Annotated in this window: 115 protein-coding genes and 2 pseudogenes (2 of these 117 only partly in view); 64 read left to right on the forward strand and 53 right to left on the reverse strand. The window is 47.6% G+C overall.

Annotation, left to right across the window (positions count from 1 at the left end; translation table 11 throughout):
* Positions 1-199, reverse strand: a protein-coding gene (locus NYE68_RS05480; RefSeq protein WP_254003395.1) for an IS3 family transposase (it extends 952 nt beyond the left edge of the window). Within the gene, positions 1-199 belong to an annotated coding region that runs on past the window's edge; the region does not span the whole gene.
* A 322-nt stretch (positions 200-521) separates the two neighbouring features.
* Between NYE68_RS05480 and NYE68_RS05485 the strand changes: the two genes are divergently transcribed.
* From NYE68_RS05485 to NYE68_RS05525, 9 genes are all read left to right on the forward strand, one after another.
* Entirely contained in the window at positions 522-1,874 is a 1,353-nt protein-coding gene (locus NYE68_RS05485; protein WP_324636007.1) for an aspartate aminotransferase family protein, read from the forward strand.
* Positions 1,875-1,890: 16 nt separating this feature from the next.
* Positions 1,891-2,466 (forward strand): glycerol-3-phosphate responsive antiterminator, encoded by a 576-nt coding sequence (locus NYE68_RS05490; RefSeq protein WP_007610287.1) that lies wholly within the window; start codon positions 1,891-1,893, stop codon positions 2,464-2,466.
* 172 nt (positions 2,467-2,638) lie between these two features.
* Positions 2,639-3,466 carry an MIP/aquaporin family protein gene (locus NYE68_RS05495; RefSeq protein ID WP_324636006.1) on the forward strand — a complete coding sequence of 276 codons (828 nt, stop codon included), beginning with the start codon at positions 2,639-2,641 and terminating at the stop codon, positions 3,464-3,466.
* A 16-nt stretch (positions 3,467-3,482) separates the two neighbouring features.
* Entirely contained in the window at positions 3,483-4,973 is a 1,491-nt protein-coding gene (gene glpK / locus NYE68_RS05500; protein WP_007610291.1) for a glycerol kinase GlpK, read from the forward strand.
* Positions 4,974-5,110: 137 nt separating this feature from the next.
* Entirely contained in the window at positions 5,111-6,778 is a 1,668-nt protein-coding gene (gene glpD, locus NYE68_RS05505; RefSeq protein ID WP_324636005.1) for a glycerol-3-phosphate dehydrogenase, read from the forward strand.
* Positions 6,779-6,917: 139 nt separating this feature from the next.
* Entirely contained in the window at positions 6,918-8,660 is a 1,743-nt protein-coding gene (locus NYE68_RS05510) for a phospho-sugar mutase (protein ID WP_012117166.1), read from the forward strand.
* Positions 8,661-8,805: 145 nt separating this feature from the next.
* Complete coding sequence (locus tag NYE68_RS05515) at positions 8,806-9,942, forward strand: GAF domain-containing sensor histidine kinase (protein WP_031378433.1); 1,137 nt, start codon at positions 8,806-8,808, stop codon at positions 9,940-9,942.
* Complete coding sequence (locus NYE68_RS05520; protein ID WP_015417113.1) at positions 9,942-10,586, forward strand: response regulator transcription factor; 645 nt, start codon at positions 9,942-9,944, stop codon at positions 10,584-10,586. The genes NYE68_RS05515 and NYE68_RS05520 overlap by 1 nt, the downstream gene beginning before the upstream one ends.
* Positions 10,586-11,110, forward strand: a complete 525-nt coding sequence (locus NYE68_RS05525) for an NADPH-dependent FMN reductase (protein ID WP_064107949.1) — start codon at positions 10,586-10,588, stop codon at positions 11,108-11,110. Before NYE68_RS05520 ends, NYE68_RS05525 begins: the two co-directional genes overlap by 1 nt.
* A gap of 13 nt (positions 11,111-11,123) precedes the next feature.
* Here the strand turns inward: NYE68_RS05525 and NYE68_RS05530 are convergent, their stop codons facing one another.
* Complete coding sequence (locus NYE68_RS05530) at positions 11,124-11,366, reverse strand: YhdB family protein (protein ID WP_003155335.1); 243 nt, start codon at positions 11,364-11,366, stop codon at positions 11,124-11,126.
* A gap of 190 nt (positions 11,367-11,556) precedes the next feature.
* On the opposite strand from NYE68_RS05530, the gene NYE68_RS05535 reads away from it, so the two are divergent.
* Positions 11,557-11,880 (forward strand): DUF3889 domain-containing protein, encoded by a 324-nt coding sequence (locus NYE68_RS05535; protein ID WP_007610300.1) that lies wholly within the window; start codon positions 11,557-11,559, stop codon positions 11,878-11,880.
* Positions 11,881-11,924: 44 nt separating this feature from the next.
* On the opposite strand, the gene NYE68_RS05540 is transcribed toward NYE68_RS05535, so the two are convergent.
* The 3 genes and pseudogenes from NYE68_RS05540 to NYE68_RS05550 all read right to left on the reverse strand — a co-directional run.
* On the reverse strand, positions 11,925-13,379 hold the full coding sequence (locus NYE68_RS05540) for a LysM peptidoglycan-binding domain-containing protein (RefSeq protein WP_324636003.1): 1,455 nt from the start codon (positions 13,377-13,379) through the stop codon (positions 11,925-11,927).
* 178 nt (positions 13,380-13,557) lie between these two features.
* Positions 13,558-13,992, reverse strand: coding sequence for a nitric oxide-sensing transcriptional repressor NsrR (nsrR, locus tag NYE68_RS05545; RefSeq protein ID WP_007610306.1), 435 nt, complete (start codon positions 13,990-13,992; stop codon positions 13,558-13,560).
* A 132-nt stretch (positions 13,993-14,124) separates the two neighbouring features.
* Positions 14,125-15,704 (reverse strand): annotated as a pseudogene (locus NYE68_RS05550) (mechanosensitive ion channel); the annotation flags it as partial.
* A gap of 104 nt (positions 15,705-15,808) precedes the next feature.
* Here NYE68_RS05550 and NYE68_RS05555 point away from each other — a divergent pair.
* On the forward strand, positions 15,809-17,215 hold the full coding sequence (locus NYE68_RS05555) for a SpoVR family protein (RefSeq protein WP_033574462.1): 1,407 nt from the start codon (positions 15,809-15,811) through the stop codon (positions 17,213-17,215).
* Between the two features lie 37 nt (positions 17,216-17,252).
* Here NYE68_RS05555 and NYE68_RS05560 read toward each other — a convergent pair whose 3' ends face one another.
* On the reverse strand, positions 17,253-18,632 hold the full coding sequence (locus tag NYE68_RS05560) for an alkaline phosphatase (protein ID WP_064107947.1): 1,380 nt from the start codon (positions 18,630-18,632) through the stop codon (positions 17,253-17,255).
* A gap of 458 nt (positions 18,633-19,090) precedes the next feature.
* Between NYE68_RS05560 and NYE68_RS05565 the strand changes: the two genes are divergently transcribed.
* Complete coding sequence (locus tag NYE68_RS05565) at positions 19,091-19,915, forward strand: C40 family peptidase (RefSeq protein ID WP_015417118.1); 825 nt, start codon at positions 19,091-19,093, stop codon at positions 19,913-19,915.
* Positions 19,916-19,983: 68 nt separating this feature from the next.
* Here NYE68_RS05565 and NYE68_RS05570 read toward each other — a convergent pair whose 3' ends face one another.
* A complete protein-coding gene (locus NYE68_RS05570) occupies positions 19,984-20,859 on the reverse strand; it encodes a LysR family transcriptional regulator (protein WP_007409271.1) in 876 nt (291 codons plus the stop codon).
* Between the two features lie 109 nt (positions 20,860-20,968).
* Here NYE68_RS05570 and NYE68_RS05575 point away from each other — a divergent pair, with 109 nt between their 5' ends.
* The 4 genes from NYE68_RS05575 (at position 20,969) to NYE68_RS05590 (ending at position 26,227) form a co-directional block, all read left to right on the forward strand.
* Positions 20,969-22,072 (forward strand): citrate synthase/methylcitrate synthase, encoded by a 1,104-nt coding sequence (locus NYE68_RS05575; RefSeq protein WP_229041522.1) that lies wholly within the window; start codon positions 20,969-20,971, stop codon positions 22,070-22,072.
* 79 nt (positions 22,073-22,151) lie between these two features.
* A complete protein-coding gene (locus NYE68_RS05580) occupies positions 22,152-23,021 on the forward strand; it encodes an SDR family oxidoreductase (protein ID WP_060674952.1) in 870 nt (289 codons plus the stop codon).
* A gap of 332 nt (positions 23,022-23,353) precedes the next feature.
* A complete protein-coding gene (locus tag NYE68_RS05585) occupies positions 23,354-24,757 on the forward strand; it encodes an amino acid permease (protein ID WP_015417121.1) in 1,404 nt (467 codons plus the stop codon).
* Between the two features lie 114 nt (positions 24,758-24,871).
* Positions 24,872-26,227 carry a sodium-dependent transporter gene (locus tag NYE68_RS05590; protein WP_015417122.1) on the forward strand — a complete coding sequence of 452 codons (1,356 nt, stop codon included), beginning with the start codon at positions 24,872-24,874 and terminating at the stop codon, positions 26,225-26,227.
* A gap of 36 nt (positions 26,228-26,263) precedes the next feature.
* Here the strand turns inward: NYE68_RS05590 and NYE68_RS05595 are convergent, their stop codons facing one another.
* Genes NYE68_RS05595 through sigM form a run of 3 tightly spaced genes read right to left on the reverse strand, consistent with a single transcriptional unit; the run spans position 26,264 to position 28,099 of the window.
* Positions 26,264-26,554, reverse strand: coding sequence for an anti-sigma-M factor (locus tag NYE68_RS05595; protein WP_003155315.1), 291 nt, complete (start codon positions 26,552-26,554; stop codon positions 26,264-26,266).
* Positions 26,542-27,618, reverse strand: coding sequence for an anti-sigma factor (locus NYE68_RS05600; RefSeq protein ID WP_087920756.1), 1,077 nt, complete (start codon positions 27,616-27,618; stop codon positions 26,542-26,544). Before NYE68_RS05600 ends, NYE68_RS05595 begins: the two co-directional genes overlap by 13 nt.
* On the reverse strand, positions 27,608-28,099 hold the full coding sequence (gene sigM, locus NYE68_RS05605) for an RNA polymerase sigma factor SigM (RefSeq protein ID WP_003155312.1): 492 nt from the start codon (positions 28,097-28,099) through the stop codon (positions 27,608-27,610). Before sigM ends, NYE68_RS05600 begins: the two co-directional genes overlap by 11 nt.
* A gap of 240 nt (positions 28,100-28,339) precedes the next feature.
* Here sigM and NYE68_RS05610 point away from each other — a divergent pair, with 240 nt between their 5' ends.
* On the forward strand, positions 28,340-28,939 hold the full coding sequence (locus NYE68_RS05610) for a 1-acylglycerol-3-phosphate O-acyltransferase (RefSeq protein WP_015417124.1): 600 nt from the start codon (positions 28,340-28,342) through the stop codon (positions 28,937-28,939).
* Positions 28,940-28,984: 45 nt separating this feature from the next.
* Here the strand turns inward: NYE68_RS05610 and NYE68_RS05615 are convergent, their stop codons facing one another.
* Positions 28,985-30,319, reverse strand: coding sequence for a hemolysin family protein (locus tag NYE68_RS05615; RefSeq protein WP_003155308.1), 1,335 nt, complete (start codon positions 30,317-30,319; stop codon positions 28,985-28,987).
* A 61-nt stretch (positions 30,320-30,380) separates the two neighbouring features.
* A complete protein-coding gene (locus NYE68_RS05620; RefSeq protein WP_007409263.1) occupies positions 30,381-30,806 on the reverse strand; it encodes a MerR family transcriptional regulator in 426 nt (141 codons plus the stop codon).
* 179 nt (positions 30,807-30,985) lie between these two features.
* Between NYE68_RS05620 and NYE68_RS05625 the strand changes: the two genes are divergently transcribed.
* The 3 genes from NYE68_RS05625 (at position 30,986) to NYE68_RS05635 (ending at position 35,065) form a co-directional block, all read left to right on the forward strand.
* A complete protein-coding gene (locus NYE68_RS05625) occupies positions 30,986-32,170 on the forward strand; it encodes a pyridoxal phosphate-dependent aminotransferase (RefSeq protein WP_324636002.1) in 1,185 nt (394 codons plus the stop codon).
* Between the two features lie 32 nt (positions 32,171-32,202).
* Positions 32,203-33,447: a beta-ketoacyl synthase N-terminal-like domain-containing protein gene (locus NYE68_RS05630; protein ID WP_015417126.1), complete on the forward strand. Its 1,245-nt coding sequence runs from the start codon at positions 32,203-32,205 to the stop codon at positions 33,445-33,447.
* Between the two features lie 229 nt (positions 33,448-33,676).
* Positions 33,677-35,065 (forward strand): hemolysin family protein, encoded by a 1,389-nt coding sequence (locus NYE68_RS05635; RefSeq protein ID WP_166706453.1) that lies wholly within the window; start codon positions 33,677-33,679, stop codon positions 35,063-35,065.
* A 13-nt stretch (positions 35,066-35,078) separates the two neighbouring features.
* Here the strand turns inward: NYE68_RS05635 and crcB are convergent, their stop codons facing one another.
* From crcB to NYE68_RS05650, 3 genes are read right to left on the reverse strand one after another with little or no spacing between them, the layout of a single operon-like run.
* On the reverse strand, positions 35,079-35,438 hold the full coding sequence (gene crcB, locus NYE68_RS05640; protein WP_012117180.1) for a fluoride efflux transporter CrcB: 360 nt from the start codon (positions 35,436-35,438) through the stop codon (positions 35,079-35,081).
* Complete coding sequence (locus tag NYE68_RS05645) at positions 35,435-35,830, reverse strand: CrcB family protein (protein WP_053573525.1); 396 nt, start codon at positions 35,828-35,830, stop codon at positions 35,435-35,437. The genes crcB and NYE68_RS05645 overlap by 4 nt, the downstream gene beginning before the upstream one ends.
* 1 nt (position 35,831) lies before the next feature.
* Complete coding sequence (locus NYE68_RS05650) at positions 35,832-36,548, reverse strand: glycerophosphodiester phosphodiesterase family protein (RefSeq protein ID WP_015417128.1); 717 nt, start codon at positions 36,546-36,548, stop codon at positions 35,832-35,834.
* A 169-nt stretch (positions 36,549-36,717) separates the two neighbouring features.
* Here NYE68_RS05650 and NYE68_RS05655 point away from each other — a divergent pair, with 169 nt between their 5' ends.
* The 3 genes from NYE68_RS05655 to NYE68_RS05665 all read left to right on the forward strand — a co-directional run bounded on the left by NYE68_RS05655 (position 36,718) and on the right by NYE68_RS05665 (position 38,894).
* On the forward strand, positions 36,718-36,822 hold the full coding sequence (locus tag NYE68_RS05655) for a YhdX family protein (protein WP_003155299.1): 105 nt from the start codon (positions 36,718-36,720) through the stop codon (positions 36,820-36,822).
* 161 nt (positions 36,823-36,983) lie between these two features.
* A complete protein-coding gene (locus NYE68_RS05660) occupies positions 36,984-38,099 on the forward strand; it encodes a mechanosensitive ion channel family protein (RefSeq protein WP_007409256.1) in 1,116 nt (371 codons plus the stop codon).
* Positions 38,100-38,150: 51 nt separating this feature from the next.
* Positions 38,151-38,894 carry an NAD-dependent protein deacylase gene (locus NYE68_RS05665; protein ID WP_015417130.1) on the forward strand — a complete coding sequence of 248 codons (744 nt, stop codon included), beginning with the start codon at positions 38,151-38,153 and terminating at the stop codon, positions 38,892-38,894.
* A 33-nt stretch (positions 38,895-38,927) separates the two neighbouring features.
* Here NYE68_RS05665 and NYE68_RS05670 read toward each other — a convergent pair whose 3' ends face one another.
* The gene (locus tag NYE68_RS05670) at positions 38,928-39,776 is read right to left on the reverse strand and encodes a polysaccharide deacetylase family protein (protein WP_007409254.1); all 849 of its coding nucleotides are present in this window, start codon (positions 39,774-39,776) and stop codon (positions 38,928-38,930) included.
* 256 nt (positions 39,777-40,032) lie between these two features.
* Here NYE68_RS05670 and dat point away from each other — a divergent pair, with 256 nt between their 5' ends.
* A complete protein-coding gene (gene dat / locus NYE68_RS05675; RefSeq protein WP_015417131.1) occupies positions 40,033-40,884 on the forward strand; it encodes a D-amino-acid transaminase in 852 nt (283 codons plus the stop codon).
* 41 nt (positions 40,885-40,925) lie between these two features.
* Here dat and NYE68_RS05680 read toward each other — a convergent pair whose 3' ends face one another.
* Complete coding sequence (locus tag NYE68_RS05680; protein ID WP_012117186.1) at positions 40,926-41,510, reverse strand: TetR/AcrR family transcriptional regulator; 585 nt, start codon at positions 41,508-41,510, stop codon at positions 40,926-40,928.
* A gap of 108 nt (positions 41,511-41,618) precedes the next feature.
* Here NYE68_RS05680 and NYE68_RS05685 point away from each other — a divergent pair, with 108 nt between their 5' ends.
* Positions 41,619-42,170 carry a hypothetical protein gene (locus NYE68_RS05685; RefSeq protein ID WP_015417133.1) on the forward strand — a complete coding sequence of 184 codons (552 nt, stop codon included), beginning with the start codon at positions 41,619-41,621 and terminating at the stop codon, positions 42,168-42,170.
* Positions 42,171-42,208: 38 nt separating this feature from the next.
* Here NYE68_RS05685 and NYE68_RS05690 read toward each other — a convergent pair whose 3' ends face one another.
* Positions 42,209-42,709, reverse strand: coding sequence for a universal stress protein (locus tag NYE68_RS05690; RefSeq protein ID WP_015417134.1), 501 nt, complete (start codon positions 42,707-42,709; stop codon positions 42,209-42,211).
* Positions 42,710-43,130: 421 nt separating this feature from the next.
* On the opposite strand from NYE68_RS05690, the gene NYE68_RS05695 reads away from it, so the two are divergent.
* Both NYE68_RS05695 and NYE68_RS05700 read left to right on the forward strand, forming a co-directional pair.
* On the forward strand, positions 43,131-44,888 hold the full coding sequence (locus NYE68_RS05695) for an ABC transporter ATP-binding protein (protein WP_324635995.1): 1,758 nt from the start codon (positions 43,131-43,133) through the stop codon (positions 44,886-44,888).
* Complete coding sequence (locus NYE68_RS05700; protein WP_015417135.1) at positions 44,885-46,906, forward strand: ABC transporter ATP-binding protein; 2,022 nt, start codon at positions 44,885-44,887, stop codon at positions 46,904-46,906. The genes NYE68_RS05695 and NYE68_RS05700 overlap by 4 nt, the downstream gene beginning before the upstream one ends.
* A gap of 39 nt (positions 46,907-46,945) precedes the next feature.
* Here the strand turns inward: NYE68_RS05700 and NYE68_RS05705 are convergent, their stop codons facing one another.
* The 6 genes from NYE68_RS05705 to NYE68_RS05730 form a co-directional block, all read right to left on the reverse strand.
* Positions 46,946-47,566 carry an SDR family oxidoreductase gene (locus NYE68_RS05705; protein WP_095284608.1) on the reverse strand — a complete coding sequence of 207 codons (621 nt, stop codon included), beginning with the start codon at positions 47,564-47,566 and terminating at the stop codon, positions 46,946-46,948.
* Positions 47,567-47,594: 28 nt separating this feature from the next.
* Positions 47,595-47,720, reverse strand: coding sequence for a hypothetical protein (locus NYE68_RS05710; RefSeq protein WP_007409245.1), 126 nt, complete (start codon positions 47,718-47,720; stop codon positions 47,595-47,597).
* A 101-nt stretch (positions 47,721-47,821) separates the two neighbouring features.
* The gene (locus NYE68_RS05715) at positions 47,822-48,028 is read right to left on the reverse strand and encodes an alpha/beta-type small acid-soluble spore protein (RefSeq protein ID WP_007409244.1); all 207 of its coding nucleotides are present in this window, start codon (positions 48,026-48,028) and stop codon (positions 47,822-47,824) included.
* Between the two features lie 224 nt (positions 48,029-48,252).
* Entirely contained in the window at positions 48,253-48,468 is a 216-nt protein-coding gene (locus tag NYE68_RS05720) for a YheE family protein (RefSeq protein ID WP_155515268.1), read from the reverse strand.
* Positions 48,469-48,550: 82 nt separating this feature from the next.
* Positions 48,551-49,909 (reverse strand): YheC/YheD family protein, encoded by a 1,359-nt coding sequence (locus NYE68_RS05725; protein WP_007409242.1) that lies wholly within the window; start codon positions 49,907-49,909, stop codon positions 48,551-48,553.
* Positions 49,899-50,990 (reverse strand): YheC/YheD family protein, encoded by a 1,092-nt coding sequence (locus NYE68_RS05730; protein ID WP_015417138.1) that lies wholly within the window; start codon positions 50,988-50,990, stop codon positions 49,899-49,901. Before NYE68_RS05730 ends, NYE68_RS05725 begins: the two co-directional genes overlap by 11 nt.
* 237 nt (positions 50,991-51,227) lie before the next feature.
* Between NYE68_RS05730 and NYE68_RS05735 the strand changes: the two genes are divergently transcribed.
* A complete protein-coding gene (locus tag NYE68_RS05735; protein ID WP_254003637.1) occupies positions 51,228-52,361 on the forward strand; it encodes a DUF445 family protein in 1,134 nt (377 codons plus the stop codon).
* 85 nt (positions 52,362-52,446) lie between these two features.
* Positions 52,447-52,797 carry a YlbF family regulator gene (locus NYE68_RS05740; RefSeq protein ID WP_014720937.1) on the forward strand — a complete coding sequence of 117 codons (351 nt, stop codon included), beginning with the start codon at positions 52,447-52,449 and terminating at the stop codon, positions 52,795-52,797.
* 38 nt (positions 52,798-52,835) lie between these two features.
* Here NYE68_RS05740 and NYE68_RS05745 read toward each other — a convergent pair whose 3' ends face one another.
* Positions 52,836-53,975 carry a DNA alkylation repair protein gene (locus tag NYE68_RS05745; protein ID WP_254003638.1) on the reverse strand — a complete coding sequence of 380 codons (1,140 nt, stop codon included), beginning with the start codon at positions 53,973-53,975 and terminating at the stop codon, positions 52,836-52,838.
* 383 nt (positions 53,976-54,358) lie between these two features.
* Between NYE68_RS05745 and NYE68_RS05750 the strand changes: the two genes are divergently transcribed.
* The 3 genes from NYE68_RS05750 (at position 54,359) to NYE68_RS05760 (ending at position 58,232) form a co-directional block, all read left to right on the forward strand.
* A complete protein-coding gene (locus NYE68_RS05750) occupies positions 54,359-55,225 on the forward strand; it encodes a Cof-type HAD-IIB family hydrolase (RefSeq protein WP_012117197.1) in 867 nt (288 codons plus the stop codon).
* 112 nt (positions 55,226-55,337) lie between these two features.
* On the forward strand, positions 55,338-56,840 hold the full coding sequence (locus NYE68_RS05755; protein ID WP_007409236.1) for a coproporphyrinogen III oxidase: 1,503 nt from the start codon (positions 55,338-55,340) through the stop codon (positions 56,838-56,840).
* 102 nt (positions 56,841-56,942) lie between these two features.
* The gene (locus NYE68_RS05760; RefSeq protein ID WP_015417143.1) at positions 56,943-58,232 is read left to right on the forward strand and encodes a SidA/IucD/PvdA family monooxygenase; all 1,290 of its coding nucleotides are present in this window, start codon (positions 56,943-56,945) and stop codon (positions 58,230-58,232) included.
* A 24-nt stretch (positions 58,233-58,256) separates the two neighbouring features.
* Here the strand turns inward: NYE68_RS05760 and NYE68_RS05765 are convergent, their stop codons facing one another.
* From NYE68_RS05765 to NYE68_RS05775, 3 genes are read right to left on the reverse strand one after another with little or no spacing between them, the layout of a single operon-like run.
* Positions 58,257-59,471 (reverse strand): cation:proton antiporter, encoded by a 1,215-nt coding sequence (locus tag NYE68_RS05765; RefSeq protein WP_003155266.1) that lies wholly within the window; start codon positions 59,469-59,471, stop codon positions 58,257-58,259.
* A 7-nt stretch (positions 59,472-59,478) separates the two neighbouring features.
* Positions 59,479-59,976 (reverse strand): cation:proton antiporter regulatory subunit, encoded by a 498-nt coding sequence (locus NYE68_RS05770; protein WP_324635982.1) that lies wholly within the window; start codon positions 59,974-59,976, stop codon positions 59,479-59,481.
* 27 nt (positions 59,977-60,003) lie between these two features.
* Positions 60,004-60,357 (reverse strand): hypothetical protein, encoded by a 354-nt coding sequence (locus tag NYE68_RS05775; RefSeq protein ID WP_007409233.1) that lies wholly within the window; start codon positions 60,355-60,357, stop codon positions 60,004-60,006.
* Between the two features lie 184 nt (positions 60,358-60,541).
* Between NYE68_RS05775 and NYE68_RS05780 the strand changes: the two genes are divergently transcribed.
* On the forward strand, positions 60,542-61,309 hold the full coding sequence (locus tag NYE68_RS05780; protein WP_007409232.1) for an enoyl-CoA hydratase: 768 nt from the start codon (positions 60,542-60,544) through the stop codon (positions 61,307-61,309).
* A gap of 24 nt (positions 61,310-61,333) precedes the next feature.
* On the opposite strand, the gene NYE68_RS05785 is transcribed toward NYE68_RS05780, so the two are convergent.
* Entirely contained in the window at positions 61,334-61,519 is a 186-nt protein-coding gene (locus tag NYE68_RS05785; RefSeq protein WP_003155259.1) for a YhzD family protein, read from the reverse strand.
* Positions 61,520-61,624: 105 nt separating this feature from the next.
* On the opposite strand from NYE68_RS05785, the gene NYE68_RS05790 reads away from it, so the two are divergent.
* The 6 genes from NYE68_RS05790 to NYE68_RS05815 all read left to right on the forward strand — a co-directional run bounded on the left by NYE68_RS05790 (position 61,625) and on the right by NYE68_RS05815 (position 69,346).
* On the forward strand, positions 61,625-62,521 hold the full coding sequence (locus NYE68_RS05790) for an ABC transporter ATP-binding protein (RefSeq protein WP_007409231.1): 897 nt from the start codon (positions 61,625-61,627) through the stop codon (positions 62,519-62,521).
* A complete protein-coding gene (locus tag NYE68_RS05795; RefSeq protein WP_025284501.1) occupies positions 62,514-63,773 on the forward strand; it encodes an ABC transporter permease in 1,260 nt (419 codons plus the stop codon). The genes NYE68_RS05790 and NYE68_RS05795 overlap by 8 nt, the downstream gene beginning before the upstream one ends.
* Before the next feature lie 110 nt (positions 63,774-63,883).
* The gene (locus NYE68_RS05800) at positions 63,884-65,107 is read left to right on the forward strand and encodes a DNA repair exonuclease (protein WP_324635977.1); all 1,224 of its coding nucleotides are present in this window, start codon (positions 63,884-63,886) and stop codon (positions 65,105-65,107) included.
* Positions 65,104-67,986: an AAA family ATPase gene (locus tag NYE68_RS05805; RefSeq protein WP_324635976.1), complete on the forward strand. Its 2,883-nt coding sequence runs from the start codon at positions 65,104-65,106 to the stop codon at positions 67,984-67,986. Before NYE68_RS05800 ends, NYE68_RS05805 begins: the two co-directional genes overlap by 4 nt.
* Positions 67,987-68,059: 73 nt before the next feature.
* Positions 68,060-69,004, forward strand: a complete 945-nt coding sequence (yhaM, locus tag NYE68_RS05810; RefSeq protein WP_012117206.1) for a 3'-5' exoribonuclease YhaM — start codon at positions 68,060-68,062, stop codon at positions 69,002-69,004.
* Positions 69,005-69,118: 114 nt separating this feature from the next.
* Positions 69,119-69,346, forward strand: a complete 228-nt coding sequence (locus NYE68_RS05815) for a sporulation YhaL family protein (RefSeq protein ID WP_012117207.1) — start codon at positions 69,119-69,121, stop codon at positions 69,344-69,346.
* A gap of 38 nt (positions 69,347-69,384) precedes the next feature.
* Here the strand turns inward: NYE68_RS05815 and NYE68_RS05820 are convergent, their stop codons facing one another.
* Positions 69,385-70,236 carry a peptidylprolyl isomerase gene (locus NYE68_RS05820; RefSeq protein ID WP_324635974.1) on the reverse strand — a complete coding sequence of 284 codons (852 nt, stop codon included), beginning with the start codon at positions 70,234-70,236 and terminating at the stop codon, positions 69,385-69,387.
* Between the two features lie 158 nt (positions 70,237-70,394).
* Between NYE68_RS05820 and yhzE1 the strand changes: the two genes are divergently transcribed.
* Together yhzE1 and yhzE2 are read left to right on the forward strand one after the other, a co-directional pair.
* Positions 70,395-70,481, forward strand: a complete 87-nt coding sequence (gene yhzE1, locus NYE68_RS05825) for a sporulation protein YhzE1 (protein WP_017417375.1) — start codon at positions 70,395-70,397, stop codon at positions 70,479-70,481.
* A gap of 124 nt (positions 70,482-70,605) precedes the next feature.
* The gene (yhzE2, locus tag NYE68_RS05830) at positions 70,606-70,692 is read left to right on the forward strand and encodes a sporulation protein YhzE2 (RefSeq protein ID WP_003155248.1); all 87 of its coding nucleotides are present in this window, start codon (positions 70,606-70,608) and stop codon (positions 70,690-70,692) included.
* Between the two features lie 57 nt (positions 70,693-70,749).
* On the opposite strand, the gene NYE68_RS05835 is transcribed toward yhzE2, so the two are convergent.
* Positions 70,750-70,968, reverse strand: coding sequence for a hypothetical protein (locus tag NYE68_RS05835; protein ID WP_003155245.1), 219 nt, complete (start codon positions 70,966-70,968; stop codon positions 70,750-70,752).
* Positions 70,969-71,028: 60 nt separating this feature from the next.
* Complete coding sequence (locus NYE68_RS05840; RefSeq protein ID WP_007409225.1) at positions 71,029-71,559, reverse strand: DUF3267 domain-containing protein; 531 nt, start codon at positions 71,557-71,559, stop codon at positions 71,029-71,031.
* Positions 71,560-71,769: 210 nt separating this feature from the next.
* Between NYE68_RS05840 and NYE68_RS05845 the strand changes: the two genes are divergently transcribed.
* Positions 71,770-72,111, forward strand: coding sequence for a YhaI family protein (locus NYE68_RS05845; protein WP_003155243.1), 342 nt, complete (start codon positions 71,770-71,772; stop codon positions 72,109-72,111).
* On the opposite strand, the gene NYE68_RS05850 is transcribed toward NYE68_RS05845, so the two are convergent.
* Complete coding sequence (locus tag NYE68_RS05850) at positions 72,108-72,719, reverse strand: HTH-type transcriptional regulator Hpr (protein ID WP_021494928.1); 612 nt, start codon at positions 72,717-72,719, stop codon at positions 72,108-72,110. The genes NYE68_RS05845 and NYE68_RS05850 overlap by 4 nt on opposite strands.
* 179 nt (positions 72,720-72,898) lie before the next feature.
* Positions 72,899-73,255, reverse strand: a complete 357-nt coding sequence (locus NYE68_RS05855) for a YtxH domain-containing protein (protein ID WP_014417330.1) — start codon at positions 73,253-73,255, stop codon at positions 72,899-72,901.
* A 116-nt stretch (positions 73,256-73,371) separates the two neighbouring features.
* Between NYE68_RS05855 and NYE68_RS05860 the strand changes: the two genes are divergently transcribed.
* Entirely contained in the window at positions 73,372-73,563 is a 192-nt protein-coding gene (locus tag NYE68_RS05860) for a hypothetical protein (RefSeq protein ID WP_007409223.1), read from the forward strand.
* 57 nt (positions 73,564-73,620) lie between these two features.
* On the opposite strand, the gene NYE68_RS05865 is transcribed toward NYE68_RS05860, so the two are convergent.
* The 3 genes from NYE68_RS05865 to NYE68_RS05875 all read right to left on the reverse strand — a co-directional run bounded on the left by NYE68_RS05865 (position 73,621) and on the right by NYE68_RS05875 (position 75,913).
* Entirely contained in the window at positions 73,621-74,139 is a 519-nt protein-coding gene (locus NYE68_RS05865) for a tryptophan transporter (protein ID WP_003155234.1), read from the reverse strand.
* 120 nt (positions 74,140-74,259) lie between these two features.
* Positions 74,260-75,339 (reverse strand): 3-phosphoserine/phosphohydroxythreonine transaminase, encoded by a 1,080-nt coding sequence (gene serC / locus NYE68_RS05870; RefSeq protein WP_022553600.1) that lies wholly within the window; start codon positions 75,337-75,339, stop codon positions 74,260-74,262.
* 136 nt (positions 75,340-75,475) lie between these two features.
* Positions 75,476-75,913 (reverse strand): HIT family protein, encoded by a 438-nt coding sequence (locus NYE68_RS05875; RefSeq protein WP_021494930.1) that lies wholly within the window; start codon positions 75,911-75,913, stop codon positions 75,476-75,478.
* Between the two features lie 490 nt (positions 75,914-76,403).
* On the opposite strand from NYE68_RS05875, the gene NYE68_RS05880 reads away from it, so the two are divergent.
* From NYE68_RS05880 to NYE68_RS05890, 3 genes are read left to right on the forward strand one after another with little or no spacing between them, the layout of a single operon-like run.
* Positions 76,404-77,147, forward strand: a complete 744-nt coding sequence (locus NYE68_RS05880) for an ABC transporter ATP-binding protein (protein ID WP_254003645.1) — start codon at positions 76,404-76,406, stop codon at positions 77,145-77,147.
* Entirely contained in the window at positions 77,140-78,366 is a 1,227-nt protein-coding gene (locus tag NYE68_RS05885; RefSeq protein WP_007409219.1) for an ABC transporter permease, read from the forward strand. The genes NYE68_RS05880 and NYE68_RS05885 overlap by 8 nt, the downstream gene beginning before the upstream one ends.
* Positions 78,367-78,408: 42 nt before the next feature.
* Positions 78,409-79,113 carry an EcsC family protein gene (locus NYE68_RS05890; protein WP_020955586.1) on the forward strand — a complete coding sequence of 235 codons (705 nt, stop codon included), beginning with the start codon at positions 78,409-78,411 and terminating at the stop codon, positions 79,111-79,113.
* Between the two features lie 22 nt (positions 79,114-79,135).
* Here NYE68_RS05890 and NYE68_RS05895 read toward each other — a convergent pair.
* The 3 genes and pseudogenes from NYE68_RS05895 to hmoB all read right to left on the reverse strand — a co-directional run bounded on the left by NYE68_RS05895 (position 79,136) and on the right by hmoB (position 82,357).
* A pseudogene (locus tag NYE68_RS05895) lies at positions 79,136-80,285 on the reverse strand (amidohydrolase).
* 68 nt (positions 80,286-80,353) lie between these two features.
* The gene (locus tag NYE68_RS05900; protein ID WP_254003647.1) at positions 80,354-81,739 is read right to left on the reverse strand and encodes a hypothetical protein; all 1,386 of its coding nucleotides are present in this window, start codon (positions 81,737-81,739) and stop codon (positions 80,354-80,356) included.
* Positions 81,740-81,856: 117 nt separating this feature from the next.
* A complete protein-coding gene (gene hmoB, locus NYE68_RS05905; RefSeq protein WP_017417382.1) occupies positions 81,857-82,357 on the reverse strand; it encodes a heme-degrading oxygenase HmoB in 501 nt (166 codons plus the stop codon).
* Positions 82,358-82,479: 122 nt separating this feature from the next.
* Between hmoB and NYE68_RS05910 the strand changes: the two genes are divergently transcribed.
* The 6 genes from NYE68_RS05910 to NYE68_RS05935 all read left to right on the forward strand — a co-directional run bounded on the left by NYE68_RS05910 (position 82,480) and on the right by NYE68_RS05935 (position 91,407).
* On the forward strand, positions 82,480-84,621 hold the full coding sequence (locus NYE68_RS05910; RefSeq protein WP_254003648.1) for a PBP1A family penicillin-binding protein: 2,142 nt from the start codon (positions 82,480-82,482) through the stop codon (positions 84,619-84,621).
* A 123-nt stretch (positions 84,622-84,744) separates the two neighbouring features.
* The gene (hemE, locus tag NYE68_RS05915; RefSeq protein WP_014417339.1) at positions 84,745-85,806 is read left to right on the forward strand and encodes a uroporphyrinogen decarboxylase; all 1,062 of its coding nucleotides are present in this window, start codon (positions 84,745-84,747) and stop codon (positions 85,804-85,806) included.
* Between the two features lie 75 nt (positions 85,807-85,881).
* On the forward strand, positions 85,882-86,817 hold the full coding sequence (gene hemH, locus NYE68_RS05920; RefSeq protein WP_003155221.1) for a ferrochelatase: 936 nt from the start codon (positions 85,882-85,884) through the stop codon (positions 86,815-86,817).
* A gap of 27 nt (positions 86,818-86,844) precedes the next feature.
* A complete protein-coding gene (gene hemY / locus NYE68_RS05925) occupies positions 86,845-88,278 on the forward strand; it encodes a protoporphyrinogen oxidase (RefSeq protein ID WP_014417341.1) in 1,434 nt (477 codons plus the stop codon).
* 148 nt (positions 88,279-88,426) lie between these two features.
* On the forward strand, positions 88,427-88,999 hold the full coding sequence (locus NYE68_RS05930) for a TetR/AcrR family transcriptional regulator (protein WP_003155219.1): 573 nt from the start codon (positions 88,427-88,429) through the stop codon (positions 88,997-88,999).
* 74 nt (positions 89,000-89,073) lie between these two features.
* On the forward strand, positions 89,074-91,407 hold the full coding sequence (locus NYE68_RS05935; RefSeq protein ID WP_324635967.1) for a YhgE/Pip domain-containing protein: 2,334 nt from the start codon (positions 89,074-89,076) through the stop codon (positions 91,405-91,407).
* 62 nt (positions 91,408-91,469) lie between these two features.
* On the opposite strand, the gene fabHB is transcribed toward NYE68_RS05935, so the two are convergent.
* Together fabHB and NYE68_RS05945 are read right to left on the reverse strand one after the other, a co-directional pair.
* Positions 91,470-92,447: a beta-ketoacyl-ACP synthase III FabHB gene (gene fabHB, locus NYE68_RS05940; RefSeq protein WP_007409208.1), complete on the reverse strand. Its 978-nt coding sequence runs from the start codon at positions 92,445-92,447 to the stop codon at positions 91,470-91,472.
* Between the two features lie 137 nt (positions 92,448-92,584).
* Positions 92,585-92,791 (reverse strand): hypothetical protein, encoded by a 207-nt coding sequence (locus NYE68_RS05945; protein ID WP_015239516.1) that lies wholly within the window; start codon positions 92,789-92,791, stop codon positions 92,585-92,587.
* Between the two features lie 122 nt (positions 92,792-92,913).
* Here NYE68_RS05945 and NYE68_RS05950 point away from each other — a divergent pair, with 122 nt between their 5' ends.
* The gene (locus NYE68_RS05950; RefSeq protein ID WP_015417161.1) at positions 92,914-93,954 is read left to right on the forward strand and encodes a M42 family metallopeptidase; all 1,041 of its coding nucleotides are present in this window, start codon (positions 92,914-92,916) and stop codon (positions 93,952-93,954) included.
* A gap of 40 nt (positions 93,955-93,994) precedes the next feature.
* Here the strand turns inward: NYE68_RS05950 and NYE68_RS05955 are convergent, their stop codons facing one another.
* Together NYE68_RS05955 and yhfH are read right to left on the reverse strand one after the other, a co-directional pair.
* Positions 93,995-95,284, reverse strand: a complete 1,290-nt coding sequence (locus NYE68_RS05955) for a cation:dicarboxylase symporter family transporter (RefSeq protein ID WP_003155211.1) — start codon at positions 95,282-95,284, stop codon at positions 93,995-93,997.
* A gap of 233 nt (positions 95,285-95,517) precedes the next feature.
* Entirely contained in the window at positions 95,518-95,652 is a 135-nt protein-coding gene (gene yhfH / locus NYE68_RS05960; RefSeq protein WP_003155209.1) for a protein YhfH, read from the reverse strand.
* Between the two features lie 157 nt (positions 95,653-95,809).
* Between yhfH and NYE68_RS05965 the strand changes: the two genes are divergently transcribed.
* The 4 genes from NYE68_RS05965 (at position 95,810) to NYE68_RS05980 (ending at position 99,950) form a co-directional block, all read left to right on the forward strand.
* Positions 95,810-96,544 (forward strand): MBL fold metallo-hydrolase, encoded by a 735-nt coding sequence (locus NYE68_RS05965; RefSeq protein WP_324635965.1) that lies wholly within the window; start codon positions 95,810-95,812, stop codon positions 96,542-96,544.
* Positions 96,545-96,556: 12 nt separating this feature from the next.
* Positions 96,557-97,552, forward strand: coding sequence for a lipoate--protein ligase LplJ (gene lplJ, locus NYE68_RS05970; protein ID WP_324635964.1), 996 nt, complete (start codon positions 96,557-96,559; stop codon positions 97,550-97,552).
* Positions 97,553-97,632: 80 nt separating this feature from the next.
* The gene (locus NYE68_RS05975) at positions 97,633-98,277 is read left to right on the forward strand and encodes an SDR family oxidoreductase (protein WP_007409203.1); all 645 of its coding nucleotides are present in this window, start codon (positions 97,633-97,635) and stop codon (positions 98,275-98,277) included.
* A 131-nt stretch (positions 98,278-98,408) separates the two neighbouring features.
* Entirely contained in the window at positions 98,409-99,950 is a 1,542-nt protein-coding gene (locus tag NYE68_RS05980) for a fatty acid--CoA ligase family protein (RefSeq protein ID WP_229041512.1), read from the forward strand.
* A gap of 47 nt (positions 99,951-99,997) precedes the next feature.
* Here NYE68_RS05980 and NYE68_RS05985 read toward each other — a convergent pair whose 3' ends face one another.
* Positions 99,998-100,393, reverse strand: a complete 396-nt coding sequence (locus NYE68_RS05985) for a hypothetical protein (protein ID WP_012117225.1) — start codon at positions 100,391-100,393, stop codon at positions 99,998-100,000.
* Between the two features lie 154 nt (positions 100,394-100,547).
* Here NYE68_RS05985 and NYE68_RS05990 point away from each other — a divergent pair, with 154 nt between their 5' ends.
* On the forward strand, positions 100,548-101,798 hold the full coding sequence (locus NYE68_RS05990) for a M48 family metallopeptidase (RefSeq protein WP_012117226.1): 1,251 nt from the start codon (positions 100,548-100,550) through the stop codon (positions 101,796-101,798).
* A gap of 45 nt (positions 101,799-101,843) precedes the next feature.
* On the opposite strand, the gene NYE68_RS05995 is transcribed toward NYE68_RS05990, so the two are convergent.
* Positions 101,844-102,992 carry a S8 family peptidase gene (locus NYE68_RS05995; protein WP_007409199.1) on the reverse strand — a complete coding sequence of 383 codons (1,149 nt, stop codon included), beginning with the start codon at positions 102,990-102,992 and terminating at the stop codon, positions 101,844-101,846.
* Between the two features lie 489 nt (positions 102,993-103,481).
* Between NYE68_RS05995 and NYE68_RS06000 the strand changes: the two genes are divergently transcribed.
* Complete coding sequence (locus NYE68_RS06000; RefSeq protein WP_031378464.1) at positions 103,482-104,360, forward strand: ABC transporter substrate-binding protein; 879 nt, start codon at positions 103,482-103,484, stop codon at positions 104,358-104,360.
* A 15-nt stretch (positions 104,361-104,375) separates the two neighbouring features.
* On the opposite strand, the gene NYE68_RS06005 is transcribed toward NYE68_RS06000, so the two are convergent.
* The 6 genes from NYE68_RS06005 to NYE68_RS06030 form a co-directional block, all read right to left on the reverse strand.
* Positions 104,376-104,951 (reverse strand): histidine phosphatase family protein, encoded by a 576-nt coding sequence (locus NYE68_RS06005; protein WP_007610462.1) that lies wholly within the window; start codon positions 104,949-104,951, stop codon positions 104,376-104,378.
* A 50-nt stretch (positions 104,952-105,001) separates the two neighbouring features.
* Complete coding sequence (locus NYE68_RS06010; RefSeq protein ID WP_015417164.1) at positions 105,002-106,093, reverse strand: acetyl-CoA C-acyltransferase; 1,092 nt, start codon at positions 106,091-106,093, stop codon at positions 105,002-105,004.
* Entirely contained in the window at positions 106,081-107,517 is a 1,437-nt protein-coding gene (locus NYE68_RS06015; protein ID WP_324635962.1) for an acyl-CoA synthetase, read from the reverse strand. Before NYE68_RS06015 ends, NYE68_RS06010 begins: the two co-directional genes overlap by 13 nt.
* 11 nt (positions 107,518-107,528) lie before the next feature.
* Positions 107,529-108,086, reverse strand: coding sequence for a biotin transporter BioY (locus tag NYE68_RS06020; protein WP_324635961.1), 558 nt, complete (start codon positions 108,084-108,086; stop codon positions 107,529-107,531).
* Between the two features lie 130 nt (positions 108,087-108,216).
* Positions 108,217-109,509, reverse strand: coding sequence for a globin-coupled sensor protein (locus tag NYE68_RS06025; RefSeq protein WP_043021330.1), 1,293 nt, complete (start codon positions 109,507-109,509; stop codon positions 108,217-108,219).
* Between the two features lie 121 nt (positions 109,510-109,630).
* A complete protein-coding gene (locus NYE68_RS06030) occupies positions 109,631-111,154 on the reverse strand; it encodes an FAD-dependent oxidoreductase (protein WP_015417167.1) in 1,524 nt (507 codons plus the stop codon).
* Between the two features lie 124 nt (positions 111,155-111,278).
* Here NYE68_RS06030 and NYE68_RS06035 point away from each other — a divergent pair, with 124 nt between their 5' ends.
* On the forward strand, positions 111,279-112,136 hold the full coding sequence (locus NYE68_RS06035; RefSeq protein ID WP_007610477.1) for an SDR family oxidoreductase: 858 nt from the start codon (positions 111,279-111,281) through the stop codon (positions 112,134-112,136).
* Between the two features lie 30 nt (positions 112,137-112,166).
* Here NYE68_RS06035 and NYE68_RS06040 read toward each other — a convergent pair whose 3' ends face one another.
* The gene (locus tag NYE68_RS06040) at positions 112,167-112,400 is read right to left on the reverse strand and encodes an IDEAL domain-containing protein (protein WP_012117233.1); all 234 of its coding nucleotides are present in this window, start codon (positions 112,398-112,400) and stop codon (positions 112,167-112,169) included.
* Positions 112,401-112,715: 315 nt separating this feature from the next.
* On the opposite strand from NYE68_RS06040, the gene NYE68_RS06045 reads away from it, so the two are divergent.
* From NYE68_RS06045 to NYE68_RS06060, 4 genes are all read left to right on the forward strand, one after another.
* Positions 112,716-113,294: a competence protein ComK gene (locus tag NYE68_RS06045; protein ID WP_012117234.1), complete on the forward strand. Its 579-nt coding sequence runs from the start codon at positions 112,716-112,718 to the stop codon at positions 113,292-113,294.
* A gap of 144 nt (positions 113,295-113,438) precedes the next feature.
* Positions 113,439-113,807 carry an iron chaperone gene (locus NYE68_RS06050; protein ID WP_012117235.1) on the forward strand — a complete coding sequence of 123 codons (369 nt, stop codon included), beginning with the start codon at positions 113,439-113,441 and terminating at the stop codon, positions 113,805-113,807.
* Positions 113,808-113,833: 26 nt separating this feature from the next.
* Positions 113,834-114,205: an iron chaperone gene (locus NYE68_RS06055; protein ID WP_324635956.1), complete on the forward strand. Its 372-nt coding sequence runs from the start codon at positions 113,834-113,836 to the stop codon at positions 114,203-114,205.
* A 122-nt stretch (positions 114,206-114,327) separates the two neighbouring features.
* Positions 114,328-114,342, forward strand: partial view of a mep operon protein MepB gene (locus tag NYE68_RS06060; RefSeq protein WP_015417169.1) — the beginning only. Its footprint extends 495 nt past the window's final position; 15 of the gene's 510 nt are visible here — the first part of the coding sequence; its start codon is at positions 114,328-114,330; its stop codon lies beyond the right edge, outside the window.

The following is a 114,342-nucleotide window of genomic DNA, read 5'->3' on the forward strand; positions in this document are numbered from 1 at the left end:
TTCCATAAGTATATTGCTTTCCGACAGGTTGTTCGAATCGATGTGTGTCCCCAGCTTTATACCACCTGACCCATGTCTGCACCTGCGTCTTATTCTTTATATTCAATTCCTGCATGATCTCCTTCACAGGCACGCCCGCCAATCTCATTTCTACAGCCTTCTGTTTGACTTCAACCGGATAACTCACTCTTGCCCTCATAGAAAAACACCTCCAAGTCTAATTTCGGATAACAACGATCCGTTTTCAAACTTGAAGGTGTTTTTTGTTTGTCTCATCTTATGGGGTCAGTTCCGCTTAAGGGGCGGGTTTTTTTATAAAAACACTTGCACCGGCCCCGGTTTCGGGATATGCTCTTGTAGCCCTTTCGCTTTCTGGGAGAAAGCGTTTTTTTAATTGCCGCCGCTTTATTGACTCGCCCATGCCGCGCCTTTATATTCTTATTAAGAGGAAAACTTCACCAAGAGAATCGGCGTCAGAAGCCGGGCAGCTTTCGATACAGTGCAATGATATTGAAAGGGAGATGAGCGGTGTGGAACATGTACAAAAAAATCAGTCACTCAAACAAAAGGATAAAGAGCTGATTTGGCACGCGATGAAAGGGGCGGAGCCGGATGACAGCATAATCGTCCAAAAAGGGGAAGGCGCCTGGGTTACGGACATTGACGGCAGACGGTATTTGGACGGCATGTCAGGCCTGTGGTGCGTCAATATCGGATATGGGAGAAAGGAACTTGCCGATGCGGCTTACAGCCAATTGAAGGAGCTTCCTTATTATCCGCTGACCCAAAGCCATCAACCCGCGATTGAGCTTGCGGAAAAACTGAATGAATGGCTCGGCGGCGATTATGTAATCTTCTTTTCCAACAGCGGATCGGAAGCAAATGAAACCGCGTTCAAAATTGCCCGCCAATACCACATTGAAAACGGCGATCACAGCCGCTTCAAATTCATCTCCCGGTACAGAGGCTATCACGGCAATACGATGGGGGCGCTCGCCGCTACCGGCCAGGCGCAGAGAAAATATAAATATGAGCCGCTCTCACAAGGTTTTTTGCACGCGGCGCCGCCTGATCTTTATCGGAATCCCGGCGATGCCGTCACATTGGAAAGCGCGCATGACATCGACCGGATCATGACGTGGGAGTTAAGCGAAACGATTGCCGGCGTTATTATGGAACCGATTATTACAGGCGGAGGGATACTAATGCCCCCGGACGGGTATATGGCAAAGGTAGAGGACATTTGCCGCCGCCACGGCGCGCTTCTGATCAGTGATGAAGTTATTTGCGGTTTCGGCCGCACGGGAGAGCCGTTCGGATTTCAGCATTACGGCGTTTCACCGGACATCGTCACAATGGCAAAAGGCATTACGAGCGCTTATCTGCCGCTGTCGGCAACGGCAGTAAAACGGGAGATTTTTGAGGCGTATTCGGGTAGTGAGCCGTACGGCCGCTTCCGGCACGTGAATACATTCGGAGGCAATCCGGCAGCCTGCGCCCTGGCCTTGAAAAACCTGCAATTGATGGAGGACGAAAATTTGATCGCCCGCTCCCGGGAGCTTGGAGAAAGGCTGCTCCGTGAGCTTGAGCCGCTCAGAGAACATCCGGCGGTCGGAGATGTACGGGGCAAGGGCCTTCTTGCCGGCATTGAGCTCGTCAAGGACAAAGTCACGAAGGAACCCGCTGATGCCGCCCTTGTGCAGCACGTCATCACCGCGTGCAGAGAAAAAGGCCTGCTTGTCGGGAAAAATGGCGATACTGTAGCGGGATATAATAATGTCATTCAGCTGTCTCCGCCTTTTTGCCTGTCGGACGAGGAGCTCTCTTTCATCATTTCGACCGTCAAGGAAAGCGTGCTGAGCATTGATTTTTAATGTAAAGGAGTAAAACATGAGTTTTCACAACCAGCAGATTCTACCGGCAATCCGGAACATGAAGCAATTCGATGCATTTTTAGAAAGTCCGTTCTTATACGGCGTCATTTTAGATATCCACCTCGGTCAATTAAAAGGTGTTGTGAATGAAGCAAAAAAACACGGAAAACTTCTGATGGTTCACGTCGATTTAATCCACGGCATTAAGCATGATGAATACGGTGCGGAGTTCATTTGCCAGGATATCCGGCCCGCGGGCATCATTTCGACGAGATCATCAGTCATCGTCAAAGCGAAACAAAAGAAAATATACGCGATCCAGCGTCTGTTTCTCTTGGATACAAGCGCCATGGAGAAAAGCATGGAATTCGTCGGAAAGCATAAGCCTGACTTTATCGAGGTTCTCCCGGGCATCGTTCCGACTTTAATCAGAGAAATTAAAGAAATGACGGGGATTCCGATTTTTGCCGGCGGCTTCATCCGCACGGAGCAGGACGTTGAAAACGCCTTGCAGGCAGGAGCCACGGCCGTGACGACTTCAGACACCGAACTATGGGCTAAATATGAACATTCTATGACAAAAAAAGATTGACACCGCTTACACCCATTGTTACAATAGACCTAGGTTAATACTATGTGATGGAGACCCGGAGACCCACAACAGCTCTTTACGGAAGCAATAAAGCGTAAAGCGGTTTGTTGTGGGTTTTTTATTCTCTATAACTCTGTCAAACCTGCTATTTTGTCATTTAGGAGGAATGATGATGACAGCATTTTGGGGAGAAGTAATCGGTACAATGCTGCTTGTTATTTTCGGCGGCGGCGTTTGTGCGGGAGTCAACTTAAAGAAATCGCTTTCATACCAATCCGGATGGATTGTTATTGTATTCGGCTGGGGATTGGGAGTAGCCATGGCGGCATATGCCGTCGGCAGCATCAGCGGCGCTCACTTGAATCCGGCTTTAACGATAGGCCTTGCGCTTGAAGGCAGCTTTCCTTGGAAAGACGTCCCTGTTTATATTGCGGGACAGATGATCGGAGCAATGATCGGTGCGGTTGTTGTGTACCTTCATTATCTGCCGCATTGGAAGGCGACGGATGATCCGGCCGCTAAACTGGGCGTTTTCTCGACCGGCCCGAGTATTCCTCATACATTTGGGAATATGATAAGTGAAGTCATTGGTACGTTTGTGCTTGTGCTCGGCATTTTGGCAATCGGAGCGAATGAATTTACAAAAGGGCTGAACCCGCTGATTGTCGGATTCCTCATCGTTGCCATCGGGATTTCTCTTGGAGGGACGACCGGATATGCGATCAACCCTGCGCGGGATTTGGGGCCGAGAATCGCTCACGCCTTTCTGCCGATCCCGAAAAAAGGGCCTTCAAATTGGAAATATGCCTGGATTCCCGTAGTCGGTCCGATCATGGGCGGTGCGTTCGGCGGCGTATTTTACAATGCCGCGTTTAAAGGAAATGTGACACCTAGCTTTTGGTTTGTAAGCGTTATAATGGTTGTAGTGCTTTTCATACTCTATATTTATACCAAGAAATCTCAATCACGGAAAACATTATCAAATTCTGAATATATTTAAAAAGGAGAGCGGCATCATGGAGACCTATATTTTATCAATTGACCAAGGCACAACAAGTTCAAGAGCGATTCTTTTTAATAAAGAAGGAAAAATCGTGCATTCCGCTCAAAAGGAATTCACACAGCATTTCCCTCAGCCGGGCTGGGTGGAGCACAATGCGAACGAAATCTGGGGATCGGTGCTCGCCGTTATCGCGACTGTGATCTCCGAGTCCGGAATCAGCGCTGATCAAATTGCCGGCATCGGCATCACGAACCAAAGGGAAACGACGGTCGTATGGGATAAAGATACCGGAAAGCCGGTATACAATGCGATTGTGTGGCAATCGAGACAAACATCCGGCATTTGCGAAGAGCTTCGTGAAAAAGGATATAATGATACATTCAGAGAAAAAACGGGACTTTTGATCGACCCTTATTTCTCTGGAACGAAAGTCAAATGGATTCTTGACAATGTAGAAGGCGCGCGGGAAAAAGCGGAAAACGGAAATCTTCTGTTCGGAACGATTGATTCATGGCTCATCTGGAAAATGTCCGGAGGGGCGGCGCACGTAACGGATTATTCCAACGCTTCAAGAACGCTGATGTTTAATATCCATGAATTAAAATGGGATGACGAGCTTCTTGATATTTTAGGCGTGCCGAAATCCATGCTGCCGGAAGTGAAACCGTCTTCTCATGTGTACGCGAAAACGGTTGATTATCATTTCTTCGGTAAAAACATTCCGATTGCGGGAGCGGCCGGAGACCAGCAGTCTGCGCTGTTCGGTCAGGCGTGCTTTGAAGAAGGCATGGGGAAAAACACATACGGCACAGGCTGCTTTATGCTGATGAATACCGGAGAAAAAGCCATCACTTCTGATCACGGCCTTCTGACGACAATCGCCTGGGGATTAGACGGAAAAGTCGAGTATGCACTGGAAGGAAGCATCTTTGTCGCAGGTTCTGCCATCCAATGGCTGAGAGACGGCATGCGGATGTTCCAAGATTCAAAAGAAAGCGAGACATACGCAGAGCGTGTGGATTCCGCTGACGGTGTTTATGTCGTGCCCGCTTTCGTCGGATTAGGCACACCGTACTGGGACAGTGACGTGCGCGGCTCAGTTTTCGGCCTGACACGCGGAACGACGAAGGAGCATTTCATCCGGGCTACGCTTGAATCTCTCGCTTATCAGGCGAAAGATGTGCTTGATGCCATGGAGGCTGATTCAGGCATCTCTTTAAAAACATTGCGTGTAGACGGCGGAGCGGTAAAAAATAACTTCCTCATGCAATTCCAGAGCGACTTGCTTGATGTGCCGGTCGAACGTCCGGAAATTAATGAAACGACGGCGCTCGGTGCCGCGTATTTGGCCGGAATCGCTGTCGGCTACTGGAAGGACAGTACTGAAATCGCTGATCAATGGAACCTTGATAAGCAATTCAAACCGGAAATGGAAGATGAAAAACGCGATGAATTGTACGGCGGATGGAAAAAAGCAGTAAATGCAGCTATGGCTTTTAAATAAGATAAAAATGTGGTATACTGAAAACAAGTTAATAGGAACGGTCCTGAGATGAGGAGAGACCACAGCACCAAAGTGATAACTGCGCTTTGGCTGTTGTGGTCTCTTTTTCTATACCGTGACAACAAGGAGGAAACGTAATGATGAATCACCAATTTTCAAGTTTGGAACGGGATCATATGCTGGAAGACATGACTAAAAAAACATACGATCTGTTTATTATAGGGGGAGGTATTACGGGTGCCGGTACGGCGCTTGACGCTGCTTCAAGGGGAATGAAAGTCGCTTTGAGCGAAATGCAGGATTTCGCGGCCGGCACATCAAGCAGATCCACAAAGCTTGTCCACGGCGGTTTGCGTTATCTGAAGCAATTTGAAGTGAAAATGGTTGCAGAAGTCGGTAAGGAACGTGCCATCGTGTACGAAAACGGCCCGCACGTCACGACGCCGGAATGGATGCTGCTGCCGTTTCATAAAGGCGGCACGTTCGGTTCATTCTCTACTTCCATCGGCCTGCGTGTGTATGACTATTTAGCGGGAGTAAAAAAATCAGAGCGCAGAAGCATGCTGTCTGCTAAAGAAACGCTGCAAAAAGAGCCGCTCGTCAAAAAAGACGGCTTAAAAGGCGGAGGCTATTATGTAGAGTACCGGACGGACGATGCGAGACTGACGATTGAAGTCATGAAAGAAGCCGTTAAATTCGGTGCGGAGCCTGTCAACTATTCTAAAGTGAAAGAACTGCTTTATGAAAAAGGAAAAGTTGTCGGCGTTTTAATTGAAGATCTGCTGTCAGGCAAGGAATACAAAGTTTACGCCAAAAAAATCGTCAATGCGACAGGTCCGTGGGTCGACGAGCTGAGAGAAAAAGACCACAGCAAAAGCGGAAAACATCTTCAGCACACAAAAGGGGTCCATCTCGTATTCGACCAATCCGTATTCCCGCTTAAACAGGCGGTGTACTTTGATACGCCGGACGGCCGGATGGTGTTCGCCATTCCGCGTGAAGGAAAAACATACGTGGGTACGACCGATACGGTTTACAAACAAAAACTTGAGCACCCGCGCATGACGGTGCAGGACCGCGATTATGTCGTCAGCTCCATCAATTATATGTTCCCGGAACTGAACATTACGGCGGACGATATTGAATCAAGCTGGGCCGGCCTCAGACCGCTTATTCACGAAGAAGGGAAAGACCCGTCTGAGATCTCCCGTAAAGATGAAATCTGGACATCTCAATCAGGCCTGATTACGATCGCCGGAGGAAAACTGACGGGCTACCGTAAAATGGCTGAGCACATTGTCGATCTTGTCCGCGACCGCTTGAAAGAAGAGGGCGGCCAGGACTTCGACGGCTGCAAGACGAAGACGATGCCGATTTCCGGCGGACATGTCGGCGGCTCTAAAAACTTCGAGTCATTTGTGGAAGCAAAGACAAAAGACGGCTTGAAAATCGGTTTATCACAGGAAACCGCTAAGCAGTTAGCCATCAGATACGGCTCTAACGTTGAAAATGTATTCAGCCGGATTGAAGGTCTGAAAGACGAAGCGGAAAAACGCCAGATTCCGGTTCACATTTTGGCTGAAGCAGCTTACAGCATCGAAGAAGAAATGGCTGCGACACCTGCCGATTTCTTCGTCCGCAGAACGGGAAGACTGTTCTTCGACATCAAATGGGTGCAAACGTATAAAACAGCCGTGATTGATTACATGAGCGACCGATTCCAATGGAATGACGAAACGAAAGAAAAACACACTGAGTGGTTAAATACGCTGCTGCACGACGCGGTTGTTCCGCTCGAACAATAATAACCGGAGGGCTGTGCCGAAAAGGCATGAGCCCTTCTTTTATCTTTTTACATAAAGCATTTGGTTAAGTTATCAAGTGACACGGGCAGCCGCTTCATATTAAAATATGGTCATAAGCTGAAATTATAGGAGGACGAACATGAGTTGGAGTAAGAGTTACGAACGCTGGAATCAGGCCGAACAATTAGATTCAGAATTGAAAAAATTATTGGCGGACGCAGAAGGAAACGAGCAGCTGCTGGAAGATTTTTTCTACAAAAATCTTGAGTTCGGAACAGGAGGCATGAGAGGGGAAATCGGGCCGGGTACGAACAGGATGAATATTTACACGGTCCGCAAAGCATCCGCCGGACTTGCGGCGTATATCGCGAAACAGGGGGAAGACGCGAAAAAAAGAGGGGTTGCGATCGCATACGACTCCCGTCATAAATCTCCTGAGTTTGCGATGGAAGCTGCAAAAACCCTTGCTTCCCAAGGCATTCAAACATACGTATTTGATGAGCTCCGCCCGACGCCTGAGCTGTCTTTTGCGGTGAGAAAGCTGAACGCTTATGCCGGTATCGTCGTGACGGCCAGCCATAACCCGCCTGAATATAACGGATATAAAGTGTATGGCGATGACGGCGCACAGCTGCCGCCGAAAGAAGCGGACATCGTCATTGCGGAAGTGAATGCCATAGAAAATGAATTAACGATTCAAGTTGAAGATGAACAGTCGCTGAAAGAAAAAGGTTTGATTAAAATAATCGGTGAAGAAATTGATAAACCATATACTGAAGAACTGACTTCCATCTCCGTACATCCCGAACTTTCGGCTGAAGTGGATGTCAGCGTCGTGTTCACTCCGCTGCACGGCACGGCAAATAAACCGGTGCGCCGCGGTCTTGAAGCACTCGGTTACAAAAACGTCACCGTCGTAAAGGAGCAAGAGCTGCCGGACCCGGATTTTTCAACCGTCAAATCGCCGAATCCGGAAGAGCACGCGGCATTCGAATATGCCATTAAACTCGGAGAAGAACAAAACGCTGATATTCTCGTCGCTACGGACCCGGATGCCGACCGTCTCGGCATTGCCGTAAAAAACAGCGAAGGCAAGTACACAGTGCTGACGGGAAACCAGACAGGCGCGCTTTTATTGCATTACCTGCTTTCCGAGAAGAAAAAACAGGGCGCCCTTCCTGAAAACGGTGTCGTCATGAAAACGATTGTCACGAGCGAATTGGGCCGCGCCGTCGCTTCATCGTTCGGATTAGATACGGTTGACACGCTGACAGGCTTCAAATTTATCGGTGAAAAGATCAAAGAATATGAAAAATCAGGCCAATACACGTTCCAGTTCGGGTATGAAGAAAGCTACGGCTACTTAATCGGCGATTTCGCGCGTGACAAAGACGCGATCCAGGCTGCGCTGTTAGCCGTCGAGGTATGCGCCTTTTATAAAAAGCAGGGCATGTCGCTTTATGACGCGCTGCTGTCCATTTTTAAAGAATACGGATATTACCGTGAAGGCTTGAAGTCATTGACGTTAAAAGGAAAACAGGGAGCAGAGCAGATTTCCGCTATCCTGACTTCCTTCCGAAACGATCCGCCGAAGCAGATGGCCGGAAAACAAATCACGCAGGCTGAAGACTATTCAACGGGAAAACGGACTGTATTTGCCGATCATCATGAAGAAGATATTGATCTGCCGAAGTCAAATGTCCTGAAATATTTCCTTGAAGACGGCTCTTGGTTCTGCCTTCGTCCATCGGGAACGGAGCCGAAAGTGAAGTTCTATTTCGCCGTGAAGGGAACTTCTTTACAAGACAGCGAACAGCGTCTTGCCGCATTATCTGAAGCCGTCATGAAAACGGTGGATGGCATAGTGGAAAAAACGAAATAAACAACAAACCGCCGGAAGCGACTTCCGGCGGTTTTTTTATACGCCTCATCCGAAAGTATGAGGAAAATTCATGCTGAAAACAAAGGAATATACAGAAAAGAATTGATATAATATGGATAATTCTGGTTGGCCGGAGTGAGGGAAATTGACGAAAACGACGGTAGAAACGTTAAAAACGTTAAAAGCGATTGCGGAAACCTTAAACCAAAGCCACGATTTAAAGGAAGCGCTTGATAAAGTGCTTCGCGAACTGCTCAGCCTGACCGGGCTGCAGACAGGGTGGATTTTTCTGATTGAGCCGGACGGGTCTTATACGCTCGCCGCATCCGCTTATTTACCGCCGGCTCTCGGTCAGCGGGAAAATGCACTGATGTGCAGCGGGGAATGCTATTGTCTGACCAAATTCAGCAATGGCGGATTGACAAAGGCCGTAAACATAATGAATTGTAAACGGATTGAATTTGCGGAACAGACGACGAACTGCCGCGATACGGAGGGCATTACCCATCATGCGACCGTACCGCTTGAGGACGGCGGCCGGAAGTTCGGTTTATTAAACGTCGCCGCAAGCGAAAAGACATTTTTCAACGAAGAAGAACTGCATCTGCTTGAAGCGGTTGCATTTCAAATCGGGACGGCGATTCAGCGGATGAAATTGGCCGAATTTGAGCAGCAGAACGCCCTGTTGATGGAACGAAGCAGACTTGCGCAAGAGCTGCATGATTCCGTCAATCAGATGCTGTTTTCTGTCAGCTTAACGGCAAAAGCCGCAAAGAGCTTTACAGATGATGATCGGCTCCGGCAGATGATTACGTTTATTCAAGAGCTGTCTCATGATGCGCTAACAGAAATGAGGGCGCTTATTTGGCAGCTGAAGCCGGAAAGTTTGACGAAAGGGCTGTATGCGTCGATCAAAAGCTATGCCGCTCTTATCGGCCTGGAAGCCGTTTGTGAAATGGAGGATGAGCTGGAGCTTACGGATGAACAGGAACACGCGCTTTGGCGGATCGCCCAGGAAGCCTTGAATAACTGTAAAAAGCATGCGGGAACGGGCCGGGTTATCATTTCCGCCGTTAAAAAGCCGGATTGCGCAGAGCTTCACATTAGCGACCGTGGAGCGGGCTTCAGCGCTGATGCGCATGCTGTGCTCCCATCGCTCGGCGTGGCCGGCATGAAAGCGCGGGCTGAAGCAATCGGCGGCCGCTTTACACTGCAATCCGAGCTTGGCGCCGGAACGATTGTCTCCGTTCGGCTTCCGTTTCAGGACAGGAGGTCTGATTGATGAAAATTGTGATTGCTGATGATCATCACGTTGTCCGCAAAGGACTGCGCTATTTCTTCGCCACTCAGGAAGACATTGAAGTTGTCGGTGAGGCGTCCACCGGTGCTGAAGCGCTTCAGCAAGCTGAAAAGACGGAGCCGGACATGATTTTGATGGATTTATCAATGCCTGATATGGACGGCATAGAAGCGGCAAAAATTGCGGCTGAACGATTTCCGGACATCAGTATCGTCGTTTTGACGAGCTATTCTGATCAGGAGCATGTCATTCCCGCCCTTAAAGCCGGCGCAAAAGCGTATCAGCTGAAAGACGCCCAGCCCGATGATTTAGTGAAAACGCTCTGGGAAGTGTATTCCGGACGTTACCGGCTGTCGGCGGATATTGTGCCTCACGTGCTGACCCATATGGTTCAGGATGATCAGGATAAGGAAAAATATGATCAGCTGACCCCCCGTGAAAAAGATGTTCTTCAAGAAATAGCCAAAGGGAAAAGCAATAAGGAAATTGCGGCGGCACTGTTTATTTCAGAAAAAACAGTGAAGACCCACGTGTCCAACCTGCTGTCAAAGCTGAATCTTTCCGATCGGACGCAGGCGGCATTGTATGCGGTAAAATATAATGTTTTTGGAAAGGCGGTAAAATGATGAGCATATTAGTGATCAGCGGAACACCGAGAAAAAACGGGCGGACTAGAATTGCCGCTTCTTATATAAGAGATCGGTTTCATACCGATTTTATTGATTTGAGCGAAAGTGAACTGCCGCTTTATAACGGTGAAGAAGAACAGAACGAGCTGCCTGCAGTGCAAGAGTTAAGGCGGCAGGTGAAAAAGTCGGCGGTCGTCGTCTTATTATCTCCCGAGTATCACAGCGGCATGAGCGGCGCTTTAAAAAACGCCATCGATTTTTTAAGCAGCGATCACTGGGCATACAAACCGGTGGCAATCATTGCCGCGGCGGGCGGAGGAAAAGGAGGCATGAACGCGCTGGCGAATATGCGGACGGTCATGCGGGGCGTTTATGCAAATGTCATCCCGAAACAGCTGGTCTTAGACCCGATTCACATTGACATGGAGCGCCGGACCGTATCTGAGGATATGGCGGTCAGCCTGAAAGAGATGATCGAAGAGCTGAATATGTTCACAAATACAAGAAATCCCGGCGTCTGACGCCGGGATTGTTTTATGTCAGCATGGCTAATTGATCTTCATAAGCGAGCTCTGTCGCATGATCAATATACCCGAGAAGGGAATACAGCTCTTTTTCAAGCACCGCATGATCATATTCGAAATGATACGCGTGCAGAAAGTGCTCAATACGCTTTGATAATAAATCATCTTTTGTACGAACCATCAAAATTAACAAATTGTCCCATTGAGACCGGTGTGTGTAATATAAGGCTTTATCATAATCCGCATGATCCATCTTACGCTTCTCCTTTCAATGAGAAGTTCTCCGTTAGTTTATGCCGTCGAAGACCGATGCAACGGGGGAAAAGTTGGTGGCCTTATCACAGCGGCATAGCAATATGAGGGAGACATAAAATAAAACCGCATATCCGTCTCTTCTTTGGACACGCTAAGATTGACAAAAAACGACTCAGGAGAACATAAAGATGAAATCCCTTCCATTTGCGCTTGCCCTCTTGTTTTGCGGCATTCTCATTGCCTCGATCGCTGAAAAAGGGCATACAGAACACCTTGATCCATCAGTTGAAAAATGGGAGCAGCTCGCATGGAACCAGCTTGAACGTGAATACAAGGGGGCCGAGCTTACCGATTATTCGTACATGGGCCGTACAAAAGTGAACCGGGAACAGACGAAAGATGTGTTTCGCGTAACGGTGCAAACAACAAAAGAAACGTTTTCATCCCGTGCTGAAGTGTATTTCCATCCGGTGACAAAACACGTGATCAGCATTAATATTTTCAGACTGTAAAAAAAGCTGCACAGCCTTATTGAGGCCGTACAGCTTGTCAGATATCAGAAGAAACGTTTTGCGCCGAGGTAGCGCTGTTTCCAATAGGAATTGTTCATGCTGGAAATAACGACACCCGAATCGTTGGCATTAATAAACTGGCCGTTCCCGAGATAAATACCGACGTGGGAAGGTCCGGCTTTATAAGTTGAGAAAAAGACAAAGTCACCGACCGCCGGCTGGCTGACTGATGTCATCGTATTCCAGTAGCCTGCGGCTGAAAGTCTGGATACAGAAGTGACCTTATTGAGAACGTAATAAATGAAACCGCTGCAGTCAAAGCCTCTCGGCGTCGTCCCGCCCCATACATACGGTACGCCCAGCTGAGCTTTTGCGGCATCGATCATTACATTAATCTTCGCGCTTGTTGAACCTGTGCCGCCTGTGTTGCCGGACTGATTCGGTGTCGTGTTTGTCTGCTGCCCGGTAATCGTCAGCTTTTGCCCGATTTGAAGAACATCTGTTTTCAGATTGTTTTTCTCGCGGATCTGCTGGGCGGTCACCTTGAACTTTTGGGCGATCACCCATAAAGAATCCCCGCTTTTCACGGTATATGTAGTGGTTTTCCCTGTATTTCCGGACTGGTTCGGAGTTGACGGTGAAGTCGAAGAGCCGGAAGATGACGTTTTGGTCAGCTTAAGCACTTGTCCGACCCGCAGCATGTCTGACGTCAGTTTGTTGATGCTTCTGATTTGCTGAACCGTCATATTGTATGCGTTTGCGATTTTCCAGAGTGAGTCTCCGCTTTTTACTGTATAGGAGGACGTTTGCGTCTGGTTTTTATTTTGGTTTGAATTGTCTTTTGACGGCGTGTTTCCCGAAGAAGACGTTCCTTTTGTTTTCAGGACTTGGTTTACGTAGATCGTATCCGTTTTTAAGTTGTTTAATACTTTGAGTTCCGCAATGGTCATATTGACGCTGTTTGCGATCTTCCATAGTGAATCGCCGAGTTTGACTTTATACGTCCCGGAAGATGATGACTGCTTTTTGCTGCTGTTTGAGCTGCTGCCCGGCGTGGTTTTTTTCTGATCGGTGCTTGAGGAAACTTTCCCCGTCACTTGCAGCTTCTGTCCGGCGCGGATTAAGTCGCTTGTCAGACCGTTCAATTTTTTCAGTTCCTGTACGGACATTTTAAAATCAGATGCGATCAGCCACAGCGAGTCGCCGCTTTTCACTGTATAAACGCTTTTAGTCGTGCCGCTGTTCTTTGAAGATGGCTTTTTGCTGCCGGAATCTGATTTGCCGTTAGGAATGTTGAGCGTCTGCCCGATAGAAAGAACGGTGGATTTTAGATGATTGGCTGATGTAATGGCATCCACGCTCGTATTGTAGTTTTGGGCAAGCTTCCATAATGAATCTCCGCTTTTAACCTTAATCGTTTGTGCTTCTGCCGGTGTTACAGCTAACGCAGACCCGACGATCGCAGATGCAGTCAAACCGACCGCTACCTTTTTTTTCATAATGAATCTCCCTTTTCCTGCGATGATTTTACTATCCCCATTCGTTGCAGCCGCAAGGTGAGGATATCAGTAATGATAATCTTTATATCGGCACTTGTCTGCAATCGTTTATCATATTAATAGAAATAGTCCTTTTTTCTTATGCCGGCATAAAAAAAGAAGGAATGCGGGCATTCCTTCAGCTTCTGAGCAGTCTCATAATCTCCTCTTTATTTTTGACCAGATCCCTTAACGTATATTTGTCTAAAACGGCCAGGTAAGCTTGCAGGGCTTCATTCAGAAGGTTCTTTAAGTTGCAGGCGGGAGATATGATACAGAGATTTTTTTTGGAGTCAAAGCATTCTACGATGTTAAAGTCGTCTTCTGTATTTCGAACGACTTCTCCAATGTTTATGTCTTCCGGTGTCATTCCTAAACGGATTCCGCCTCCCCGGCCCCGGATCGTTTCGACATATCCGAGCTGGCCGAGGCGGTAAATGACTTTCATGAGGTGGTTTTTAGAGATGGAATAAGTATCTGCGATTTCTTTTATGTTGGAAAGTTCATCGGAATGTCTGGAAGCCAAAAAAATCAAAACGCGTAAAGAATAATCGGTATAGTTCGTTAATTTCATAGAATGACCTCGAAAAAAGAGATTTTGCTTCTGTTACAGTCTATCATATATGAATCTAAAATGAAAAAAAAGGAATTTGCCCCCTTAACTCAAAAAAAAACGTGCGCTCCTTCTGAGCACACGTTTTTTTCGTTAAGACATCGGCGGCTTCCGATCGTCAGCCGATTGATGTTTTTCAATTTTGCGATCCAATTTTGCGAGATAACGGGAGGCGAAATCTTTTCCGCCAAGACCGAATGAAAGTCCGAAGGCAAGCGCGAAACCGCCCAGAATCAGAATAAACGCGGCATTTACGATCGTGTCGGCGACACCGAGCTGATCCAGCGCCATAAAGATTGAAAGAGTGATAATGGTATATTTCGCAAGCGGCGCCAGGAATCTGAATTCCTTTCCGCTCAGCATGCCGGCAAGCAGCCTGCTGACGAGCTGTCCGGCCAAAAGTCCGATTCCGAGAATAAATACAGCGGCCAGAACATTAGGCAGGTAAGCGATAATACCTGTTGCGATAACGACGAGAAATTCGAGATGGACAAGCTGCAGCGCCTCTGCCGTAAACAGCAGGACGATGATAATCTGAACAATCATGCCGACCGTCTGAGAAAGCGTCAGCTTCGGGGTACCCGTCTGTTCAAAACCCATTTTACCGAGAAGAGAGTCGAAACCGGCCCGGTGCAAGAGCCCGGATACAATGCTGTTGACCCATTTTCCGATCCAGATGCCGGCGATGATCAGCACGATACCGATGATGATATTAGGGAGCATTGTGAAGACCGTGTGCAGCATGGCTGACGCCGGTTCAGAAATACCCGCCACATCAAGCCGGTCAAGCGCAGAAATGATCACCGGAATGAAAATCATCACGTAGACAATCGTTCCGATGATTGCCGACAGGCTTGTATCCTTCAGGTATATAGAAAGCCCCATACGTGCGGCGAGCCTTTCCGTGCCGATACTCGCCAGAAAGTTTGTGACGATATCACGGACGAGGCGGGCAACAAGCCAGCCGATTAAAACAATCAGCGCCGCGGCGAATAATTTCGGTATAAAGGACAAAACGCTTTGGATCATATTTGTAAACGGCCCTGATACTCCGCTGATTTGGAGAGCGGCCAAGACGCCGGGCAGGAACAAGAGCAAGACGAAGTAAAAAACGATTCGTGAAGCGGCCGTAACGGATTTGCTCATCTCCGCTTCTTCAGACACCATTGTCCATTTTCTGAGCCGGCCGTTTTCAGCGAGTTTCATGCCCGCTTTTTTGACGAGATAGCTGAAAAGCGAAGCGGCCGCCCAGCCCAACAGCAGAATCAGGCCGGCTTTTAAAATGCTCGGCACAGCCGCCGTTATCGCTGACAGCATGCTGACAAAAGGCGAAGCCACGGTTGTCAGATGCAGAATGTTAAAGAATAGAATAAAAACGATGATTAATGCGATTAAATAAATGACTTTACTGATGACTTTTTCTGAGGAATAGCGCGCCGGCTTTGTTTCGGCGAACAGTCTGTCGTCGATTTTTGTTTTTTGCAGGCCTTTGTATACAGCTTTTTCAATGATTTTGGCAATGCCCCAGCCGATAAGCAGGACGAGCAGTGCAATGACCAGATTCGGGAGTTTGCTGAGATACGTCGTTAGCATGTCTGCTGTATTCAAGTAGAATCGCTCCTTTTCTTTTTGGGGTATGGTGTGTGTTTTACCCACTTACATATAAAGCAAACGGGGCGGGTGTGCCGAAAGTTTTCAGACGGAAACCGATCTGTTATTTCATCTTTTGAGAGGAGGGGTCATACATTATAAATAAGTCCAAGTAGGGGGGATTCGGTTGAACGCGGAGGAGACAAAAGGTTTACAGCGGGCAATTGAGGAAATAACCGACATTGCGAAGGGTTTCGGCCTTGATTTCTACCCGATGAGATATGAAATTTGTCCGGCTGAGATTATTTATACATTCGGCGCGTACGGCATGCCGACGAGATTCAGCCATTGGAGTTTCGGCAAACAATTTCACAAGATGAAACTCCATTATGATCTCGGTTTGAGCAAAATTTATGAACTTGTCATTAATTCCAACCCTTGCTACGCTTTTTTGCTGGACAGCAATTCGCTGATCCAAAATAAATTAATTGTAGCCCATGTTCTTGCCCATTGTGATTTTTTCAAACATAACTGCCGCTTTCAAAATACGAACCGGGACATGGTTGAGAGTATGGCGGCTGCGGCGGAGCGGATTAAGCATTATGAAAGAATTCACGGGATCAAAGAGGTGGAGTCCTTTTTAGATGCCATTCTGGCGGTTCAGGAGCATATCGATCCGTCGCTCGTCAGGCCGAAGCTGCTGTGGAGCGTCGATGACGAAGAGGAGGACGAAGAAGAAACCGCGCCATCGCCTTACGATGATTTATGGGGAATGGATAAGCCGAAGCAGCTGAAAAAGAAAAAAGGGAAAAAACCGTTTCCGCCCCGGCCGGAAAAAGATATTCTGCTGTTTATCGAGGAACATTCGCGGGAGCTTGAACCGTGGCAGCGTGACATTTTAACCATGATGAGAGAAGAAATGCTGTATTTCTGGCCTCAGCTGGAAACGAAAATCATGAACGAAGGCTGGGCATCCTATTGGCATCAGCGGATTATCCGCGAGCTTGACCTGACTTCAGATGAAGCCATCGAATTTGCGAAGCTGAACGCAGGCGTCGTTCAGCCGTCAAAAACGGGAATCAACCCGTATTATTTAGGGCTGAAAATTTTTGAAGACATCGAAGAGCGTTATGACAACCCGACAGATGAAATGAAAAAAACAGGGGTAAAGCCCGGTTCCGGACGCGAAAAAATGTTTGAGGTCAGGGAAATTGAATCGGATATATCATTTATCCGCAATTATTTGACGAAAGATCTCGTAATGCGTGAGGATTTGTATTTATTCCAAAAGCAGGGCAGGGACTATAAAGTGATCGACAAAGAATGGAAGGCCGTGCGCGACCAGCTCGTGAACATGAGGGTCAACGGGGGATTTCCTTATCTGACCGTCAATGACGGGGATTACCTGAAGAATAATGAACTTTATATTAAACATTGGTATGAGGGAATTGAGCTTGATCTGAAATATTTGGAGAAAGTGCTGCCGTATCTGTACCAGCTGTGGGGCAGGAGCGTGCACATCGAATCTGTTCTTGAAGACAGAGAAGTGATGTTTTCGTATGACGGCAAAGGAGTGCACCGGAGATATCTGTAAAAGAAGAAAGGATGCGGTGAAACCCCCGCATCCTTTTTTATTTTCCGTGTCTCAGGATGTGAAAGATCTTTTTGGCCTGGTCCGTGTTGTTTAAAAGCCCCGTAAATGACTCTCTTCCCGGACCGTATGCGTAAACGGGAACTTCTTCGCCTGTATGATCGCCGGTTGTCCAGCCGCTGTTGGTTTTCGCATTAAAGAGCTTAATGATCGCTTTGTAGATGCTCTTGTCAGCATCCTGTTTTGCGGCCGTTTCGATCTGTTTGATTTCCGCTTTTGACCATTTCAGGTCTGTATAACGCGCAAGCACGGAAGATACGGATTTGCCCGCTTTGATTTGGTCAGCCATAAATGCCGGGGTTTTTTTTGCGGCAAGAATCGGTTCAACATGCCAGTTTTTATCGTCATTCGCGCCGATCGTCAATCCGCCGGTGGTATGATCAGCCGTGGCAACGACAAGCGTATGTTTGTCCTTTTTGGCAAATGCGATCGCTGCTTTATACGCTTTTTCAAAATCCTTCATTTCACTCATTGCGCCGACTATATCATTGTCATGTCCCGCCCAGTCAATTTGGCTGCCTTCGACCATTAAGAAAAACCCTTTTTTATTCTTGTTCAGCCTGTCGATCGCTGCCGTTGTCATGTCTTCTAATGAAGGGACGGCATTTGAGCGGTCGATTGCTTTGTCGAGTCCGCCATCGGCAAACAGGCCGAGAATCTTCTTATTACGATCCTTTTTGAGCTCCTGTTTTGATGTCACGTAGCTGTATCCCGCTTTTTTGAAATCCTTTGTTACATTGCGGTCTTTACGGATAAAGTTTGACTTGCCGCCTCCGAGGAGCACATCGACTTTCTGTTTTCCGTTGATGCGGTCATCAAAGTAGCTGCTTGCGATGTCATCCATGTTCTTTCGGGATTTGTTATGGGCTCCGAATGCCGCAGGGGTGGCGTGGGCAATCTCTGAAGTTGCGACAAGTCCGGTGGATTTCCCTCTTTGTTTCGCTTCTTCGAGGACGGATTTTACCCGCTTTCCTTTTTTATTGACTCCGATCGCCGCGTTATACGTTTTCACGCCTGTGGCCATTGCCGTGCCAGCCGCCGCGGAATCGGTAATATTGGAATCAGGATCGTCAGGATAAGTCATCATCATACCGGCGAGATTGGGGTCGAATGCCGTCAGTTTCATACCATCCGAAGGCTTTCCTTTGTTAATGACCGAACGGTAGGCGTTCATATAGGGAGCGCCCATTCCGTCGCCGACCATGAAGATGACGTTTCTGATTTCGTTTTTGTCAGGCTGTTTTTTTGCCGCAGCCTGTTCGGAGTGCTGAAGCCCCGCGCCCGCAATCAGACCGGCTGTCAGCACGGATACGGCTGCCGCCGGCAGAAGTTTTGATCGAACCTGTTTAAATAGACTCATTCTCACTCGTCCTCCTTTAATCGTGTCTGCATGTCTAATGGTAGGGGGTGTTTGTAAAGAGCGCCTGTTCCTCCTGTAAATTTCAGGTGAAACATTGTTAGAAATGTAAATTCCGGTGTAACTTATGTTTTCAAGAAAGGATGAAAACCATTCACTTTTTTGAAAAAGCCGAGGATTTTTTTAACAAGGGGTTATTTGGAAAATAAACTGCTTTGTTTTTCCAAAATACGAGGATCACAGGAAAAAAACATGACAAATTGACTCGTTTTTCGTCACGTTTGAAATCAAATTGAAATATTTAATACCCTTAAAAACTTTTTTCTAAAACGAATTAGTAAGAAATTTGTCACGGGAAGTCAAGTCTATTTCTAGTGGAAATTGAACCTTATAATAGGAAACAGATAAAAACTTTAAAAAAGAGACACATAAAATAGATAGAATCATTCAGGGAGGAAAATATGAAAAAGCAACTTGTTACAGCAACAACGGCAGTGGTTTTGGGGACGACTTTGTTTGCGGGCGCGGCATCTGCGCAAACGATTAAGGTAAAAAAAGGCGATACATTATGGGGACTTTCAAATCGGTACGGAACGTCAATTAATTCCATTAAATCTGAGAACAAATTAAAATCGGATATCATTTACATCGGTCAGACGCTTTCGATCAACGGTAAATCATCCTCAGGTTCAAGCTCAAGCAGCAAGTCATCATCGTCTACATATAAAGTCGTAAAAGGCGACAGCCTTTGGAAAATTGCGAATAAATATAAAATGACGGTAAACCAATTAAAAAGTTTAAACGGTTTAAAAACGGACCTGATCCGCATCGGACAAGTTCTTAAAGTAAAGGGATCAACTTCCGGTTCAACGTCTTCGGGATCTTCGTCATCAAAGCAGCCTTCATCCAGCCATAATGTTGCACAGACGAGCCTGAATGTAAACAAGCTGATTTCTGATGCGCAATCTTTAACCGGGACGCCGTATGTATGGGGCGGAACAACGACTTCCGGCTTTGACTGCAGCGGATTTATCTGGTACCTGTTAAACAAACAGACGAGTGTCGGCAGAACGAGCACTGCGGGATACTGGAGCTCAATGAAGAGCGTGTCCAGCCCGTCAAGAGGAGACTTCGTCTTCTTTACAACGTATCAGGCCGGCCCTTCACACATGGGTGTGTACATCGGAAACAACAAGTTCATCCATGCCGGTTCTGACGGCGTCACAACAAGTGATCTGAATAACAGCTACTGGAAACCGCGCTACCTGGGCGCGAAAAGATTCTAGCAGAGATAGAAACCCGTTCATCAGAACGGGTTTTTTATTTAGACGGGACAGAGCTCCATTTGTTTCACCTAAAAATGAAAATGTGATAAAAAATCTAAAAAGGTTTTCTTTTTTTCATTTTCATAGAGGGCGATGGCGTATGCGCCCGCGCTCGGCATCTGGGCGAATTCGCACGGAATTTCAATCATGCTGCCTGCGGCGAGTTCGGCCCGTACCGCTGACAGCGGCAGAAATGAGACACCCAGCCCCTCTTTAATAAATCGTTTCGTAATATGCGTCTGTGTCACCTTCATTGTCCTGACGAAAGGGAACTGTATTCTGACCTGGCGGAGCAAATCATCCCAATAGTCAGGATGGTTATGGGTCAAAAGCAGATATTGTCCGAACAGGTCTTTCACTTCATCCGCCTTCCCTGTTCCGGGTTTTCGGCCGGGCGGCGCGACGAGGACAACGGGGTCATTGTACAGGGGGCGGCAAGTGAGGGAAGATGATTGCACCTTTAAGCAGCTCAGTCCGATATCGGCTGAGCCGTTTCTGATTTGAGAGGCGATTTCTTCCGATTCGAAAATGGTGACCGTCATTTCGGTTTCTTTATTGTCCTCTGTATAACGCTTCATGACAGACGGGAGAACGGTGTCGGCGATAAGCGGCGAAACAGCGAGTGTCAGCGTGTGCGAGTAGCCCTGGCGCACCCTGTGCAGCTCCGCCATGCTGTTTTCATAGTCTTCCAAAAGCCTCATGGCAAACGGCACGTATGCTTTTCCTTCTTCCGTCAATTGTATTTTCCGGCCGCTCCGCTGAAACAGCTTGCAGCTGATTTCTTTCTCTAATAATTTTATATGAACGGTGACGGTCGGCTGAGATAAAAAAAGCGTTTCCGCCGTTTTTCTGAAATTCTCATATTTTGCTGCGGTGACGAAGGTGTGAAGCCATTTAAAATCCATAGATGCACTCCTCTGATTAAAAGTTTTAATTAATTCCCTTAAAAATATTCATTATTTTTTAAATATTATATTTACTATAATAACAGAAAGAGGATAAGGGGGAATGAAATTGATTTATCGTGGATTGAAAGGGATTACTTGTGCAGAAACGGCGATCAGCCACATTGACGGAGAAAAGGGGCATTTAATATATCGCGGCTATGACGCGAAGGATATCGCGCTGCAATCCAGTTTTGAAGAAGCGGCGTATCTCATTTTGAACGGGGCGCTTCCTGATGAGCGGCAATTGCTTGCGTTTCAGGAAGAACTTGCAGCCGAGCGCGGGCTTCCGAAACATTTGATCGACTTACTGGAAACGCTTCCGGATGAAATGGATGACATGGCGGTGCTGAGAACGGCTGTTTCAGGTTTGGGCACAGATTCATTTACATATCCGCCCAAGCCGGAAGAAGCGATTAAACTGATTGCCGTCACACCGACGATTATTGCGTACAGATACCGCTGTAAACAAGGGCAGGAAGCGTTGTCACCTGAGGCGCGATACGGACACGTTGAAAACTATTTGTATATGCTGACAGGCAGGCAGCCGTCCGCAGCCCAAAAGAAAGCGCTTGAGACGTATATGATCCTGGCGATGGAGCACGGGATGAATGCATCGACTTTTTCGGCGAGAGTCACCGTTTCGACTGAATCGGACTTAGTGTCTGCCGTCACTGCCGCACTGGGTACGATGAAAGGGCCGCTGCACGGAGGCGCGCCTTCAGGCGTCACGAAAATGCTTGAAGACATCGGGACAAAAGAAAATGCAGAAGCGTATTTGGCAGCGAAGCTTATGAGGGGAGAACGCCTGATGGGCTTCGGGCACAGGGTGTACAAAACAAAAGATCCGCGGGCGGAAGCGCTGCGCATAAAGGCTGAAGAAGTGGCGGGAAATGATCCGGCGCTTGACTTGGCGCTTTATGTGGAGAAGGAAGCCATCCGCCTGTTAGAGCAATATAAGCCCGGACGGAAGCTGTATACGAATGTGGAGTTTTACGCAGCGGCTGTGATGCAGGCCATTGATGTCGACAATGATTTGTTTACGCCGACCTTTTCAGCAAGCAGAATGGCAGGCTGGTGCGCACACGTGCTTGAACAGTCCGCTGACAACATGATTTACAGGCCGTCTGCGAAATACACCGGCGCTTTTCCCGAAACGGCTCAGCAGCTTTAATTACCGGCATATTTGTCCGTTTAACTCCCCGCACTGCGTGGTATCGTCTCAGTAATACCAATTGCAGGAGTGTGAGAATATGAATCCGATGGACAGACAGACGGAAGGACAAAAGCCGCAGGTGCAAAACCGCCAGCCCGGCATTGAGTCAGACATGGAGCCGAAACCGCTCTTGGAGGACCCGGATGTAAAAGGGTCGGGCAGATTAAAAGGAAAAGTCGCCGTCATCACGGGCGGAGACAGCGGCATCGGCGCAGCGGCTGCGATCGCTTATGCGAAGGAAGGGGCGGACCTTGCCATCCTGTACCTAGACGAACATGCCGATGCTGAGAGAACGAAAAAGCGTGCGGAAGAATACCAGGCCGAATGCCTGTTAATTCCGGGAGACGTCGGTGATGAGGCGCATTGTCAGAAGGCGGTCCGGCAAGTCTTAGATCGCTACGGAAAAATAGATATTCTCGTTAATAATGCGGCTGAGCAGCATCCGCAAAACGGGATTCTTGATATTACAGCTGAACAGCTGGAGAAGACATTCCGTACAAACATGTTTTCTATGTTTCATATGACAAAAGCCGTGCTGCCCCACCTGCAAAGAGGGAGCGCCATCATTAATACAACGTCTATTACCGCTTATCAGGGAGACACATCATTGATTGACTATTCGTGCACGAAAGGCGGCATCGTTTCCTTTACGCGTTCAATGGCGATGTCATTGGCCGATCAGGGGATCAGAGTTAATGCGGTGGCCCCTGGCCCGATCTGGACCGCCCTGATTCCGGCAACGTTTACTGAAGAAAAGGTGGAAAAGCACGGTCTGGACACTCCGATGGGAAGACCGGGACAGCCTGCGGAACACGCCGGAGCTTACGTGCTTCTGGCTTCAGACGAATCTTCCTATATGACGGGGCAAACCATTCACGTAAATGGCGGCAGATTTATTTCAACATAATACGCAAGTCTTATCCCGCGCTTTTAAAAAGGGCGGGATTTTTATTTGAACGTACATATGAATACGATCTTCAAAAAATTGACGTCGCCAGCTGAATCACTAATGTTAATATTTCACAGTGGAGAATCCGCTGAGTTCTGTTTTATGAAAACTAAAAATAATATATAGAATTTTCAAAAAGTTATTTTCATTTTTATATTTTTCGCTATAATATGACATAGGAGAAAGGGATGATGTGCTGAAACATTTCATGCGAAAAATAAGAATTTAGTCATTATTGCTATTTTTATCTGAATATTCTAACATATATTGATTTACAAGGAGTGAAGCAGATGAAGGGGAGCGTATTCAGAAAGAAAAGCATTCAGGACCTGCTTGCCGCAACGGGCGGGGAAAAGTCGCTGAAAAGAGAGTTAGGGGCCTTTGATCTGACCCTTCTGGGGATAGGGGCCATCATCGGAACGGGGATTTTTGTATTAACCGGAACAGGCGCTGTCACGGCGGGGCCGGGGCTGACCGTTTCATTTGTCATCGCCGCTCTTGCGTGTTTATTTGCGGCTCTGTCATATGCCGAATTTGCTTCAAGCGTCCCGGTTTCAGGTTCCGTCTACACGTTTACTTATGCGACACTGGGTGAACTTCTCGCGTTTATCATCGGATGGGATTTAATCTTGGAATATATGCTCGCCGTCAGCGCGGTTTCGGTCGGCTGGTCCGGCTATTTTCAATCATTCTTGGCGGGCTTCGGCATTCATCTTCCGACCGCATTAACGGCCGCGCCGGGATCCATTAAAGGCACGGTCACATTCTTTAATCTCCCCGCATTTGTTATCGTGCTTGCGATTACATTCCTCCTCTATTTAGGCATTAAGGAATCGAAGCGGGTCAATAATATTATGGTCATTTTAAAAGTTCTGGTTGTTCTATTGTTTATCGCCGTTGCGGCCGTATATGTCAAACCTCACAACTGGCAGCCGTTTATACCGATGGGGTTCGGCGGTGTTTTCAGTGCCGCGGCGCTCGTTTTCTTCTCTTTTATCGGTTTTGACGCCGTCTCTTCCGCCGCTGAAGAAACGAAAAATCCGGCGAAGGATCTGCCGAAAGGAATTATCTTTTCATTAATCGTCTGCACCGTGCTGTATGTGACCGTATCGGCGATTATGACGGGCGTCGTTCCGTTTGCCCGCTTTGAAGGCGTTGACCATCCCGTGTCTCTCGTCCTGCAGATGGCCGGACAGAATTGGGTGGCCGGGATTATTGATATCGGCGCAGTGTTGGGGATGACAACGGTGATGCTCGTCATGCTGTACGGCCAGACGAGGGTGATGTTTGCCATGTCCCGTGACGGTTTGGTGCCGGGGGCGCTTTCAAAAGTCCATCCGAAGCATAAAACGCCGCACGTGGTGACATGGGTTTTCGGCATCCTGTCGGCATTACTCGGCTCGCTCGTCCCGCTTGATGAACTGGCGAAGCTGGTGAACATCGGCACGCTTGCCGCATTTGTCCTGATTTCCGTGGCGGTTATCGTATTGAGAAAGAAACAGCCTGATCTGCCAAGGGCTTTTAAATGTCCGGGGGTTCCCTTTATTCCGGTATTGTCCATTCTGTTCTGCGTGTTTTTGATTATTAACCTCGGCGCCACCACCATATTCCGTTTCTTTATCTGGCTGATCATCGGTCTGGTGATTTATTTCTTATATTCGAGAAAGCATTCGAAATTAAACGGGGATTTGTAAGGAGCGGCATCCGCCGCTCCTTTTTATTTTTCGGAATAATGAAACATATTGAAATGGGCTTAAGTTATCGCAGCGAATAAGGGATAATATAGGGCGGAAGGGAAGTGGAAAGTCGTGTCTGACCAAAAAAGGGTTCAATGGGCCTCAAAAATAGGATTTATTATGGCCGCTGCCGGTTCGGCGATCGGTCTGGGAGCCATTTGGAAGTTCCCTTACGTAGCGGGTACGAACGGGGGAGGCGCCTTTTTTCTTGTATTCGTCCTTTTTACCGTGCTTTTAGGCTATCCGCTTTTGCTCGGTGAATTTATTTTCGGAAGGCGGAGCCAGACAAATGCGATTGATGCCTACAAACAAGCCGCGCCGAAGTCGGTATGGCACCTTACGGGTTATGTGGGTGTGGCGGCCTGTTTTTTAGTTTTGTCTTTTTACAGTGTTGTCGGCGGGTGGATTTTGCTTTATGTGTTAAAAGCCGTTACCGGTTCTTTATCCGGGCTCACTCAGGAGCAGTACGGCACGGTGTTCGGGACGGTCATTGAAAATCCGATCCAGACTCTCATTGCGCAGCTTGTATTTATGATCATGACGGTGGCGGTCGTCGCAAAAGGCGTGCAGAAAGGGATTGAACGTGTCAGTGCGGTGCTGATGCCGATTTTATTCGTGCTGTTTCTATTGCTTGTGCTGCGATCAGTCACGCTCGATCATGCCGTTGAGGGGATTAGATTTTTATTGGTTCCGCACTTTGAAGATTTGACGCCGGAATCCATCCTATATGCTTTAGGACAGGCGTTTTTTACATTAACGCTCGGTGTTTCGGTCATGGTGACATACAGTTCGTACCTGCCGAAAACCCAAAATCTTCCGGGTTCGGCGGGTTCCATTGTTATGATGAATGTGCTCGTTACGCTGTTTGCGGGACTGGCCATTTTCCCGGCGGTTTTTTCGTTCGGCTTTAAACCGGATGAAGGGCCTACACTGCTGTTTACCGTGCTGCCAGCTGTGTTTGACCGGCTGCCGTTCGGCTCGCTGTTTTTTATCAGCTTTTTGGCGGTCTTTTTCTTCGCCGCGCTGACTTCGGCCTTTTCGATGGTGGAAATTATCGTGGCGACTGTCGGGAAAGGTGATGAAATGAAAAGAAAGAAGCTGTCGTGGACAAGCGGTCTGCTCATTTTCTTAGTCGGAATTCCGTCCTGTTTATCATACGGTGTTCTCGGTGATGTTCATTTGTTCGGAAAAACGTTTTTTGATCTTGCGGATTTCACCGTCAGCAATGTGCTGATTCCGCTCGGCGCTTTATTAATATCAATCTTCGTCCCGCTGAAAATACCGAAGCAGGAGCTGTTTGCCGAGATGAAAAGCGGTTCCGCCATCGGCTATCGTTTCTTTCAGGTGTGGTATTTCCTTCTGAAATACCTCGTGCCGCTGGCTATCATCGTCGTATTGCTGCATTTAATCGGCGTTCTTTCATTTTAAAAAAACAGGCCCCCGTAAAAGGGCCTGTTTTTATGTTTAAAAACCGAATTGCAGATTCGTATCAACCGCAACGATCGTATATACACAGACAATGACGAACAGATTGAGAATGACACCGAGCAGTCCCGGGCCCGTCCGGCCTTTTTTAATAAACAGCTCAATGATGCCGAACGGCACGGCGGCCATCGCAAACGGCAGCATCTGATAAGAATAGAAAGTCACATTGCTGATGATTGCCACGTTCAAAAGCAGCAGCGACAAAATCGCGGTACCGACTGATATCCAGCCGAAAACATTATGCTCTTTAAAAATTCTTACCAATTCCATAATTCCACCTCACCGATGTTTGCTGCTTTTACTGTTTTGTTTTTCAGCAGACGTTCGATTTCTTTTGTCGGCCCCGTCACGACAGAGCCGTATACGTTCATTCCGTGATGTTCAACATAGTCGATTCGGCTGCCAAGATTCATGTCTTTGCGTTTCGATATCGCATGCGCCCATTTTTTATGGCGGGACATAAATTCAAGGGCATTGATAAATTGTTCACGGTCTGTCTGTCCTTGCGTTTCGAAAGAGGACACCATCTTGGAATCTTTCCCGGGAAATCCTAACGGCTCTGCATAAGGACTGTCTTTCAGATTTTTCTCCGTTTCGACCGCGTTCCATAAAAACTTCACATCGTATTTTTTAAAAGTCGAATATACTTGAGAAGAAGGGTAGGCCCTGTCATAAGAAAGATAGACCTCCGCCACGCTTCCTTCAGGCAATTTTTTTAATGTCTGTCCGGCTTTTTCAATCGTGCGTTCCTTTAAGCCGGAAGGATGGGCGAAATAATGCTTTGCCTGTGCCGCGTCTAGATCATAGTAGTTAACGGCAGGCGATTTGACCGTATCTAAAAACATTTCAATCCGTTCTCCGCCGACGGATTTCGTTTTTGTGCCTATCTGTTTTTGCAGCGGAAATTCCGTATTCATTCCAAACAGCTTCACCTGGCTTTTCAGTCCGGAGGTATCGACGAGGACGTTCGGCATTGTGGTCGCCACCGTCACTGCCGCGGTCTCCATTAATTGATTGCCGGTGCTTTCTTTTCCTCCCAGACCGTAATAGAGGTAGCTTCCTAATGTGCAAAGCGGCAAAATCATCAAAGTGGAGATGACGGCGAGAACTGAAATCCGCAAATACGATTTGCGTTTTCCGTATGATAAAATGGCCTTCTGTTTTTCCGGGCTGATGCCGACGTCCCATTCCCGGTCGTCCTGCATTTCGCTTTCAATCAACTCCTGATAGACTTCCAGCTTTTCCAGCTCTTCTTCAAAGGCGGCCATTTCCCGGTCGCTCATTTCTCCATTTTTGTATTGGTAAAAACGCTTTTTAAATTCTTCATTCATCATTAACACCTCTATTATAAAGTGCTTTCAGCCGCTGTCTGGCACGAAATAAAACACTTTTAAAATTAGCCTCTGAAATATTCATAATATGGGATGCTTCTTTGTAATTCAGTTCTTTTAAATAATACAGTGTTAAGGCCTCCCGATAATTGTCGGGAAGTTCGGACATATACCCTGTCAGCACTTCCTTGATTTCAATCTGATGAGCCGGGCTTTGAACAGCCGTCTGAAAAAGGCTCCCAATTAAGTCATCGGAAATGGTCACTTCCTTTTTATGTTTTCTGACATAATCTATAAACGCATTTCTCGCCACTTGAAAAAGCCATGGCTTTACTTTGCTGTGGTCGTAGGAGTGAATGTGTATGTATGCCCTCATAAAGGTTTCCTGCAGCAAATCTTCAGCGAGATGCTTGTCTTTTGTCATGGAGAGCAGGAACCGGTAAACATCATTCATATACATTTGGTAAATTTCATCGATCGTCACTGCCTTTTCTCCCCTCTATGTTATACACGCATAAGAAAGGTTTAAAGTTGCACGTTCCATGCAAACGGCTTAAATTCATTTTCACCTCATCAAACACCATTTCTCTATAGTACCCAAAATCCGTCATAAAAGATAGAGATCGGCGGAGGAAAAATATAATTATTAGTACCAGGTAATAAAAAATATTGTTATAATAGAGAGAGAGAACACTTTTGATCATTACAACAAAGGAAGTGCGTTATGTATAAGTTTTGTGCAAATGCCATCAAATGCATTCTATCCCTGCGCGGAGGAGTGAAAGTGTACAATAAAGAGAATCTTCCGTCTGATAAAGGATTCGTTATCGCGTGCACGCATGCGGGCTGGGTGGATGTCCTCACGCTCGGTGTCGGGATATTGCCCCTTCAGATTCATTATATGGCGAAAAAAGAGCTGTTTCAGAAAAAGTGGATCGGACGTTTTTTGAAGAAGATTCACGCATTCCCGGTTGACCGTGAAAATCCGGGCCCAAGCAGCATTAAAACGCCGATTAAGCTTCTGAAGGAAGGAAAGATTGTCGGGATTTTTCCGAGCGGTACGAGAACATCAGAAGACGTCCCGCTGAAAAGAGGGGCCGTGACCATCGCCCAAATGGGAAAAGCGCCGCTCGTTCCGGCCGCATATAAAGGGCCGTCTACGGGAAAAGCGCTGTTTAAAAAGGGAAAAATGCGGCTTATCATCGGCGAGCCGATTTTTTTGGAGGACTTTTCCGATCTTGCGCCGAAGGAGAGGCTTGCGGCCATGACAGAAGAGCTGAATGCCAGAATTAAAGAGCTTGAGAAAAAACTTGAACAACTGTAAATGAAAAAAAGCTTGCCGTCTGTATCAGACGCGCAAGCTTTTTTGTTATGCTTCTTTTTGTTCGGCGGTTTCCAGCAGTTCATCAAACGCCAGTTTTTTCACTTCGATATATGCGACGTGGTGGCCGTCAATTTCATTAATGATAAATTCACAGCCTTCTTCGATAATCGAGTCGTATTGTTCGACGTCGTATTTCTGGGTAAGGAACCAGCCGCCGATAGTGTCGACCTCGTCATTTTCCAAATGGATGCCGAGGAGTTCGTTCACTTGATCAATCAGGACCTTGCCGTCAAGCATGTAATGGCCGTCTCCGAGTTTGCGGATTTCGTTGATTTCATCGATATCAAATTCATCACGGATTTCCCCGACGATTTCTTCAATAATGTCTTCAACGGTGACAAGCCCCGCGGTTCCGCCGTATTCATCCGACAGAATCGCCATATGAACACGTTCCTTCTGCATTTTTACAAGCAGATCGTGAATCGGTGCCGACTCAATCACATGGATGATCGGATTGACAAAATCGGTAATCGGCGAGTCGACTGATACTTCGCCGCTGATGCAGGCGGTCAGCACTTCTTTAATGTTAATAACGCCGATAATATTATCTTTGTCACCCTCTTCGACAGGGTACCGGGTATATTTTTCAATCTGAATGATGTCCATCATTTCAGAAATTTTGATATCATGCGGCAGACTGACGATTTCCGTACGCGGAATCATGATTTCTTTTGCAAGTCTGTCGTCAAATTCAAAGATTTTGTTCACGTATTTAAATTCAGACTGGTTGATTTCACCGCTTTTATAGCTTTCCGATAAAATGATGCGCAGCTCTTCTTCAGAGTGGGCAAGCTCATTTTCAGATACCGTCTCCAGACCGAACGTCTTCGTTAAAAGACGGGCGGAGTTGTTCAGAAGCCAGATAAACGGGAACATGATGCGGTAAAACCAAATGAGCGGTTTCGAAAACAGCATTGAAACGGCTTCCGCTTTCTGGATGGCGACTGTTTTCGGCGCCAACTCTCCCACGACCACGTGTAAGAATGTAATGATCGCATAGGCGAGAATAAATGAAATAATATGCGATAATGAGCTTGGTACGTTTATCTTTGTGAAAAGCGGATGAAGCAAGCGTTCAATCGTTGATTCGCCTAAGACACCAAGACCGATGGAAGTCAATGTTATGCCGAGCTGGCACGCCGATAAATACTCATCTAAATGCGTGGTCACTTTTTTGACACCGATTGCGGCTTTATTTCCTTCTGCTATAAGCTGGTCAACCCGTGAGCCTCTGATTCTGATTATCGCAAACTCAGATGCTACGAAAAATGCCGTCAGCGCGATTAAAACCGCGACTAAAATCAAATTCACAATGTCCAATTAGAACCTTCACTTCTTTTGGGAAGATGAAGGTAACACCTCCTGTTAGTAAGATAATGGTTTAACTTAACAGCAGCATAAATGATTGAAGCACTGCAAGCTTTTCAGGAGCCAGCCTTTTTTTCAGCTGGGCGCGCTCCTCTGGTTCAAGCTTTTCAAACCGATTCAAGATCACGGAGATGTTTTGATTCATGTGATCAATTTCCGATGCCAGATTTCCAATATCGTCAGGCAGGGCTGAAGAGGGAAACTGGTTCTCCAGTCGATCTTTTATATCAGACAGGGCCAATCGCTGCTTTTTACAAGCGACTATAAACTTTAACCGATTAAGTGCAAGTGTATCGTAGTAACGATAGTTCGAACAAGACCTGTCAGGCTTTAAAAGCCCGAGGTTTGTGTAGTAATCCACCGTGCGTTTCGTTACACCGGCAAGCTCTGCTAATTCACTGATGCGATAAGTCTCAGCCCCATCTAAATCCCTCCCCAACCATCACGTTATAGTTATGAGAATAGTTTAATATATGAAGGGGAGTTTGCACAAGTTTATTGTTTTCCGTCTTTCTCCTGAAACGGCGCGGCGGGCTGTCTGAAAAAGCGTTGACTGCGCCATGTAAATCTTTCATAATCATTGTAAATAGAAACGGAAGAAAAAGACAGAAGGGACAGATGACAGTGGCCGGTTTATCACGGGAAGTGACACAGAATCTGGAGAAAGGGTCATGGATACGCAAACTATTTGATGAAGGCGCTCGGCTGAAAAAAGAGTTCGGCGCCGATAAGGTGTTTGACTTTTCAATAGGAAATCCGGTTGCGGAGCCGCCTGAAACATTTAAAAAGGCGCTTTGCGAAGCGGCTGAAACAGGGCGGCACGGATACATACAAAACCAGGGGCTTCCGGAGGCGAGAGAAAAGGTTGCGCGCTTTTTGTCAGAGCGGTTTCAGACAGAAATTTCCGCCAGGCATACAGTCATGACGGTCGGAGCCGGCGGGGCGCTGAATGTCGCGCTGAAAAGCATTTTAAACCCCGAGGAAGAAGTCATCCTTCTTTCGCCTTATTTTGCGGAATATAAAGCGTATGTTGAAAATTACCGCGGCAGACCCGTCATCTGCCCGCTGACTGACTCATTTGAGATTGATATTGAAGCGGTTAAAGGTGCGATCACCCCCCGTACGAAAGGCCTGATCGTTAATACGCCGCATAATCCGACGGGGACTGTGCTCAGCCAGAAAAACCTTAACGAATTGGGCGCCTTATTAAAAGAAGCCGAAGAGCGGAACGGCCAAAGCATATTTATTTTATTTGATGAACCGTACAGCCAGCTGATCTACGGAGAAGAGCAGGCGAATCCGTTTCAGGCGTATCACCGCGTGATTTTAGTCAGTTCGTTCAGTAAAGATCTCGGCATTGCGGGGGAAAGGCTCGGGTATATCGCGGCAGACGCCCAAATGCCTGAGGGCGATCTTCTGACGGATGCGTTCGTTTTCTGCAACCGGACGCTCGGTTTTGTGAACGCTCCGGTCATGATGCAGCGCGCCGTGGCGAAAATGGATGATCTTTCGATTGACGCTGAACCTTACAGAAAGCGGAGAGACCTTATGGTGGACACCCTCACAGAAGCCGGTTTCGAATTTGAAATGCCGAAAGGAGGCTTTTTCGTCTTTCCGAAATCACCGATTGAAGACGAGGTGGCATTCTGCATGCATGCCGCACAGAAATACAAACTATTGATCGTACCCGGCAGCGGATTTGGAAAAAGCGGCTATTTCCGATTATCTTTCAGCGTGCCTTCAGAACAGATCAGACAGTCGCGCGATATTTTCAAAGCACTGTATCAAGATTTTTCTTCATAGCTTCCAATACATAAAGATGGGAGAACGGACAAATGTCGAGGAGAAATAATGGCACGTCAGACATCAGCATTACAGGAATCGGAGTCTTAACCGCGGTCGGACAAGGCAAGGAGGCGTTTCTCGATGCGCTCATGGAGGGGCGGCACGCCTTTGATGTGATGAAACGGCCCGGCCGGCAGAAAGGCAGTTCGTTTATCGGCGCGGAGCTTAGCGAATTAACGCCGCCGGACGCGCTGTCGAAGCGCTTGTACCGAAGAGCCGCATTATCAGGAAAGACGGCGCTTATCGCTTTATATGAAGCGTGGCATGACGCTCAATTAGACGGCGCTGATCACAGCCGCACCGGTCTGATCATCGGCGGCTCGAATATGACGCAGCGCGAATTGCTGCAGGCCTTTGAGAAAAACGGTGAAACGCCGCAATTTGTAAATCCGACATACGGGCTTTCTTTTATGGATAGTGATTTGTCGGGGCTTTGTACGGAGCAATTCGGGATAAAAGGGCCGGCCTTTACGGTCGGCGGCGCGTCGGCCAGCGGCCAGGCGGCGGTTATTCAGGCTGCTCAAGGAATCAAAGGCGGCCTGTTTGACCGGTGCATCGTGATCGGGGCGCTGGCCGATCTGTCGTACATGGAGTGTCATGCTCTCCGTTCTTTGGGAGCGATGGGCACTGATACATACGCTGAACGGCCTGAAGCCGCCTGCCGCCCGTTTGACCGGCATACGGACGGGTTTATATTCGGAGAGGCGTGCGGGGCGATTGTGCTGGAACGCGCTGAATCTGCCGAACAGAGGGGTGCGCGTTCGTGGGCCGGCTTAAAGGGCTGGGGGATGGCTTCTGATGCGAACCGCAACCCGAATCCTTCAGCAGAGGGCGAAATGACGGTGATCCGCCAGGCGCTGGAGCGGGCCGGTCTTTCAGCAAAAGAGATCGATTACATCAACCCGCATGGCACCGGTTCGCCGATCGGTGATAAGACTGAATGCCGGGCGCTTTCTGAAAGCGGCCTGTCGCACGCGCGGATTAATGCGACAAAATCGATTACCGGACACGGTCTGAGTGCGGCCGGAACGGTGGAAATCATTGCTGCTCTCTTGCAAATGCGGGAAAACAAACTTCATCCGATCCGAAACTTAACGGAGCCGATTGACGATTCATTTCAGTGGGTGACCGACGGGCCGAGCGCCCATACCGTACACCATGCGTTAAGCTTAAGCATGGGATTCGGGGGGATTAATACGGCGCTTTGTTTAGAAAATCATTTCCGGAGCAGATAACGGCAGCCTTCTTTTTGAAGGCTGTTTTTTATATGATAAAAATCTGAAAATGATGAAAGAATGGAGTTGTGATACAATAAACTATACAAATGACAATCATGCTTTGACTTAGGAGGTGGCAGGATGGGGCCCTCTGTGTAGTCAATCACCCATTTCGTTCCTCTCGCTTAAGAAAAAACGATGAAATCAGGAGGTGACGTCCTTATCCTTTAATTCGGGATAAGGTGAAATGGACGATATTGACAGTTTGATTTTAATCGGTGTGCTCATTGCGTTAACGGCATTTTTCGTGGCGAGTGAATTTGCGATCGTCAGAGTGAGAAGATCCAGAATCGATCAGCTCATTTCAGAAGGGAACAGACGGGCGGTGCTCGCAAAGCGTATCATTACGGATCTTGATGAGTATTTATCCGCGTCGCAGCTTGGCATTACACTCACATCCATCGGGCTCGGCGTACTGGGAGAGCCTGCATTTGAGCGGATGCTTCATCCTGTGTTTCAGGGTATGGGGCTGCCGGATTCTGCTGAGCATGTGATTGCTTTTGCTGCGGCGTACGGGCTGATTACGTTTCTGCATGTCGTCGTCGGTGAGCTTGCGCCTAAAACGGTTGCGATTCAAAAAGCGGAAAAGCTGACGTTATGGATTGCCGGACCGCTTCGGTTATTTTACGTGTTCATGTTCCCGTTTATTTGGGTGCTGAACGGCTCCGCGAGAATTCTGACCGGTTTGGCCGGATTAAAGCCGGCATCTGAGCATGAAGGCTCCCACTCTGAAGAAGAGCTGCGGATCCTGCTGTCAGAAAGTTTAAAAAACGGAGAAATCAATCCGTCTGAATATACATTTGTGAATAAAATTTTTGATTTTGATAATCGGATCGCCAAGGAAATCATGATCCCGAGAAAAGAAATCGCGGCTGTTTCCACTGATATGGACGTGCCGGAAATGCTTGATATGATGCTGAAAGACAAATATACGCGCTGGCCCGTAACGGACGGGGACAAAGACAATGTCATCGGCATGATCAATACGAAGCATCTCTTTTCAGATCTGCTGTTTATGACAGAAGATGAAAAAGCGGAAGTATCCATCACGTCTTACGTCCGCCCGGTGATTGAAGTCATCGAGACGATCCCGATACACGACCTGCTGATAAAAATGCAGAGAGAACGGATTCATTTGGCGATATTGTCTGATGAATACGGCGGAACGTCCGGTCTTGTGACGACCGAAGACATCCTTGAAGAAATCGTCGGCGATATCAGGGACGAATTTGATGAGGACGAACAGCCGCAGATTCAAAAGCTGTCCGAACGCCATTATGTGCTGGACGGAAAGGTTCGGATTGATCAGGTGAATCATCTTCTCGGCGCAGGGATTGAAGAGGAAGTCGACACGATCGGCGGACTTGTGCTGAAACGGAATATTGACATCTGTGCGGGTGAGTCGATACAAATCGGGGGATACACTGCCCTCATATTAGAAATGGACGGCCGGTTTATTAAACAGCTTGAACTCAAAGAAGAACAGGGCCGCCCGGGCGGTCAGGGAACAATAAACCGCCAGCTTCCCGTGCCTGAAACGGTCATGCTTCATAACGCAACCTTGAGCGAAAAATAAGCTCAAGGTTTTTTTAAATGGATATCATAACAAAGCCGCACCAGAACGCCAAAAGGCTTCCGGCTGCTGAAACAGCGATGTAGAGCAGGCTTTCCTTTATGCGGTTGTTCATCATCAGCTGCACGGCTTCAATACTGAACGTGGAAAAGGTCGTAAACGCACCGAAAAAGCCCGTCGCGATGATGATGCCGGCAGAAGGATTATCCAGGCCCAGGCCGGTGAACATGCCGAGGCCGAAGGAGCCGAGCAGGTTGACCGCAGCCATTCCAAGCGGCATCGGAAAACCTTTTGTTCTTTCTGAAATTGTTTTACCCAAAAGAGAACGTAATACCGCTCCGATACCCGCTGCGATAAGCATCAGGACAATCGTCATGGCGTATCATGCCCCTTTCCCGCTGCGTGAAGGGCAATACGCCGTCCCCAGAAAATGCCGGCGTATGCAAGGGCAATGCCAGAGATTAATATCGCGGCAGCATAACAAAAAGCCGCTGCGGGAGACGATTGCAGCAGAAAAATGGTTTCTTTTGCGAAGGTTGACATCGTCGTGAAACCTCCGCAAAAACCGGTTCCTAAAAAGGCGGTCAAAAGAGGGCGTTTAGCCCGAATGATGAAATAACCCGTAATAAGACTGAGTAAAAGGCTTCCCGCCGCGTTTTCGAGGAAAGTGGCCGCCGGGAAAGAACCGCTGTGAATGTGCGCGCTCATTTCAAAGCGGAGCAATGCGCCAAGCGCGCCTCCGATAAAAATTGCGATATATTGTTTCATATCAGCCATCCTTAGAAATAAAATCCGGAAAATCAGTTACAATGCCGTCAACTGCCATCATTTGCAGTTTTTCGGCCGTCTTTTGATTTCTGACCGTCCAGGCAAATACTTTCAGGCCGTGTCTGTGAGCGGTGGAAATCAAGAACCGATTCAGGCGGGTATATTTAATATTGACATAATTTACGGCTGATTTGTAGGCGGCCAGCTGGCTTTTGGAAAACATCCCGAAGCTGGGTCTTGCAATTATTGCAGTCGGAACGGACGGATACATGTCGTGAAAGGTCTGAATTGACTTGAGGCTGAATGATTGAACGATAGGGCGGATGGAAAAGGAAAACCTGCTTAACAGCTGGCCGACTGCTTTTTCAAGACCGACTTGAGAAACGTGCCCTTTCAGTTCAATTAAAAAACCGATTTCAGAATGATAACGCTTCAAGACCTCTTCGAGCAGGGGAATCCGCTCCCCTTTAAACTCAGCCCCATACCAGCTGCCGGCGTCCAGAGACTGCAGCTTCTTCAGCGTAAAATCTTTTACAAAACCGGAGCCGTCCGTCGTCCGGTCGACTTTGTCATCATGGATGACGACAATCTGGCCGTCTTTTGTGAGCTGGACGTCAAGCTCAATGAAATCAGCGTTCATTTCGGCAGCGATATCAAATGCCGCAAATGTATTTTCGGGCGCGTAACCGGATGCGCCGCGATGAGCGATGGTATACAAGCTTGTCAGCTCCCCTCATGGGCATTTCTGTTATTATATCAGATTCGTATATGCACAGCGATTCAAACTGGTGAATGTGCGAAACAGTATTTTTTTGGAATAAAGATAGTGCTTTTTTCGGTTTACAATCCGCAGTGATGATTTATAATGGCAAAAAGGAGGCGAGATCATGGGAAAAGGGAGATTGAAAGTGGAAGAAAGAATTAAGGCCGAAACCGATGCTGAAATCCAAAAAGCGACTCTCCTGAAACAGACACAATCAAAGAAGAAATAGTGCCTGACCCTGTTGTATCTGGCTGAAAGATGAACGAATGTGTGAAAACCCCGGCTGTGCTCTGAGGCCGGGGTTTTTCAGGTGCCTAAAGACATTAAAAGAAGCTGATGTCCGAATGTTTTAGTATAATAGATTTTCGACAAGACAAAGGAGCATATGCCATGATGACACAATTTCAGAGCTTTTTTACGCTTGACCATATTTTGCAGATCAGTATCAGCATCGGAATTTTAGCGGCTTTTCTCGTTTTGAGAAAACTGTTTGTCAAATACTTTTTTCAGCTCATTTACAAATTGGCAAACAAGCCGAAAACCGACATATTCAAACAGATTGCCGTAGCGTTTGACAAGCCGGCCAGGTGGTTTTTCGTGGCGCTGGGTCTGTTTTTGGCGATTGAGTATTCGCCGTTTTTAGACGGGCAGATGGACATTGTCAAAAAATTGTACCGCTCTCTGATCGTTGCGCTGATCGCCTGGGGGCTTTGCAATCTGACATCGGCGTCTTCGTTTTTATTTCATAAAGTCAATCAGCGCTTTGAGCTTGATATGGATGACATTTTGGCGCCGTTTTTATCCAAGGTGCTGCGCTTTGTCATTCTCGCGCTCAGCGTCAGTGTGATCGCGCAGGAATTCAATTATGATGTAAACGGGTTCGTGGCCGGACTCGGACTTGGCGGATTGGCCTTCGCGCTTGCGGCTAAAGATACGATAAGTAATTTTTTCGGCGGCATTATCATCATTACGGAAAAGCCGTTTACGATCGGCGACTGGGTCGAGACGTCATCTGTAACGGGGGGCGTTGAAGATATCACATTCCGAAGCACAAGGTTCCGCACGGCGCAGGGGGCGCTTGTTACCGTGCCCAATTCAACGCTGTCCATGGAAGCCATCACAAACTGGACGAGGATGACGAAGCGCCAGGTCACGTTTTCCGTTCGTGTTTCTTATGCGACGCCGATTGATCGTTTAGAGCGGTGCATCACAAGGCTCAGAGAAATGCTTCGTGAACATGAAGGCGTGCATGATGATACGATTATGGTTAACTTTGACGTGTTTGCGGACAGCTATTACAATCTGTTTTTCAACTTTTACACAAAGACCATCGTCTGGGCGGAAAGCTTGGACGTGCGGCAGGATATCAACCGCCGGATTATTGATATTTTTGCTGAGGAAGGCGTGGAATTCGCCTATCCGGGCCAGAATGTATTCGTAAAACAGAAAAGCCACGATGATCCGGTTCATGTGAAGGATCATTCCGGAGAAAAAGAACGGGCATAACAGGCGCCGTTCTTTTTTCATGATATGATAAAAAGAAAAGGCGGTGGAAGAGTGGAAGCGTTTATAACATTGATCAATCAGGCGGAACGTATCGTGGTGCTGACGGGAGCGGGAATGAGCACGGAATCCGGCATTCCCGATTTTCGTTCGGCGGGCGGTATATGGACCGAAGACACCTCCAGAATGGAAGCGATGAGCAGGGAATCCTTTGAACGCCGTCCGCGTGAATTCTGGCCTAAATTCAAACAGCTCTTTCAGATGAAAATGAGCGGAAGCTATGAGCCGAATGCCGGCCATACGTATTTGGCGGATCTTGAAAGGCGGGGAAAGCAGGTAGACATTTTCACGCAGAATATTGACGGGCTGCATAAGAAAGCGGGAAGCAGCAGTGTCTATGAGCTTCACGGTTCAATTCAGACCGCCGCATGCCCCCGCTGCGGAGCGCGCTACGGGCTTTCTCATCTGCTGAAGGACGAAGTGCCGGAATGTACGGCGGAAATCGGTGATCATGCGGTATGCGGCACCGTATTAAAAACGGATGTCGTGCTGTTCGGCGATCTCGTTCAGCATTTTGAAACCCTTTATGAAAAGCTTGATAAAGCTGATCTTCTTCTTGTGATCGGCACTTCGCTTGAAGTGGCGCCGGCAAGGTTTGTCCCTGAGGATGCGGGACGGATTCCCGGTTTGAAGCAGGTGATCATTAACCTTGAGCCGACATATTGCGACCATTTATTTGATCTTGTCATCCATGAGAAGATCGGTGAATTTGCAAAACGGATCAGCGCCGCGACATAAAAAAAGCAGGATCATATACAGATCCGGCTTTTCTTATTCATGGACGGGAATCATTTGATCCGTCAGAACATCAAAGGAGTAGCCCTGGGCTTTCAGTTTTTGGATCAGGCTCGGCAAAGCGTGCACCGTCGCAGGCAGATCGTGCATTAAAATGACATGCGGCCTGCTCGTATGAACGCTTTCCAAATATGCGAGCTGATTCAATACTTCCGGCACGTACCGTGCGTTTTTGTACTTCCAGTCTTCACTGTCTATCGTCCAGTCCCAGTACACGAATCCGCCTTTTTCGAGATTCTTAATCTGGGCATCCGTCAATGACGGTTTACTGCCGTAAGGCGTGCGGACAAGATCCGTTTTTACTCCGGTGATTGCCTCGAGTGTATCGCGTCCCTGCTGCATTTCGTTCAGCGGTGATGTCGGTGTTTGATAAAACAGGTGATTATCGTGCGTCACGCCGTGCAGGCCGAGCGCGATTCCTTCCTGCTTCGCTCTTTGCACGGAATGCTTATAGGCCTTCATCCGCGGTTCAAGCATAAAAAAAGTGGCCTTTGCGCCATTTGCCTTCAATACATTCAACAGCTGTTCAGTATATGGAGACGGCCCGTCGTCGAAGGTTAAATATACCGTTTTTTTCCCTGGGTCACGCTCTCTCTGCAAATGTTTCATTAAGACGTCGGGAGAATCATTTTTCAGCCGCAGGCTTTCTGCTTCATCCCGAAGCTGCCCGTTTGCGGTCACGGTGACCTGTTTGTTTTTTGCGGCGGAAGCGGAATATCCCATTATGACGATTACCAGAAGCAGTCCGCACAAAACTGCTAAACTCGTAAGTTTAAAAGCCAATGAAAACAGAGAAGGGGAAGCACCTTCTTTTGTGTTGCGCATAACAATCTCTCCAGTAGCATAAGTTTCTGCATAATGCCGATAACAGCGGAGGCTTGCGAAGTGCCATAAGTTAACAGCATATGTATGTCGAATCAAGTATACAGGAACAAAACTGGAAAAGACATAGAAAAGATGTCGAATAATAAGATTTTAAGAAAAAAATAAACTCCGCAGCCTGCTCGTTCAGTATGATAGAATAGTTGACAATAACAGCTGAGAATGCACATCACGGCAGATAACGATGAGGAGGGTTTACATGAAGACATTAGTAAACGGCCAGTTGATTGATCGTGAAGAAGCGGCAGTTGATATTGAGGATCGCGGATATCAATTCGGTGACGGTGTGTATGAGGTCATCAGAGTGTATAACGGTGCCTTATTCGGTCTGCGTGAGCATATTGTCCGTCTTTTCAGAAGCGCCGCAGAAATCGGCATCACCCTGCCGTTCTCCGCAGAGGACATAGAATGGGATCTGCAAAAGCTCGTACAGGAAAACAAACTCATTGACGGCGGGGTCTATATACAGACGACGAGAGGGAAGGCGCCGCGGAAGCACCAGTATGACGAAGGATTGGAACCGCAGACGACGGCATACACCTTTTCAGTGAAAAAACCGGAAAATGAACAAAAAGCCGGAGCGCAGGCCATAACGGCGGAGGACAAACGCTGGCTGAGGTGTGACATTAAGAGTCTGAATTTACTGTATAATGTGATGATTAAACAAAAAGCCTATGAAGCAGGCGCTTATGAAGCGGTGCTGATAAGGGACGGAGCGGTCACGGAAGGAACCTCTTCCAATGTATACGCCGTCATAAACGGCACTGTCCGGACGCATCCTGCAAATGAGCTGATTTTAAACGGCATTACGCGGATGAAACTGTTAGAGCTGATGAAAGAAAACGGGATTGAGGTGCGGGAGAAGGCTCTTACCGAAGACGAACTCAGGGATGCGGATGAAATTTTCATCTCGTCAACGACGGCTGAATTAATCCCGATCGTAACCCTTGACGGAAAACCGGTCGGAAGCGGAGCGCCGGGACCTGTAGCCAAAACGATTCAGGACGCTTTTCAGTCGCACATTCAGCAGGAGCTCGGGGTTCAGTCATAAGCTGAAAAAAGGCCGGAACACATCCGGCCTTTTTACTTCAGTCAGATAAAAAGAGATTCGATATGCTGAACGAGCACACGGGAGATCTTCTCTTTTGAAAGACGCTCAGGTTCAAGCATGGCATGCAGCGCCAATCCGTCGGCGATGGCGTACATTTTCTCCGCTTCGATCTCTTTATCAAGATTCGGTTTCAGAAGCTTATTTTCATCCAGCCAGTCAATCAGACCGCGGATATATGCCAAGATCCCGTCCTGCTGGGGTTGAAACTCTTCTCCCTTATGTCTGGCATAAGCTGTGAAAGCGAACCATACCTCCATTTCAGCCATCGTTTCTTCGTCTGTCGGGATGATTTCAAGCATCAGACGCACCGCTTTTTCTTTCGGCGGCAGATCTTTCATGGCAACTTCGTTAATTCTGGCGGCCGCTTTTTCTTTTACGAGTGTCATCGCATACCCTAAAAGCTCATCCTGGGTGGTGAAATAGTGCCTCAGCGCGCCTAAAGAAAGACCCGCTTCCTGGGCGATGTTTCTCACTGTCGCTCCTTCCATTCCCCGCTCCAAAATCGTCCGCCAAGTGGCTTCGGCTATTTGTTTTCTTCTTTTTTCATGATCGATTATTTTAGGCATGGTTCCAGTGTAACAGGAAATATTTTTTCTTGCAATTTTGTAACACAGTTGTATTAAATAAAAAGCAGTGATACAATGCATTTTAGAAAACGATAAGGGGGAACCGGATTGAACGCGATTGCTTGGTTGATTGTCATTTGTGAGGCTGCTTTTTGGGCGGCTGTCATCTTCGGATTGGCGGCGCGCTATATATTCAGGCGGCAAAAGCTCGGAATGTTTTTTTTCGCTCTCATTCCTTTATTGGATGCCGTACTGTTTCTGGCGGCCGCAGCTGATTTATACAGAGGGGCGGCGGCGACTATGGCGCATGCGGTGGCGGCCATTTATATCGGAGTGTCTGTCGCCTTCGGGAAAAGCATGATTCAATGGGCGGATGAGCGGTTCCGCTATTATGTGGTCAAGGAAGGGGCAAGACCGGTCAAACGGTACGGGCTGGATTATGCCAAACATTATGCAAAAGGGTGGGGGAGACATGTATTAGCGTTTGTCATCGGCGGCGTTCTTTTAGCCGGAACGGTATTTCTCATTCAGGACGCTTCCCGCACCGAAGCGCTCAGCAAGCTGTTAAAGGGCTGGTCTGTCGTATTATGCATCGATTTTTTGATCATGGCGAGTTTTTTTGTGATGCCGAAAAAAAGAAGAAACAGCCGGGAGCTGTAAAAAAAGCAGCTTTTGATTAAGCTGCTTTACAGAAAGAATTATTTTACGATCAGCACGGGAATATCGGATTTCGATGACAGTTTTTCACTGACGCTTCCGAATAAAAGTTTTTTCAGCCTGTTCTGGTCCCGGCTCCCCATGACGATCAAATCCGCCGATATACGGTCGGCATGCTCGATAATGGCATCAGCGGGATCACCTTCTAAAATGTCGATATCCCCGTCAATCTGGCTTTCGTTCATCAGCATTCTCGCTTCCGCAACGATTTCTTCCGTACGGTCTTCATAAATCATCGGATCAGGGGAGATTCTTTCCGCTTGGAGCGGGTCAGGAACGCTTGCAATCCCGCCGCCGATATACGTTGCCCCGGCTCCCGGCCTCGGGGGATCAACAATCGTCTGGGTATCTTTTGCATTGTGGGAATGTACGACCGTTAAATCCGCGTGAAATGTTTTTGAAAGGTCTATGGCTTTTTGGAGCGCTTTTTTACTATCATCACTTCCGTCAAAAGCTGCTATCAACCGGTCCGCGTGAAACATCGGCCTCATCCTTTCAGTAAAAAAGGTTTGTTTTACAATACCCGAATGGCAGAAATGCAAAACCTGCATTGACAAAAAAAGGATTTGTTTATATGATGAAGGAACAATATAGGGAAAAAGGAGGTATGGATCATGTCAAAACTAAAGCTTGTCAACTCATCTTCAGCTGAATACCGGCGTGACTCCCATACAGCTTCCGTTTTCTGAACATTTGCTTAAAAACGGGGCAGTCGCGCATAAACGGCGGGTCTGTACCTTATTTATAATAATAAGAGGCATGGAGCTGAGGCTTCATGTCTTTTTTTATACAAAAAAATGAAAGAAAGACAGGTGTGATGCATGTGGCGGTATTAGCGAAAACAATGAAAAACAATCCGGGAAAGCTTGAGGGCGGCTGATTGATGAAAGGGGATGACAGTATTTGTTTACTGTATTAAAAAAGCTCGCGTGGTTTTTTAAAGCCTATTGGCTGCGCTATACGACAGCGATTGTTCTGTTATTGATTGTGAATGTCATTGAAATGTTTCCGCCTAAACTTCTCGGTAACGCGATAGACGATATGAAGGCGGGTGTGTTTACAAAAAGCGGGATGCTGTTTTACATATGTGTTTTTCTCGCATTAACGGCAGCCGTCTATTTACTGTCTTATTTTTGGATGTATCAGCTTTTCGGCGGGGCGAATGTCATGGAGAAGATTCTCCGTTCAAAGCTGATGGGAAGGCTTCTTCAAATGTCACCGCCGTTTTACGAGAAATACAGAACGGGCGATTTAATGGCGCGGGGGACAAATGACTTGCAGGCCGTCAGTATGACGACGGGCTTTGGGGTCTTAACGCTCGTTGATTCAACGATGTATATGCTGACGATATTTTTGACAATGGGGCTTCTCATCAGCTGGAAGCTGACATTTGCCGCGATTATTCCGTTGCCGATAATGGCGGCTGCGGTCAGCCTGTACGGAAAAAAGATCCATGAGCGGTTTACGGAAGCGCAGGATGCTTTCGGATCATTAAATGACAAGGTGCTGGAGTCGGTATCCGGCGTCAGGGTCATCCGGGCTTTCGTACAGGAAAAAAATGATGTCAGCCGGTTCGGTGATATGACGGCGGATGTATATGAGAAAAACATGAAGGTGGCGTTTATCGATTCACTTTTTGAACCGACTGTAAAACTTCTCGTCGGCCTCAGCTATCTCATCGGTCTCGGCTACGGCGCTTATCTCGTTTTTCAAAACCGGCTGACGCTGGGAGAGCTGGTATCGTTTAACGTGTACCTCGGAATGATGATCTGGCCGATGTTTGCGATCGGAGAATTAATCAATATCATGCAGCGCGGAAATGCCTCCTTGGATCGTGTCAATGAGACGCTTTCCTATGAGCCAGACGTGACAGGACCCAAGCACCCCGCCGGCATCAAGGAGCCCGGGCGTCTTGTTTTTGAACAAGTGACTTTCACGTATCCGAGCGGAGCGGGACCGGCGGTTTCTGATGTATCTTTTTCCGTAGAAAAAGGGCAGACAATCGGCATCGTCGGGAAGACGGGAAGCGGAAAGACGACGATCATTAAGCAGCTGTTGCGCGAATATCCGCCCGGTGCGGGAGCAATCACGTTTACAGGCGTTCCGATTCAGGAGATTCCGCTTGAGGAGCTCCGGGGGTGGATCGGCTATGTGCCGCAGGATCATATTTTATTTTCGAAGACTGTAAAAGAGAATCTGCTTTACGGCCGGCAGGATGCAAACGAAGAGGAAATCGGCAGCGCGCTGAAAGATGCGCATTTTGAAAACGATATCGGCATGCTTTCCGACGGGCTTGAGACGCTTGTCGGCGAGAAGGGCGTAGCGCTCTCTGGCGGACAAAAGCAGCGCATCTCAATTGCGAGAGCGCTTTTGACCGATCCTGACATTCTCATATTAGATGATTCGCTTTCTGCCGTAGACGCGAAAACGGAAGCCGCCATCATTGACAGCATCCGTAAAAAGCGCCGGCATAAAACAACGATTATCACCACGCACCGGCTCTCGGCAGTTGAACACGCAGATCTCATTCTCGTCATGGATGAAGGCCGGGTGTCTGAAAGAGGCACGCACCGGGAGCTATTGGCGCAGAACGGCTGGTATCGAAAACAATATGAGAGGCAGCAGCTGTCCTCTCTTGAAGAAGGGGGGACGGGCGCATGAAGACCGGGAGAAGATTATGGAATTACGCGCTTCAATATAAGAAGCTGCTGATATGGGCGGTCGTCCTGCTCATTATTGCGGTCGGCACTGAGCTGACCGGCCCGTTTATCGGAAAAAAAATGATTGACGACCACATTCTCGGCATTGAAAAAACATGGGTTAAAGCCTCTGCGGACGATCCGGGCGCCGTCAGGTTCCGGGGGCATGATTATGTCAGAGAGGACCGGCTCAAACCGGGGGCGGACAAAACCGGAGAGGCGCACATTTATCAAGTCGGTGCGGGCTACTATTTTGTTGACCGTCCCGTCAGTTTTGACGGAAACCGTTCGGTGTCTGACGGCCGGCTGACAATATCAAACGGTAAAGAAAGCAGGTCATATCCCGCCATTACGTTATCAAGACAGGAGATTTTTCAATTTTACCGTCCCGAAATAAAAGGATTGCTGACGCTGACCGCCATTTACGCGGGACTGCTCATGTTTTCCGTATGTTTTCATTACGGCCAGCATTATCTGCTGCAGATGGGAGCGAACCGGATCATACAGCGCATGAGGCAGGATGTATTTTCACACATTCAGAAAATGCCGATCCGCTACTTTGATAATCTGCCTGCCGGAAAAGTCGTGGCCCGCATTACGAATGACACAGAAGCGGTCAGGGATTTATATGTAACGGTGCTGTCGACATTTATCACAAGCGGCGTTTATATGCTCGGCATTTTTACGGCGCTGTTTATGCTTGACGTCAGGCTGGCCGCCGTTTGCCTGCTGATTATTCCGATTTTAATGATCTGGTCGGTTGTGTACCGCAAATACGCATCCGTCTTCAACCAAAAAATCCGTTCCATTAACAGTAACATCAATGCGAAAATGAACGAATCCATTCAAGGAATGCCGATTATTCAGGCGTTCCGCCGCGAAAAGGAAACGATGAAGGAATTTGAAGAATTGAATGAAGCTCATTTTCGCTATAAGAACAAAATGCTGTCCTTAAATTCCCTCATGTCCCACAGTCTTGTCAATGTGTTGCGCAATCTGGCGTTTGTCGGGCTGATCTGGTATTTCGGAGGCGCGAGTCTGAGTGCGGCCGGAATTGTTTCGATCGGTGTTTTATATGCATTTGTTGATTATTTAAACCGTTTGTTCCAGCCGGTTACGGGGATTGTCAACCAATTTTCGAAGCTTGAATTGGCCCGTGTCTCTGCCGCCAGAGTATTCGAGCTTTTACAGGAGGAGGAAACGGAAGAAGAAGGCGCTCCCGCAGACAGAAAGGCGGAAGGGACAGTGGAATTCCGCGATGTTTCTTTTGGATATCGAAAGGGGGAAGAGGTGCTGAAACAGATCAGCTTTACAGCTGAAAAAGGGGAGACGGTCGCCCTCGTCGGCCATACGGGGTCCGGCAAAAGCTCCATCCTGAATCTTCTGTTCCGTTTTTATGATGCCCAAAAAGGAGATATCCTGCTGGACGATAAAAGCATATACGGCATGTCGAGGCAGGAGCTGAGGTCGCATATGGGCATTGTGCTGCAAGACCCGTATCTTTTCTCGGGCACGATCGGCTCCAATGTGACACTCGATGATCAGCGTATTTCTTTGGAGCAGGCGGAAGAAGCGCTTCGCCAAGTCGGCGCCGCAAGTCTTCTGCAATCTTTGCCGAAGGGCATCAGAGAGCCCGTCACCGAAAAAGGCGGCACACTGTCCTCAGGCCAGCGTCAGCTGATTTCTTTTGCAAGAGCGCTTGTGTTCGATCCGGCCATTTTAATTTTGGATGAGGCGACGGCGCACATTGACACCGAAACAGAAGCAGTCATTCAAAAAGCGCTGCAAGTCGTTCAAGAAGGGCGCACGACATTTATTATCGCCCATCGGCTTTCCACAATCAGACACGCAGACCAGATTCTCGTGCTGGAAAAGGGCCGCATTATTGAAAAGGGAAGCCATGACGAATTAATGGCGCAAAAGGGGCAGTACCACCAAATGTATGAATTGCAGAAAGGAACGGCGAAGTCCGCGGTGTAATCGGAAAGGGTGAATCTAAAGATTCGCCCTTTTTTTCATTCAGTAAGCCAGTCCCACCCGTTTTCTGACAAACTGCGGACTGATCAGCTCACGGTACAGAAAGTGCGCCGTGTCTCCGACGGTGATTTCAGCGCCGTCTTCAGGAAGGCGATCCTGTTCGAACCGGTAAACTCCGGCAGCGTCTCCGTCAGGAAGGTAGGTGGGACAGATGATCGTCCAGTCAAGATCCTCTGCCAGCAGCATTTCGTATACGCGGGCGTGTTCCTTTGCGGCTCTTGTTGATTTTCGTTTTGATTCTGCCGATTCAAAACGGTATTGATCAGGCATAAGCCGTGATTGAAGGATACCCGCGGTGCCGATCGTAATCAGACGCCGAACATGATGCCGTTTCATGCTGTCTATTATATGGGTCATAGCGGCTGAAAGGGTATCGTCACCGTCCGTGCCGAGACAGCTCACGACTGTGTCCGCTTTGGAAATCAATCGGCTTACATCTTCCCGCCGCCTCGCATTCCCTGTTATGATTTGTTTTTCAGGAATGGGAAGGACTGTTCCGGCTGATCTGACAAGAGCGAATATCTCCATGTGTCCATGTTTCTGCGCTTCTTTTATAAAAGCCTGTCCGACTCTTCCCGTTGCTCCGAGTAAAGCGATGTTCATGTAAAAAACCTCCTCGCCGCTCATTATATCATTCAAAGCAGCGGGGAAAAGAATACCTGTGAATAAACGGGAAATGGTGGGCAACATATTCATTGACCAAAGAGACACTTACGAACTGAATCAGCTCCCAATTGACTGAGGCAATGAATGACATGTTTTCCCTCCTTTTTTCCTAGGGTATGTGGAATAGGAAAAAAGGGTGACGGCATAAAAGAAGACGCGGTATCCCGCGCCTTCTGTAAGCCATTTATTGAGTTATTGTACGCCTTGGCCGCCCATGTTCTGCTGTGCGAAAGATACTAAACGTTTCGTGATTTCTCCTCCGACAGAACCGTTTGCGCGAGAAGTTGTTTCTCCGCCAAGGTTTACGCCGAACTCAGAAGCAATTTCGTATTTCATTTGGTCGATTGCTTGAGCAGCGCCGGGTACTACTAGGTTGTTTGAAGAGTTGTTGTTTGCCATTTGTATGATCTCCTTTATAAAGTAGTATGGTTGGGTTTGCTGGAATTGCACCAGCCGATGGTTTTCGGAATGAAAACCATTGCCAGCTCGGCTTCACCCAATGCTGTTTGCCGCTTTGTACTACGTATTATGGTGAATCAAACGGCATCTCATTCGGAAAACGGTGTGGTAAATAGCGGAAGGAAAAAGAAAAGCCCAGCCTGGTGCGGCTGAGCTTTTAGCTTTCAGTCATATATGTGATAAAGCATTAATTCATGCAGCTCTTTTACGAGAGCCGGCTCTTCTTTTCCCGGATGTGTGCGTCCCCATTCAATGTCTCCGGACTTATGGTAAATCCCTTCGTAATGCGTACCCTGCCAGTAAAATGAAATCCGCCATCCGGGCAGTTTCTCTTTTTTGAATAACGGTTTCCAGCTGAAGTGCGAAATCATGACGTTCACGCTCCTTATGGGAAATGTTGATCTTGTTCATTGTAGCTCATCGTTCAATGCCTGTCCCGGGTAAACCTAAAAAAAGACAGCCTCACCGCCAAAGTTTTTCCGGGGCGGTGATGGACCGTTCTGATAAATACGACGCGTATTCAAAATTTCTCCGTTTTGTCAGGTAATCGACCGATCTCAGCTTCGGATGGGAAAAAATGCTGCGCCCGGGGCGGGAATTGGCTTCAAACATCCAAACTTTCCCTGAATGATCGACGCCGAGGTCAAAACCGATTTCGCCGATAAAACCTTCAATGTGCTCATTTAACACGCGGCTGACCGCCAAGGCGGCTTTTGAAAGTTTCCGCATCATGCCGACTCTCTCGCGCGGATCGCCGTATAATTCAGCTAACGTCCTGACTTCTCCGCCGGTTGCCAGATGCGTCGTGATGCTGTTTTCACCGGAAATTTTTGCCGCAATGGCCGTCACTGTCCATTTCCCCTCGGCGTTTTTATTCGTGTGCACCCTGAAATCGACGGGGCGCCCATCCAGCCGGATCAGGTCAATGCCTTGCTGAATTAAAAATGCGGACGGGTCATTGTTTTCTTTAAATGATGTCATGAAGGATGCCGCATCTGAATACTCTGCCGTCACCACCGTTTTTTCCTCATTCGTGTGTTTGACAGATAAGCCGGCATCTGTTTTTTCCACCTTGTAAATCCCCGTTCCGAGTGCGCCGTCTGCAGGTTTGATATAGACGGTGCCAAACGTGCTGCATAACGTTTCTAACGCTTCCGCATTCGGGTGCAGGACAGATTTTGGCAGAAGTGAAGCGGTGAGACTGTTTTTTTCCAGAAGCTTATGAATGTCCCATTTATTAAAGAATTGCGGATTAAACCACGGAATCTGATAGTCATTCATCAGCCTTTGTTTTGTCTGCTGTAAAAGCGGAACTTCTTCCGTTTTTCGGCTCGGGAGCCTGTCATATACGACATTCGGAAGCGGGACGGCCGTCCGTTTCCAGCTGTTTTCTTTATAAATCAGCGCTTGGACGGTGCCTTCCTCCCAGTTGATCTGATGGGCCCCGAAAACGAAACAATATCCGTTCGCCTGTTCATGAAGAGAGAGCATCTTGGAAAAGAAGGCTGTACGGTCTCTTAACGGGCGGGACGGCGATGATGTGAACCCGGCTGTGAAAACGCCGATCAGCGGTCCGATGTGCACCGTCTGGCCGTGTATGAGAAAGTCAGCCCGGCTTTTATGCGGTATCAACAGCTCCTCAAACAAATCTTCAGAAAGGAGCGCGCTTTTTTCAAGTGATTGAGAAAAGGCTACACGGCATTTGACAACCTTGGTCCCGAAGGCAGCGGATAAAAGCCCTTCCCGTTTCATGGAGGAGGGGAGAAACAGCGTGTTTTTGCTTTTTTTATCGATGCCGACAATCATCCCTTTATGATTCACGCGGTAATACTCCTTTCCGGCTTTCCTGTGACTGAAGTTCGCGGAAGCGTCTCAGCGGACTCGTATACAAATCCTCTTTCGCCTCCGGAGCCACGCTTAAAATAGCTTTCCGTCCCGGCTTTGAGTTGACATCCAAAAGCCAGATGCGTCCGTCTTTGGCATAACAAATATCGAGCCCCAGCTCAAACAGCGGCCCGAACCGTTCATCAAGGAAATAAGGGACGGATTGGGTGATCGAAAAGACATCATCCAATAAAACGGCCTGCTGCTTTCTCGGAATTTCCTCAAACCATGTGTCAAACTTAATCGGTTCAGATCCTCCTGGCAAATGAGATAAAAGACCGTTCTGATAACCCCTTCTGACCGCTTTTCCGACCGTTTCCCAAACGCCTGACTCAGTTTTGCGCATGAAAATGCGGATGTCGCACGGATGCCGCTCTTTATCCTGGATATTTAAGTAGGATTGAAGCAAATAGCGGTGCTGCAGCACTTTTTTGCACCAAGACTTAAAAGACACGTGATTGGAAAATGATTTTGTTTGTTTGTTTTTTCCGATATAGTAAGTGGCCGTAATTGATTTTTTGCCTGTTTCAAGCAGGATGATGCCTCTGCCTCCCGCGCCGAAAGCGGGCTTAAGTATACATGCTTTTTCCTTGGCTAAGTATGATTGCACCTGTTCATAGCGGCTGACTTCGGCCGTTTCAGGAATATAGGGACTGATCAGATGATGCTTTTGGAGCGCATCCGTGACCGTCCATTTATCAGGAAGCCCCCGGCCGATAAATTCCGTTTTCCGATATTTTTTCAGCCATTCGACGATCGGTTTGGCTTTCTGCGCTTCAGCGGATTTTCCGTAAAAACAGCGGTCGTAAATATATTCGGGAATATCGATTTCCGTTTCGTTCCACTTTCCGCTTTGCGGGTAATAGACGAGCGCTTTCACGCGCAAAGAATCCGGAAAAATATCAAACGGTGTAAAGCGGGCTAAGCGCACATTATATTGAGGCGCTCTTTCAGCCAATTCCCCGGCGTAATCTTCTTCGTGCCGGCGGGATACAGACATAAAACCGAGTGTTGTCATATTATTACTCCCCCTTTATTCAAAAAGCCGCTGATGGAACGGCCCTTCCATCCAATAAATATGCTAAGCGCATCATAAAAGATGATCTACTGTAAAGAGTACGAAACAGCATCTTGCCTTATTCCTCACAAACAACAATTCAGGTTCTTCATTTGCCCGCATGCACGCCAGCCTCTATAATACGAATAGATATATCATCAAGAAAATAGAACATAAGATGGAGGCAGAAGAAAAGGAATGGGCATAGCAGGAACGTTTCTATTTATGATTGTGATCGGAGCCGCGATCGGCGCGGTGACGAATCATCTTGCCATTCAGATGTTATTTCGTCCGTACCGGCCGTATTACCTGTTCGGAAAACGGGTTCCGTTTACGCCGGGGCTGATCCCGAAAAGGCGGGATGAATTGGCAAAACAAATGGGGCTCATGGTGACGAACCACCTTTTAACCCCGGAAGGAATAAAAAAGCGGCTTTTATCAGATACCGTTAAAAACCAGGCGCTTCTTTTCGCCGAACAATTCACGCAAAAAATGGCCGCTTCCGAGATGACGGTGCACGAAGCTTTGGCCGCCGCGGGCATCCGGAATCCGCAGGAAAAGACGGATGCCTGGATTGACCGTTTTACCGATGAAAAGCTTTCGGACCTGTACCGGAAATATGAGCACCGCGCCATAAAAGACTGGCTTCCTGATGAGCTTCAGGAAAAGCTGGATGAAAAAGTTCCGATGGCCGCAGATTATATTCTGAAGCGGAGCATTGATTATTTTGAGAGCGAAGAAGGGAAAGACAGGCTCGGAAATATGATTGACGACTTTTTGAATTCCCGGGGGATGCTCGGCAGCATGGTGCAGATGTTCCTCGGCAATTCAAGCTTGGCAGACCGTGTGCTGCCTGAGCTGGTAAAGTTTTTGCGCAATGAGGAAACGAAAAAGCTTCTGGCTGATCTGCTTTCTCAAGAATGGGGCAAGCTCAAATCTTATACACTTTATGAGGCCGATGAAAAGTGGAATGCGAAAGATCTGCTGTTCAGCATGAAAAAGCGGGCTTTGGCCGCACTTCAAACCGCGCCCTTTTTCGAATGCCGGCTCGGTGACATCATCTCCCGTTATGAAGGGGAGATTACGGGAACGTACGCGCCGAAGCTGCTTGATGCGGCGCTCGGCAGTATTGCCGCTCATTTGGAGGATGTGCTGAAACGGCTGCGTCTTGAGGAAGTGGTCAAAGAGCAGGTTGATCAGTTTCCCGTTGAACGGCTGGAGGAAATGGTGCTGTCGATTTCCAAGAGAGAATTTAAGATGATAACGTATTTAGGCGGTCTGCTCGGCGGGATAATCGGAGCAATTCAGGCTTTGTTTGTCATTCTTTTCTAAGGAAAACATACGCCGATGATGAAAGTCGCTCCGCAGTCTGTTATAGTGGAGTGGTATGTCCGAAAGGAAGAAAGGAGCGGTTACTATGGCAGTTCATTTTTATGATGCAGCATATGATCTTGAAAAAGCTTTGCGAAACAGTGATGAATACAGCCGTCTGAGAGGGCTTTATGATCAAGTAAACGCAGATGAATCCGCAAAACGCATGTTTGATAACTTCCGCAATGTACAGCTGCAGCTGCAGCAGAAACAGATGTCAGGTGAAGAAATCACTCAGGAAGAGGTAGAGCAGGCACAAAAAACGGTTGCTCTCGTACAGCAGCATGAATTGATTTCTCAGCTGATGGAAGCGGAACAGCGCATGAGCATGCTGATCGGCGAGTTAAACAAAATCATTATGAAACCTCTTGAAGAGCTTTACGGCAGTCCGGAATAAGCTCCACACCCCTCCATCTATGAAATGGAGGGGTTTTTTTATTCAACAGAAAAATCAAGCGAACCTTTTACCGTACCGTTAATGATGACAGACAGAGTGTGAATTCCCCGATAATGCTTGCGGGTGGTTAAATCTTTAAGGGAATGATGTTTGCTGAAGGCTTTTACGTCTCCGTTATCCATGGCGGACTCCGACATCTTAAACACCTTGCGGCTGCGGTGCCCCCTTTTCTTTACAAAATCAATCGCGTATTCAACCCTGACTTTTTGCCGGGCGGATGAGCGGATCTGAAAAGAAAAATGTATGCTTGTTCCGATGGCGGCCGTTCCCGAATTCAGTGTAAAACGTTCCAATGAAATCCGGGAGGCGTCTTCAAACCCGAAAACCGCGAGCGCCTGTTTGTCTCCTCTTTTTAACAGTGTCCTGCAGGCGTGCTTCAAAATCCAGTCCGTGTGCGGACAGCTTCCGAACCGCTCGGCTGCGATCTGTGCCAGAAGATCCGGATGTGTTTTGGAGATGTCATTCAGGTTATTCGCCACGCTTTTTCTGACATATAACGAGTCATCCTGCATCAAGCGGTCCAGAACAGGGAGAATCGGAGAAGGATCTTCAAGAAGAGCCGGAATGGAGATTCCCCATGGCAGGCGCGGTCTTGAGCCTTCGCTGGCAAGCCTTCTGACATGTTCGTCCGGATGCTCCGTCCAGGAAAGGAACTCTTTGAACATCCGCACCCGGTCAAGCCTGATATACGGGCGGACCGCAAATTCGGAAGTGGAAAAACGAGTGAAATACTGAAGCGCCTTCATTGATTCGTCCCAGTGATCCGTTCCGTACTGTTGGACATAATCGGGAAAAATAATCCCGGCGAGCCCTGAGAAGCGGGGAGCTGTCTCATATAAGACGTCAAGCGCCCGTATGTAATCCTTCGGCAGTGTTTCATATAAAGAGTCTGTGATCCGGCGCATCCGCTGTTTTAACGTCAGTCCGGGCCAATCTTCCTGAAACATCAGCGCCCGGCACTTGTCCCGCTCAAAAGCCGGATATGCCGATTTGATTCTGTTCAGAAGTGCTTCTGCAAATTCTTCGTTATAAATATCTTTTAATAGAGACATGACAGTCACCGCTTTTTTTCTTTTATTATATGAGAATGTATGTTCCCTTGCAACTTTATCATACATTCAGCATGGATATTCCCTCTGATTTTTTTAGTTAAAAAAACCCTTGTTTTTTAACAATATAATTGAGATAATAACTCTGAAAGCGCCTACACTTACAGATGATCTAAGGATACGGTCGCCTATACTGCCTGGTATGTTAAGGGGTAGCAACAGAGAGTAAGTGAAACGAGCGCATCAACGGTCAAATAAGGGGTTCCTGATATATTTCGTAAATAGAAATACACATTGGGGAGAAGGCAGCAAATCGATCGTATCCCAACAAAACGACAGTTCAAAGTCTGCTTGAGGCAGGCTTTTTTGCTGCGGAGAAAAGGTTGTTCTAAACAAAGAGACAGGGTCATATCCTAATGACAAGTACAGTCATCAAGGAGGGGGACTTCTCTGTGTCAAAACAAATGCTGGCGTTAAATATAGACGGAGCGCTTCTTCGCTCCAACGGCAAACTTCATCAGACGACAAAGGATGCCATCGAATACGTCAAGAAAAAAGGAATTTACGTCACACTGGTCACAAACCGCCATTTTCGCTCCGCTCAAAAAGTGGCGAAAATATTAAAGCTGAATGCAAAATTGATTACCCACAGCGGCGCATACATTTCTGAAAAAATAGATGAGCCGTTTTTTGAAAAGAAAATATCAGAAGATCACACGTTTAATATTGTTCAGGTGCTGGAAAGCTATCCATGTAATATCCGGCTTCTTCACGAAAAATATTCGATCGGAAACAAGAAGAAAGTGAACTCCAATCTGGTCGGGAAAACGATGATTCATCCGTCTGATCCGATTTTTTATCCGGTGCAGTTTGTCGAATCATTAAGTGACCTGCTCCTTGATGAGCCGGTTTCAGCGCCCGTCATTGAAGTGCATGCCGAAGATGGCCTGCAGGCTGATATAACGGATACGATAATGAAAGCATTCCCGGCCGTCGATGTGATCCGCGTCAACGGAGAAAAACTGAACATCGTGCCTAAAGGGGTTTCAAAAGAAAGCGGACTTTCGATGGTCGCCGCTGAACTCGGGCTTTCAATGGAAGAGGTTGTAGCTATCGGCCATCAGGAAGATGATCTGCCGATGATCGAGCTGGCCGGTCTCGGCGTCGCGATGGGAAATGCCTCAAATGAATTAAAAAGAAAAGCGGACTGGGTGACAAGGTCAAATGATGAACAGGGAGTCGCCTATATGATTAAGGAATATTTCCGCATGCAGCACCGCAAAGGCTTTCTCGATAAGTTCCATATGAAACGGCCGTAATCAAGAGCCGCAGACGCGAAACGCCGGTCTGCGGCTTTTTCGCGGATTGATTTTAGCCTGTTCTTTCTGTACACTAAAGAAAGTTTTGAATCTGAAAAATAAGGTGATCACATTGCAAATAAAAATAGACGGCATCACGGATGACAGGCTGCATCGTCCGCTGCAAAACATCGCGAATTTATTTTTTGAAGAGTGTGTTCTTGCATACGGCGAAACGGAGGAACCCTCTGATCTCGTCATCTCACTTGCCATTTCTCAAGATGCAGACAGCGTGTCGGTATCCGGAGAAATCAAAGGAACCGGCGAAAAGGAACATCATACGAAACCGCTTCTTGCCGGATGGAGCGAAAAAGAAGTATTTAAACAGGTGAAAAACACGCTGTCGTACGTCTACTTAAATCTTCTTCAATCGCATACGGGCATGACACAAAAATGGGGAATCTTAACCGGCATCAGGCCTACTAAACTTCTTCATAAAAAGCTACAGAGCGGCCTGACAAAAGAAGAGGCGCACGCCGATCTGAAAAAAGATTATCTGATCCATGATGAAAAAATCAATCTGATGCAGGAGATTGTCGACCGTCAGCTCGCTGCGGTTCCCGATCTGTACCGGGTCAAAGATGAAGTCAGCATATATATCGGCATCCCGTTCTGCCCGACGAAATGCGCCTACTGCACGTTTCCGGCTTATGCCATTCAAGGACAGGCGGGAAGAGTCGGCTCCTTTTTATGGGGGCTTCACTATGAAATGCAGAAAATCGGAGAATGGCTGAAGCGGCATGATATCAAAGTGACGACCATTTATTTCGGCGGCGGCACGCCGACAAGCATTACCGCTGAAGAAATGGATCTTTTATATGAAGAAATGGTCCGCTCTTTCCCGGATGTCGCGAATATCAGGGAGATTACCGTTGAAGCGGGCCGTCCCGACACGATTACGGAGGAAAAGCTGGCCGTTTTAAATAAGTATAAGATTGACAGAATCAGCATCAACCCGCAATCTTATGAAAACGAAACGCTTAAGGCCATCGGCAGACACCATACAGTTGAAGAAACCATCGAAAAATACCATCTTTCCCGCAAACACGGCATGAATAATATCAACATGGACCTGATCATCGGCCTGCCGGGAGAAGGGACGGCTGAGTTCAGGCACAGTCTTGAGGAAACGGAAAAGCTGATGCCTGAATCTTTGACCGTTCATACGCTTTCTTTTAAACGGGCGTCAGAAATGACGAGAAACAAGCATAAGTATAAAGTTGCCGACAGACAGGAAGTGTCCCGCATGATGGATGACGCCGTCCGCTGGACAAAAGAGCACGGCTATACGCCGTACTACTTGTACCGGCAGAAAAACATTCTCGGAAACCTTGAAAATGTCGGCTACTCCTTCCCTGGTCAGGAAAGCATCTACAACATTATGATTATGGAAGAAGTGCAGACGATTATCGGTATCGGCTGCGGCGCGGCAAGCAAATTCATTCATCCGGAAACCGGAAAAATCACGCACTTCGCCAATCCGAAAGATCCGAAATCATATAATGACCGATTCGAGCATTATACAGAAGAGAAAATCAAATACTTAGATGAGATGTTCGTCAAATCCGCATTATAATATCAAAAACGGCACGGAATCAGCGTGCCGTTTTTTTTATGTTTAACCGTCTGTAAAAACGGGAAAAGACCATCAGACTGTTATTCGTAAGAGGTGCATAATATGTATGATGTCATTGGAGCGGGAATCGGGCCGTTTAATTTAGGGCTTGCCGCATTGTTAGAGGATATACCCGGAACAGATGCTCTTTTTTTCGATAAAAAGAAAGAATTTGCGTGGCATCCCGGTCTATTAATTAAAGGGACCGATTTACAGGTGGCGTTTCTGGCGGACCTGGTCACGCTCGCCGATCCGAAAAGCCGCTACACGTTTTTAAACTTTCTCCATGAACATGACCGGCTGTACCGGTTTTATACGTTTAATGAATTTGATATTCCGAGACGGGAATTTAACGACTATTTGAGCTGGGCGGCTTCAGAAATCAAATCATGCCGTTTCGGCTCAGAGGTAATCGGCGTGAAAAATGCCGGCGGACATTATGACGTCAGCGTCAAGAACATTGAGGACGGAAGCATCAGTGTCTATCAAACGAAGCATTTCGTCATGGGGACGGGGTCTGAACCGCTTATTCCCGCAGAGATTGCTGACGAAGCGCGTCAGGACACGATGGTCAGCACGGAATATTTGTTTCGGAAAGACGAGCTCGCCGGCGCCGAATCAATTACAGTGGTCGGCTCCGGACAGAGCGCCGCGGAGATCTTTTCTGACTTATTGCACGATGAACAATACCGCCGCAGCCGGCTGCAATGGGTGACACGCTCCGCCGGATTCCGAGAATTGGAAACCGCCAAGCTCGGGCAGGAAATGTTTACACCTGATTATGTGGAATATTTTAACCGCCTGCCTTTTAAGGAACGGCTGAACACGCTCCCTGAGCTGGACGGACTGCGCCACGGCATTGATTCTGACACACTTGCCGCCATTTACGATGCCCTGTATCACAGATCGATCAGCGGAGGTTCGCCTGACGTGTATATTCAGCCGATGGCGGAGCTTGAAAAAATTGAAAAGCAAAACGGGCGCTGCGTACTGAGCTTTCATCAATGGCAGATGGATGAAACCTTTACGGCCGATTCAGAAAAAGTGATATTGGCGACCGGTTTTAAACCTCATATTCCGGAATGGTTTACGGCAATTGCCCCTGATATCGAATGGGAGGATGAGAAACGCTTTAAAGTGACGGCCGATTCCCGTCTTGTCTTTAAGGACGACAGGCGGCATCATTTTTTCACATTAACGAATCTTGATCATGCTCACGGAACGGGCGCTACGAATTTGAAGCTGTCTGTTTACAGAAACCAAAAAATCATCAATACCATTCTGGGAAAAGAGCATTTCTCCATTAATAAAAAAACGGCTTTTCAGCAATTTCTTCCCGCTCAAAAAAACTGACCCCTTATGAAGAGGTCAGTTTTTTTATGATTTCTGCGGCTTCTTTTCAGGCGTCTTCCATTTGAACACGCTGTTCAACAGGAGATATATCCGCTTCGATTCTTTCGTGAGCAAAGGGCCGAAGATGGCCAGTATCAAAACATATAAGGCGGCGAAAGGTTTAAGTGAAGCGGACAGGCCGCCGGCGATGCCGAGATTTGCGACGATAATGGAGAATTCGCCGCGTGACACAATGGTCAGCCCGATATTAGACGATGCTTTATGAGAAAGCCCCGCCCGGCGCCCGGCGATCATGCCGGCGATAAAGTTTCCGGCAATCGTCAGCAGAACGGCGCCAAGGGCAAGCCATACCGCATCTCCGAGTGAAAACGGATCAATGCTGAGACCGAAGCTGAAGAAAAACATGGCCCCGAAAAAGTCACGGAACGGCACGACAAGATGCTCAATCCTGTCAGAATGGGCCGTCTCCGAAAACACGAGTCCGAGCAAGAGCGCGCCGATCGCTTCAGCGACATGAATCGTTTCGGAAAAGCCGGCAATGAAAAAGAGCGCGGCGAAAATGACGATGACAAATACCTCGTTTGAACGGATATCAAGCAGCTTGTTCAGCAGAGGCGGCAATTTTCGGGCGGCAATGAAAAACAGCAGCATATATCCGAAAGCGATCACGATTGACATCAGCGCGCCTCCGACAGACGTCGCGTCTCCCAGAACAAGCCCGGAAACGACGGATAAGTAAACCGCCAGAAAGATATCCTCAAACATAATGATGCCGAGAATCAGCTCCGTTTCCGGATTAGCCGTGCGCTTTAAGTCGACAAGCACCTTTGCGACAATGGCGCTTGATGATATCGTGATGACGCCCGCCAATACAAGCACTTCCAAAAAGGAAAAGCCCGTGATAAAGCCATAGATCAGCCCTAAACTGAAATTAATCAGAATATAAATCGTTCCGCCGGCGGCGATTGAACGTCCGGATTTGACTAATTTTCCGACCGAGAATTCAAGCCCGAGGTAAAAGAGGAGGAACAGGACGCCCATCCGTCCGAAAAATTCAATCACTTCCCGGCTTTCGATAAACGTCAGGTCAATGATGCCCGCTTGGGGCGCGTGCGGCCCGACGAGCATTCCTAAAATGATCAGGAAGGGGATGATCGAGAATTTAATTTTATTGGCGATGACACTCGCAATGGCTACAAGAACTAACGCCGTACCGACTTCAAATACGAGATGGTCCATAAACAGATCACACTCCGTCTCTGGAGAGGAAGTCTTGGATCAGCTTTTTCAGATGCTTTCTTTCACCTGAGAGGACGAGTGTATCGTTTGCTTCAAGGAGCGAATCAGCGCCCGGGTTTAAATGCTTTTTCCGGTTATGCTTAATGATGGCGATGACCGTCACGTCATAGTTCTGACGCACATCCAGTTCGCCGAGCGTCCGCCCTGCCGCTTTTGCCCCTTTTTCAACTTTAAACCATTCGATAATCAGATCGTTGAACGCCATTTCAATCGATTCAAGCGCCTGCGGTTTGTACACCATCCCGCCGATAATCGCGGCAATCTGTCTTGCTTCCGCATCATCAAGTGAAATGCTTGCCAGAAGCTCATCAGGGTCGCGGTCATCAAATCTGTAAATTTCCCGCCTGCCGTCATCATGAATGATGATCGTCATTTTTTCATGATTTCTCGTTTCGATTTCGAATTTTTTCCCGATGCCGGGCAGATCGTTTTCTTTAATATTCATAAAAAATCCCTCCGGAATATATTGTTTTTACATCGTAAATACAGATTGGCAATGAGAAATTGTCTGATGCCGGAGGTAATTTGACTGGTATTGTATCGGAATGGCGCATGTCCTTTCCATTGTGGAATCAATGAATTGATCAAGAGGTTTGACAGATAACAGGGAGATCATCCGGGATAACGCACCGTATCCTTTTGACAGGCCTTGCGGAGCGGTTTTGGTTTGAACCGGCGTCTTTGCCGATTCCGTTTCCTGCGGGTAAACCGAAATTTGTACATGGCTGTCTGTTTCTGTCACCAATTGGGAAGGAAGAGCGACATCCGAAGGGGGGAACAGCACCATAAAAAAGCTCAGTAACAAGCTGAGTATCACATATTTCATTATCGGTGTTTTCCCCCCCTTTTGTTTTGTATATCAATTTCACTATATAAAAATGTATGTTCAGTTTCAAATGATATGCATTTTTCGGTATCTGTTGACCTTGAAAAATAAAGGAGTTTCGCTTCGGCGGAAGGAATATATCATTTGAACAAAATATGTAAGCGGATACAAGGAGGGTGTAAACATGCAGTATATTCGTTATGAAGAAAAGGGAAAGATCGCAGAGATTGTGCTGAACCGGCCTGACAGTTACAACGCGCTGAATGAACAAATGCTCCGGGAATTAGAAAATGCATGCGTGATGGCAGCCGACAGCGAAGCGCTTATCGTCCTCTTGCGGGGGGAAGGCCGGGGATTTTCTGCGGGCGGTGATATCCAGATGATGACGTCTGATCATGATTCAGGAGAATATGAACGGCTCATGAAAATGATCGAATCCATTACGTTGACGCTCTATGATATGAAAAAAATTGTGATAGCCGCCATCCACGGAGCCGCGGCGGGGCTCGGACTGAGTTTCGCGCTGTGCGCCGATGTGGTGCTCGCTGAAGAAAACGCCCGACTCGCGATGAATTTCATCGGCATCGGATTGGTCCCCGACGGAGGAGGCCATTATTTATTAATGAGACGCGTCGGTGAGATCGAAGCGAAAAAACTGATTTGGAGCGGTGAAAAATTGCCGGCTGAAAAAGCAGTGCGGCTCAAGCTTGCCGACGGGCTGTTCAGCGGCGGCCCTGCGGAGGGGGCACAACCGTATATCGACCGATTGCTGCATGCGCCGCTGTCAGCGATGATTGAAACGAAGGCTATTTATCAGAGCCTCCATATCAGCCGGTTAAAAGATGTTTTGTCTCTTGAACGAAAGGCCCAGGAAAATATGAGAAAAACGGATGATCATAAAGAGGGCATCCGCGCCTTTTTAGAAAAACGGACGCCGCAATTTAACCGGTAAAATACAGAAGCCGGAAAGCTTCTGTTATCTGTGGAATAAAATCAGCTTTCCGGCTTCATTTACCAAGCGATGAGTACTGTTCTCAAGTTTTTTTTCCTTTAACAAAGCCTCTCCGGCGGCCTTCGCCTCCGCCTCATTATCCGCTTCGATCCGTTCATCCAGCAGCGTTTCTCCCGACGCATGGAATGCGGTCAATACATATTGTCCCATCATGTCACCCCCTTTATAGAATGATATTCTGATAAAGAATTTAAAATCCTCCATTAATTTTTACCCATTATTAGTATATAATGGGTCAAGGAAGGAGTTGGATTCGTGCTTACAATTGAAAACGTAACGAAAACATTCGGCAGCTTTACCGCTGTTGACAATTTGAACCTGCAAATACCTGAAAGGGAAATGTTCGGGCTTCTCGGCGCAAACGGCGCGGGAAAAACGACGACCTTTCGGATGATTTTAGGTCTTTTAAGCCTGACTGACGGGCATATCACCTGGAAAGGGCAGCCGGTCAATTATTCCATCAGTGAAAAAATCGGCTATCTCCCGGAAGAGCGGGGGCTGTATCCGAAAGTGAAGGTGAGTGACCAGCTTGTCTATTTGGCGAGATTAAAAGGAATGGGCAAAAAAGAGGCGGAAAAAGAGCTCATGACATGGCTCGAGCGGTTTGGCATTACAGATTACAAGAATAAGAAAGTCGAAGAGCTGTCTAAAGGAAACCAGCAGAAAATCCAGTTCATTTCGGCCGTCCTGCATAAGCCTGAACTGCTGATTCTCGATGAACCTTTCAGCGGTCTTGATCCGGTGAATGTCGAGCTGCTGAAAGAAGCGGTTATTTCTTTGAAAAACAGCGGCGTTTCCATCGTTTTTTCAAGCCACCGAATGGAGCATGTGGAAGAACTTTGTGAGAATTTGTGCATTCTCCAGAAGGGAAAACCCGTCGTTCAAGGCAATCTGAAAGACATTAAGCGGTCTTTCGGCAAAAAAAATGTCACCGTTCATTCAGATGATGACCTCAGCTTTTTAAAAACGCATGAAGGTGTCGTGAAATGGAAGGAAACAAATGACGGGATCAGACTGCAGGTCGCGAATGAACCGGTTTCTCAGGATATTTTCCGGGCGCTGCAAGGGAAAGGTTTTATACGGAAGTTCGAATTGGAAGAGCCGTCACTGCATGATATTTTTATAGAAAAGGTGGGGGCCGTATATGAATAAATTTTGGATCATGCTGTTTCATACATATAAAAACAAAATCGCGACAAAGTCATTCATTATTTCGACCGCCATTACCGTTTTATTAGTATTAGCGGTGACCAATCTGCAATCGATTATATCCGTGTTTCAATCGGATGACGGCAAGCAGCAAATCGCGGTGATTGATGAAACGGGCGGGCTGTACCCGGCGTTTGCAAAACAGCTTAAAGCGGCGGATACAGACAATGATCTGCAGGCAATGGAGACGAAGGAGTCCGAAAAAGATGCCGTAAAGCGTGTCAAAGACGGTGAATGGGACGGACTGTTTATCATCAGACAAGATCAAAAAGGAACGATAACAGGAGCATACAAGGCGCTGACCATTTCCGATGAATCAGCGTATAAACTGCTCAAGCAGGCTTTAACCCAGACAAAAACCGCTGTTGAAACCGCCAAGCTCGGCATTTCGGCAGAAAAAGTCAGCAGCCTCTACACTCCGCCGGAAGTCAGCAAAGACGCGCTGGAAAAAGGGGCGAAATCTGAGGAAGAGCTCGGTCAGGTAATGGGGCTTGTATACATCATGCTGTTTGTCATCTACTTCTCAGTTATCATGTACGCAAGCATGATTGCGATGGAAGTGGCGACGGAAAAATCGTCCCGCGTCATGGAAATTTTAATTTCAAGCATGCCGCCGATTCAGCAGATGTTTGCCAAACTGTTCGGTATCGCGCTCGTGGGGATCACACAGTTTGCGGTGCTGATTGCGGCTGGTTATCTCTCACTGAAGCTGAACCCTCAAAATGATGCGTCGTCGCCGATCAGTGCATTTCTCAATTTTAAGGATGTTCCCGTCTCGACGATAGTCTATGCCGTCATTTTCTATTTGCTCGGCTATTTTCTTTACGCGACGCTTGCCGCGTTTCTCGGCAGTGTTGTCAGCCGGATAGAGGACGTACAGCAGACGATTCAGCCGATGGTTTTTTTAGTCGTGGCAGGTTTTATGATCGCCATGTTCGGCATCGGCAATCCTGACGCCGGTTTTATTACCGTTACATCTTACATTCCGTTTTTTACGCCGATGATTATGTTTTTACGCGTCGGGATGCTCGATATCCCGTTTTGGCAGGCTGCGGCCGGAATCGCCCTGACACTGCTCACTATCGTGATCTTTGCGGCGGTCGGCGCGAAAATTTACAAAGGCGGCGTTTTGATTTACGGAAACGCCAGCGGATTCAAAGCGATCAAACAAGCGCTGCGCATCTCCAAAAAATAAGTGAAACAGCCCGGAACAGCCGGGCTGTTTTTTTATTTTACAGAACGTGCATTCGTATAAAAACGGTGCTAAAATAAGGGTAATTCAATTTGCAGAAAGGGGAGGGCGAGATGGCTGATCTGACGTTTATTCATGCCGCTGACCTGCATCTGGACAGCCCGTTTTACGGCATTTCGAATCTGCCTGAACCGGTATATGCGCGTATTAAAGAAAGCACATTTCACAGCGTCCGCCGCTTGACGGACGGGGCACTCCGGGAGCAGGCAGATTTCGTGCTGCTTTCGGGGGATCTGTTTGACGAAGCCAACAGAAGTTTAAAAGCCCAGCTGTTTTTGAGAAAACAGTTTGCGAGATTACAGGAAGCGGATATCCAAGTGTTCGTCATATTCGGCAACCATGATCATTTGGGCGGTAAGTGGACGCCGATTGAATGGCCGGAAAATGTACATACATTCACCTCGGATACACCGGAGGAAAAATCTTTCTTTAAAAACGGAGAGCTTGCGGCAAGCATATACGGATGCAGCTATCAGGAAAGAAGCGTAACGGTCAATCAGGCGGCCCGTTACCGGAAAATGACCGGCGCGCCTTATCATATCGGCATGCTCCACGGCATGTTATCAGGAGCGGAAGGGCATGACCCGTACTGCCCGTTTACGAAAGAAGACCTTGAAAAAAGCGGCATGGATTACTGGGCGCTCGGACACATTCATAAACGGCAGGTTCTGTCCGCCCGGCATCCCGCCGCCATTTACCCCGGGAATATTCAAGCCCGGCATTTAAAAGAAACCGGGCCTAAGGGATATTATCTCGTCCGGGCGGCAAACGGTGAGATGTCTTGGGAATTCAAAGAAGCGCATGATGTGTTATGGGAGGAAATTGATCTTGATATCTCCGGAGCTGAACATATGACTTCACTTCTGAAAGCCGCATCGGATACATTCTCCGGCTTGCGCGCGGCGGGCCGCCCGGCATGTGTCAGGCTGGTGCTTCGCGGCGCAGCGCCCCGCTTTTGGACGGAGGCGCCCGCAGGCATCGCGGAGGAGCTTCTTTCCGCTTTACAGGAGGAAGAGGCCGAAGAGGAATGTTTCGTCTGGCCGCTTGCGCTTGAGGATCGGACGGATGAAACAGACACCGTGCCGCCCGATCCGTTTTTTAAAGGGCTCCTTCAGGACATAGAACAATGCGCGGACATGAGCGGTGTATTTGAAGCCCTTGAGCGTCATCCCGTATACCGGCGTCAGATGGCTTCATTTACAGATGAAGAGATACTGGATATTAAGCGGCAGGCTCAAGCCGTTTTAAGACGCCAAATGAAGGAGCTTCAGCGATGAAAATAACGGCGATGCATATTTACCAATACGGAAAATTTTCCGACCGAAGTTTTCAGTTGTCAGATTCTCCCGTGCAAGTGATCTACGGGTTAAATGAAGCGGGTAAAACGACATTGATGTCCTTTATCAAAAGCGTGCTGTTCGGTTTTCCGAAATCAAAAAAATACGAACCGAAAAACGGCGGGGTTTACGGCGGCACTGTGGAATTGAAGCATGGCGATCACGGCGCTGTCAAAATCGAACGGACAAAAGGCGCTGCCGAAAAAGTCAGAGTGTATACGGCTTCAGGCGAAATCAAGGACGGAGAATGTCTCAAACAGCTTCTTTCCGATACAGATCGGGCGCTGTACGAAGCGATCTATTCGTTCGATGTATTCGGACTGCAGGAGATTCAAGCTTTTAACCGGGATAAAATCGGCGAGTTTCTCCTGTATTCGAGCTTATTCGGGTCAGAAGCGGCGGCAAAGCTTGACGGGCGACTGGCAAAAGAACTTGACAGGATGTATAAGCCGAACGGGCGGAACCCCCGCTTAAATCAGGAGTTGGATACATTAAAGCGGCTCAGCGCCCAGCTGAAAAAGGCGGAAGCTGCGGAAGCGGGCTATCACAGCCTTCTGGAAGAGAAAAAAAGCGCCGGCGGCCGTTTGCAGGATGCCGAAGCACGATTGAAAGACATAACTGAAGAAATCAAAACAGTAAAATCAGCGATAGAAGCAAAGCCGCTCGCAGACAAAAAAACAGCCTTGGAAAGCGAACTTTCTTCTTATCCGGAAGCATTGAAGCAATTCCCGAAGGACGGAATGCATCAGCTTGAAAAATACGAATCGCATCTCCATCCGAAAGCGGCCCGTCTTGAGGGGCTTCGGGCAAAATCGGCTGAACTCAGGCGGCAGGCTGATCTGCTCGCTCCAAATGAGGACTTGCTGCAAAAAGAGCGGCAGCTGCAGGAGCTTTCCGGCGAGCAGCATATGTATGAATCGCGCGGCGAACAGCTTGCAGCCATCCAATCACAGATCCGGCAGACATCTGCCCGCGTTTCGTCAGGATTGCAGCAGCTCGGAAGACATGAGGAAGACGGCATTCTTTCACTGAACACCGATTATGAATATGAATGGCGGCTGCAGGAAGCCGTGCAGAGCGCCGGACAGGCTAGAGAAAGAAAGACACAGCTTGATGCGATTTTCGAACAAGCGCGGCTGGAGCTGGAAGAAGCCGAACGAAAACATGCCGTGACGGCGGAAAACATTTTGGACCCCGCTGTCAGGAAAGAAAAAGAAGCCGCTTTACAATCATATAAGCAAACGGCTGATACAGAAGGAAACGAATGGCAGGCACATGTTCAGCATCTGGAAAAACAGCGCGCCAAACAAAAAAAGCTCTTTCTCGGTGCGGGCATTCTGTTCATTGCGATTTTCGCTATGTTAAAGGAATGGCTGCCCGCCGCCCTTTTTACCGGTGCTCTGCTGCTGTATATGCTGTCCGGCATGCAAAAACCGCTGCCGTCAGAAAGAGGAGGGCCCGGACACAAGAAAAAGAAGCCGGCGATCTCTAAAGAAACGGCTGATCTTCTGCAGGAAGAGCTTTGGCGTGACGGCCGGCACCGGCAGCAGCTGATTGCGGATCAAGCCGTGCTTGAACAGAAAGAAGCGGCATATGAAAGAGTCATCCGCCAATATGAAGAATGGGAGGCCGAAATGGCGCCGTCTGAAAAACAGGCGGAACTTTTTATGAATGAACTGGGGTTTTCAGGAAGTCCTTCCCATCTTCTTGACGCATATCATGTAATGAAAGATGTCAAAAAAGAAATCCTTAACAAGCATGAGCTGACCATTGAAGCGGGCAGGCTGCAAAAGCTGCAAAGAGCATTTGAGGACCGGGTCAAAAAGCTGAGTCCTTCAGACGGAAGGGAGCTGTCCGTAAAAGAAAGACTGCACGTTTTGCTGGCGCAGGCGGAACGGGCCCGTGAGGAAGCAAAACGAAAACAGGCGCTCGAAACGGATCTGCTGCATGCACAAGAGCAAATGCGTGAATTAAATGAAGAAGTTCATTACTACGAACAGCAGGTCAAACAGCTTTTCATGGCGGCAGGCGCAAAAAACCGCGAACACTTTTGTGAACTCGCCAGGCTGACTGAAAGCCGCCGGGAAACAGAGCGGCAGCTGCGCGAAATCAAAACGCACTTGTCCGGCATAGGCGGAAAACAGCTGGAGCCGTACATGAGCCGCACAGTGTCCGAACTTGAACATACAGTCGTTCAGAAGGAAACAGAGAAAAAAACGCTTGAGGAAAAAAGCGCCCAGCTCCGTGAGCAAACCGCTTTATTAACGGTGAAGCAAGAGCAGCTGGAGTCCTCGGGGCTTGTATCCGATTTAAAACAGCAGACAGAAATGCAGAAGGAGCGCGTGAAAAAAACCGCTAAAGAGTGGGCCGCATTACAGACGGTCAGACACATTATCAGGGAAAAAATGGAGCGGCATAAAAAAGTGACGCTTCCCCGTCTGTTAGAAACCGCCGGTGCATTATACGGACCGCTTACGGACGGACGCTATCACAAATTGTATTTTTCCGAGGCTGATGATTCCATTATGGTCATGCGGAAAGACGGAACGGTGTTTTCTGCTGGCGAACTGTCACAGGCGGCATGCGAGCAGCTTTATGCGGCGATTCGTTTTGCCCTTGCGTCAGAGAGGGAATCTGCGTTATCACTGCCGTTTTTACTTGATGACAGTTTTGTCCATTTTGACAGGCAGCGGCTGCAGCGGCTGTTTGATGTGCTGAATCAGCTTTCAGAAGGCGGGCGGCAGATACTTTATTTCACCTGCCATGAGCATGTCAGCCGGTCTTTTCACAGCGGACAAGTCATGCGGCTCCTGTCATAAAAGAGTTTATTTTCAAAAAAGAGGTATGTGCTATACTGGTATTATGTAAGATATGGAGGGAGCTTTTAATAGAATGGCAAAAGGTATTATGCTGCACGAGGTCGGCGAGCAGGTCGATCAATACTTTCTGATTAAATCTTCGACTAAGGGAATCGCAAGCAACGGAAAACCATTCCTGACGTTAATGCTGCAGGACCAATCGGGAGATATCGAAGCGAAGCTGTGGGATGCCAAGCCGACTGATGAAACAACATACGCGGCGCAGACGATCGTGAAGGTAATCGGAGATGTCCATCACTATCGCGGACGAAATCAACTTAAGCTGAGAAACATCCGGCCGGCCGGCGAGAACGAAAATGTCAGCATTGATGATTTTCTGGAAACGGCGCCGATTCCGAAAAACGAAATGATGGAAACCGTCACTCAATACATTTTTGAAATGAAAAATCCAAACATCCAGCGGATCACAAGACATCTGGTCAAAAAATATGCGGCTGAGTTTATGGATTACCCGGCTGCGGCTAAAAACCACCATGAGTTCGTCTCCGGGCTCGCGTATCATGTAGTGTCCATGCTCAACCTGGCAAAAGCGATTGCCGATCTGTATCCGTCTCTTGACCGGGATTTACTGTATGCCGGAGTCATTCTGCATGATCTCGGCAAAGTAAAAGAGCTTTCAGGCCCCGTCTCCACGACGTACACCGTGGAAGGGAATCTGCTCGGGCACATTTCGATCATGGTGACAGAGCTTTCTAAAGCAGCCGAAGAGCTTCAGATTGACGCTGAAGAAGTGCTGATTCTGAAGCATTTGATTTTAAGCCATCACGGAAAAGCGGAATGGGGAAGCCCGAAACCGCCGATGGTGAAAGAAGCGGAAATTCTTCACTACATTGACAATCTGGATGCAAAAATGATCATGATGGACAGAGCGCTGGAACGGGTGAAGCCGGGCGAATACACAGAGCGTGTATTTGCGCTTGAAAACCGTTCTTTCTACAAACCGACTTTCCATCAATAAGATAAAAAGGCCGATTCTCTATGATCGGTCTTTTTTACGTTCAGCTCTCATAACTTGTCTTTATCAAGCATAGCTTAGAATAAAGACTCTGGGTGAAAAAGGGAGGAAACCGACGTGCTATTTTTTCCTTGGTGGGTATACCTTTGCATTATCGGAATTATTTTCAGCGCTTATAAGCTTTTCACAACAGCTAAAGAAGAGGAAAAGCTTGACCAGTCGTTTATTGAAAAAGAAGGAAGGGTGTATATTGAACGGATGGAACAGGAACGCGAGCGCCGTATGGCGGCGCCCGCAAGTGAAAACGGGGATGCGGAAGAAAACTCCAATCATTCCATCGCATAAAAAAACTGTGCGGCTCGCCGAGAGCCCGCACAGTTTTTTTATTTAGATTCAGAAGAAGTTGAAGTGTTAAACGTGTCTTTTAAGTCTTTGTCTTCCACTTTTACGTCAGCTTTTTTCATGACTTTTTGAATTGCCGCCTGTACAGCTGAGTTGTCGTTTAATTTCTGTTTAAGAACTTCTTCTTTCAGTTCTTTTTTCATGTCATCATATTTGCCGCGTTCTTCTGTCTTTTTGATGATATGATAACCGAATTTTGTTTTGACCGGATCGCTGACTTGTCCGACTTTCAGGCCGAATGCAGCTTTGCTGAATGTTTCATCCATTGACTTTTTATCGAACCAGCCAAGGTCGCCGCCGTTGTCTTTTGATGTGTCAGTTGAGTATTCTTTCGCAAGCGTTTCAAACTTCTCGCCTTTTTTCAGCTTTTTCTCCACTTCGTCAGCTGTCTTTTTGTCAGCGACAAGGATGTGGCTCGCGCGGATTTTACCTTTTAAGCCGTCGTAATATTCTTTCGTATCGGAGTCAGTCACTTTGATGTTGTCTTTCGCCGCTTTTTGTGCAAGCAGTTCGTACTTCACCTGATCTTTCAGGTAATCTTCGCCGTACTGCTGTTTAAGGGCGCTGTACTGATCGCCGAGCTGCGTTTTGTACTCTTTCAGCTTGTTATCGATTTCTTTATCCGTTACTTTGTATTTTTTTGCTAATACTTTTTCTTGTACGAGCTGTGTCAGCACACTTGCACCCGCGGTTTTTTTCATGTTCGTGTAGAGCTCGCCTTTTGTTACATTTCCGGCATCTGTCTTGGCGATTACGTCGTTGTCGCCGCTGCTGCAAGCGCTGAGAGCCAGGACGCTCGTTGCCGTAATAGCTGCTATCGCGATTTTCTTCATTCCTTTAAACACTCCTAATCATCCAAATTAAATTGCATATGCGTATCATAACATATTGTGGCTTTCTGTAAAAAGATTTTAAATAAAGGGCATTCGTCTAGTCAAACTTTTTCCTGATACATACAAATATATTGATCATGAAAAGGAGGTAATGAACCATGGGCGGAGGATATTCAAACGGTTTCGCACTGCTCGTAGTACTGTTCATATTGCTTATCATCGTAGGTGCAGCTTACATTTGCTAAGCGAAACGGATCGCTTTTTCTAAAAGCGGTCCGTTTTCTTACCCGGGCGCCTAAGCGTTTCAGAAGTAAATTGCATATGATGTAATTGGAAAAATAAAACGTTTTGTAGGAGGTGCTTTTGGAGATGGGTGAAGTATTTGCAGGCGGTTTTGCATTATTGGTTGTTCTGTTCATCTTATTGATCATCATCGGCGCTTCTTGGCTTTATTAAGAAAAAAATATGGCTGTCGGGGGGTCAGACCTCCGTCAGCCATATTTTTTTGCCTGTTTACACAGTAAAGGAGATCTCGACGAATGAAGAGATCAGTAAAATTAAAATAGATACATTAATAAAACGGAATACCTTATCCTGCCGGTCTTCAGGAATCTCTCTGACAAGGCATAATGTATTTGTGAGCCTGTTTATGAAATAAAGAATAAACAGGGCAGCCACGATAAAATAGAATAAAATGATGGGAGATTCCCCCTCTCTCTGAACTGCTCCCATATTACATTACCAAATATTTATTAAAAAAGATAGAATGTAACCTGAAAAATCAGCGGGACATCAAGACTCCGGCACTTTTTTCACTAAAATATCAAAACCGTCGGATTCCTGGTCAATCAGACATGATTTGGGCGCTTTGACCAGATGGAGCGCAAACAGAAGATCAGGCAGGCAATACCCCGCATGAATGCTCGAAATCATATAAAAGTAATGAGCGTGTCTCGGAAATGCCAGTCCGGCATAAAACAATAACGGCGTAATGAATAAAAACGGGCTGATCGTAGAAATCAGCATCGTCGTTTTCGGTATGCCTTTCCATGTCGGCATCCGCAAGAAGTACATTTTCATTTCCTTTTTTCTTTTTTTACAGATCATCGGCAGGACATGTATGACTTTATGTACAAATAAAGTAACAACGAGCAGAACACAAAAAGCAAACACGTGCCCGTCACTTAAACTGATATTCGGACGCAGCAGCCCGAATGCCAAGAAGTTGCATATAAAAAACAGGATCATAAAACCTACAGCAGTCAATAATAAACGAACCGCACCATAATCTTTGATCAGATTAATGGTTTTCCAGCAATTCATCAGAGTCATCCTTCCGTACAAAGATGGAATACAATCTCAAAATAATTTACTCTCTTCAGGAGAAAAAATCAATCCTTTTTTAAAGAAAAAAATAAACCTGGAAAGAGAAGAACAGAAGAGCTCGGTGAAACATGGAAATGTACGGTTTAACCTTTCTTCTCCATTCATTATCAGCTAAAATAAGATTAAAGATAGAAAGAAGTGAAACGGATGGATTCAATGGATCAGCGTATCGGGCGTTTAGAATATTACATACAATTGCTGGTGAAAACGGTGGATATGGATAAGTACCCTTTTTATGCGATGATGATTGAAAAAGGGCTGACCGAAGAAGAAGGAGAAGAGGTCGGGCGGATCTGCCGCGAATTGGAGGACGAGCTGGAGTCGCAAAAAGCGCAAGGCTTTGTGACGTTTGACAAGCTCCTTGCGCTTTTTGCGGGACAGCTGAACGAAAAATTAGATGTTCATGAAACGATTTTTGCTTTGTATGAGCAGGGGCTTTATACAGCGCTGATGGAAGAGTTTATTGAGATTATGAAGCACTTTGATTAACTGTTGATCGGTTCCAGCTCTTCAGCCGTTTCATGGACAGCCGATTCGTCCGTTTTTTTCTTCAGCCTTCCGTCTTCACTTTCAAAATCATTGTTTATGTTTGTCAATGATTTCTCGAATATCTCCATAAAATCTTCGCCGTAAATGTGGCGGATGACACAGGTTAATTCTTCAACCTCAGGAAACTTCCCGAATAAGTGGTAGATCGGCTGTGAGCCTTTAAACACCGCGTTCCTCGACGGATCAAACTCCTCAAGCAGGCTTTCGAATACATTTTCCCCTTCATCAGTTAACTGAATGTACGTGTTCCGTTTATCATTCAGCCGCTTGGAAAATTTCAGATATCCCCGTTCTTCAAGCTTTTTTGAAAAGTTAAATGCAGTTGATACGTGCATAACGCCGAATTTGGCGATTTCTGAAATAGAAGCTCCTTTAAGCTGATAGGCAATCCATAATATATGATGCTCATTAATATTAAGGTCGTAGGGCTTCAGCCAATTCTGCCAGTCTTTCTCGATAGATTTCCAGAGCGCTTTGGACAGCTGCGCCATTTTTTGGGTATAGATTAAAGCTTCTTTTAGATCGTAAGGCGGTTCAACACGATTCAATACAGATCACCTGCTTCACATTTTCTTTTCCTCTATTATGCCAATAAAATAAAGATTAATAAAGATGAAAATTTAAGAATTTTATAATAAATTCTTAATCCTTTGCTGGGAAAGGCTTTAAACCGCAAAAAAAAGTGCGGAACGCAATAGGTCCGCACTTTTTTTGGTTGTATAGGATATTAGTTTTGTAAGGTTTTCTCCAGCTGTCTGATTTTCTCTTCGATATCAGCGATTTCCTTTTGGAGATCCTGCTGGTGCGGCTTGATTTCCTCCTGCCACCTTTTAATGCTGGTCTGAAGCTCTCCGCCTACGTCTTTAATGACTTCTGCGCTTTCTTTCGCCGTTTGGACAAGCTGGTCCTTAAGCGCCATTCCGTCTTTTTTTAACCGTTTGATTGTGTCCTCAATTGAATTGCAATTCTCTTTGATTTTGCCCCGCAGCTCTTTTCCGGATGAAGGAGCCGAGAGTAACACCGCTGCGCCTCCGATCAATCCGCCTACGAAAAGGCCTGTTAAAAGGGAACGTCCGTCAGCCATTTGAATCACCCCGTTTTTTTTCTCATAACTTTTATCATTTTTGTTCAGAAGAATAAACTTCTATACATAGCTTGCTTTATTTTAGCATATTTTTTAAGGGAAAAGGAGGGAGAAGGTTGTCTGTCTTTATGATTGTTTTATCTTGTATGGCTCTTGTCTTTGCGGCGGGCGCCGTTTATTACCTGAAACTGCTCGGCCAGGCCGCTTCTTATCCGCCGAAGCGGGTCGTCCGCCAAAAGGCCATCGTCTGCTCAGCAGGAACCGCCCTCGCATTGTTCCTTATCTTTTTCACAAAACTTCTCGTATAAAACATGCTGAAACACATTAAAAAACCTCTTCCGGCCGGAAGAGGTTTCGGTATGCGGTTATTTCACCGTTTCAATCATATTGGACCGTTTTAAGATCGTTTGCACAATCGGATGCATAATGATAATGGCGATCGCGTTCAGCGCAGCCGCCGGAAGGACGACCGCGAGCACCAAGGCGGTGAATCCGCCCGGCAGGCCGACAATCAGAAGGGCCAGCGCCAAAAAGAGCAAACCGGAGATGAAGGTGCCGGCTATCGTAATGACGGCGGCGGCCGCTGTTTTCACGCTCTTTTTCACCAAAAGCGCCAGCGCGAGAAACAGAAACGCCGTTACCGGTTTTTCAATGATATTCGGAAGCTGTCCGCCCGGAAAAGATGTCGTGAGTGCGGAAATGATTCCCGTTACAATCCCGATCATCAGTACGTTCTGCACACGGGGGAATAACAGAATACCCATAAACATCATCACAAGCATCATATCGGGTTTCATTCCGAATAATACCGGCGGCATAATGGAATGAAGCACCGCTCCGATTGCCGCAAACAGGGCCATAATGACTAATTCTTTTGTTTTCATACTAAGCTCTCCTCTGCTAAGCTTTTTCGCCATCCAATAATATGCTCGTCATTTATTGCGATGGCCGGAAAAATTGATATGCAAACAGTATATCAAAGGAACCGTTATGTTAGAAGAAATTTATTCGTTTTCCTGCTGGAACTTTCTCATAAACTGAGCCAGTTTTTCACAATCAGCCAGGCTGACGGCGTTGTAGATAGACGCCCTGCAGCCTCCGACTGAGCGGTGGCCTCCGAGTCCGATCATTTTAGCCGCTTTCGCTTCTTCAACGAATTTTTTCGTGAGACTGCTGTCGCGGAGGGTGAACGTGACGTTCATGTGAGAACGGCTGTCTTTTGCGGCATGCCCCGCGTAAAACCCGCCGCTTGCGTCGATTGTGCCGTACAGGACATCGGCCTTTTCCTGATTGCGCCGTTCAGCCGCTTCGACACCGCCGTTTTCAGCCAGCCATTCAAGGACGAGGCTCAGCATATAAATCGCAAATGTAGGCGGCGTATTATACAGTGAATCGGCTTTTGTGTGAGTGGAGTATTTCAACATTTTAGGGACGTTGGCGTTTTCGTTTTCAAGCCATGATTTTTTCATGATGACGACCGTGACGCCGGATGGCCCGAGGTTTTTCTGGGCTCCGCCATAGATAACATCAAACGTTTTGACATCAATTTTTCTGCTCAGGATGTCGCTTGACATGTCGGCTACGAGCGGGATCGGTGAATTCGGGAACTCTTTCCACTGCGTTCCGAAAATCGTGTTGTTTGACGTAATATGCAGGTAGGCGCCGTCTTTGATTCCTGAGAGGTCCGCTTCCGGTATGTGGTTGTGGTTTGAATCTGCGCTTGTTGCCGTGACGGATGTGTTTCCGAACAGTTTCGCCTCGGCGAGTGCTTTTTCAGACCATGCGCCTGTTACGATGAAGTGCGCCGTTTTTTCCGGTGTTAAAAAGTTCATCGGCAGCATGGAGAATTGAAGGCTTGCGCCGCCTTGAAGAAATAAAATATCATAATCGTCGGGAATATCCATCAGTTCTTTCAGAAGGCTTTTGGCTTTTTGGTGCACCGCATCATATTCCGTGCTCCGGTGGGACAGCTCCATGACGGACATGCCGGTATCATTGAAGTTGACAAATTCTTTTTGTGCTTTTTGCAGCACATCCAGTGGAAGGGCTGCGGGTCCTGCATTGAAATTCGTTGTACGTTCCATGTTTACGATCTCTCCCTGTTTTCCGCTTTAGTGTAAGAAATAATACAATTATCCTATCACAATTTTTTGATTTTTTTGATATGAAAAAATATAATTTTATGTATTTTGTGTTTCCGGACGCAAAAAAACCTCATCTTTAAGATGAGGCAAGCCGTTTTCTGACGGTTGAAGCGATCTCCTGAAGATCGTCAGGCGTATAGTCTTCGGCGTGGGGCTTCCAGACAGCCCCGAAACCGTCGCCTTTTCCGTAACGCGGAATGATATGCATGTGAAAATGGAACACCGATTGGCCCGCTTTTTCACCGTTGTTATTGAGAATATTCAGCCCGATCGGCTCGAATTCATCGCGGATGGCGCGTGCGATTTTCGGCACCGCTTCAAAATATTCTTTAGAAAGCTCAGGCGTAAACTCGTACACGTTTTCGATATGTGTTTTCGGAATCACGAGCGTGTGGCCCTTTGTGACCTGGCTGATATCAAGAAACGCCGCGACGTGTTCATTTTCGTATACTTTTGAAGACGGAATGTCACCGGCAATGATTTTGCAGAAAATACAATCGTCCGCTTTGTGCATAGATGGGTTTCCTCCCTGAAAAGAAATATATGTATATTCTCATCGTACCACAAAAACGGCCAAAACAAAAAACAGGATGAACGGCTGCGCGTTCACCCTGATGCAGAAGTACGAGCTTTATCACAGAAAATTGAATATGCCTTTTGTAAGCACCTCATTTGTTTTTAAAATGAAGACTTATGGGTCTGCTTAATCATTCCTGGGACAAACACCTCATTTGATTATTTCATCATGAATGAAGAACATCATCAAAGCAGTGTGTGAAGAAATTGTAAGCACAGGACATGTTGATTTTCATCCAACTGTTCTAAGACGTCTTTTATAAACACCTCATTTTCAGTTGATTAAAGCTGTTTCCTTCTACATACATTATGATGTCCGCCAAAACGATAACTATGCACACTTTTCAAGTGAGAAAAAAAGGGAATCGTTTCAAATCAGACTTTATTTTTGGTACTATGAAGAAAAACGAATCAGAAGGGGAGAAATTATGTCTCTGCTATCGGTAAAAGACTTAACCGGCGGTTATACGAGAAACCCGGTCTTAAAAAATGTTTCATTCACCCTTGAGCCGAACCAGATTGTCGGACTCATCGGATTAAACGGCGCGGGCAAAAGCACGACGATCCGGCATATTATCGGATTAATGGACCCGCATAAAGGCTCGATCGAGCTGAACGGCAAGACGTTTTCGGAGGATAAGGAAAGCTACCGCTCGCAATTTACGTACATCCCCGAAGCGCCGGTGCTGTATGAAGAACTGACGCTTAAAGAGCATCTGGAGCTGACGGCCATGGCGTACGGCCTTTCCAAAGAAACGCTTGAAAAAAGGCTTCCTCCGCTTCTGAAAGAATTCAGAATGGAAAAAAGGCTGAAATGGTTTCCCGCTCACTTTTCCAAAGGGATGAAGCAGAAAGTCATGATCATGTGCGCGTTTCTCGCGGAGCCTTCGCTTTATATCATTGACGAGCCGTTTCTCGGCCTTGACCCGCTTGCGATCAATGCATTGCTGGAGCGGATGGACGCCGCGAAAAAAGCCGGATCAAGCGTGCTGATGTCAACGCATATCCTGGCTACGGCAGAGCGCTACTGTGACGCTTTCATTATTTTACATAACGGCGAAGTGCGGGCAAGCGGCACACTGGAAGAACTGAGAGAGCAGTTCGGCATGAAAGACGCAGCTCTTGATGACTTGTATATCGAACTGACGAAGGAAGACGCCGGCCATGAATAATATGTCTACGATTTGGCAGTCCCGGCTTGAAGAGCATATAAAGGAAACCAGAATGTATATGAAATATATGCTCAATGATCATCTCGTCATTGTGCTGATCTTTTTTATTGCCGGCGCGGCAAGCTGGTACAGCAAGTGGGTCAAAGACATTCCCGTTCATTTTCCGTCATTTTGGGTGATGGCGGTGCTCTTTTCATTTGTGCTGACCGGTTCATACGTCCGGACGCTGTTAAAGGAAGCGGACCTCGTGTTTCTGCTGCCGCTTGAACCGAAAATGGGGACATACTTTAAGCATTCATTTAAGTACAGCTATCTGTCACAGCTGTTTCCGCTTATTGCTCTGTCTCTTGTATGCATGCCTCTGTTTTTCGCTGTAAGTCCGGGGGCGTCGCTTGCGTCGTATGCCGCCGTATTTATTCAGATGCTGGCGGTAAAAGCGTGGAATCAGGCCATGGAGTGGCGGATGACGTTTATGAATGACAGAAGCATGAAAATGATGGATGCGGTTATACGCTTTATCTGCAATATGCTGCTTTTATACTTCGTCTTACAGTCGTTTTATGTGTACGCTGCCGCCGTCTACATTGTGATGGCCGGCCTTTATGTGTATTTCACATCGGCCGCAAAACATAAATCATTAAAATGGGAAGCTCACATTGAATATGAATTAAGAAGGAAGCAGCGGTTTTACAGAATCGCCAATCTGTTTACCGATGTGCCTCACCTGAAAAAACAGGCAAAACGCCGGGCGTATCTCGACTTTTTGCTCAGAATGATTCCGTTCGAACAGCGGAAAACGTTCTCCTATATGTATGCGCGGGCCTTTCTGCGTTCAAATGATTATCTAGGCATTCAGGTCAGGCTCACGATTATTTTTATCCTGATTATTATGCTCGTTTCCGCCAATCCGTGGATAACGGCGGCGTTAACCGTATTTACCGTCTTTATTACGGGAATACAGCTTCTGCCGCTGTTCGGGCATTTTCATCATCTTTCTCTGCAGGAGCTTTACCCGGTCAATCAGAAAGCGAAGCTGCAAAGTTTCTTTTCGCTGATGAAATCGGCATTAACCGTGCAGGCGCTGCTGTTCTGTGCAGCGTCAGCCTATGCCGCGGGAGTCAGCGGGGCGCTGTATGCGGCTGTTGCTTCAGCCGTTCTGATTTTTGTGATCATGCCTTCGTATATGGGCGGAAGATTGAAAAAGTACGGCAAGCTGTAATCAATCGGGTTTTTGAAACCTCAATGAAAGAAGGAGACACAGATGACCGACGATCAGCAGCTGATACAGGAAGCACTGCAATGGAAAGCGCGTTTTTTACGCAAAGATTCTATGCTTGAACGCTTTTCTAAAGGAATGCAGGCGAAAATAAATGAGCGGATTCCTGATAAAATTCATGCCGTCATCACAGAAAGCATTAAAAAAATGACCGAAGCAACAATGGCGGGTTCAAATCTGGTGAAAAGCAAGCGGGATACAAACGGTATGACGCTTGCTGAAAAAGATGCCCTCGCCAGACAAACCATCGCATCGTACCAAAAGGTCGCGGCAGCCGAAGGGATCGGTACGGGGGCCGGCGGAATTTTTTTAGGGATGGCTGATTTTCCTTTGCTGTTATCCATTAAAATGAAATGTCTGTTCGATCTTGCCTCTATTTACGGCTATGATGTGAAAGACAGGGATGAACGATTGTTTTTGCTGTTTATTTTTCAGCTGGCTTTCTCAAGCGGTGAACAGCGGAAACGCATATACTCAATGATTGAACAGTGGGATTCGAAAAAGCATGATGTCGATTGGAGAGTTTTTCAGCAGGAATACCGCGATTATCTGGACGTGGTGAAATTGTTTCAGCTTTTGCCGGTCGTCGGAGCCGCCGTGGGCGGAGCGGCCAATTATAAACTGCTGTCACAGCTCGGTGAGACGGCAAGGCACGTTTTTCATTTAAGAATCACAGCAGCCGGTACGTAATGTACCGGCTGTTTTTTATGCCCTATCGGGGGTAGCTCACCGCGGCGCCGATAAGCACTTTGGCGGCCGTCAGCATCGCTTTTTCATTAAAATCAAATTTCGGATGATGATGAGGATAAATGGTTTCCGCGTTTTCTAAAGCGGCGCCCGTAAAGAAAAATGCGCCTTTTGTATGCTGCAGATAATAGGAAAAATCCTCTCCGGCCATCTGCGGCCCTCCTTCAATGACTTTCGTAACGCCGTCTGTTTCCTTTGCGGCGGCCGCCGCGTGCGCCGCTTCCTCGGGATGATTGACGACGGCGGGATAACCGCGCTTGAAACGATATTCATAGGAAGCGGAGTGCATGGAACAGATTCCTTTTACGACGGCTTCTATTTCTGCTTCGAGCAGGCTGCGCACACTTTCGTCAAACGAGCGGACGGTGCCTGATATGACTGCCTGATCGGCAATCGCATTAAACGGATTTTCAGCGGTGAACGAGCCGGCTGACGATATGCTGAAGAGCCGTGACGATTTGTGAGCCGATTAAAACGGCGTCCTTTGTATCGTGAGGAATCGCGCCGTGGCCGCCTTTGCCGATGACTTTAATCGTAAAGCCGTCAGCGGCGGCCATTACTGCGCCCGGGCGGCATAAGACCGTCCCGACGGGTTCAGTGGCCCAAAGGTGAGTGCCGAAAATGGCATCGACATGCTCGAGGCACCCATCCTCAATCATTGCTTTTGCTCCGCCGGGAGATAATTCCTCGGCGTGCTGGTGGATCATCACAAATGACCCTTTCAGTTTTTCCCGGTTGCAGTACAGCACTTTTCCAACCGCGAGCAGAGCCGCCGTATGGCCGTCATGCCCGCAGGCGTGCATGACGCCGGGAATTTGTGAAGCATAGGGCACATCTTTTTCATCCTGTATCGGCAAAGCGTCAAAATCAGCTCTGAGTGCCACGGCCGGTCCCGGTTCGCTCCCTTCAATATAGGCTGTGACACCGTTGCCCCCGACATTCGTCCGGATGGGAACGCCGAGCTTTTCATAAAATGAGGCGATGAACGCCGGTGTTTTTTTCTCCTTAAAGGATGGCTCGGGATTCATGTGAAGGTGACGCCTGATTTCAACCATTTCCTCATACAGCCCGTCAAGCTGAGCGTTTAAGCTTTTTTGAAGTGTCGTTAACGTCAAAAGCGATGCCCCCTCGTCTGCTTTTCCCATGATTGTATAGAAAATGTCAGAAGATTTCAATCCTTTTGCTACGGGAGAATGATGATGGCGGCGATCGTTGTGACGACTAGCCCGGCCGCAACCGGGATAAAGTTTTTTCTGGCAAGCTCAAACGGATCAACTTTACAAATAGCCGCAGCGGGGATCAGTGCCCAAGGGACCAATGTTCCGCCCCCGACCCAGATCGCTGAAATCTGGCCCAGCGCCGTTAAAACGGCCGGGTCCGTATGAAGCGCGGCGGAAAACAGCTTTGCCATCGAGCCTGCAAGAGATATACCGGAAAACCCTGACCCGTCGAGCCCGGTAATCGCACCGACTGCGGTCAGGGCGATGCCGGCGAATTCTCCGGACATCGGAAAAGAATGGGACAGGGCCAATCCGAGGTCATTGACGATCCCCGCAGATCCTTTCGGCAGCGGGGTGTTCAAAATACTTTTAAACCCCGCGTCACCGAGATAAAAGAAGGCCGCGATCGGAATGACGGGGCCGAATACTTTAAAGCCGAATTGAAAACCGCCGATAAAATACTCGGTGATCTTTTCTAAATGCCGCTCTTTATATACAATGAAATGAATGATCAGGAGAATGCCGATCGCGGTTCCTCCGACGAGTGCCGTCGCCTCGTTTCCCTGCAGACGGTATACGATCATGCAGATAATATCGGCGAGAAAAACAAGCGGAATGAAAACCGCCAGGATCACCCTGAGTTTTTTCGGCAGGTACATACTTGTGTCCAAAGAACCGGAGCTGTCCAAGGAGAGGGGGGTCTTCGTTTTTTTTCGATCCCGCATGATGAGGAAGAAAGCGGTGATTGTCGTCGTTAACCCCATGATCAAAACGAGCGGAATACTTGCCTGCATGACATCGCCCACGGGAATGCCCGCGGCATCGGCCGTTAATTTCGGGGCCGCCTGAATGACGTAATCCCCAGATAAAGCGAATCCGTGGCCGAACAGGTTCATCGCCATAGCCGCGGCGATCGGAGAAAGGCCCGCCCGGATCGCTGCGGGAAGCAGCACAGCGCCGATCAGCGCCACCCCGGGTGACGGCCAGAAAAAAAGAGAGATGGCAAACATCAGACAGCCGATAACCCAATACGCGACAGCCGGCCCTTTCATCAGCTTTGCAAACGGAGAAATCATCGCTTCATTAATACCGGTTTCGGTCAAGAGGCCGCTCATCGCCACGATAAAACAAATGATAAAAATCGTCGGCAGCAATTCTCCGGCGGCATACGTGAAGCTGTGAAACAGGCTGCTGACCGAAGCGGAGAATGAATGCGTCGTCCATAGCGCAATCACAAAAATGCCGGCGAGTGAAATAAAGGTTGTATCTTTCCTGAGGAGCATAAAAACGATAATGGCCGCGATAAAAGCAACATAAAGCAGATGTACCGAGTAGACGCCGATCCCCAATTGAACCACTCCGTTTATAAATAGGATTGCTACAGGGTATTCATAGGCGGGCGGAAGGTGCAAGAACGAAGCGTAAAATCGGGACATTAAAAAAGCCGGAGAATCTCCGGCGGTTTTTTAGTCTATTGCGTAATAAGCGGTTACATAAGACGGCCGGGAGAAAATAGACGTCGTGTCGATGCCGGCAGATGTTCCGCGTTTTTTATGAGCTTCCTGATAAGAGTTTGACTGCTGCCAGTCCTGAAAGGCTTTTTCCTCTTCCCACAGGGTCAAAATGACATACGTATCGCCTTCGAGCGGTCTTAATACGCGGATGGCTTGAAAACCGGGTTCATTTTCCACTTTGCCGGCGCGGTTTTTAAACCGGTTTTCAAACAGCGGACGGCCTTCCTGGGTAACGGCGATGTTGTTGAGGACGGCGTAGCCCGGATTTTTGATTTCCCCGACGCTGTCGATGCTTTCATAGGAATGGGGCGCCTGAAAAACGGTTTCTCCATTTGTTTCATGAATTAAAACCGCATTATCCTCACCTTGCATCAGCACCATATTCTCACTCGGGTGTTTCTTTGCAATCGTCTTTAAAAAATCGGCTGTCCCGTATGTAATATAAACCTTCATATCAGCCACCTCCTGCTTGCTAGTATATCAAAAGAGTGGTATAAGTTTCTATTGGCGACTCATTCTGACATAATTCGAAACAATATTTCCCATACTACAAGTTAAGAAAGGCGAGGTGACTTATGCTGAAAAAGAAAAAAAGATTCTTTATTCCGGCTGTAATTGCGGCGGCAACCGCTTTTCTCGCGTTAATCGGATACATTATCATTATATTTCTCGGCCATTATGTCATCGATGAAAAGAAATTAATACTGCACGCATCTTCAAAAATCGTCGATCAAAACGGTGATGAAATCGCGAGCCTCTATACGGAAAATCGCGAGCCGGTATCCATTCAGCAGGTTCCGGAAGATGTGAGAGATGCCTTTATCGCCGTTGAAGATAAACGGTTTTACGAACATCACGGCATTGATGTGAAGTCTGTCGGCCGGGCGGTGTTCCGGGATGTTTTAGCAGGCGGCAAGGTGGAAGGCGGAAGCACGATCACCCAGCAGCTGGCGAAAAACATTTTTCTGACTCATGATAAAACATTTTTGCGCAAGACGAAGGAAGTCATTATCGCCATCAATCTTGAGCGTGATTACAGCAAGGACAAGCTGCTTGAAATGTACCTGAACCAGCTTTATTTCGGCCATGGCGTTTACGGCATTCAAGCCGCGTCCCACTACTACTTTAATAAAGAAGTAAAAGATTTAACCGTTGCGGAAGGAGCCGTTCTGGCAGCGATTCCGAAGGCGCCATCTCTTTATTCGCCGATTCAGCATCCGGATAAAAATAAAGAACGCCGCGATACGATTCTTGCAATGATGAACGACCAAGGCTATATCAGCGCCAAGGAAGCCGTCAGAGCCCAGGGCCGGACATTGGGGCTTAATGTCAAGAAAACATCAGAAACGCCTTGGTTTGACAGTTATATCGATCTTGTCATCAAGGAGGCGGAATCCCGTTATTCGATGTCGGGTGAACAGCTGCTTCAAGGCGGCTATACGATCCGGACGTCACTTGATTCCAAGCTGCAGAAAACGGCATACACCCTCATGAAGGAAAGCGGCTATTTTCCGGGGACGGATCAAGCGGCAGAGGGAAGCGCCGTCTTTATTGATAATAAAACCGGAGGCGTGCGCGCGGCGGTCGGCGGACGCGACTACGTGACAAAAGGATACAACAGGGTTACGGCGAAGCGGCAGCCGGGCTCAACGTTTAAGCCGATTGCCGTATACGGTCCCGCCATGCAGGAAGACAAGTTCAAACCGTATTCGCTTCTCCAAGACAAACTCACGTCCTACGACGGGTATGAACCGAAAAATTATGACGGACAGTACAAGGGGGAAGTGACGATGCAGGATGCGATCACTTACAGCATAAATGCGCCCGCTGTCTGGACATTGAAGCAGATCGGCGTAGATACGGGAAAATCGTATCTTGAGAAAAACGGTATAAACATTTCTGACAACGGACTCGCGATTGCGCTGGGCGGTCTGTCTGAAGGCGTCACCCCGCTTCAGCTTGCCGGAGCTTATCATACCTTTGCGGCAAGCGGAATGTATACGAAGCCATTTTTTATAGAGAAAATCACGGACGAAGACGGAGAAACGTTGTCCGGGCCTAAAAACGGCAAAACGCGCGTCTTCAGCGGACAGACGGCATGGAATATGACGAGAATGCTTCAGCAGGTCGTAAAAGAAGGAACCGCTTCACAAGGCAGCTATCAAGGTGACCTGGCGGGGAAAACCGGCACGACCACATTTACCGGCGTCCCCGGCGCGACAAAGGACGCCTGGTTTGCGGGATACACTCCCGGACTGACGGGAGCCGTCTGGATGGGCTATGACAAAACGGATAAAACCCATTACCTGAAAGGCGGAAGCCAATACCCGGTCAGACTCTTTAAAGATATCGTTACAAAAGCGGGGGAAAACGGCCGGACATTCAAAAAGCCTGAAAATGTGAAGGAACTGGGCAGCCCGATTGAGCTGGAGGCGGTAAAGTCCCTGTCGGCCCGTTATACATTTAAGGCGATGGGACTGATTACGGTTCAATTAAAATGGGATATTCAAAAGGATGATCGGGTTGTTTACCGAATATATGAGAAGAAAGACGGAAAAGACAAGCTTCTGGATTCGGTGAAAGGAAAAGGCAGCTTTGACATACCGTACGCCAATCTGTTTTCAGGGGCTTCATACAAAGTCGTTCCATATAATTCACAGACGGATCAAGAAGGAGAGGGAACGGAATACGTTCAGCCGAAGCTTTTTTCTTCTTAATCATGAATTCGGCGATTTTTTGAACATTAAGCCTCAATTCTATACGCTTTTGAAAAAACAAGGTATAGTGTAATGGGCGAAGAACACGAACGTATGGTTGCAGGAGGAAAGGTGGAAATTCAGATGAGTAAACGAGAAGCGTTTAATGATACGTTTTTAAAAGCGGCACGGGGAGAAAAGACAAATCACGTCCCTGTCTGGTACATGAGACAGGCGGGGAGGTCGCAGCCGGAATACCGCAAGCTGAAGGAAAAGTACGGCTTAGTCGAAATTACGCATCAGCCCGAGCTGTGCGCGTATGTGACGAGGCTCCCGGTCGAGCAGTACGGAGTGGACGCTGCCATTTTATATAAAGACATTATGACGCCGCTTCCTTATATCGGAGTGGATGTTGAAATAAAAAACGGAATCGGCCCGGTGATCGATCAGCCGGTGCGCTCTGCTGCGGATATTGAAAAGCTCGGCGAACTGAATCCCGAACAGGATGTTCCTTACGTGCTGGAAACGATCCGATTACTCGTAAACGAACAGCTGAATGTTCCGCTCATCGGTTTTTCGGGAGCGCCTTTTACGCTGGCCAGTTATATGATTGAAGGCGGGCCTTCTAAAAATTACAACAAAACAAAAGCGTTTATGCACAGTATGCCGCAAGCGTGGCAAATGCTGATGGACAAGCTCGCGGACATGATTATCGTTTATGCAAAAGCGCAGATTAACGCCGGCGCAAAAGCCATTCAGATTTTTGATTCATGGGTCGGCGCGCTGAACCGCGAAGATTACCGGCAGTTTATAAAACCGGTGATGGACAGAATTTTCCGGGAGCTTTCTGCAGAGCAAGTTCCGCTGATCATGTTCGGCGTAGGCGCAAGCCATCTGGCCGGGGATTGGCATGACCTTCCTCTTGATGTCGTCGGTCTTGATTGGAGACTCGGCATAGATGACGCCAGAAAACAAGGCATTACAAAAACGGTTCAGGGCAATCTTGATCCGTCGCTTCTTCTTGCGCCTTGGGAAGTCATCGAGAAAAAAGCGAAAGCGATACTTGATCAAGGCATGAAAGCGGACGGGTTTATTTTCAATTTAGGGCACGGCGTATTCCCTGATGTCAATCCGGAAACGCTGAAAAAGCTGACGGCGTTTGTACATGAATATTCCGCTGCCAAAAAAACGGAACAATCTTCCTGAGCAGATCGTTGGTTATAAGTAGATTTTCCTGTCAAAATCAAGGTAGACAGACCATCAAAAGAGGTGTTTAACAAAATGAGCAGCAAAAAGAAAATGGGACTTCTTGTCATGGCTTACGGAACGCCTTACAAAGAAGAGGACATAGAACGTTATTATACGCATATCAGACGCGGAAGAAAGCCGGAGCCTCATATGCTTCAAGATTTAAAAGACAGATATGAAGCGATCGGAGGCATTTCTCCGCTGGCGAAAATCACGCAGGAGCAGGCGGAGAAGCTCGCACAGCGTTTAAATGAAATCCAGGATGATGTAACATTCAAAGTGTATATCGGATTAAAACATATTGAACCGTTTATTGAAGACGCGGTGGCGGACATGCATAAAGACGGCATTACAGAAGCTGTCAGCCTTGTGCTCGCCCCTCATTTTTCAACATTCAGCGTCCAGTCATACAACAAACGCGCGAAAGAAGAAGCGGAGAAGCTCGGCGGCTTGACCATCAAGTCCGTTGAAAGCTGGTATGATGAACCGAAATTCGTTGATTATTGGGTCGGCCAGGTGAAGAAAACGTATGAATCAATGCCGAAAGAAGAACGGGATGACGCGATGCTGATCGTCTCAGCGCACAGCCTTCCTGAAAAAATTAAAGAATACGGCGATCCGTATCCTGACCAGCTGGAGGAATCCGCAAAACTGATTGCCGAAGGCGCCGGAATTACCGATTACGCAGTCGGCTGGCAAAGCGAAGGGAACACCCCTGATCCGTGGCTCGGGCCGGATGTGCAGGATCTTACGCGCGAGCTGTATCAAAAGCATCCTTATAAAGCATTTGTATACGTGCCCGCAGGCTTCGTTGCCGATCATTTAGAGGTGCTTTACGATAATGATTATGAATGCAAAGCTGTGACTGAAGAAGTCGGCGCAAGCTACTATCGTCCGGCCATGCCGAACGCACAGCCTGAATTTATCGACGCGCTTGCAGCGGTCGTGCTGAAAGAGCTGGACAAGTAGAATTAAACGGTAAAGAAGGCGATAAAAATGAGTGGCGATAAAAAACATCTGGTCATCATCGGCGGCGGCATAACGGGATTAGCCGCCGCCTTCTACATGGAAAAAGAAATCAAAGAAAAACAGCTGCCGCTTGAGGTCACCTTGATCGAAGCAGGCCCGAGAGCCGGCGGCAAAATTCAGACGGCGCATAAAGACGGCTACATCATTGAGCGGGGCCCGGATTCTTTTTTGGAAAGGAAAAAAAGCGCGCCGCAGCTCGTCAAGGATTTGGGGCTTGAGCATCTGCTCGTCAACAATGCGACCGGCCAGTCTTACGTGCTCGTCAACGAGACGCTTCATCCGATGCCGAAGGGCGCGGTGATGGGCATTCCGACCAAAATCGCTCCGTTCATCTCCACCGGTTTATTTTCTGTTCCCGGAAAAGCGCGGGCGGCGCTTGACTTTGTCCTGCCTGCGAGCAAACCGAAGGAAGATCAGTCTCTGGGTGAATTTTTCCGCAGACGCGTCGGTGACGAAGTTGTTGAGAATTTAATAGAACCGCTATTATCAGGGATTTATGCCGGAGATATTGATAAGCTGAGCCTCATGTCTACGTTTCCGCAATTCTATCAGACTGAGCAAAAGCACAGAAGCCTGATTCTCGGTATGAAAAAATCACGTCCGCAGCCTTCGGGACAGCAGCTGACGGCCAAAAAGCAGGGCCAGTTTTTAACGCTGACGACAGGGCTTCAAACGTTGGTGGAGGAGCTGGAAAAGCAGCTTACGCTGACAAAGGTGATGAAAGGAACGAAAGTCACCCATATCGGCCGCGAGGAGAAAGGATATTCCGTGACGCTTGATAACGGCAAAGTGCTCTATGCGGAAGGATGCATAGTAACAGCCCCGCATAAAGCCGCGGCGAAAATGCTTTCTGATCTGCCGGCGGTTTCATGTCTCAAAGACATGCATTCTACGTCCGTTGCCAACGTCGCCTTAGGTTTTCCTGAGGGAGCCGTCAAGATGGAGCATGAAGGTACGGGATTCGTAATCTCAAGAAACAGCGACTTCTCCATCACGGCCTGCACATGGACGAATAAAAAATGGCCGCACGCGGCGCCGGAGGGCAAAACGCTTCTCAGGGCGTACGTCGGAAAGGCCGGAGATGAATCCATCGTAGATCTTTCAGATAACGAGATCATTAAAATCGTAATGGAAGATTTGAAAAAAGTAATGAAAATGAATGGCGAACCGGAAATGACCTGTGTGACCCGCTGGAACGAAAGCATGCCGCAATACCATGTTGGCCATAAGGAGCGCATCAAAGAGTTCAGAGATGCGCTGAAAGCTTCCTATCCGGGCGTATACGCGACGGGCGCGTCATTCGAAGGGGTGGGCATCCCCGACTGTATCGACCAGGGAAAAGCCGCCGTATATGATTCACTGGCTTATTTATTTGAAACGTACCAGCCTCCGTTATCGTAAAACGGAGGTTTTTTTGCATGTTCCCGTTCTGTAAAGGGAACACCAGTAAAGAGAAAAAACATTTGAATCTTCTTTGCGACTGTGATAAGTTATCTTATGTACAAAATGACTAAAACGTTCAAACGGTCAATTTAACGAGGTGGGAAACATGTCCGTCGATCGGAAAAAGCTCATTCTGGAAGCGGCAACGAAGTCTTTTACACAATTCGGCTACAAAGCAACGACAATGGATCTGGTGGCAAAGCTTGCAAATGTGGGGAAGGGAACCATCTACACGTTTTTCAAAAACAAAGAAGAACTGTTTGATGATATTTTCACCACTATTTTAAGAGAAATGAAGGAACACGCAGACGAAGCGATGAAACCGGAGCTTTCATTTCACGAAAATGTCCACCGGGCGCTTGTCGCGATTTTGGAATTCAGAAAAACACACCAGCTGACTATTAAAATTTTTCAGGAGAACGCCGAGATTGGTACAATAGCCGTTCAGGATGTCATTGCGAAAATGGAGCGGGCCATTCTGTCATACATTAAAGAAAAGATAGAAACAGCCATTGAAAACGGAAGCATTAAACCGTGTGATCCGGAACTGACCGCTTTTGTGATGCTCAAGCTCTACATCGCGCTGATATTTGACTGGGAAAAAAACCATCCGCCTCTTGAAAAAGAGACGATCGCCGAATTGCTGGAAATGTATGTTGGTCAAGGATTATCTAAATAATAGATGATCCTTCACTTTTTAGGTGCCGTGACCGTTTTGTCAAATGAGTCAGTTTGCGGAAGGAGGCAACAGGGTTGAATACAATAAAAAGCCAGTGGAAAGACATTGTAACGAACAAGAAACTGTTAATCCCCATCATTGCCATATTATTCGTTCCGCTGATCTACAGCGGAGTGTTTTTGAAGGCGTACTGGGACCCGTACGGCACGGTGGATCAGCTGCCGGTTGTCGTTGTCAACCAGGATAAAGGGGCGGACTACGAAGGGAAACATCTTCAGATCGGTGACGATCTTGTGAAAGAGTTAAAGAAAAATGATAATTTTGATTGGCATTTTTCAAGCGATCTTGATCAATCGTTAAAGGACTTATTAAATGCTAAATATTATTTATTGGTCGAGATTCCTGAAGATTTTTCGAAAAACGCCAGCACGGTAATGGATAAAAATCCGAAGAAGCTGAATCTGAAATATCATACGAATGCCGGATCAAACTATGTCGGCGCGACAATCGGGGAAAAGGCGATCGACAAACTGAAAGCCTCCGTGTCGAAAGAAGTGACAGAGCAATACGCAAAAGTCATTTTTGATAACTTTAAAGATATTGCCAAAGGGCTCGGCAAAGCCAGCAGCGGAGCCAAGAAAATAGACGACGGCACGAAAAACGCGAAAGACGGCAGCGCCAAGCTGAAGGAAAATTTAGCGAAGCTTACTGAAAGCACCGCCACCATCAGCGATAAAACGCAGCAGCTTGCAGACGGAGCGGCGAAAGTGACAAGCGGAATTCAAACGCTTGACAGCTCTATCGCAAAACTTCAGAGCGCAAGCGCCGAAATTCAAGATAAATCAGGACAGATTGCTTCAGGAGGAGGCCAAGTGGCCAGCGGGCTGAAAACGAGCCTTGACGCACAAAAGCAGCTCCAGCAAAAGCTTCCGGATTTAACGAATGGATTAAGCGCGTTAAACAGCAAGGCGCAGGAAGTGTCGCAAAAAGCGGCGGCATTTGAAGATGCGATCAATTCAGTCAACCTGTCAGACATTGAAAACGCGGTTGGGCAGCTCGAACAGACTGAAAAGGACCTGCAGCAGTTTAAGAAGAAGCTTTCTGATCTGAAAAACAGCCTGGATGCCCGGGATGACGCGGTCAAAAAGGTGATTAAGGACAGTGATTTCTTAACGGATGAGCAAAAAGCGAAACTTGTTCAGCTTCTGAATGAGAAGCTTCCGAAGGCTGACCTTCCGGATTTAGACAATATCGTCAGCCAGCTTCCGTCCGGCGGAGATATTCAGCTTCCGGATATGTCAGTCATAAAAAGCGCGCTCAAAGATGTAAAAGCGAAGGCTGATCAGCTGAAAGCACTGCCTCAGTCCACATCGAAACTGTATAACGGCGCAGCGGCGGTACAAGACGCGATTAACCAGCTGACAGCGGGAACTGATAAATTATACAGCGGAGCGCAGACCGTTTTTGAAAGCCAAAACAAACTGACGGCCGGCATCGGCGAATACAACAGCAAGTTCGGACAGCTCAAATCAGGATCAGAAGCGTTAGTGTCAGGGAGCGGCCAAGTGTCAGGCGGCTTAACGAAACTGCTGGACGCGCAAAACAAAATCCATGACGGCTCGTCCAAAATTGAGCAGGGTCAAGCGTCTCTCGGCACCGGTTTAAGCAAGCTTTTAGACGGCACCGGACAATTGTCCAGCCAGCTGAAAGATGCGGCTGATCAAACCGGGGACATTAAGACAGATGACAAAACGTACAGCATGTTTGCCGATCCGGTAAAAACGGACGATAACGCGATTCATTCCGTGCCTAACTACGGTACCGGACTGACGCCTTATATTCTCTCTATGGGCTTGTATGTCGGCGGATTGATGCTGACGGTCGTATTCCCTCTGAGTGAAGCTTCAGGGCGTCCGAGAAACGGTTTTGAATGGTTCCTCAGCAAATTCAGTGTTATTCTTCTTGTCGGACTGATTCAATCCGTTATTGTCGCCACGGTTCTGTTAAAAGGAATCGGGCTTGATGTGGAAAGCACGTGGAGATTCTATCTCTTTACGATGATTACCAGCATCGCGTTCCTGTCCATGATTCAATTATTGGCGACAACGATGGGGAATCCGGGACGCTTTATCGCTGTCATCATTCTGGTGCTCCAGCTCGGGGCAAGCGGAGGAACCTTCCCGCTTGAACTCCTGCCGGGATTCTATCAAGTGATTCACGGGGCACTGCCGATGACTTACAGCATCAACGGGTTCCGCGCCGTCATTTCAAATGGCGATTACGGCTATATGTGGCAGCAGGCATCCATTCTGTTGGGCATCGCCGTTGTCATGATCGCGCTGACCATCGTGTATTTTACGGTGCAAAGCAAAAAAGAACACAAAACGGAAGAAGAAATAACAGCATAAGAAAAAGAGGCTCTGAGCAGATGCTCAGGGCCTCTTTTTTTTAGATTTCGATCGTCGTACTTTTAAAATCCCCATCTCACCAACAGTCCGGTATACGTCAATCCTCCGCCGAACCCGAATAATACCAGCGTCTGGCCTTCCGACAGTTTTTTTGCTTTCACAGCTTCATCCAATGCGAGAATAATAGAAACCGATGAAGTGTTGCCGTAATATTCAACGCTTGTCAACGTCCGTTCAAGCGGGAAGGGCAGTTTTTCGCAGATGGATTCGATCATCCGCATGTTGGCGCTGTGAGGAACGAACCAATCCAGATCGTCTTTTGAAAAGCCGGCTTTTTCTAAAAGGGCATTGCATTCCTCAGGCACGGTTCTGGCCGCCCATTTATATACTTCGCGCCCGTTTTGCACCATGTTTCCTCCGCCTTTAAGCGGCTCGCCGTTTAATTCTGTGCTCAGTCCCGTGCGATACAGCACGTCCGCGCTTCCTCCCGCTGTTCCTTGCACGGCTGCCAAAAAGCCCGGCGCTGATTCATCGCGTTCCACCAATAGGGCGCCAGCAGCGTCTCCGAAAAGAACGCAGGTCGTCCGGTCAGTATAATCCGTTACCTTTGATAATGTTTCACCGGCAATGACAATCACTTTTTGATGGGAACCGGCGGTAATTAATGCGTCTGCGAGCTGAAGGCCGTAAGTGAGTCCGGCGCATGTGGCGTTAATATCAAGCGCCCCCGTGTGCGGCCAGCCGAAGTAAGCCTGCACGCGTGCCGCGGTGCTTGGAAACGCATAGTCCGCCGTCGTTGTGGCGACAAGGATCATATCGACATCATCAAGAGTTCCGCTGTATCGTTCTGCAAGGTTTTTCACCGCTTCCACACACAAATCCGATGTGAATTCATGTTCGCCGGCAATGCGTCTTTCCTTCATACCGGTGCGCTGGACGATCCATTCATCAGATGTATCGACGATGCGCTCCAAATCCGCGTTTGTTAATCGGCGTGCCGGAGCATATGTACCGATTGCTGTAATTTTAGATTTTGACATGAAAAAATCACTCCTTTATATCAGATTATAACACCTGATATTATTACTTGGTACTAATTTTAATAAAAAAACCCAAGCAGCATCCGCTGTTTGGGGAGCATGAGAAATCTATTTGTAAAACGGGCTTGTGTGAACGATTACCAATGACGGCAGCAGCGGCGGCATGAATGATGATGCTTCTTTTTTTCTTTCTTCTTTTTACAAGGGTCTTCTTTTTTCTTTTTACAGTGATCTTCTTCTTTTTTACAGCCCCAGAAGGCTGCACCAGACCAATCATCCTCAAACCAATCCTCAAACCAATCATTATGAAACCTTTTCCGCTTGTGCGGTTTACGGCTGATCATACATTTCCCTCCTATGCTCATGCTCCCTTCATTCTATGAAAAAAGAGAAGGAAAAGATTGGACGGGTTATGGATCAAAAGAGTATATTTTAAGAAGAATAAAATTGATAGGAGGAATGACCTGTGGAAAATATGAAACATACGATGGAACTGATTAAAGAATTGGTGTCGATTCCGAGTCCGACGGGCAATACATACGAGGTTATCGCCTATACAGAAAGTCTTTTAAAAGAATGGGGCGTCTCCTCTTACAGAAACCGCAAAGGCGGTCTTTTTGTCACAATTCCCGGCCGTGATGATAAGAAACACAGATTGCTGACGGCGCATGTCGATACGCTCGGCGCGATGGTAAAGGAGATAAAGGCGGACGGCCGGCTGAAGATTGACTTGATCGGCGGCTTCCGATATCACTCGATTGAAGGGGAATATTGCGAGATCCAAACTTCTTCCGGCAAAACCTATACAGGCACCATCTTAATGCATCAGACTTCAGTGCACGTCTACAAGGATGCCGGCAAGGCAGAGCGGAATCAGGAGAATATGGAAGTCCGCCTTGATGAGCCTGTCCGGACGAAGGAAGAGACGTCCGATCTCGGCATCAGGGTCGGCGATTTCATCTCATTTGACCCGCGCGTGCAGATTACGCCGAGCGGCTTTATTAAGTCCCGTCATCTTGATGACAAAGCGAGCGTGGCTCTGCTCTTGAATTTAATCCGCCGCATCACGGAAGAGAAAATCGAACTTCCGTATACGACGCATTTTCTGATTTCTAATAATGAAGAAATCGGTTACGGAGGCAATTCTAACATTCCTCCTGAGACCGTCGAATACTTGGCTGTTGATATGGGGGCGATCGGCGACGGCCAGTCTACGGATGAATATACCGTCTCCATTTGCGTGAAGGATGCGAGCGGCCCGTACCATTATCAGCTCAGAAAACATCTGGCCGGGCTTGCGGAGCGCTATGGCATTGATTATCAGCTTGATATTTATCCGTATTACGGTTCTGATGCCTCAGCAGCCATCCGTTCGGGCCATGACATCGTCCACGGGCTGATCGGCCCGGGAATTGACGCTTCACACGCATTTGAACGCACGCATGAATTATCGCTTCTTAATACGGCGAAGCTTTTGCACCGGTACGTTCTATCGCCGATGGCATAAAAAACCCTGCGCGGAAATCATTCCGTGCAGGGTTTTCATTTTAACCTGAGATGGTTGTGTTTTGTTCTGTTTTGGCGAGGCTCATGACCTTCGCGCCTTTAACGGGATCATACTGGCCTTCCCATTTTGACATCACAACGGATGCCAGCGCGTTTCCGGTCAGATTGACGACCGTACGGGCCATGTCCATAATCCGGTCAACACCGGCGATGAATGCAAGGCCTTCTGCAGGAATGTTGAATGCGCCTAATGTCGCAAGCAGGACGACGAAAGAAGTCCCGGGCACGGCAGCCATTCCTTTGGAAGTGACCATCAAGACAAGCACAAGGGTAATCTGCTGCCAAATGGACAAGTCAATGTGGTATACCTGAGCGAGGAATAAAGCGGCGATAGATTGGTACAGCACAGATCCGTCTAAGTTAAAGGTATATCCGATCGGCACAACAAAGGAAACAATACCTTTCGGACAGCCGATTTTCTCCATTTTTTCCATAACGCGGGGGAGTACGGTTTCGGAGCTTGACGTACTGAACGCTAATAAAATTTCATCCTTCATATAGGCGAGGAATTTGAAAATGTTTACTCCGGCAAGCTTTCCGACGATTCCGAATACAACAATGAGAAAGAAAGCCAAAGCTACATATACTAAACCGACCAGTTTACCGAGTGAAAGCAGGGAACTGAGCCCAAATTTGGAAACGGTAACACCAATCAACGCAAAAACACCAAACGGCGCAACTTTCATGACGAGGTTCACAACATGGAACATCGCATGAGAAACACCTTCAAAGAAGGCCAAGACAGGCTTTCCTTTTTCACCGATTGCCGAGATGCCGAGTGCAAACAGCACGGTAAAGCAGATGATGGCAAGCAGATCTCCTTCGGCTAATGATTGGAAGAAGTTTGTCGGTACGATATGCAGGAATGTGTCTGCGATAGATTTGTTATTTTGTTCTTTTTCTGTTTCAACATATTGACTGATATCTGTTTTTTGAGCTTCATGTATATTAACGCCTGTTCCCGGATGAAACAGATTCGCCAAAGCCAGCCCGAGAATAATGGCAAAAGTGGTAATGATCTCAAAATACAAAATCGTTTTGAAGCCTAATTTTCCGACTTGTTTTCCGCTTCCCGCGCCGGCAACGCCGATGATTAAGCTGGAGACGACAATTGGAATCACTATCATTTTGATTAAGCGTAAAAACAAATCGCCGATAGGCTGTAAATATGTTGGAATGGCGGGATTGCCGTACCAGATGACACCGACTACAACCCCTAGTATGAGTCCGACGAAAATTTGCGTCGCTAGTCCAAAGCGTAATTTTTTCATAGATTACCTCCCGAAGAAAAAAGTGCAATAAGTATCTAAAAAGATAGCTATTAGAACAAATTATAATAGAAAAGAAAACAATCCGTCTATAGAAAAATATAGATTGAAAATACTGAATCTTTTAAAACGTACAGATAATTGCTAATAATGGTGAATAACGCCCTATTCAGAAAGTATGATGACGGCCGAAAAAACGGGCGCCGCACAACTTAGAATTGTGCGGCGCCCTATTGTCACATATCCTTAATTTTCAAGCAGTCATTGCACAGATTAATGTGACACTCATACTGCTCAACAATCTCATTTCCGCATTCTTCGCATTTCTTACCGGGTAAATTTCTGAAAAAATCCGACATCTTTTCCAACATACCCATCCCTCTTTCATTGTTTTGTCTCTACATTGTATTATAACAGTTTGAGAAAATCAACGGCTGTTTTGACACAATGTTTAAAACATGCAATTTGTACGAAAAATAGGTATATTGGAGGAAAGGATCTTTTTATCATAAACATTCGGAGGATTATATGAAAGTTACTGTTATTGGATGCTGCGGCGGGTTTCCGGCCGCAAACGAAGCAACTTCAGGCTATCTGTTTCAGTCCGGCGGCTATTCTCTGCTCGTCGATTGCGGAAGCGCCGTATTATCAAAGCTGTTTGCCTATGTTCCGGCAGAAGAGCTTGATGCCGTCATTTTGTCCCATTATCACCATGATCATATCGCTGATATCGGGCCGCTTCAATTTGCCAAACAGGTCGGCTCCTTTCTCGGAAAAGGGACGCATGCACTGCCGATTTACGGGCATGATGCTGATATAGAACAGTTTGAGCGCCTTACATATAAAACGCATACAAAAGGAGTGGCCTATCAGCCGGACCGCCCGCTTTCTCTAGGTCCGTTCACCATTACCTTCCTGAAAACGGTGCATCCGGTCACTTGTTATGCGATGCGGATTACTGACGGTTCAGCTTCTGTTGTGTATACGGCTGATTCAAGCTACCAGGACGCGTTTATCCCTTTTGCGGAAAATGCCGATCTGCTGATCTGCGAGTGCAATTTTTACGCGGACCAGGACGGCACGTCAGCCGGCCATATGAACAGTTTGGAAGCCGGACGTATCGCGAAGGAGGCCGGAGCGGGGGAGCTGATTCTCACGCATCTGCCTCATTTCGGCGAGCACCTGAAGCTGAAAGAAGAAGCGGAATCCGTGTTCGGGGGCGAAGTGACAATCGCCGCTTCCGGATTGAAGTGGGAGAAATAAAGGAGGAGCACCATGTTATTTATCGACAACCAAAACATAACCGACCCGAGGATCAACCTCGCGATCGAGGAATATTGCGTGAAGCATCTCGACCCTGAACAGACATACCTGCTGTTTTATGTCAATCAGCCGTCGATTATCATTGGTAAGAACCAAAACACAATAGAAGAAATCAATACGAAATACGTAGAAGATAACGGAATCATCGTCGTCCGCAGGCTGTCAGGAGGCGGTGCGGTTTACCATGACCTCGGGAATCTGAATTTCAGTTTTATCACTAAGGATGACGGCGACAGCTTTCACAATTTTAAAAAATTCACCGAACCCGTTATTCAGGCGCTGCGCCAGCTCGGTGTGGAAGCTGAATTAAGCGGCCGAAACGACATCGTCGCGGACGGCAGAAAAATTTCCGGCAACGCTCAATTTTCGACGAAAGGGCGTATTTTCAGCCACGGAACATTAATGCTGGATTCCGCCATTGATCATGTTGTGTCAGCCTTGAAAGTGAAAAAAGACAAAATCGAATCAAAAGGCATTAAGTCGATCAGAAGCCGTGTCGCCAACATCAGCGAGTTTCTTGATGACAAAATGACGGCGGATGAATTCAAAAAGCACCTGCTTCACCATATTTTTAATACAAATGATCTTTCCGAAGTGCCGGAATATAAACTGACCGATGAAGACTGGAAAGCGATCCGGAAGATTTCCGAAGAGCGCTATCAAAAATGGGACTGGAATTTCGGAAGGTCGCCCGCATTTAATCTTCAGCATTCGAAACGTTATCCGGTCGGATCGATTGATCTGCGTCTTGAAGTGAAAAAAGGAATCATTCAGGACTGCAAAATTTTCGGTGATTTCTTCGGTGCGAAAGATGTGAGTGAAGTCGAACAGGCGCTGACCGGAAAACAGTATGACCGAACCGCTATCAAGGAGGCGCTGGCCGGAATCGATCTGAAACAGTATTTCGGCAAAATAGAGCTGGAAGATTTCCTCGAGCTGATTTATTAGAACATTTGCCGAACGCATGATTTGAATCAGCGCCCGTTTTTGTGAAATGATAGAACCATAATGAATGGGGAGGGATCATGATGAAAGTATTTCTCATCGGAGCAAACGGACAGATCGGACAGCGGCTGACCGGGCTGTTTCAAAAAGACGGCACGCATACGCTGCGGGCGATGGTCCGGAAACAAGAGCAGAAAGAAGCGCTTCAAGCCGCGGGAACAGAAGCCGTTCTTGCAGATTTGGAAGGAAGCCCGGAAGACATCGCGAAAGCCGCTGAAGGCTGTGACGCGATTGTGTTTACCGCCGGATCAGGAGGAAGCACCGGATACGATAAGACGCTTTTGATTGATCTTGACGGAGCCGCGAAAGCGATAGAAGCGGCAAAGATAGCCGGCATCAAGCGGTTCATTATGGTAAGCGCCCTTCAGGCTCATAACCGCGGCAATTGGAATGAAGCGCTGAAGCCGTATTACGCCGCAAAGCATTATGCGGATAAAATTCTTGAAGCGAGCGGTCTGACGTATACGATTATCCGGCCGGGCGGGTTATTAAATGATCCCGGCACGGGAAATATCAAAGCCGCGGCTGATTTAGAAAGAGGTTCCATTTCAAGAGACGATGTCGCCAAGACCGTTATCGCATCCCTTGATGAACCGAATACGTATGAAAAAGCATTCGATCTGACAGCGGGCGGCACGCCGGTCAGTGAAGCGCTGAAACAATTATAGTTTCCGGTTTTACGGCACTCGGGGCTTTTTGCCCTTGAGTGTTTTTCTATATTTTTCTATAATAAAAGTGAACGTTTATTCCGGATAAATGAATGACTATTCATTCATTACTTTTTTAAAGGGGTGGGAAAATGAATCTGGTTTCCAAATTGGAAGAAACGGCATCGCAGAAACCGGAAAAACCAGCTTGTCTGTTTCAAGATCAGTACATGACGTATGAGGAGCTGGCAGGTAAAATCAAAGCATTTGCAAACGGCTTGGAGGACAGGGGACTGAAAAAAGGGGATCATCTCGCGCTGCTTCTCGGAAATACGCCCGATTTTGTTATTGCGTTTTTCGGCGCGTTAAAAGCGGGAATTGTCGTCATACCTGTTAATCCGGCATATACACCTTCAGAAATCGCATACATGCTGAAAAACGGCGATGTCAAAGCGATCGCCGGCATCGACCTTTTAATTCCCGTATTTGAAAGCCTGCACGGCTCGCTGCCGCTGCTGGAGCATATCATTATCAGCCAGACAGCAGAGAACGCTCCATCGACAGAAGACCCTCAATTGCGCTTAAAAATGACAACGTTTACAAAAATGCTCCGCCCGGCGGAGCGCAGCAGAACTTATCCGACATTGTCCAAAGATGATACTGCCGTCATTTTATACACCTCAGGGACGACCGGAAAACCGAAAGGCGCCATGCTCACCCATCAGAATCTTTTCTCCAATGCAAATGATGTCGCCGGATACTTAGGAATGAATGAGAAAGACAAAATTGTGGCGGCATTGCCGATGTTTCACGTTTTTTGTTTAACCGTTTGTATGAATGCGCCTCTGATGAGCGGAGCGTGTGTCTTAATCGAGCCGCAATTCAGCCCGGCTTCTGTGTTTAAACTGATTAAAAGCCGTCAGGCAACCATTTTTGCCGGCGTACCGACGATGTATAACTATATGTATCAATACGAGCACGGCAAGGCGGAGGATTTTGCGTCCGTCAGACTGTGCATTTCAGGCGGGGCCTCCATGCCGGTCGCTCTGTTGCAGACGTTTGAACAAACCTTTGACGTCACCATTCTGGAGGGGTACGGACTTTCTGAAGCGTCTCCGGTTACTTGTTTTAATCCATTTGACCGGGGGAGAAAGCCCGGCTCGATCGGGACGAATATTTTACATGTCGAAAATAAAGTCGTCGATACGCTCGGACGCGAATTGCCCGACCATCAAGTGGGAGAATTGATCGTAAAAGGGCCGAATGTGATGAAAGGCTATTACAAGATGCCCGAGGAGACGGAGCACGCGCTGAAAGACGGCTGGCTGTACACGGGTGATTTGGCGAAGCGCGATGAAGACGGTTATTTTTATATCGTCGACAGAAAAAAAGATATGATTCTCGTCGGCGGATACAACGTCTATCCGCGCGAAGTAGAAGAAGTGCTCTACAGCCATGAGGGCATTAAAGAAGCCGTGGTCATCGGCGTTCCTGACGCCAAAACGGGGGAAGCGGTGCATGCTTATATAGTGCCGGGGGACGGTGAGCTGACAGAGCAGGCGGTTTTTGATTACTGTGAAACACATTTGGCAAAATATAAACGGCCGGCGGAAGTGGTTTTTCTTGATGAGATTCCGAAGAACGCGACCGGGAAGCTGCTGAGGCGGGCGGTCCGGGACATGCTTCCGAAATGACGGACGAAAAGCGAAGCCGGGGGCTTCGCTTTTACATGCTGATCCGGTCAGCTCTGCGATTCTTCCTTAATGATGCTTTGCACAAGCTTCGTATCATGCCGGGTCAGTTTGTAATACGTGTTTTTATACTTGTACAGCATATAATTGCCGCCTTCGAGCCACATGCTGAATGAATCGAAACGGTCTTCATGGTATTTGACCGTTCCGTCGTAATCGGGAGATACGCTTTTGGTCAGTTTGACTTGTTTTCCTTGGTTCAAGATATCGAGCATATCTTTTACATTCTGCCTGTCTTTAATTTTGATTTCTTTTTTTCCGTGCTCAGACAGAATAATCAGATCTGCGTTGCTTGATGGAAACACATCGCCGGTCCGGCTGTATACATAGAAGAAAGCAATAACCAAAAGGGCGATTACTACAATAAACGCGATTATTTTTTTCATATTCATCACTCCGTTTTTTAGTCTTTCCCGCTTCCTGTTGTTCCATTCTTTTCTGTTGTGAAAAGATTAACATCCGTTTCGGAGGCTTGGTTCTATTTATTTGCATTTATGCTTACAATAGGAGTAAGTCATCAGGCTAAGGAGGGAGACTTCCATGCGCAAATGGATAGCGGCAGCGGGACTTGCCTATGTGCTGTACGGCCTTTTTTTCTATTGGTATTTCTTTATGACAGGCGACTCCGCCGTCCCGGAGGCCGTAAAGGGAACGAAAGCCGATCCGTCCTCGTTTATGGACCCGGGCCGCCTGGAAGCCGCTGAAAACTTTTCAAATGTAAAGGATTTTTTATTTTTCATCGGTGCGCCGTTAGATTGGTTTTTATTTTTTCTGCTGCTCATTACGGGGCTTGCCAAAAAAATAAAGCATTGGCTGGAAGCAGCGGTGCGCTTTCGGGTGCTGCAAATCGGAAGCTTCGTATTTGTGATTTCACTCATCGTTACGGCGGCTTCGCTTCCGCTTGAATGGATCGGATATCGGGTTTCGCTTGCGTATCATATTTCGACGCAGACAACAGCAAGCTGGATAAGAGACCATGTCATTGATTTCTGGATCAGTTTTCCGCTGTTTGCCGTGTGTGTTCTTGTGTTTTATTGGCTGATCACGAAGCATACAAAAAAATGGTGGTTTTACGCTTGGTGTCTTACTGTGCCGTTTACCCTGTTTTTGTTTTTCCTGCAGCCGGTCGTGATTGATCCTTTATACAATGATTTCTATCCGCTGAAAGACAAGGAGCTGGAAAGCAAAATCTTGTCGCTTGCCGACAAGGCCGATATTCCGGCCAGCCATGTTTATGAAGTAAATATGTCGGAGAAAACGAATGCGCTGAATGCGTATGTGACGGGCATCGGTTCGAATAAGCGAATCGTTTTGTGGGATACGACGCTTAACAAACTGAAGGATCGGGAAATTTTGTTCATTATGGGGCATGAGATGGGGCACTATGTGATGAAGCACGTGTACATCGGACTGGCCGGGTATCTCCTGCTGTCATTAGCGGGGTTCTATATCATTGACAAGCTTTATAAGCGGCTGTCCAAATTCTTCGGCCGAATGCTTCATATAAAGGGGCCTGAAGATCTGGCCGCCCTCCCGCTGTTATTGCTGCTCATATCCGTTCTCAGTTTTGCTTCTGATCCGATTACGAATGCCGTCTCCCGGTATCAGGAAAACGCCGCCGACCGTTACGGCATCGAGCTGACCGGAAACCGGGAAGCGGCGATTGAGACGTTTCAGGACTTGGCCGATACGGGACTGAGCCGAGTCAACCCGCCGTTTCTCGTCAAAATTTTCAGAGGGAGCCACCCGTCGATCATGGAGCGGATTGAACATGCGGAGGAAGAAAAATAATAAAAAAACCGGCGGGGCCATGGCCGACGCCGGTTTTTTTATGTTTTACTGAGCTGCCGCCTGTACGTTGATCAGCCCTTTTCCGTAGTAGAAAGCATCACCAAGTTTTGTAGTGGTGTTTTCTAAACTGCTGCGGACTTGAGTGTTTGTCCAGTTCGGGTGCTTAGAAAGAATCAAAGCAGCCGCTCCGGCAACGTGCGGAGATGCCATTGACGTACCATTGTACGCGCCGTATTTGTTTCCAGGAAGCGTGCTTTGGATAGAGACGCCTGGTGCCATGACATCAAGCTCTGAACCTACGCTTGAGAAAGATGCTCTTTGGTTGCTGCTGTTAACAGCGCCTACCGCAATGACAGAAGGGTATTTACCAGGGTAGCCCACTGTGCTTGAGCCGCCGGAAGTGCCTTCGTTACCGGCTGCCGCTACGACTACGACGCCGGAAGCAACGGCTTTGTCAACTGCCGCTTTTAACGCCGCAGAACCAGAAGGTCCGCCGAGGCTCATGTTAATAACGTCCATATTGTTTGCGATCGCCCACTCAATTCCGTTAATGATCCAGCTGTACTGGCCGGAACCGTCAGCGCCGAGAACTTTTACAGCGTAAAGAGATGCGCTTGGCGCAACGCCTAATACACCGACTGAGTTATTAAGAGCCGCAACTGTACCGGCAACGTGAGTTCCGTGAGAGTTGTAGTCTTGGAAAGGATTTGTTTCAGAAGGAACCATGCTGGCTCCGCCTGCTACTTTTAAATCAGGATGAGAAGAATCGATACCGCTGTCGATAACCGCTACTTTCACATTTGATCCAGTGAAGCCTTGAGAGTGCAGAGCAGGGGCTTTAATTTGTGATACGCCGTAAGGCACGGACTGCGCGTACGCTTTTGCAACGTGATCTTCTTCAACGTAAGCGACGCTTGGGTCTTTTTTCAGCTCTTTTACAGCTTTTTCATTTAATGTAGCTGAAGCTGCGTCTACATATTTGAATTGCTTTTGCACTTTCCCGCCTTTTTCAGAAATGACATCTTTTTTCTTAGCGGCGCTCATCGTGCTCATTGTCTGTTTAAATCCGACAATGTATTTCTTTTCCCCGTTTGATTTCCCTGCCGCCTGGGCAGGAGACGTGCTGCCGAACGCCATCGTAAAGATTAACGCTAAAGCAAACAGCAAACTGATCCATACCTTTTTGCCTCTCACTCTTTATCCTCTCCTTTTTTTCATTTGCAGAACAACCAATAGACAGATTATTCTGTGGATTAATTGTATAGCATGGAATAATATTTTAGTAGACCCAATTTTTTTCAATTTGTTTTATTTCTATTTAGGTATATCATCTCTCTTTCGTTTAATAGGAACCCGAAATATTTAAATTTTAATGGAAAAAACCGATGGAAGGACATGAGTATTTGTACACAGCCGCAATCGCTCTCTTGTTTGCTGGGTCGAACGGTTTGATTCCATTTTCGGAAGCTGCGGCAAAAACAGGATAAATGTCACCTTTTGTTGAATGCAGAAGTCTGATGGAAACGAAAGCGGAATGAAATAAAGCGGCCGGCATGAATCAGTCTTCGGCTTTCTTGACGGAGAAAAGCTGTGAAACCATTTTATAAAAATAATGATAATGAATATCATTGATACTTATATTGTCAATGATATAATTGCGGAAAAACGAAAGAGGGGGAACAGATGAAACAAATTTTCAGTATGCTGATGATCTTATCCGTTCTCTTCATAACGGCATGCTCAGAACAGGAACATGAAACCGCCGTCAGGCACGATCTGGGGACGGCGCATGTGGCTGCGCACCCGCAGCGCGTTGCCGTGTTGAATCCGGGCTTTAATGATATTCTCCATGATCTCGGCATAAAGCCTGTGGCTGCGGCGGATAATCGGACAGAGCGAAACGACGGCAGTCCGTCCGGCGGGCCCCCGTCACATCCCGATTTGAAAAAGATCACTTCGTTAAAGCCCGATCTCATCATTGCAGACTCAAGCCTTCACAGGGGGATATACCGAAAACTGACAAAGATCGCTCCGACAATCGCTTTAAAAAATGAAGCTGCGGATTATCAGGATGCGGTTGACGCTGCCCTTACTATTGAAAAGGCGGTCGGTAAAGATGGCATCATAGAGAAACAATTGTCGGCTCAGGAAGAAAAGCTGAATGACATCAAAAGAAAGCTGGATGCAGAAGGCGGCACGATTTTATTAATTGACGCTGCAAATGACAGCATTTCCGTAAAGGATGATCAGTTTTTTACGTCCCGGCTTTTGACGCTCGCAGGGTTTACCTATGCGGTCCAGACGGATTCCGGCGGGAAATCAGACTCTATCAAGATGACGCCCGGGCAGCTTTTGCATATCGATCCTGATTACATCGTACTGATGGACGGTGAGAAAGAACTCGAAAAAAATCACCTCTGGAAACAGCTGACAGCCGTAAAAAACGGACACGTTTACCGCGCGGACAGGGCGGTATGGACGGAGCGCCGGAGCATTGACGGGGCGGACGCCATATTACATGATCTTCAGAAAAAAATGCTCGCCAAAAAGGCCCAAAACTGAATTCGGGCCTTTTTGTTATGATTCTGATAGGTGGCTGCTTACATTGTAATCTTTGACGCGCCATTTATTTTCAATTCGTTCGATATTGCTTAGGCACGCATTGACAAGCTTTGCGTTTTGGATGTCGGTATCACCGTCAGAAATGGCCGACAAGAGGGCGTGAATGGCTGCGCCGTGAGCGACGATCAGTACTTTTTGCTCAGGAAACCGCTCCTGAACTTTCACTAAACCGGCAAGCATTCTGTCTGTCAGCTCTTCTGCTGTCTCCATGTTCGGGTAGTTTTTATCCGGGTAGCGCTTCGACCGTTCCGGTAAAGACATTCCTTCCGCATCACCGTAGCTCCGTTCTCTGAAATCTTCCATGACCACAATGGGAAGATTCAAAAACCCGTTAATAATGTCAGCTGTTTTTCTGGCCCGTTTCATCGGGCTTGAGACGATGACATCCCATTCGGACCCCTTTAAGTACTCTCCTGTTTCTTTCGCCTGACGCTCTCCCGTCGCATTTAACGGAATATCCGATTTGCCTTGAAGCTTCTTTTGGGCATTCCAATCAGTCTCTCCATGTCTTACTAAACAAACGGCAGTCATAAAGTCTCCACTCCGATCATTTTTTATCGATATCATCTATTATACTGCCGTTACGTTAACACTTCAAAGAGAAGCGCCAGTCCGACTCCGCCTCCGCTGCCGATCGCTGCTGCTGCGTAGCGGGCATCCGGGCGTCTTTTTGCTTCATAAAAAAGCCGGGTGACAAGCGCAGCCCCGGAAGCCCCGTACGGATGCCCGACCGCCAGAGCGCCGCCCCGGACATTTATTTTAGAATACGGCACTCGAAGCTGCTGTGAAAAAACGCATATTTTGACGGCAAACGCCTCGTTGATTTCGTATATATCAATATCATCCGGTGACAGGTCCCGTTCCTTCAAAAGCTTTTTGACGGCATAAACCGGAGCTGCTGACGGATAATGCGGATGGACGCCGCTTACCGCGCTTCCGATAAAACGCAATCCCGGCTTTAAACCGAGAGACCGCGCTTTTTGTTCTTCCATCACACAAACTGCCGCCGCCCCGTCAGAAATTCCGCAGCTGTTGGCGGCGGTGACAGACCCTCCGGACTGAAAAACGGGCTTGGCGCGGGAAATGAGAGGCTCCACGTTCCGCTTTTTCAGCATGTTTTCGTCGGCGGCGAATCCGTGACAGGGAAGAATTTCCGGGCGGTACAAGCCGTCTTCGTGCGCTTTGACGCTCCGTTCATAGCTGAGAAGGGCATATTCGTCCTGCATCTTTCTCGTTACGCCGTAAGCCTGTGCCGTATACTCGGCCGCTATGCCCATATCAGGATCGCCGATGTGTTCAGGAGAAAAGCGCGCCCGGGATGAGAAAGGGGAACGGCTGCTGCTCTCCGCTCCTCCCGCGATGTATGTGCTCCCCGCGCCGGCTTTAACAAAGTGGCACGCGACCCTCACGGCGTCCAGTCCGGAGCCGCACTGCCTGTCGATGGTCGTACCGGACACACTCAAAGGAAGCCCGGCGGCCAAGGCTGACAGCCGGGCGAGATTCCCGCCGCGGCCCGTCGCGTTTCCGATCAGGACTTCATCAATGTCTTCGGGCATGTTCCGGCTCAAATGGCGGATCAGCGGAGCTGCCAAATCTTCTGGGAGACAGCCTTTTAACAGGCCGTTTTCCCGGGCGAAAATCGTCCGTTTCGCATCCGTAATTACAGCTTCCATTCCATCATGTCCTTTGCCTGCTTTTGTACGGCGGCACGGGCGATCTTTCCGCCGGCTGTTTCCGGTATTTCTGAAAACAGCCACTTTTTCGGGATTTTATATGCCGCCAGCTGCTCGCGGCACTGTTTCTTCAGTTCCTTTACATTTGCATGTCCGTCGATCACCGCAACGGCGATGCTGCCCCAATAATCATCAGGAATGCCGATGACGGCCGCTTTTCTGACGCCCGGACAGCGGTTGAGCACACGTTCTATCTCTTCCGGGAATACATTCAGGCCGCCTGATACGATCATCCCGTTTTCACGTCCTTCGATATAAAGATAGCCTTCACGATCAATATATCCCATGTCATCAACCGTCATCCAGCCGGAATCATCAGGTTTTGCGCCGTTGATGTATCCGGAAAATTTCATCGGGCTGTTCACAAAAATCTTCCCCGTTTCGCCCGGCATGCAGCGTTCTCCGCCGGGCCGGCGGATTTCGATTGTAACATTTTCAAACGGACGGCCCGCCGCGTCAGGCTTTCGGGCGCTGTCTTCAGGCGATAAGAACGCCACGAAACTCAGCTCAGATGTTCCGTAAAAATCGTACAACCGCAAATGGGGATAGCGCTCTGACAGCGCTTGTTTTGACGAAGCGGGCCAGTCTGCACCGGAAGAAATCACCTTGAGCGGTGTATCCGGAAACGCCTCTAGTGAGAGCAGGGCGTCCGTCATTGTCGGAACGGTATATAGAACGTCAGCTTGTCTGAGCCGGTCTTTCATTCCGGCCGGATTGAATTTTCTTTGAAGGATGACGGTTCCGCCGATAAACAAAGTGCTGACGGCGCCGTATAAAAAGTGTGACGAGCGAAGCGTGCCCGGTACCAGCACTTTGTCATCAGGGGAAATGCCGAATTCACGTTTCGTACAAGAAAAGCTCTCCAGCCACGAACGGTGAGAGCGGGTGAAGGCTTTCGGCTTACCGGTCGATCCCGAGGTGAATCCGGTATAAAAGGGCAGGCCGGCGTTTTTGATAAAAGCGCCTTCCGTTTTTTCCGCCTCGATCAAAGGCCTGCATTCATCCCACAGGATGACAGGCGTTTTGACGCCGTCCAGTCTGCCCCTCAGCCGGCGGTCACAGATGACGAGGCCGGTTTTGCTGATGTGCAGCTGGTCCGCGAGTTCCGCCGCTGCCGAGCGGGGATCTAACGGAACCGCCGTGCAGCCGGCATGCGCCGCGCCTGCGAAAAGTTGTAAAAATGGGATGCCGTTCGGCAATAATATTGCAATGTTTTCCGGCTTACCTGAAAGGCTGCCAAGCCAGTTTGCGGTTTGGTTAACCAGCCTGTTCCAAGTTTGATAGGTGATCTGTTCTGTTTCTGTCTGAATTGCGATCTGTTCCGGCGCTTGTCCGGCTGTATCTGAATATGATGATGTAATCATGATGACTAAAATCAGCTTCCTTTCGTCGGCAAAAGCCGGCTTGCTTGAAGAGTTTTCCTGATTCTTACGGCTGCGAATGAGGCTGCGGCCGCTTTAAGCAGATCTCCGGGCACATAGATGAGGCTGAGCTTTACGGCAGTTAAGATATCAATGTGCATCATAAAAGCCTGAACGGGAATGCCGATGACATACAAAAACAGCACGCCGAACAAGAACTGTCTGATAAACAAATGGGGGGCAGTAGCTGAGCGAAGGCCTTGGATGCTGAGGCTCAGCAGTAATGCCGCCAGCGGATATGCGATAAGATATCCGGCGCTCGGCCCGAAAAAAACCCCGAACCCGCCTCTGCCGCCTGAAAGGAGAGGCGCTCCGCATGCCACAATCAGCAAAAACAGCAATTGGCTTAAAAACGCCGCTTTCGGTTTTAGGAGGCTGCCCGATAAGAGCACACCGATCGTTTGGAGTGTAATCGGAACCGGCGTAAAGGATAAGAAAAGCGGCGGGAGCAGCCCCAAAAGTCCCATAATGGCGGTAAACACGGCAATATGCATCATTTCTGTCAATTTCATTATGTATTCCTCCAGCTTATCAAAATATGTTTATACAATAAAGCGAGTCTTTATATATGTCAACTCTATTATATTTTAAGTTAACATTAAAAAGACCGGCCCTTTATGAAAAAGGCCGGTCGGTTTATCTTTATTCTTCTGTAAGGATAACAAGTGAATCAACGGATGATGCAACGTGGGAAACGGCACGGCTGACTTCTTGAAGGCCGCCGAGAAAGGCCTGCAAATCAACGTCGATTTTGCCTGTCTGGTCTTTGCTCGTTTTCATGCTTTGGACGATGTCATCAAACAAACGGTTGATCTGCGCCATTTTTTCTTTCGTTTCACTTACAAGTCCGTTTACATCTTTGATATGTTTGGACACGATGTTGATTTGTGTATTGGTATTGTTCACGAGCTCTGATACGGTGGAAACGGTTTTTTTCGTATCCTCTGAAAGCTTTCTTACCTCCGTCGCCACAACGGCGAACCCTTTGCCGTGCTCCCCGGCTCTCGCGGATTCTATTGAAGCGTTGAGTGACAGGAGATTCGTTTGCTCGGCGATCCCCGTCACGATGCCGAAGATTTTTTCGATCTGCTGTGCGATGTCATTCAGCTTGTCCATTTCTTCTTCAATCTGCAGAAGACTGGCGTCGATTTTATTCATCTGCTGCTGCTGGCTTTCAAGCTCTTTTTTCCCGCCGATTGATTTTTCTTCGACATGTACGGAAGTGACGGTGCCGGCTTTTGACGCCTCAGAAATGCCCTCGGATTTATCGACCAGCTCCTGCACGGCTCTGCTCGTTTCTGAAAACAAATCAGCGAGTGATCCGGATGTTTCCTGGATTTTTTGATGAAGACGGGCTTTCTTTTCCTCTTGTTCGTCACGCTGGCAGTTATATTCAGTCTGGAATGCTTCAAGGACGAGCTGCTGTTCAAGATTCAATATTTTCGTCGTCGCTTTGATCGCTTTTAAAAGCTCATGCAAATCCGGAATGGTTGCTTCATATATGTTCATCATCGACAGAAGCAGATCCTGAAACGCTCCCATATACCATTTCGGTTCAAGGCCGATCCGCAAGTGGATGGAAGCGATGCGCTGTCTTTTTTCAATGAATTCATCATCAATCGTGCCGGCAAACATCTCATGGATATGACGCCGTAATGTTTTTTTCAGGCGCTCGACCGTGCTGTGGTCGTTAATGATCGTCATTAATGATTTTTCGTGATCCAGGTTTCGGTAAAAGGAATCGACGATTGTTGAGATATGTTCTTTAATTAACGGCTGCAGCTCTTCAAGCACATGAAGTTCTTCGTTTCCGAGCCTGACCATTTTCAGCTGTTTTTGGACATCTGCATATTGATTTGAAAGCGCGATGCGTTTTTTTCCATCGGCTTCCGAAAAATAAGCTGTTTCTTTTTTGCGGTCTTTTTTAAATAACAATATAAGTTCCCCCAGATATTCTCTTTTTCTTTTTATCGGTATGGAAGGAACTTGAATGAAGGAATCTGATAAAAATATTTTAATGCGAAAAAAATAAAACCATTCGTACAGAATGGTTTAGTTAATCTTGGCTGAGGCGCTTCAGCGGCTTGATGGCGGGACCTTCGGCAACCCCGCCGTCAGGTGTGAACCGGGACCCGTGACAAGGACAGTCCCACGTCCGTTCGCCGTCATTCCATTCGACCTCACAGCCCAAATGGGTGCATGTCGTATCGACAAGATGCAGACAGCCTTTTTCATCTTTATAGGCGCCGGCCCGTTTGCCGTTTACCGTTACGATTTTTCCCTCCCCGGGCCGAAGAGTCTCAGGTGAAGCGTCCGGCCTCTCAAGTTTGCCCGAGATAAGGTGTTTGGCCACGTCGGCATTATAGGAAATCAGTTTTTTCAGTCCCGGATCTGCGTGGAAGCGTGACGGAATAAACAGGCCGGAAAACGGGTTCTTTTTGTTTTGAATATGATCAGCAAAAAGCTTCGCGGCGAGCGCTGAGCTTGTCATGCCCCATTTTTTAAAACCGGTCGCCGCCAAAATATGTTCTTCATCTCCTGAGATGGGACCGATGAACGGAATTTTGTCAATGGTGACAAGGTCTTGTGCAGACCAATGATATGGGATGCTTTCAACCCCGATTGTGTCTTCCGCAAATTGTTTCAGCGCTTCGTAATGCTCGGACATTTCTTTTCCCTGGCCTGTTTTGTGGCTTTCGCCGCCGACAAGCACCAGTTTTTCACCGTTCAAATCGGTGTATCGCAGTGATCTGGACGGCTTGTCTATGCTGAGATACATCCCGTCCGGATACGCTTGTTTCGGTTTTACCGCGAGTACGTAGGATCTGCTGGCATACATTCTGGCGGCGTAAAGCCCGCCTCCGTCATAAAAAGGAAAGTGGGAAGAGCAGACAATATAGCTGCACTTGATGCCGTGTCTGTTTTTCGTGACCACTTCCGGCTGCGGTTCTTTTTTTATGTCGATCGCAGCCGTCTGTTCAAAAATCCGCGCCCCGTTTTTAACGATCTCTTTGACGAGCGCCGCGCCATATAAAAGCGGATGGAATTGCGCCTGATTCTTCATGGCGAGACCGAGCCTGCAATCAACGGGGACGGGAAGTTCTTTCACAAGCTCGTGTTCAATACCGAGCTTGGTATAAGCTTCCTGCTCACTGCGGATTTTTTTGACGCCTGATTCTGTATTGGTGTAAAGATATGCGTCTTGTTCAATCAGTCTGCAGTCAATCGAAAGGTCCTTGATGATCTGCTTCATGTCTTCCATGGCGCGGAGATGGGCTTCGAAATACAGCCTTGCGCTGGTCAGGCCGATCTGCTGAATAAGATCGGCATAGATGAAATCATGCTGGGCGGTGATTTTTGCGGTCGTGCCCGCGGTCGTTCCGTTTAAAATCCGGTCTGCTTCAATGACAGCGACACGGAAACCTCTTTTCGTCAGTTCGTATGCCGTTGTCAGGCCCGTAATTCCTCCGCCGATAACCGCAACGTCACATTCCGTATCTTCAGTGAGGGCGGGAAAGGAAGGAATGTCAGCTGTTGCTTTCCAATAGGAAGCCGGTTCTTCGTTTGAAAAAGTAGTCAATTCAGATTTACCTCCTCTGTTGTATATTCTTAATTTTTCCAATAAGACTCTGTTCATACATGAAATTCGTATAAGATGCTCAAATTACTCATAATATAGTAATTAATGTAAAGGAGTGATCAAAATGGCTAACCAGAAGAAGAAAACCTTGCCGCCGCAGCATCAAAACCGGCAGCCGGGCTTTGAATATGTAATGGACCCGCGTCCCGTTTTTGACAAACCGAAAGCGGCGAAAAAACTTGAAGGGAAAACGGCGATCATCACGGGCGGAGACAGCGGGATCGGCCGCGCCGTATCCGTTTTATTCGCGAAGGAAGGCGCTAATGTGGTCATCGTTTACTTTGATGAGCATCAGGATGCCGAAGAGACGAAGCAATACGTAGAAAAAGAGGGGGCGAAGTGTCTGCTGATCGCAGGGGATGTCGGCGACGAAGCCTTTTGCAACGATGTCATCCGCCAGGCGGGCCAAGCCTTTCCTTCCATTGACATCCTGGTCAACAACGCAGGTGAGCAGCACGTGCAGCCGGGGATTGAGAAAATCACGAGCCACCAGCTCATCAGAACGTTTCAGACGAATATTTTTTCAATGTTTTACTTAACGAAAGCCGCGCTCCCCCACCTGAAAAAAGGAAGTTCAATCATTAATACGGCCTCCATTACCGCCTATAAAGGCCACAAAACATTGATTGACTATTCAGCGACAAAAGGGGCGATCGTCACGTTTACAAGATCTCTTTCCCAATCTCTTGTCACTCAGGGCATCAGGGTAAACGCAGTGGCGCCGGGGCCGATCTGGACGCCGCTGATCCCGGCGAGCTTCTCGGCGAAGGAAGTGGAAGTCTTCGGCTCAGACGTGCCGATGCAGCGCCCGGGAGAGCCTGTTGAAGTGGCGCCGAGCTATTTGTACTTAGCAAGCGATGATTCTTCCTATGTCACGGGACAGACGATTCATGTGAACGGCGGCACCATCGTAAACGGATAATGTAAAAAAAGCCAATCCATATGGATTGGCTTATTCACTCTGTTTGAGTGCTGCATATTCTTTTGAAAGCGTGAGGAACGCTTCTTTATTTTTATCATCAAGCGCCTTATTAATCTGCATGGTCAGCATGGCGAGCCGGCGTTTATACAAGGATTCATCAAGCACCATTTGAATGTAAATATCGGCCATTGTCACATCGAATTCGTTTGCTATTTGCGTGTTGCGGGACTTCATGAGCTCAGTGTACGACTTTTTCTCTTTCATAAAGAATCCCCCCAATGCCTTTTTTATAGTATATGGATAACGGCCGGAAAAATCAATTAATTTTTATAATCTTTAGACAACTAATACTTGGAAATATATCGACATATCCTGCAAATTGACGAAAAAACGAAAATGATCATCGTATAAATGAGGTGAAACGAAAAAGAAAAACAATATTTAAATAGTAATTTAAGACTAAATTACATCTTTAAAAGGTGATTTTTAGCTATATTCAAAAAAAACCTGTCGTTTTCCAATGACAGATGATAGATTATTAGTATAAATTTTCAAGAAAAGGATTGGAGGCTGCACATTATGTGCCAGAAAACACACGCACCCTTAGAAAGCTACGAAGTAAATCGTTCAACCATCGCTGTTTTGCCTGAGGAAATAGACGGTAAAATGGGGTCGAAGGTCATTGAAAAAGACTGCATTCTGTATGTCAGCATGAAGCCGATTCACATCATCGACAGAAGCTGCCGCTACTTTGGCTCCAGCTATGCCGGGAGAAAAGCGGGAACATATGAAGCGATTAAAATTTCTCACAAGCCGCCGATTATGGTGGACCCTTCAAATCACATCTTTTTATTCCCTACACTTTCTTCTGCAAGGCCTCAATGCGGCTGGATATCTCATGTGCACGTTAAAGATTTTCAACCGACGGCATTTGATGACACAGCGGTCACATTCTCAAACGGCAAAACGATGGAACTGGAAGTATCCTATCATTCTTTTGAAAATCAGGTTTACAGAACCGCCTATCTCAGAACCACTTTTCAGGACAGGATGGGCAGTCATGTCCCGAAGCGGCAGGAATTCATGCTGTATCCGAAAGAAGAGCGGACAAGAATGATCTACGACTTTATTTTGCGGGAGCTGGGGGAGAGATATTAGAGAAAGCTGTGATGTGAAGGGACGGGTCCTCTCCTTTGGGGAGGGCTTTTTTTGATTTACATGCCCGGGCAGAGTTGTATCGTGTCCGTCTGTTGGCTATGATGATGTAAAGAGTAATGATATTTCATTTTAGGAGAGATCGGCATGGATGTGTTTGCAAAATATGTATCAGGAATCGACAACCCGGATCACCGTCTCAAAGCAGAGGAAATTTTGTCGTGGACGGCTGGCCAATTTCCGAACTTAGAAGCGCAGATCAAGTGGAACAAACCGACATTTACCGATCACGGCACCTATATCATTATGTTTGCCGCGGCAAAAAATCATTTGAGCATTTTACCTGAAAAAGAGACGATGGAGCATTTTGCCGATGACATCGCTCAAGCCGGGTACAGCGCTTCTTCGCGCCTGTTCCGAATTCGATGGACTGATCCGGTGCACTATGATCTGCTTAAGAAGATCATCGAATTTAACATCAAGGAAAAAGCTGAAAATCCGGGGTTTTGGCGCTAGCGGACGTGATGTTGAAGGAGGCAGACATGGACGTTTTCAAAGACTGTTTATCAAGTATCGACAGCCCTGATCGTCGTCTGCGAATGGAGGAAATCCTCTCGTGGACGGCTGACCAATTTCCGACCTTAGAAGCGCAGATCAAGTGGAACACGCCGATGTTTACCGATCACGGCACCTTTATAATCGGCTTTGCGGCAGCAAAGCATCATGTAAGTGTTTCCCCCGAAGAAGCTGGAATTGCGCATTTTACCGACGACATTGCCTGTGCCGGCTACAGCGCTACTTCCCGTTTGTTCAGAATTCGATGGACTGAACCGGTGGATTATGAGCTGCTTGAACGCATGATTCAATTCAATATTCAGGATAAGGCGGACTGCTCAGCATTTTGGCGGAAATAATGAAAGAAGTGTTAAAAAAACAACCCTGAGGAGGGCTGTTTTTTTATTGGAAACACATGATCAGCCCATTTTAATCAAGAAGCAATGGATGACGTACTATAAAAAATAAGGAGTACGAAGCAGTGAATGAATTTTAT

The sequence above is a fragment of the Bacillus sp. FSL R5-0447 genome, assembly GCF_038606125.1.
Lineage (GTDB): Bacteria > Bacillota > Bacilli > Bacillales > Bacillaceae > Bacillus > Bacillus velezensis.

Bases quoted from the DNA above. Each gene is read 5' to 3' on its own strand.
- NYE68_RS05560 (WP_064107947.1), bottom strand. From the start codon at position 18,632: ATGAGTCTATTTAAACAGGTTCGATCAAAACTTCTGCCGGCGGCAGCC.
- NYE68_RS06050 (WP_012117235.1), top strand. From the start codon at position 113,439: ATGGATGTGTTTGCAAAATATGTATCAGGAATCGACAACCCGGATCAC.
- NYE68_RS05955 (WP_003155211.1), bottom strand. From the start codon at position 95,284: ATGAAAAAATTACGCTTTGGACTAGCGACGCAAATTTTCGTCGGACTC.
- NYE68_RS05805 (WP_324635976.1), top strand. From the start codon at position 65,104: ATGAAAATAACGGCGATGCATATTTACCAATACGGAAAATTTTCCGAC.
- NYE68_RS05580 (WP_060674952.1), top strand. From the start codon at position 22,152: ATGAATCCGATGGACAGACAGACGGAAGGACAAAAGCCGCAGGTGCAA.
- NYE68_RS05740 (WP_014720937.1), top strand. From the start codon at position 52,447: ATGGCAGTTCATTTTTATGATGCAGCATATGATCTTGAAAAAGCTTTG.
- NYE68_RS05705 (WP_095284608.1), bottom strand. From the start codon at position 47,566: ATGAACATCGCTTTACTCGGAGCAACGGGAAGAGTCGGACAGGCTTTT.
- NYE68_RS05930 (WP_003155219.1), top strand. From the start codon at position 88,427: ATGTCCGTCGATCGGAAAAAGCTCATTCTGGAAGCGGCAACGAAGTCT.
- NYE68_RS05670 (WP_007409254.1), bottom strand. From the start codon at position 39,776: ATGCGCAACACAAAAGAAGGTGCTTCCCCTTCTCTGTTTTCATTGGCT.
- NYE68_RS05585 (WP_015417121.1), top strand. From the start codon at position 23,354: ATGAAGGGGAGCGTATTCAGAAAGAAAAGCATTCAGGACCTGCTTGCC.
- serC (WP_022553600.1), bottom strand. From the start codon at position 75,339: ATGGAACGTACAACGAATTTCAATGCAGGACCCGCAGCCCTTCCACTG.
- NYE68_RS05980 (WP_229041512.1), top strand. From the start codon at position 98,409: ATGAATCTGGTTTCCAAATTGGAAGAAACGGCATCGCAGAAACCGGAA.
- NYE68_RS05660 (WP_007409256.1), top strand. From the start codon at position 36,984: ATGATGACACAATTTCAGAGCTTTTTTACGCTTGACCATATTTTGCAG.
- NYE68_RS06000 (WP_031378464.1), top strand. From the start codon at position 103,482: ATGAAACAAATTTTCAGTATGCTGATGATCTTATCCGTTCTCTTCATA.
- NYE68_RS05910 (WP_254003648.1), top strand. From the start codon at position 82,480: ATGCTGAAAAAGAAAAAAAGATTCTTTATTCCGGCTGTAATTGCGGCG.
- nsrR (WP_007610306.1), bottom strand. From the start codon at position 13,992: ATGAAATTAACGAACTATACCGATTATTCTTTACGCGTTTTGATTTTT.
- NYE68_RS05845 (WP_003155243.1), top strand. From the start codon at position 71,770: ATGGATTCAATGGATCAGCGTATCGGGCGTTTAGAATATTACATACAA.
- NYE68_RS05490 (WP_007610287.1), top strand. From the start codon at position 1,891: ATGAGTTTTCACAACCAGCAGATTCTACCGGCAATCCGGAACATGAAG.
- NYE68_RS05875 (WP_021494930.1), bottom strand. From the start codon at position 75,913: ATGCACAAAGCGGACGATTGTATTTTCTGCAAAATCATTGCCGGTGAC.
- NYE68_RS05855 (WP_014417330.1), bottom strand. From the start codon at position 73,255: ATGGCTGACGGACGTTCCCTTTTAACAGGCCTTTTCGTAGGCGGATTG.
- NYE68_RS05610 (WP_015417124.1), top strand. From the start codon at position 28,340: ATGTATAAGTTTTGTGCAAATGCCATCAAATGCATTCTATCCCTGCGC.
- NYE68_RS05880 (WP_254003645.1), top strand. From the start codon at position 76,404: ATGTCTCTGCTATCGGTAAAAGACTTAACCGGCGGTTATACGAGAAAC.
- NYE68_RS05565 (WP_015417118.1), top strand. From the start codon at position 19,091: ATGAAAAAGCAACTTGTTACAGCAACAACGGCAGTGGTTTTGGGGACG.
- NYE68_RS06010 (WP_015417164.1), bottom strand. From the start codon at position 106,093: ATGGAAGCTGTAATTACGGATGCGAAACGGACGATTTTCGCCCGGGAA.
- NYE68_RS05690 (WP_015417134.1), bottom strand. From the start codon at position 42,709: ATGTTTCACGCGGACCGGTTGATAGCAGCTTTTGACGGAAGTGATGAT.
- NYE68_RS05680 (WP_012117186.1), bottom strand. From the start codon at position 41,510: ATGCCTAAAATAATCGATCATGAAAAAAGAAGAAAACAAATAGCCGAA.
- NYE68_RS05730 (WP_015417138.1), bottom strand. From the start codon at position 50,990: ATGACAACACTCGGTTTTATGTCTGTATCCCGCCGGCACGAAGAAGAT.
- NYE68_RS05600 (WP_087920756.1), bottom strand. From the start codon at position 27,618: ATGATGAATGAAGAATTTAAAAAGCGTTTTTACCAATACAAAAATGGA.
- NYE68_RS06040 (WP_012117233.1), bottom strand. From the start codon at position 112,400: ATGAAAGAGAAAAAGTCGTACACTGAGCTCATGAAGTCCCGCAACACG.
- NYE68_RS06045 (WP_012117234.1), top strand. From the start codon at position 112,716: ATGTGCCAGAAAACACACGCACCCTTAGAAAGCTACGAAGTAAATCGT.
- NYE68_RS05775 (WP_007409233.1), bottom strand. From the start codon at position 60,357: ATGAAATATGTGATACTCAGCTTGTTACTGAGCTTTTTTATGGTGCTG.
- NYE68_RS05510 (WP_012117166.1), top strand. From the start codon at position 6,918: ATGAGTTGGAGTAAGAGTTACGAACGCTGGAATCAGGCCGAACAATTA.
- NYE68_RS05840 (WP_007409225.1), bottom strand. From the start codon at position 71,559: ATGAATTGCTGGAAAACCATTAATCTGATCAAAGATTATGGTGCGGTT.
- crcB (WP_012117180.1), bottom strand. From the start codon at position 35,438: ATGACGATTGTCCTGATGCTTATCGCAGCGGGTATCGGAGCGGTATTA.
- NYE68_RS05485 (WP_324636007.1), top strand. From the start codon at position 522: ATGAGCGGTGTGGAACATGTACAAAAAAATCAGTCACTCAAACAAAAG.
- hemH (WP_003155221.1), top strand. From the start codon at position 85,882: ATGAGCAGCAAAAAGAAAATGGGACTTCTTGTCATGGCTTACGGAACG.
- yhzE1 (WP_017417375.1), top strand. From the start codon at position 70,395: ATGGGCGGAGGATATTCAAACGGTTTCGCACTGCTCGTAGTACTGTTC.
- NYE68_RS05795 (WP_025284501.1), top strand. From the start codon at position 62,514: ATGAATAAATTTTGGATCATGCTGTTTCATACATATAAAAACAAAATC.
- yhfH (WP_003155209.1), bottom strand. From the start codon at position 95,652: ATGTTGGAAAAGATGTCGGATTTTTTCAGAAATTTACCCGGTAAGAAA.
- NYE68_RS05570 (WP_007409271.1), bottom strand. From the start codon at position 20,859: ATGGATTTTAAATGGCTTCACACCTTCGTCACCGCAGCAAAATATGAG.
- NYE68_RS06015 (WP_324635962.1), bottom strand. From the start codon at position 107,517: ATGATTACATCATCATATTCAGATACAGCCGGACAAGCGCCGGAACAG.
- dat (WP_015417131.1), top strand. From the start codon at position 40,033: ATGAAGACATTAGTAAACGGCCAGTTGATTGATCGTGAAGAAGCGGCA.
- NYE68_RS05525 (WP_064107949.1), top strand. From the start codon at position 10,586: ATGAGCATATTAGTGATCAGCGGAACACCGAGAAAAAACGGGCGGACT.
- NYE68_RS05735 (WP_254003637.1), top strand. From the start codon at position 51,228: ATGGGCATAGCAGGAACGTTTCTATTTATGATTGTGATCGGAGCCGCG.
- fabHB (WP_007409208.1), bottom strand. From the start codon at position 92,447: ATGTCAAAATCTAAAATTACAGCAATCGGTACATATGCTCCGGCACGC.
- yhaM (WP_012117206.1), top strand. From the start codon at position 68,060: ATGGCAAAAGGTATTATGCTGCACGAGGTCGGCGAGCAGGTCGATCAA.
- NYE68_RS05595 (WP_003155315.1), bottom strand. From the start codon at position 26,554: ATGGAATTGGTAAGAATTTTTAAAGAGCATAATGTTTTCGGCTGGATA.
- NYE68_RS05770 (WP_324635982.1), bottom strand. From the start codon at position 59,976: ATGAATATTAAAGAAAACGATCTGCCCGGCATCGGGAAAAAATTCGAA.
- NYE68_RS05535 (WP_007610300.1), top strand. From the start codon at position 11,557: ATGAAATCCCTTCCATTTGCGCTTGCCCTCTTGTTTTGCGGCATTCTC.
- NYE68_RS05655 (WP_003155299.1), top strand. From the start codon at position 36,718: ATGGGAAAAGGGAGATTGAAAGTGGAAGAAAGAATTAAGGCCGAAACC.
- NYE68_RS05715 (WP_007409244.1), bottom strand. From the start codon at position 48,028: ATGGCAAACAACAACTCTTCAAACAACCTAGTAGTACCCGGCGCTGCT.
- hmoB (WP_017417382.1), bottom strand. From the start codon at position 82,357: ATGAAGGTTTATATTACATACGGGACAGCCGATTTTTTAAAGACGATT.
- NYE68_RS05710 (WP_007409245.1), bottom strand. From the start codon at position 47,720: ATGTCATTCATTGCCTCAGTCAATTGGGAGCTGATTCAGTTCGTAAGT.
- glpK (WP_007610291.1), top strand. From the start codon at position 3,483: ATGGAGACCTATATTTTATCAATTGACCAAGGCACAACAAGTTCAAGA.
- NYE68_RS05745 (WP_254003638.1), bottom strand. From the start codon at position 53,975: ATGTATGATAAAGTTGCAAGGGAACATACATTCTCATATAATAAAAGA.
- NYE68_RS05890 (WP_020955586.1), top strand. From the start codon at position 78,409: ATGACCGACGATCAGCAGCTGATACAGGAAGCACTGCAATGGAAAGCG.
- NYE68_RS06020 (WP_324635961.1), bottom strand. From the start codon at position 108,086: ATGAAATTGACAGAAATGATGCATATTGCCGTGTTTACCGCCATTATG.
- NYE68_RS05625 (WP_324636002.1), top strand. From the start codon at position 30,986: ATGACAGTGGCCGGTTTATCACGGGAAGTGACACAGAATCTGGAGAAA.
- NYE68_RS05975 (WP_007409203.1), top strand. From the start codon at position 97,633: ATGAAAGTATTTCTCATCGGAGCAAACGGACAGATCGGACAGCGGCTG.
- NYE68_RS05645 (WP_053573525.1), bottom strand. From the start codon at position 35,830: ATGAAACAATATATCGCAATTTTTATCGGAGGCGCGCTTGGCGCATTG.
- NYE68_RS05530 (WP_003155335.1), bottom strand. From the start codon at position 11,366: ATGGATCATGCGGATTATGATAAAGCCTTATATTACACACACCGGTCT.
- NYE68_RS06035 (WP_007610477.1), top strand. From the start codon at position 111,279: ATGGCTAACCAGAAGAAGAAAACCTTGCCGCCGCAGCATCAAAACCGG.
- NYE68_RS05985 (WP_012117225.1), bottom strand. From the start codon at position 100,393: ATGAAAAAAATAATCGCGTTTATTGTAGTAATCGCCCTTTTGGTTATT.
- hemE (WP_014417339.1), top strand. From the start codon at position 84,745: ATGAGTAAACGAGAAGCGTTTAATGATACGTTTTTAAAAGCGGCACGG.
- yhzE2 (WP_003155248.1), top strand. From the start codon at position 70,606: ATGGGTGAAGTATTTGCAGGCGGTTTTGCATTATTGGTTGTTCTGTTC.
- NYE68_RS05945 (WP_015239516.1), bottom strand. From the start codon at position 92,791: ATGATCAGCCGTAAACCGCACAAGCGGAAAAGGTTTCATAATGATTGG.
- NYE68_RS05965 (WP_324635965.1), top strand. From the start codon at position 95,810: ATGAAAGTTACTGTTATTGGATGCTGCGGCGGGTTTCCGGCCGCAAAC.
- NYE68_RS05820 (WP_324635974.1), bottom strand. From the start codon at position 70,236: ATGAAGAAAATCGCGATAGCAGCTATTACGGCAACGAGCGTCCTGGCT.
- NYE68_RS05785 (WP_003155259.1), bottom strand. From the start codon at position 61,519: ATGGGACAATATGTATTGACCGCATTCCATGCGTCGGGAGAAACGCTG.
- NYE68_RS05700 (WP_015417135.1), top strand. From the start codon at position 44,885: ATGAAGACCGGGAGAAGATTATGGAATTACGCGCTTCAATATAAGAAG.
- NYE68_RS05765 (WP_003155266.1), bottom strand. From the start codon at position 59,471: ATGGACCATCTCGTATTTGAAGTCGGTACGGCGTTAGTTCTTGTAGCC.
- NYE68_RS05990 (WP_012117226.1), top strand. From the start codon at position 100,548: ATGCGCAAATGGATAGCGGCAGCGGGACTTGCCTATGTGCTGTACGGC.
- NYE68_RS05885 (WP_007409219.1), top strand. From the start codon at position 77,140: ATGAATAATATGTCTACGATTTGGCAGTCCCGGCTTGAAGAGCATATA.
- NYE68_RS06005 (WP_007610462.1), bottom strand. From the start codon at position 104,951: ATGACTGCCGTTTGTTTAGTAAGACATGGAGAGACTGATTGGAATGCC.
- NYE68_RS05800 (WP_324635977.1), top strand. From the start codon at position 63,884: ATGGCTGATCTGACGTTTATTCATGCCGCTGACCTGCATCTGGACAGC.
- glpD (WP_324636005.1), top strand. From the start codon at position 5,111: ATGATGAATCACCAATTTTCAAGTTTGGAACGGGATCATATGCTGGAA.
- NYE68_RS05635 (WP_166706453.1), top strand. From the start codon at position 33,677: ATGGACGATATTGACAGTTTGATTTTAATCGGTGTGCTCATTGCGTTA.
- NYE68_RS05630 (WP_015417126.1), top strand. From the start codon at position 32,203: ATGTCGAGGAGAAATAATGGCACGTCAGACATCAGCATTACAGGAATC.
- NYE68_RS05495 (WP_324636006.1), top strand. From the start codon at position 2,639: ATGACAGCATTTTGGGGAGAAGTAATCGGTACAATGCTGCTTGTTATT.
- NYE68_RS05760 (WP_015417143.1), top strand. From the start codon at position 56,943: ATGTATGATGTCATTGGAGCGGGAATCGGGCCGTTTAATTTAGGGCTT.
- hemY (WP_014417341.1), top strand. From the start codon at position 86,845: ATGAGTGGCGATAAAAAACATCTGGTCATCATCGGCGGCGGCATAACG.
- NYE68_RS05520 (WP_015417113.1), top strand. From the start codon at position 9,942: ATGAAAATTGTGATTGCTGATGATCATCACGTTGTCCGCAAAGGACTG.
- lplJ (WP_324635964.1), top strand. From the start codon at position 96,557: ATGTTATTTATCGACAACCAAAACATAACCGACCCGAGGATCAACCTC.
- NYE68_RS05780 (WP_007409232.1), top strand. From the start codon at position 60,542: ATGCAGTATATTCGTTATGAAGAAAAGGGAAAGATCGCAGAGATTGTG.
- NYE68_RS05835 (WP_003155245.1), bottom strand. From the start codon at position 70,968: ATGGGAGCAGTTCAGAGAGAGGGGGAATCTCCCATCATTTTATTCTAT.
- NYE68_RS05540 (WP_324636003.1), bottom strand. From the start codon at position 13,379: ATGAAAAAAAAGGTAGCGGTCGGTTTGACTGCATCTGCGATCGTCGGG.
- NYE68_RS06055 (WP_324635956.1), top strand. From the start codon at position 113,834: ATGGACGTTTTCAAAGACTGTTTATCAAGTATCGACAGCCCTGATCGT.
- NYE68_RS05865 (WP_003155234.1), bottom strand. From the start codon at position 74,139: ATGAAAACAAAAGAATTAGTCATTATGGCCCTGTTTGCGGCAATCGGA.